The organism is Streptomyces sp. NPDC014991 (assembly GCF_043080665.1).
In the GTDB taxonomy this organism is placed as follows: Bacteria; Actinomycetota; Actinomycetes; order Streptomycetales; family Streptomycetaceae; genus Streptomyces.
In genome coordinates this window covers 1-95,140 of the sequence record NZ_JBIBVY010000025.1, presented here as the reverse complement: position 1 = coordinate 95,140, position 95,140 = coordinate 1, and the positions used below count along the sequence as shown (strand labels likewise).

72 protein-coding genes and 2 pseudogenes are annotated in these 95,140 nt (G+C 72.0%); 33 read left to right on the top strand and 41 right to left on the bottom strand.

Going from position 1 to position 95,140, the window contains the following annotated elements:
* Window positions 1-282: 282 nt before the first annotated feature.
* Window positions 283-975 carry a TetR/AcrR family transcriptional regulator gene (locus ACF1BE_RS30190; RefSeq protein ID WP_392202174.1) on the top strand — a complete coding sequence of 231 codons (693 nt, stop codon included), beginning with the start codon at window positions 283-285 and terminating at the stop codon, window positions 973-975.
* Window positions 976-1,299: 324 nt separating this feature from the next.
* Here the strand turns inward: ACF1BE_RS30190 and ACF1BE_RS30185 are convergent, their stop codons facing one another.
* Together ACF1BE_RS30185 and ACF1BE_RS30180 are read right to left on the bottom strand one after the other, a co-directional pair.
* Window positions 1,300-1,965 (bottom strand): TetR/AcrR family transcriptional regulator, encoded by a 666-nt coding sequence (locus tag ACF1BE_RS30185; protein ID WP_392202173.1) that lies wholly within the window; start codon window positions 1,963-1,965, stop codon window positions 1,300-1,302.
* Window positions 1,962-3,257, bottom strand: a complete 1,296-nt coding sequence (locus ACF1BE_RS30180; RefSeq protein WP_392202172.1) for a PucR family transcriptional regulator — start codon at window positions 3,255-3,257, stop codon at window positions 1,962-1,964. Before ACF1BE_RS30180 ends, ACF1BE_RS30185 begins: the two co-directional genes overlap by 4 nt.
* A gap of 189 nt (window positions 3,258-3,446) precedes the next feature.
* On the opposite strand from ACF1BE_RS30180, the gene ACF1BE_RS30175 reads away from it, so the two are divergent.
* The 5 genes from ACF1BE_RS30175 to ACF1BE_RS30155 are packed head-to-tail and all read left to right on the top strand — an operon-like array spanning window position 3,447 to window position 8,326.
* Complete coding sequence (locus ACF1BE_RS30175) at window positions 3,447-4,205, top strand: ABC transporter ATP-binding protein (protein ID WP_392202171.1); 759 nt, start codon at window positions 3,447-3,449, stop codon at window positions 4,203-4,205.
* Entirely contained in the window at window positions 4,202-5,014 is an 813-nt protein-coding gene (locus ACF1BE_RS30170; protein ID WP_392202170.1) for an ABC transporter ATP-binding protein, read from the top strand. The genes ACF1BE_RS30175 and ACF1BE_RS30170 overlap by 4 nt, the downstream gene beginning before the upstream one ends.
* 5 nt (window positions 5,015-5,019) lie before the next feature.
* Complete coding sequence (locus tag ACF1BE_RS30165) at window positions 5,020-5,901, top strand: branched-chain amino acid ABC transporter permease (RefSeq protein ID WP_392202169.1); 882 nt, start codon at window positions 5,020-5,022, stop codon at window positions 5,899-5,901.
* Window positions 5,898-7,043: a branched-chain amino acid ABC transporter permease gene (locus ACF1BE_RS30160; protein ID WP_392202168.1), complete on the top strand. Its 1,146-nt coding sequence runs from the start codon at window positions 5,898-5,900 to the stop codon at window positions 7,041-7,043. The genes ACF1BE_RS30165 and ACF1BE_RS30160 overlap by 4 nt, the downstream gene beginning before the upstream one ends.
* A 5-nt stretch (window positions 7,044-7,048) precedes the next feature.
* On the top strand, window positions 7,049-8,326 hold the full coding sequence (locus ACF1BE_RS30155) for an ABC transporter substrate-binding protein (protein ID WP_392202167.1): 1,278 nt from the start codon (window positions 7,049-7,051) through the stop codon (window positions 8,324-8,326).
* 79 nt (window positions 8,327-8,405) lie between these two features.
* Here the strand turns inward: ACF1BE_RS30155 and ACF1BE_RS30150 are convergent, their stop codons facing one another.
* Together ACF1BE_RS30150 and ACF1BE_RS30145 are read right to left on the bottom strand one after the other, a co-directional pair.
* Window positions 8,406-9,215, bottom strand: a complete 810-nt coding sequence (locus ACF1BE_RS30150) for an SDR family NAD(P)-dependent oxidoreductase (RefSeq protein WP_392202166.1) — start codon at window positions 9,213-9,215, stop codon at window positions 8,406-8,408.
* The gene (locus ACF1BE_RS30145) at window positions 9,208-9,858 is read right to left on the bottom strand and encodes a carboxymuconolactone decarboxylase family protein (RefSeq protein ID WP_392202165.1); all 651 of its coding nucleotides are present in this window, start codon (window positions 9,856-9,858) and stop codon (window positions 9,208-9,210) included. Before ACF1BE_RS30145 ends, ACF1BE_RS30150 begins: the two co-directional genes overlap by 8 nt.
* 224 nt (window positions 9,859-10,082) lie before the next feature.
* On the opposite strand from ACF1BE_RS30145, the gene ACF1BE_RS30140 reads away from it, so the two are divergent.
* Together ACF1BE_RS30140 and ACF1BE_RS30135 are read left to right on the top strand one after the other, a co-directional pair.
* Window positions 10,083-11,255, top strand: a complete 1,173-nt coding sequence (locus ACF1BE_RS30140) for a PucR family transcriptional regulator (protein ID WP_392202164.1) — start codon at window positions 10,083-10,085, stop codon at window positions 11,253-11,255.
* 222 nt (window positions 11,256-11,477) lie between these two features.
* On the top strand, window positions 11,478-13,910 hold the full coding sequence (locus tag ACF1BE_RS30135) for a SpoIIE family protein phosphatase (protein WP_392202163.1): 2,433 nt from the start codon (window positions 11,478-11,480) through the stop codon (window positions 13,908-13,910).
* Between the two features lie 175 nt (window positions 13,911-14,085).
* Here the strand turns inward: ACF1BE_RS30135 and ACF1BE_RS30130 are convergent, their stop codons facing one another.
* Window positions 14,086-15,699, bottom strand: coding sequence for a cation acetate symporter (locus ACF1BE_RS30130; protein WP_392202162.1), 1,614 nt, complete (start codon window positions 15,697-15,699; stop codon window positions 14,086-14,088).
* Window positions 15,696-16,241, bottom strand: a complete 546-nt coding sequence (locus tag ACF1BE_RS30125) for a DUF485 domain-containing protein (protein WP_392202161.1) — start codon at window positions 16,239-16,241, stop codon at window positions 15,696-15,698. Before ACF1BE_RS30125 ends, ACF1BE_RS30130 begins: the two co-directional genes overlap by 4 nt.
* 376 nt (window positions 16,242-16,617) lie before the next feature.
* Between ACF1BE_RS30125 and ACF1BE_RS30120 the strand changes: the two genes are divergently transcribed.
* Complete coding sequence (locus ACF1BE_RS30120) at window positions 16,618-17,718, top strand: PP2C family protein-serine/threonine phosphatase (RefSeq protein ID WP_392202160.1); 1,101 nt, start codon at window positions 16,618-16,620, stop codon at window positions 17,716-17,718.
* A gap of 37 nt (window positions 17,719-17,755) precedes the next feature.
* Here the strand turns inward: ACF1BE_RS30120 and ACF1BE_RS30115 are convergent, their stop codons facing one another.
* Entirely contained in the window at window positions 17,756-18,646 is an 891-nt protein-coding gene (locus tag ACF1BE_RS30115; protein WP_392202159.1) for a helix-turn-helix transcriptional regulator, read from the bottom strand.
* Between the two features lie 138 nt (window positions 18,647-18,784).
* On the opposite strand from ACF1BE_RS30115, the gene ACF1BE_RS30110 reads away from it, so the two are divergent.
* Window positions 18,785-19,564, top strand: coding sequence for an NAD(P)H-dependent oxidoreductase (locus ACF1BE_RS30110; protein ID WP_392202158.1), 780 nt, complete (start codon window positions 18,785-18,787; stop codon window positions 19,562-19,564).
* A 103-nt stretch (window positions 19,565-19,667) separates the two neighbouring features.
* On the opposite strand, the gene kynU is transcribed toward ACF1BE_RS30110, so the two are convergent.
* From kynU to paaA, 9 genes are all read right to left on the bottom strand, one after another.
* The gene (gene kynU, locus ACF1BE_RS30105; RefSeq protein ID WP_392202157.1) at window positions 19,668-20,945 is read right to left on the bottom strand and encodes a kynureninase; all 1,278 of its coding nucleotides are present in this window, start codon (window positions 20,943-20,945) and stop codon (window positions 19,668-19,670) included.
* Window positions 20,942-21,802 carry an alpha/beta hydrolase family protein gene (locus ACF1BE_RS30100; RefSeq protein WP_392202156.1) on the bottom strand — a complete coding sequence of 287 codons (861 nt, stop codon included), beginning with the start codon at window positions 21,800-21,802 and terminating at the stop codon, window positions 20,942-20,944. The genes kynU and ACF1BE_RS30100 overlap by 4 nt, the downstream gene beginning before the upstream one ends.
* 34 nt (window positions 21,803-21,836) lie before the next feature.
* On the bottom strand, window positions 21,837-22,685 hold the full coding sequence (locus ACF1BE_RS30095; RefSeq protein WP_392202155.1) for a tryptophan 2,3-dioxygenase: 849 nt from the start codon (window positions 22,683-22,685) through the stop codon (window positions 21,837-21,839).
* 105 nt (window positions 22,686-22,790) lie between these two features.
* Window positions 22,791-23,567: an SDR family oxidoreductase gene (locus tag ACF1BE_RS30090; RefSeq protein WP_392202154.1), complete on the bottom strand. Its 777-nt coding sequence runs from the start codon at window positions 23,565-23,567 to the stop codon at window positions 22,791-22,793.
* Between the two features lie 52 nt (window positions 23,568-23,619).
* Window positions 23,620-24,801 carry a 2Fe-2S iron-sulfur cluster-binding protein gene (locus tag ACF1BE_RS30085; RefSeq protein ID WP_392202153.1) on the bottom strand — a complete coding sequence of 394 codons (1,182 nt, stop codon included), beginning with the start codon at window positions 24,799-24,801 and terminating at the stop codon, window positions 23,620-23,622.
* Between the two features lie 8 nt (window positions 24,802-24,809).
* Window positions 24,810-25,313 carry a 1,2-phenylacetyl-CoA epoxidase subunit PaaD gene (gene paaD, locus ACF1BE_RS30080; protein ID WP_392202152.1) on the bottom strand — a complete coding sequence of 168 codons (504 nt, stop codon included), beginning with the start codon at window positions 25,311-25,313 and terminating at the stop codon, window positions 24,810-24,812.
* A 5-nt stretch (window positions 25,314-25,318) separates the two neighbouring features.
* Complete coding sequence (gene paaC, locus ACF1BE_RS30075; protein WP_392202179.1) at window positions 25,319-26,110, bottom strand: 1,2-phenylacetyl-CoA epoxidase subunit PaaC; 792 nt, start codon at window positions 26,108-26,110, stop codon at window positions 25,319-25,321.
* 67 nt (window positions 26,111-26,177) lie between these two features.
* Entirely contained in the window at window positions 26,178-26,489 is a 312-nt protein-coding gene (locus tag ACF1BE_RS30070; RefSeq protein ID WP_392202151.1) for a 1,2-phenylacetyl-CoA epoxidase subunit B, read from the bottom strand.
* The gene (gene paaA, locus ACF1BE_RS30065; protein ID WP_392202150.1) at window positions 26,486-27,565 is read right to left on the bottom strand and encodes a 1,2-phenylacetyl-CoA epoxidase subunit PaaA; all 1,080 of its coding nucleotides are present in this window, start codon (window positions 27,563-27,565) and stop codon (window positions 26,486-26,488) included. The genes ACF1BE_RS30070 and paaA overlap by 4 nt, the downstream gene beginning before the upstream one ends.
* A 343-nt stretch (window positions 27,566-27,908) precedes the next feature.
* Between paaA and ACF1BE_RS30060 the strand changes: the two genes are divergently transcribed.
* The 3 genes from ACF1BE_RS30060 (at window position 27,909) to ACF1BE_RS30050 (ending at window position 30,575) form a co-directional block, all read left to right on the top strand.
* Window positions 27,909-28,157 (top strand): acyl carrier protein, encoded by a 249-nt coding sequence (locus tag ACF1BE_RS30060; RefSeq protein ID WP_392202149.1) that lies wholly within the window; start codon window positions 27,909-27,911, stop codon window positions 28,155-28,157.
* On the top strand, window positions 28,157-29,641 hold the full coding sequence (locus ACF1BE_RS30055) for a class I adenylate-forming enzyme family protein (RefSeq protein ID WP_392202148.1): 1,485 nt from the start codon (window positions 28,157-28,159) through the stop codon (window positions 29,639-29,641). The genes ACF1BE_RS30060 and ACF1BE_RS30055 overlap by 1 nt, the downstream gene beginning before the upstream one ends.
* A 187-nt stretch (window positions 29,642-29,828) precedes the next feature.
* Window positions 29,829-30,575: a 4'-phosphopantetheinyl transferase superfamily protein gene (locus ACF1BE_RS30050; protein ID WP_392202147.1), complete on the top strand. Its 747-nt coding sequence runs from the start codon at window positions 29,829-29,831 to the stop codon at window positions 30,573-30,575.
* A 1,192-nt stretch (window positions 30,576-31,767) separates the two neighbouring features.
* Here ACF1BE_RS30050 and ACF1BE_RS30045 read toward each other — a convergent pair.
* On the bottom strand, window positions 31,768-35,577 hold the full coding sequence (locus ACF1BE_RS30045; RefSeq protein WP_392202146.1) for a type I polyketide synthase: 3,810 nt from the start codon (window positions 35,575-35,577) through the stop codon (window positions 31,768-31,770).
* Window positions 35,570-44,296, bottom strand: a complete 8,727-nt coding sequence (locus ACF1BE_RS30040; protein ID WP_392202145.1) for an amino acid adenylation domain-containing protein — start codon at window positions 44,294-44,296, stop codon at window positions 35,570-35,572. The genes ACF1BE_RS30045 and ACF1BE_RS30040 overlap by 8 nt, the downstream gene beginning before the upstream one ends.
* A gap of 465 nt (window positions 44,297-44,761) precedes the next feature.
* On the opposite strand from ACF1BE_RS30040, the gene ACF1BE_RS30035 reads away from it, so the two are divergent.
* Together ACF1BE_RS30035 and ACF1BE_RS30030 are read left to right on the top strand one after the other, a co-directional pair.
* A complete protein-coding gene (locus ACF1BE_RS30035) occupies window positions 44,762-46,090 on the top strand; it encodes a protein kinase (protein WP_392202144.1) in 1,329 nt (442 codons plus the stop codon).
* A gap of 53 nt (window positions 46,091-46,143) precedes the next feature.
* Window positions 46,144-46,662 carry an RNA polymerase sigma factor gene (locus tag ACF1BE_RS30030; RefSeq protein WP_392202143.1) on the top strand — a complete coding sequence of 173 codons (519 nt, stop codon included), beginning with the start codon at window positions 46,144-46,146 and terminating at the stop codon, window positions 46,660-46,662.
* A gap of 294 nt (window positions 46,663-46,956) precedes the next feature.
* Here the strand turns inward: ACF1BE_RS30030 and ACF1BE_RS30025 are convergent, their stop codons facing one another.
* A complete protein-coding gene (locus ACF1BE_RS30025) occupies window positions 46,957-47,688 on the bottom strand; it encodes a helix-turn-helix transcriptional regulator (protein WP_392202142.1) in 732 nt (243 codons plus the stop codon).
* A gap of 757 nt (window positions 47,689-48,445) precedes the next feature.
* On the opposite strand from ACF1BE_RS30025, the gene ACF1BE_RS30020 reads away from it, so the two are divergent.
* The 4 genes from ACF1BE_RS30020 (at window position 48,446) to ACF1BE_RS30005 (ending at window position 55,528) form a co-directional block, all read left to right on the top strand.
* Window positions 48,446-49,735, top strand: coding sequence for a helix-turn-helix domain-containing protein (locus ACF1BE_RS30020; RefSeq protein ID WP_392202141.1), 1,290 nt, complete (start codon window positions 48,446-48,448; stop codon window positions 49,733-49,735).
* Between the two features lie 605 nt (window positions 49,736-50,340).
* On the top strand, window positions 50,341-50,652 hold the full coding sequence (locus tag ACF1BE_RS30015; RefSeq protein WP_392202140.1) for a CU044_2847 family protein: 312 nt from the start codon (window positions 50,341-50,343) through the stop codon (window positions 50,650-50,652).
* On the top strand, window positions 50,649-51,509 hold the full coding sequence (locus ACF1BE_RS30010) for a trypsin-like peptidase domain-containing protein (protein WP_392202139.1): 861 nt from the start codon (window positions 50,649-50,651) through the stop codon (window positions 51,507-51,509). The genes ACF1BE_RS30015 and ACF1BE_RS30010 overlap by 4 nt, the downstream gene beginning before the upstream one ends.
* A gap of 1,049 nt (window positions 51,510-52,558) precedes the next feature.
* Complete coding sequence (locus ACF1BE_RS30005) at window positions 52,559-55,528, top strand: BTAD domain-containing putative transcriptional regulator (protein WP_392202178.1); 2,970 nt, start codon at window positions 52,559-52,561, stop codon at window positions 55,526-55,528.
* 175 nt (window positions 55,529-55,703) lie between these two features.
* On the opposite strand, the gene ACF1BE_RS30000 is transcribed toward ACF1BE_RS30005, so the two are convergent.
* Window positions 55,704-56,255, bottom strand: a complete 552-nt coding sequence (locus ACF1BE_RS30000; protein WP_392202138.1) for a recombinase family protein — start codon at window positions 56,253-56,255, stop codon at window positions 55,704-55,706.
* Between the two features lie 28 nt (window positions 56,256-56,283).
* Between ACF1BE_RS30000 and ACF1BE_RS29995 the strand changes: the two genes are divergently transcribed.
* The 4 genes and pseudogenes from ACF1BE_RS29995 to ACF1BE_RS29980 form a co-directional block, all read left to right on the top strand.
* The gene (locus ACF1BE_RS29995; protein ID WP_392202137.1) at window positions 56,284-56,823 is read left to right on the top strand and encodes an ArsR/SmtB family transcription factor; all 540 of its coding nucleotides are present in this window, start codon (window positions 56,284-56,286) and stop codon (window positions 56,821-56,823) included.
* 17 nt (window positions 56,824-56,840) lie between these two features.
* Window positions 56,841-58,115 (top strand): MFS transporter, encoded by a 1,275-nt coding sequence (locus tag ACF1BE_RS29990; RefSeq protein ID WP_392202177.1) that lies wholly within the window; start codon window positions 56,841-56,843, stop codon window positions 58,113-58,115.
* A gap of 132 nt (window positions 58,116-58,247) precedes the next feature.
* Window positions 58,248-58,722 (top strand): annotated as a pseudogene (locus ACF1BE_RS29985) (LLM class flavin-dependent oxidoreductase); the annotation flags it as partial.
* Between the two features lie 25 nt (window positions 58,723-58,747).
* Window positions 58,748-58,873: pseudogene (locus ACF1BE_RS29980) on the top strand (dimethyl sulfone monooxygenase SfnG); the annotation flags it as partial.
* 156 nt (window positions 58,874-59,029) lie between these two features.
* Here ACF1BE_RS29980 and ACF1BE_RS29975 read toward each other — a convergent pair.
* The 3 genes from ACF1BE_RS29975 to ACF1BE_RS29965 form a co-directional block, all read right to left on the bottom strand.
* Window positions 59,030-59,344 carry a hypothetical protein gene (locus ACF1BE_RS29975; RefSeq protein WP_392202136.1) on the bottom strand — a complete coding sequence of 105 codons (315 nt, stop codon included), beginning with the start codon at window positions 59,342-59,344 and terminating at the stop codon, window positions 59,030-59,032.
* Between the two features lie 22 nt (window positions 59,345-59,366).
* A complete protein-coding gene (locus ACF1BE_RS29970; protein ID WP_392202135.1) occupies window positions 59,367-59,978 on the bottom strand; it encodes a hypothetical protein in 612 nt (203 codons plus the stop codon).
* A gap of 776 nt (window positions 59,979-60,754) precedes the next feature.
* A complete protein-coding gene (locus ACF1BE_RS29965; protein ID WP_392202134.1) occupies window positions 60,755-62,224 on the bottom strand; it encodes a non-reducing end alpha-L-arabinofuranosidase family hydrolase in 1,470 nt (489 codons plus the stop codon).
* Window positions 62,225-63,045: 821 nt separating this feature from the next.
* Here ACF1BE_RS29965 and ACF1BE_RS29960 point away from each other — a divergent pair.
* Together ACF1BE_RS29960 and ACF1BE_RS29955 are read left to right on the top strand one after the other, a co-directional pair.
* Window positions 63,046-64,476, top strand: a complete 1,431-nt coding sequence (locus ACF1BE_RS29960) for an endo-1,4-beta-xylanase (RefSeq protein ID WP_392202133.1) — start codon at window positions 63,046-63,048, stop codon at window positions 64,474-64,476.
* 100 nt (window positions 64,477-64,576) lie between these two features.
* Window positions 64,577-65,881: an RICIN domain-containing protein gene (locus tag ACF1BE_RS29955; RefSeq protein WP_392202176.1), complete on the top strand. Its 1,305-nt coding sequence runs from the start codon at window positions 64,577-64,579 to the stop codon at window positions 65,879-65,881.
* Window positions 65,882-66,223: 342 nt separating this feature from the next.
* Here ACF1BE_RS29955 and ACF1BE_RS29950 read toward each other — a convergent pair whose 3' ends face one another.
* The 7 genes from ACF1BE_RS29950 to xylB all read right to left on the bottom strand — a co-directional run bounded on the left by ACF1BE_RS29950 (window position 66,224) and on the right by xylB (window position 75,823).
* Window positions 66,224-67,747, bottom strand: a complete 1,524-nt coding sequence (locus tag ACF1BE_RS29950; RefSeq protein WP_392202132.1) for an aldehyde dehydrogenase family protein — start codon at window positions 67,745-67,747, stop codon at window positions 66,224-66,226.
* 56 nt (window positions 67,748-67,803) lie between these two features.
* Window positions 67,804-69,108 (bottom strand): GAF domain-containing protein, encoded by a 1,305-nt coding sequence (locus ACF1BE_RS29945; RefSeq protein WP_392202131.1) that lies wholly within the window; start codon window positions 69,106-69,108, stop codon window positions 67,804-67,806.
* 74 nt (window positions 69,109-69,182) lie between these two features.
* Window positions 69,183-69,782 carry an N-acetylmuramoyl-L-alanine amidase gene (locus tag ACF1BE_RS29940; RefSeq protein WP_392202130.1) on the bottom strand — a complete coding sequence of 200 codons (600 nt, stop codon included), beginning with the start codon at window positions 69,780-69,782 and terminating at the stop codon, window positions 69,183-69,185.
* 48 nt (window positions 69,783-69,830) lie between these two features.
* Window positions 69,831-70,844, bottom strand: coding sequence for an acetamidase/formamidase family protein (locus ACF1BE_RS29935; protein WP_392202129.1), 1,014 nt, complete (start codon window positions 70,842-70,844; stop codon window positions 69,831-69,833).
* Between the two features lie 129 nt (window positions 70,845-70,973).
* A complete protein-coding gene (locus tag ACF1BE_RS29930) occupies window positions 70,974-72,380 on the bottom strand; it encodes an APC family permease (protein ID WP_392202128.1) in 1,407 nt (468 codons plus the stop codon).
* A gap of 737 nt (window positions 72,381-73,117) precedes the next feature.
* Window positions 73,118-74,326, bottom strand: a complete 1,209-nt coding sequence (locus tag ACF1BE_RS29925; protein ID WP_392202127.1) for an ROK family protein — start codon at window positions 74,324-74,326, stop codon at window positions 73,118-73,120.
* Window positions 74,327-74,377: 51 nt separating this feature from the next.
* Window positions 74,378-75,823 carry a xylulokinase gene (gene xylB, locus ACF1BE_RS29920; RefSeq protein ID WP_392202126.1) on the bottom strand — a complete coding sequence of 482 codons (1,446 nt, stop codon included), beginning with the start codon at window positions 75,821-75,823 and terminating at the stop codon, window positions 74,378-74,380.
* 154 nt (window positions 75,824-75,977) lie between these two features.
* Here xylB and xylA point away from each other — a divergent pair, with 154 nt between their 5' ends.
* Entirely contained in the window at window positions 75,978-77,144 is a 1,167-nt protein-coding gene (gene xylA / locus ACF1BE_RS29915) for a xylose isomerase (RefSeq protein WP_392202125.1), read from the top strand.
* A gap of 605 nt (window positions 77,145-77,749) precedes the next feature.
* Entirely contained in the window at window positions 77,750-77,932 is a 183-nt protein-coding gene (locus ACF1BE_RS29910) for a hypothetical protein (protein ID WP_392202124.1), read from the top strand.
* Between the two features lie 128 nt (window positions 77,933-78,060).
* Here ACF1BE_RS29910 and ACF1BE_RS29905 read toward each other — a convergent pair whose 3' ends face one another.
* Complete coding sequence (locus ACF1BE_RS29905) at window positions 78,061-78,939, bottom strand: hypothetical protein (RefSeq protein WP_392202123.1); 879 nt, start codon at window positions 78,937-78,939, stop codon at window positions 78,061-78,063.
* Between the two features lie 143 nt (window positions 78,940-79,082).
* On the bottom strand, window positions 79,083-79,379 hold the full coding sequence (locus tag ACF1BE_RS29900; RefSeq protein ID WP_392202122.1) for a hypothetical protein: 297 nt from the start codon (window positions 79,377-79,379) through the stop codon (window positions 79,083-79,085).
* Window positions 79,380-79,476: 97 nt separating this feature from the next.
* Between ACF1BE_RS29900 and ACF1BE_RS29895 the strand changes: the two genes are divergently transcribed.
* Window positions 79,477-80,382: an oxygenase MpaB family protein gene (locus tag ACF1BE_RS29895; RefSeq protein ID WP_392202121.1), complete on the top strand. Its 906-nt coding sequence runs from the start codon at window positions 79,477-79,479 to the stop codon at window positions 80,380-80,382.
* Here the strand turns inward: ACF1BE_RS29895 and ACF1BE_RS29890 are convergent.
* Entirely contained in the window at window positions 80,359-80,892 is a 534-nt protein-coding gene (locus ACF1BE_RS29890) for a PadR family transcriptional regulator (RefSeq protein ID WP_392202120.1), read from the bottom strand. The genes ACF1BE_RS29895 and ACF1BE_RS29890 overlap by 24 nt on opposite strands.
* Window positions 80,893-80,998: 106 nt before the next feature.
* Between ACF1BE_RS29890 and ACF1BE_RS29885 the strand changes: the two genes are divergently transcribed.
* The gene (locus ACF1BE_RS29885; RefSeq protein WP_392202119.1) at window positions 80,999-81,754 is read left to right on the top strand and encodes an alpha/beta fold hydrolase; all 756 of its coding nucleotides are present in this window, start codon (window positions 80,999-81,001) and stop codon (window positions 81,752-81,754) included.
* Between the two features lie 15 nt (window positions 81,755-81,769).
* On the opposite strand, the gene ACF1BE_RS29880 is transcribed toward ACF1BE_RS29885, so the two are convergent.
* Complete coding sequence (locus tag ACF1BE_RS29880; protein WP_392202118.1) at window positions 81,770-82,369, bottom strand: class I SAM-dependent methyltransferase; 600 nt, start codon at window positions 82,367-82,369, stop codon at window positions 81,770-81,772.
* A gap of 167 nt (window positions 82,370-82,536) precedes the next feature.
* Window positions 82,537-82,965: a PPOX class F420-dependent oxidoreductase gene (locus ACF1BE_RS29875; protein WP_392202117.1), complete on the bottom strand. Its 429-nt coding sequence runs from the start codon at window positions 82,963-82,965 to the stop codon at window positions 82,537-82,539.
* A 92-nt stretch (window positions 82,966-83,057) separates the two neighbouring features.
* Here ACF1BE_RS29875 and ACF1BE_RS29870 point away from each other — a divergent pair, with 92 nt between their 5' ends.
* Entirely contained in the window at window positions 83,058-83,471 is a 414-nt protein-coding gene (locus ACF1BE_RS29870) for a roadblock/LC7 domain-containing protein (protein WP_392202116.1), read from the top strand.
* 126 nt (window positions 83,472-83,597) lie between these two features.
* Complete coding sequence (locus tag ACF1BE_RS29865; RefSeq protein ID WP_392202115.1) at window positions 83,598-84,833, top strand: DUF6397 family protein; 1,236 nt, start codon at window positions 83,598-83,600, stop codon at window positions 84,831-84,833.
* Between the two features lie 31 nt (window positions 84,834-84,864).
* Here ACF1BE_RS29865 and ACF1BE_RS29860 read toward each other — a convergent pair whose 3' ends face one another.
* Together ACF1BE_RS29860 and ACF1BE_RS29855 are read right to left on the bottom strand one after the other, a co-directional pair.
* On the bottom strand, window positions 84,865-85,731 hold the full coding sequence (locus ACF1BE_RS29860; RefSeq protein ID WP_392202114.1) for an acyl-CoA thioesterase: 867 nt from the start codon (window positions 85,729-85,731) through the stop codon (window positions 84,865-84,867).
* A gap of 19 nt (window positions 85,732-85,750) precedes the next feature.
* Window positions 85,751-88,264 (bottom strand): DUF3516 domain-containing protein, encoded by a 2,514-nt coding sequence (locus tag ACF1BE_RS29855; RefSeq protein WP_392202113.1) that lies wholly within the window; start codon window positions 88,262-88,264, stop codon window positions 85,751-85,753.
* Between the two features lie 144 nt (window positions 88,265-88,408).
* Here ACF1BE_RS29855 and ACF1BE_RS29850 point away from each other — a divergent pair, with 144 nt between their 5' ends.
* Entirely contained in the window at window positions 88,409-89,203 is a 795-nt protein-coding gene (locus ACF1BE_RS29850) for a metal-dependent hydrolase (RefSeq protein ID WP_392202112.1), read from the top strand.
* 14 nt (window positions 89,204-89,217) lie between these two features.
* Here ACF1BE_RS29850 and ACF1BE_RS29845 read toward each other — a convergent pair whose 3' ends face one another.
* From ACF1BE_RS29845 to ACF1BE_RS29830, 4 genes are all read right to left on the bottom strand, one after another.
* Window positions 89,218-89,481 carry a type B 50S ribosomal protein L31 gene (locus ACF1BE_RS29845; RefSeq protein WP_392202111.1) on the bottom strand — a complete coding sequence of 88 codons (264 nt, stop codon included), beginning with the start codon at window positions 89,479-89,481 and terminating at the stop codon, window positions 89,218-89,220.
* Between the two features lie 42 nt (window positions 89,482-89,523).
* Complete coding sequence (locus ACF1BE_RS29840; RefSeq protein ID WP_392202110.1) at window positions 89,524-89,994, bottom strand: DUF5709 domain-containing protein; 471 nt, start codon at window positions 89,992-89,994, stop codon at window positions 89,524-89,526.
* Window positions 89,995-90,415: 421 nt separating this feature from the next.
* Window positions 90,416-92,197, bottom strand: coding sequence for an ABC transporter ATP-binding protein (locus ACF1BE_RS29835; protein ID WP_392202109.1), 1,782 nt, complete (start codon window positions 92,195-92,197; stop codon window positions 90,416-90,418).
* Window positions 92,194-94,050 carry an ABC transporter transmembrane domain-containing protein gene (locus ACF1BE_RS29830; RefSeq protein WP_392202108.1) on the bottom strand — a complete coding sequence of 619 codons (1,857 nt, stop codon included), beginning with the start codon at window positions 94,048-94,050 and terminating at the stop codon, window positions 92,194-92,196. The genes ACF1BE_RS29835 and ACF1BE_RS29830 overlap by 4 nt, the downstream gene beginning before the upstream one ends.
* A 264-nt stretch (window positions 94,051-94,314) precedes the next feature.
* Between ACF1BE_RS29830 and ACF1BE_RS29825 the strand changes: the two genes are divergently transcribed.
* On the top strand, window positions 94,315-95,052 hold the full coding sequence (locus tag ACF1BE_RS29825) for a L,D-transpeptidase family protein (RefSeq protein WP_392202175.1): 738 nt from the start codon (window positions 94,315-94,317) through the stop codon (window positions 95,050-95,052).
* Window positions 95,053-95,140: the final 88 nt, after the last annotated feature.

Below are 95,140 nucleotides of genomic sequence, written 5' to 3'. Positions count from 1 at the left end.
CATGGCTCCGCCATGGCGCCCTCCTCCGCCTTGCGATGCACGGCACCAGGACCCGCTCCCTGATCCGGCCTGATCCGAACGAAAGACCCTAGCCGCCTCCCGCTGAAGATCCGTTCTCGGGCGAGCGGGATGCGGTGGCCGAGTGCGTTGTCCGGCCGCCGCCAAGAGTCGATCCGTCCGTCACGGCCTCGCGGACCAGGGCGTCGATCGGCACACCGCCCGCGCGCCCGAGGGCCTGGCGAGTTCATGACTATGGCGTCGGATTCAAGTACAGTTTCCGGGATGGACACCACTGCGCCGGAGGAACTCGACGGCGAGAAGGCACCGCCCATGGCGCCCCTGTCGCACCTTCGAGAGCCGCCTACGACGAAGCGCGGAGCACGGACACGGGCCGCTCTGGTGAAGGCCGCGCGAAAGGTGTTCGAACGGGACGGCTACCTCGACACCCGCCTGACCGACATCACCAAAGAGGCTCAATGCGCGGCGGGGTCCTTCTACACCTACTTCGCCAACAAGGAAGAGGTGCTCGCCGCCGTCCTCCTGGAGGCGCAGGAGGACATGATGCACCCCGGCATGGGCCGGGTGCAGGACACCGACGATCCCCACGCGGTACTCGAAGCGAGCAATCGCGCGTATCTCGAGGCTTACAAACGGAATGCGAAGCTGATGGCCCTGCTCGAGCAGGTCGCACAAGTGGAGCCGGAGTTCCGTGAGTTCCGGGGCCGGCGCGCTGACGCGTTCATCCGCCGCAACGCCCGCGGCATCGCCGACCTGCAGGCGCGAGGTGTCGCGGACCGTGAGGTCGATCCGATGACGGCTTCCCGTGCGCTGTCGGGCATGGTCAGTGTCATGGCCTACCACGCCTTCGTGCTGGGCGAACGGCAACAGGAAGGTACGCCGGTGGACTTCGAGCAGCTCGTGTCCACGGTCACCCGGCTCTGGGCGAACGCCCTGCGCTTCCCCGGCCACCGCTGATTCGGCAGTCGCACACGGGCGAAGCCTGTCGCTCACGGCCGTTCGACGACCTTGTGCCGTCGCCGACCGTTCGGACAGGGAGCCGTCATCGGGACAGCCCTCAGCGCGGACGTGTCTGGATCGGCCCCGAAACGGTGAGCCGCCGGTTCGGGGCCCTCGCCGTCGACTTCGCCGGGACGCCGGCCCTCGACCGGGTCGGACCCGGCGGATCCGACCCACTCGGTACGGGACCAGGAGGGCCGCAGGCGGGTCCGGCACCCAGCGCTGGGGCGCCGGCCGGCCAGGAGTGAGGTGCCGTGTCGTCCCAGCCGCACACCGGGCGGGTCAGCCGGGCGGTGCCGACAGATGGACCAGGATGCCGCACACCTCGTCCACGATCTCCCGGGCCTCCGACTCGTCCCCGCAGTCGCCCAGCTCGCGCGCCGCCCCTCCGATGACAGTGGTCAGCACGCTCACCCGGACCCGGCCGGCGCGCTGCCCCTCGTCCACCTCCAGCAGCCGGGCATTGCGCCGTACCCATGCGCGGTCCCACTGACGCCGCAGCGCGTCGAAGCCCGCGGGGCCATCGTCCCCCACGAGGAGTCTGCCGAGCCTCCGGTTGTCCCAGGTGCCCTCCAGGTACGCCCTGGCTCCCGCCACGAACAGGACAAGGGGGTCGTCCACACCTCGGCTGCGTTCGGCGGCCAGGGTAGCCGCGGTGCAGCGCTCCTGCTCTTCCCGGAACTCCTCCCACAGAGCGAGATAAAGCCCTCGCTTTCCGCCGTAGTGCTGGAAGAGGCTGCCCACCGGGATACCGGAGCGCGCCGCGATCTCGGTGAGACCGGCGTCGGTGTAACCGCGCTCGGTGAACACCTCCAGCGCGGCGTTCAGCAGTGCACGCCGGACCGTCCGGTTCTGCCCGACGTGCCCCTGCGGCAGGCCCACGTCCTCCTGCCCGTCCGGCAGCTGATGCGCCGTCCCGGTCCCGGCGGACTCCATGATGCCGCTCACTGGCAATCCCCACCTTCCCCGGCCCCGTCGCGTATGGCGAGGGCGACCAGCAGTTCCAGGAGGTCGGCGATCCGGCGCGGATTGCGGCCGGTGCGTTCCTGGATCCGGCGCAACCGGTAGTGCGCCGTGTTGTGATGAACCCGCAGCCGGTCGGCGGCCAGCCGCAGATTGAGGTCCGCCTCCACGAAGGCCCGTATCGTGGCGGCCAGTGTGTCGCCGCGTCTGCGGTCCTCCTCCAGCAGCACACGTACGCGGGGATCGACCAGCTGGCGGGCGAGGTCGTCGGCGCGCAGCGCCAGGTAGTCGAACGGGGACAGTCGCGGCAGCGCCGCCACTCCGCCCCCGCTCGGCACCAGGTCGAGGGCGGCCCGCGCCTCCTGGTGTGCGCGCGGCAGTTCGGCCGCGCCCCGGGCGACCGTGCTGATGCCCATGGACAGCATGGTCCCCTCCCGCGCGAGCCGTCGTTGCACGGCCTCGAAATGGGCGCATATGTCCTCTGCGTTCATGCCGGCCCGCACCACGGGCACGGCCACCACCTCACCATGGCGCACGACGACCAGGGTCCGGCCGGCCCAGGGTCCGGCGACGCCGATCGACGCACTGGTGGCATAACCGTTCTCGGCCGTGGTGAGGTCCCCGGTGCGCGTGTCGCCGACACACACCGCCACCACCGCCATCATCGGCGAGCGCGGTCCGATGCCGTACGCCTGCGCCGCGGCGAACAGCGGACCGCGCGTCGGTGCCACGCCGGCCAGGAGCTGGTCCAGGAGATCCCGGCGCTCCCGATCCGCGTCCGCCACCACGTGCTGCTGGTACTCGACGTATGCCTGCGCGGCATGGGTGCTGGCGTAGTCGACGTACCGCATCAGTGGGGTGACCAGGGACAGCGCGGCCTGCTGGGCCTCGGCGGACGTGCCCGCGCAGTCCAGCAGCGCGTCCCACAGCACCTGCCTGCCGACCCGGAAGGCACTGATCCAGTCCTCCAGGGCGAAACCCGCACGTGCTCGGCGCATCGCTGCCGCACGGCTGAAAACCAGGTCCTCGGGAGCCATGTCGCGGTCGCCCGCCAACGCCCCCAACTGCATCCGGTAGTGCTCGAGCACCTGCTCCCGTACGTCGTCGAAGAATCGTTCGTCCTGCAGTGCGTACGACGGGATCTCCGCGCGCATCACATCGACGGCGGTGTCCGCCACCTCCTCGACCCGGTCGTGGACGGTGTGCAGGATCCGCCGCCGCTCCCGGCGGAGCGGTTCGGAGAGCTGGGGAGCGCCCGGAGCAGGGCAGCGAGGCATGGTGCCGATCGTCGCCGTCCGGCTGGTGCTCCGTCAACAGGCCCGGCGTGAGACATCTCCCGGCGCCTGTGCGCGGCGCACAGTCCGGAGACCGGGAAGTTGGGTGCTCACACCCAATGTGCGCGTGGAACGCAGCCACCTACTGTGACGCTCTCCCACCCCCCCAGCACGTCGGAAAGGGCGTAACCAATGCTCGCGGTCGACGGTATCACCGTGCGCTTCGGCGGGATCACGGCACTGGACGGTGTCGCGTTCACCGTCGAGCCGGGCACCGCCGTGGGGCTCATCGGGCCGAACGGAGCCGGCAAGACCACCTTGTTCAACTGCCTCACCAGGCGCTGCACTCCCGACGAGGGAGACGTGCGGTTCGAGGAAGAGGATCTGCTGGCCCTCCCTCCGCACGCCGTCGCAGGGCGCGGCATCGCCCGCACCTTCCAGAACCTGGGCCTGTTCCCCCGGCTCACGGTCCGGGAGAACGTCATGGTCGGCGCCCACAGCCGGGGGCGCACCGGACATCTCGCCGCGGCGCTCCGGCTGCCCCGCGTCCGGCGGGAGGAGAGGGAGCTACGTGACCAGGCGGACGACTTGCTACGGCGGCTCGGTCTGGCGGACATCGCCGACCATCTCGCGTGCGGGCTGCCGTTCGGCACGCTCAAACGCGTCGAACTCGCCCGGGCCCTCGCCGTACGGCCCCGGCTGCTGTTGCTCGACGAACCCGTCAACGGGCTCAGCCACGGCGAGGTCGGCCAATTCGCGGATCTGGTCCGGTCGGTGCGCGAGGAGTTCGACCTCACGCTCGTGGTGGTCGAACACCACATGGGGTTCGTGATGGGCCTGTGCGACAAGGTGGTCTGCCTCGACTTCGGCCGCAAGATCGCCGAGGGCTCACCGGAGGAGATCCAGCGCGACCCCGCGGTCGTCGAGGCGTACCTGGGGGTGGCCGCATGAGCGAGCCCACCACCGACCGTACCGAGGCCGAGGCCGAGGCGGGTGCGGAGCCGGACCACCTCAAGGTCGCCGGCCTGCACGCCGGATACGGCCAGGCCCGCGTGCTGCAGGGCCTCGACTTCCGCGTCGCCCGCGGTGAGGTGTGCGCGATCCTCGGACCCAACGGCGCGGGCAAGACGACGACGCTGCGGGCGCTGAGCGGCATGGTCCGCGGCCGCGGCTCGGTCACCTTGAACGGCACGGAACTGCTGGGCCGCTCGCCCGAGCAGGCGGCCCGGCTCGGCGTGGCGCATGTGCCCGAGGGCCGGGGTACCTTCAACGACCTGACCGTCGAGGAGAACCTGCGCATCGGCGCCCATCTGCGCACCGGCCCCCGGCGGCGGGGCCGCGCCGAGCGTGCGGCCGTCGCGGCCGACCTGGAACGGATCTACGGCTACTTCCCCGGACTGCGCCGGCGGTCGCGTCAGGCCGCCGGCAGCCTCAGCGGCGGGGAACAGCAGATGCTCGCCATCGGCAGGGCACTGATGCTGCGGCCCTCGCTGCTGCTCCTCGACGAGCCGTCCCTCGGGCTCGCGCCGCTGGTCACCCGTGAGCTGTTCGGCATCGTCCGTGCCGTCAACGAGGAGGAACGCACCACCGTGGTCGTCGTCGAACAGAACGCCCAGCTGGCGCTGGACATCGCGCACCGGGCCCACGTACTGGAGGCCGGCCGTCTGGTGCTGTCCGGACCGGCTCGACAGATGCGCGAGGACGGCCAGGTCGCCGAGGTGTACCTCGGTGTCTCCGTCCTCTCCCGGAAGGCCGGGTGAGCGCCGTGACCGATCTTCTCCAGCAAGTGGTGGAAGGACTGGGCTCCGGGGCGGTGTACGCCAGCCTGGCGCTGGCCCTGGTGCTGATATACCGGTTCACGGGGATCGTCAACTTCGCGCAGGGCGAGCTGGCCATGCTCTCGACGTACGTCGCCTGGCAGCTGGTGGCGTCCGGGATGCCGTTCTGGCTGGCGCTGCCGGTCACTCTCGCGGTGTCCTTCGCCGGCGGCATGCTCGTCGAGCGGATCGTCATCCGGCCCGTGCAGGGGGCACCCGAGCTGACGGTGGTCATCGTCACGGTCGGCCTGTTCATCTTCGTCAACGCGCTGGCCGGCCTGATCTGGTCGTTCACCGTACGGGACTTCCCGCAGCCCTTCCCGGACGGCGGGCTCGACCTGGCCGGGGTGAGCGTGGACTGGTCGACGCTCGGGATCATCGGTGTGGTGGCCGTCGTGATGGGGCTGCTGTACCTGCTGTTCCAGCGCACCTCCGTCGGCCTGGTGATGCGGGCGGTCGCCTGCAACCCGGCCTCCGCCCGGCTGTCGGGCATCCGGGTGGGCCGGGTGCTGATGTTCGGCTGGGGGCTGGCCGCGACGGTCGGCGCGGTGTCGGGCGTGCTCGTCGCCCCGGTGTTGTTCCTGGAGCCCAACATGATGGGCGGGGTACTGATCTACGCCTTCGCCGCGGCCACCCTCGGGGGCTTCGACAGCCCGGTCGGTGCGGTCGTCGGCGGCCTGTTCGTGGGCGTCACCGAGACCCTGACCGGGGCGTACGTGGACGTGATCGGTGCCGATCTGAAGGTGGGTGTTCCCCTGGTGATCATTCTGGCGGTGCTCCTGGTGCGGCCCCAGGGCCTGTTCGGACGAGCGGCGGTGGAACGCGCATGAGCACGATCACCACAGCACTCGGCACGGACCGCGCACGGCGGCTGCGGGCCGCGCTCACCCTGCTGCTCGCGACGGCAGTGGCCGTCGGCGCCCCGTTCTACTTCGCCCCCTTCCAGGTCTTCCAGCTGACCATGGTGCTCCTGTACGCCGTGGCGCTGGCCGGCCTGAACCTGCTGGTCGGCTTCGGCGGGCAGATCTCGCTCGGGCACGGCGCGTTCTTCGCGGCGGGGGCCTACGCGACGGCGGTCATGCTCGACCGGTACGACACCGGTCACCTGGCCACGCTGCCGGTCGCGGCCGCCGGATGCTTCCTGCTCGGCCTCGGGTTCGGAGTGCCGGCCCTGCGGCTGCGCGGACTGTACCTGGCGCTGGTGACCCTCTCGTTCGCGGTGTTCCTGCCGCCCCTGCTCAAGCGGCTCGAACCGGTGACGGGTGGCTCCATGGGACTGACCGTGGACAAGCTGCGGCCGCCCGCGTGGAGCGGGATGGCGGAGGACCAGTGGATGTACTTCGTCGTCCTCGCCGTCACCGCGGTGGCTCTGCTGCTCGCCCGCAACCTGCTGCGGTCCCGGGTGGGCCGGGCCCTGCTCGCCGTGCGGGACAACGAGAGCGCCGCCGAGGTCATGGGCGTGCGGTTGTCGCTGCACAAGACCCTCGCCTTCGCGTGGAGCGCCCTGTTCGCGGGTGTCGCCGGGTGTCTGTACACCTGGGTGATCGGCTTCGTCTCGCCCGACTCCTTCAGCTTCGTGCTGTCCATCACCCTGCTGGCCGGCCTGGTGGTAGGGGGGCTCGCCTCGCTGTACGGCCCCCTGCTGGGCGGGGCGTTCGTGATGTACGTGCCGAGCGTCTCCCAGGACGTCAGCGAGGCGGCACCGGGAGTCGTGTTCGGCCTGCTGATCATCACGGTGATGCTCGTGGCCCCGACGGGCCTGGCGGGGCTGCCGGGCCGTGCCCTGGGCGCGATCGCCCGTCGCCCGCCCGGCACCGCCGCCCTCGGCCGGACGCCGGAGGCCGGATCCCCGCCCGACGCGCGACCGGAGTCCCGGCCCGCATCCGAACGCTCGGCGACCCTCCCCCCTGCGGACCTCTCAGTCGTCGAGGCCGAACCCGTGGGCGCACCGCCCCGCACGGAAAAGGAATGAGTCACATGCGCAAGACGACCGCTCTGCGGGCGGCCGCGGCCGCGACCGCCGCCCTGCTCACCGCGACCGCCTGCAGCAGCCGGCGAGGACAGGACCACCAGGACACCGCCGCCGCCGGCGCCTGCAAGGGCCAGCAGACCACCGGCATCACCGACAGGAGCATCAAGCTGGGTGGGATCTACCCGCTGTCGGGACCTGCCTCCGCGTACGGCACGATCAGCAAGGGCGTGGCCGCCTACTTCGAGTACGTCAACGGCAAGGGCGGCATAGACGGCCGCAAGGTGCGGTTCATCGTCCGTGACGACGGATACCAGCCGCCGAAGGCGGTCGAGGAGGCACGCAGACTCGTAGAGCAGGACAAGGTCTTCGCCGTGTTCCAGACCTTGGGCACCCCGTCCACGGCAGCCGTGTGGGACTACCTCGACAAGCAGAAGGTGCCGCAGCCCTTCGTCGCCACCGGTGCCTCCGTCTGGGGCACGGACGACAAGCATCCCTGGACCATCGGGTGGCAGCCCAACTACGTGGCCGAGGCCCGGGTGTACGCCAAGTACCTCAAGGACGAGCGGCACAAGGCCAGGGTCGCGGTCCTCTACCAGAACGACGACTTCGGCAAGGACCTGCTCGGCGGGTTCAAGAAGGCGGTTGCCGGCAGCGGCATCAAGGTGGTCGCCGAGGAGAGCTACGAGGTCACCGACCCGTCCGTGTCGGCACAGATGGCGAGCCTCGCCCGCTCCCGGGCGGACGTGCTGCTGGACGCCACCACCCCCAAGTTCGGCAGCCAGGCCCTGGCCGCCGATGCCAGGAACACCAAGTGGAACCCGCTGCACATCGTGAACAACGTGGCCTCGTCCGCCGCCGTGCTCCGGCCCGTCGGTTTCAAGAACGTGCAGGGCGTGGTCTCGGCGACCTACTTCAAGGACCCCGCCGACCCACAGTGGGCGAACGACCCCGAGATCAGGATCTACAAGAACGCCATGCACAGGTACGCGCCCGACGCCGACCCGGCCGACCAGTTCAACGCCTACGGCTGGGCCGTCGCCTCCAGCCTGCACAAGGCCCTGGACGCGATGAAGTGCCCGACCAGGGAAGGGCTGCGGGACGCGGTGCGCAGCCTGAAGGACGTGAAGGTGGGACTGCTGCTGCCCGGTGTCACCATGTCCACGGGCCACGGTGACGCCTTCCCGCTCGAGACGATGCAGCTGATGCGGTTCAAGGGCGAGCGGTGGCAGCTCTTCGGCAAGCCGGTGGACACCCGCAAGGAGTTCGGCCCGCTGGCCAAGTGAGCCGGCGGGGGCGGTCCCGGTCGATGCCCTGACCCCTGGGGACCGCCCCCGCTCCGCGGAGCGGACAGCCGCCACCGGCTCAGACGGCGTTCAGCCCTCCGTCCACCACCAGGCTCTGCCCGGTGATGTAGGAGGCGCGGTCGGAGAGCAGGAAGGCGACGGCTTCGGCCACTTCCCAGGCGGTGCCCTGGCGTCCGAGCGGTATGCGGGTGAACGAGGCGGAACGCGACGCGCGCCGGGTCGAGGCCTCCCGGCCCATCGGGGTGTCGATCAGGCCCGGGACGACCGTGTTGGCGCGGATCCCGCGCGGCGCGCCCTCCTTGGCCACGTGCCGGGTGAGACCGAACAGGCCCGCCTTGGAGCTGTCGTAGGCGGGTGAGTCGGTGGCGGCACGCAGCCCGGCCACGGAACCGACGAAGACGATCGATCCCCCGTCGGCGATCGCCGGCAACCCGTACTTGGCGGCGAGGAAGGGGGCGGTCAGGTTGAGCGAGAGCACGCGTTCCCACTGCTGCGGTGAGGTGTCCGCCAGTCCCGCGCCGAGGCCGATGCCGACGTTGACCACTATCGCGTCGAGGGCGCCGAGCTCGCGGAGGGACTCGGCGACCATGGCCGAGGACTGGCCGGGATCGGTGGCATCACCGACCACGGGCAGACCACGGGCCCCCTCCTCACCGACCAGGGCGGCGGTGGCCGCCGCGGCGGAGCGGGAGACATCGGCGCAGGCCACGGAGGCTCCTTCGCGGGCGGCGAGCACGGCCACCGCCCGCCCGTTGCCCACCGGGGCCTTCGGATCGTCGCTGGGACGGGTGCCCGCGCCGATGACCAGTACGTTCCGGCCGGTCAGGAGGCCGACCGCCCGGGTCGCGGGGTGCCGGGGCTCAGGCATCGCCGTGTGCCCCTTCCGCCGCGTCCGCGCCGGTCCCGGGGGGCGGGGGCAGGGTTTCCGTTTCGAAGCCGGGCTCGAGCCGGGTGCCGGCGGAGTTCAGGAAGAAGGCGACCATGTGGTACTGACCGACAAGCATGGTGATCTCGATCAGTTGTGCCTCGTCGTGGTCAGCGGCGAGCGCGGACCAGGTGGCGGCGGACAGGCGTGCGTCCCGGTGCAGTTCGTCGGCGGCACGGAGCAGACGGGCGTCGGCCGACGTCCACCCCTGGGCGTCGGGATCCGCGCCCATCCGCCGGATCTCCTCGTCGGTGACTCCGGCTGCCCTGGCCAGCGGTACGTGCCGCCCCCATTCGTAGCCGGCCCGGGTGTTGCACGCGGTGCGCAGGATCAGCAGTTCCCGGGTCCGGTCCGGCAGACGGCCGTCGCGCAGCAGGTGGCTGCCGAACGGCAGGAAGTGCCGGAAGAGGCCGGGGTGCCGCACCAAGGTGGTGAAGATGTCGGCGAGGCGGCCGTCGGCGTCCCGGGGAACCGGGGCGAGCAACTCCCGGGTGGACGGGTCCCAGCCGTCCTCGGGCAGTGGCGCGAGGCGCGGGCCGGCGTCGGCGGTGACGCGGTCGGGTCGGTGATGGTGTTCGTCGGTCATGGCGGTCTCCGCACTGCTCGTCAGGCTGGATCGGTGGCACGTCGGCGGGTCTGGGGCGGTGCCGGTCGGCGCCTCGTCAGGTGCGTCGATGCGGGCGCCTTCCGCCGCCGTGCCACTGTGCTTCCGGCGGCGGCGGGTTGTCGACGGCTCCTCGGCCAAGGCCGCAGGTCGGCATATTGTTCAAGTGCACAACGGCTGGTGCCACAGGGGCGGAGGTGAGGTTCATGCCCGGGCAGTCGGACGCGACGGCGTCCCTCGAACGGGTCATCGCCGCGATGGCCGCGAAGCAGCGGCAGGTGGGCGGGCGGTTGCACGCGGATCTGACGGACCACGTCCCGTCCTACCGCGCGGTCCCGCGGGAACTCCTCGTCCAGATCTGGCACCGGCACCTCCAGCGGGCCCTCGCGGTGGTGCGCGAGGGGACGGTGCCCGCGCCGGAGGACTTCGACGAAGCCGCGGTGGCCCGCGACCGGGCCGCCCGGGGGGTGCCGCTCGGCGACGGGCTCCGCGCCTACCGCCGGGCGTCGAGCGCGATACGGGATCTGTTCATCACCGAGGCGACCGAGCGCAGGCTGGACCCCGGCCTCGTCGTCGACCGCACCAAGTGCCTGTGGGAGCTCGCGGACGTCGCGAGCCTGCAGTTCGCTGCCGTCCACCGGCAGGCGGAGGTCGACTCCGCCCTGTTCGACGCACGCCGCCGCGCCGACTTCCTGCGTGGACTGCTCCACGGGACGCTGAGCACGGTGGAGATCCACAGCGGTGCGGCGATCTACGGACTGGACCCGTCACGGCCGTACCGAGCCATCAGAGCTGTTGCGGACGGCGACGTCGGCCCTGACGCGCTGGAACGCCGTCTGGGGTCCCGCGGTCGCAGCAACGGCCGAGGCCCGTTGCTGACCGTGCTGGACGAGGCTGTCGCCGGAGTCGTCGAGGCCAAGCCGGAGACCGGTGGCCTGGAGGTGACGGCGGGGCTCGGCCCGCCGACGGACCTGGCCGCGGCGCACCGCTCCTTCCGCGCCGCCGGCAGGCTGCTGGAAGCGGCCCGTGCGTACGGTCTGCGCGGCGTGTACGACCTGAGCGACCTGTCCTGGCGGGTGGCGGTCGTCACCGAACCGGAACTCGCCGAGTTGCTGCTCGACCGCTATCTGCGCCCACTGGAGGCGGAGGGGGAGTTCGGTGCGCTCATCGAGCAGTCGGTGCGGGAATACCTGGCGGGGGGACGGCACGTCCGCGAAGTCGCCCGCAGCGCGCACGTCCATGTCAACACCGTCCGCTATCGGCTGCGCCGTTTCGAGGAGCTGACCGGCACCAGCCTGGACGCTCCGGACACCGCGGTGGAGCTCAGCTGGGCCCTGGCGGCACGCGAACTCGGGACACATCCACGAGGTCCGGCATGAGCGGGCCGCCGCGCCTGCCGTCATCCCCCATGTCCGCCACGCCGTGTCACGCGGCGGGCGGGACGGCGGGCCTCCACCGGGTTCAAATGACTCACATGGCATCAGCGGTCGGCCCGCACGGGGAACATCCAGCCACCGCCCGGACGCCGCCCTGCCGGTCACCGGCCGCGGCCGGGACGGACGGCAGAACATCGGTGACCGAGTGCAAGGTGGTGTCCGGCGGTGGAGGAGCGGGTGAAGGAGTCCAGCGGAAGCGACGGTGATCCGTTCGCCCTGCACGTCGCCGCCCTGGCGGTGCTCGACGACCACGGAGTCGTGGCCGGATGGAACCGGCGGGCCGAGGAACTGCTCGGCTATCCGGACACTGCTGTGATCGGTCGTCCGGCGTATGAGGTCCTTGTCGATCCTCGCGACCTGCCGGCTGTCACGGAGGCCGCGGCGAGCTGCAGGCGAGTCGGCGGCTGGTTCGGCGTGCTCACCTTGCGGCACCGTGACGGGCGGCTCGTGGAGACGGGGCTGAGGGCCCATGCCATCTCACGGGACGACGGGGTCCGCGAGTGGATCCTCGCCGGGGCACTCGCGGTGGACGTCCTGGAATGGCAGCAGGACCGGGCGGTTCTCGACGGGTTGTACCGCCGGTGCCCGATCGGCCTGGTCGTCCACGGCCCCGACCTGACCCTGCTCCGGGTCAACCGGGCCATCGAACGCTTCACCGGCGTCCCCGCAGCAGTCTTCCAGGGGCTGCCCACCGGCTGCTTCCTGGTCCCCGACGACGCACGCAAGGCCGTGGACCGGGTGCGCCGGGCGATGGAGACCGGAAGACCGTTGGTCTACTCCGAGCAGTTCGTCCGTCTGGAGCGGGATCCGGCTCAAGAGCGGGTGGCGATGGTCTCGTCCTTCCGGATGGAGGACCCCTCCGGCCGCATCCTGGGGGTGGCCGAGATGATCGAGGACATCACCGAACGCCACCGGGCCCAGCGTCGGCTCGCGCTCCTCGACCAGGCCGGCAGCCGTATCGGAACCACCCTCGACGTGGCGGAGACCGCCCGGGAGCTAGCCGAGGTGATGGTGCCTCACCTCGCCGACCATGCGTCAGTCGACCTGCTTCAGCCGGTGACGCGGGGTGAGGAACCGCTGCGGGACCTGGCAGGGCCCGTGGTCCGGGTGGGGGCCTGCAACGTCGGTGCCCAGCAACCCGGCCCGCCCCATCCCCAGGGCGAACCGGTGGAGTTCGGGTCCGACACACCCCAGGCCAGATGCCTGGCCGAAGGGCGGCCCGTCCTGGAAGCGGTTCTCGCGCCCGACTGGTTCTCGACGGAAGGCCGCCAGGGGTCCCACGCTCCGGACCTGGGCGTCCACTCGCTGATCGCGGTGCCCCTTGCCGCGCGTGGCCTGGTGCTGGGCGTGATGACCTTGTGGCGTTCGCGCCGCCCCGATCCCTTCGAGGCGGACGATCTCACCCTCGCCCAGGAACTCGCCTCGCGGGCCGCCGTCGCCATCGACAACGCCCGGCGCTTCTCCCAGCAGCAGCAGACCGCGTTCACCTTGCAGAGCAGCCTGCTGCCCCGGGCGGTTCCGGACCAGTCGGCCGTCGAGGTGGCCCTGCGGTACCTGCCGGCCAGTGCGTCCCCCGGCGTGGGCGGTGACTGGTTCGATGTCATTCCGCTGTCCGGGTGCCGGGTCGCCCTCGTCGTCGGCGACGTGGTGGGACGCGGCATCCATGCCGCCGCCACCATGGGCCGGCTGCGCACCGCCGTACATACGCTCGCCAGCCTCGACCTGGAACCGGACGAGGTCCTCTCCCGCCTGGACGACCTGGTCGATCTGCTGGCGGTCGAACAGGAGGCGGTGGGCGGACGCCCCGTGGGGGAACAGGTCGTCGGTGCCACCTGCCTGTACGCCGTGTACGACCCGGTCTCCCGGCGCTGCTCCGTGGCCCGCGCAGGTCACCCGCCGCCGGTGGTGACCGCTCCGGACGGACGGGCGGCTCCGCTCGACCTGCCCGCCGGCCCACCGCTCGGCCTGGGCGGACTGCCGTTCGAGGCCCGGGAGATCGAACTGCCCGAGGGAAGCCTGCTGTGCCTCTACACCAACGGAGTCATCGGCGAACGCCACATCGATGCCGACGTCGGCCTGACCAGGCTGTGCGCAGCGCTCTCCCGCCCCGCGGACGCCCTGGAACGAACATGCCAAGCGGTGGTCGACTCGCTCGTGCCCTCGCGCCCCAGTGACGACGTCGCTCTGCTGATCGCCCGTACCCGGATGCTGTCACCGGACGACGTCGCCTCCTGGCACCTGCCGCCGGAGCCCGCCAGCGCCGCCCGGGCCCGGGCATTGACCTCGGCCAAGCTGACCGAATGGGGTCTGGAGCACCTGGCCTTCACCACCGAGTTGATCGTCAGCGAACTGATCACCAATGTCTACCGGTACGCCGGCGGCCCTGCGACCCTGCGGCTGATCCGTGACCGGTCCCTGGTGTGCGAGGTCAGCGACACCAGCCACACCTCGCCACACCTGCGCCGCGCCCGCACCACCGACGAGGGCGGGCGCGGCCTGTTCCTGGTGGCCCAGATGGCCGAACGCTGGGGTACCCGTTACCACCGTGAGGGCAAGACCGTGTGGACCGAACAATCACTGGCCGGCACACGCATCTGACCGCCCGGGTCGCCTCCGGGGAAACATCCGAAGAGTCGTGATGCAGCCCGGGTCGATGTCATGAGGGCGTGTGACGTCGGCGCATGACTGCCATGGAGCGGCCGTGCGGCGGGACCATCCCTGGCGGACCGCAGCGGTGGCACAGCGGCCGCTGCAGTCCGCCCCGTCGCCGTCCTCACTCGGCCGCGGCGAGCAGCCGTGCCTCGCTCTCCTCGTACAGCCGCCGGTTCTCGCGGCTCTCGGCGGCGCGGCGCCGGTGGTCGAGACGGCTGCCCAGCCAGCCCGCCAGATAGCCGAACGGGATGGAGACCAGGCCGGTGGACTGCATGGGGAACCAGTCGAAGTCCGCGTCCGGGAAGACGGCGGACGGCGTGCCCGAGACGGCCCTGGAGAAGATCATCAGCACCAGCGCGCAGGCCGCGCCCCCGTAGAGGCTGGCGAGCAGTCCGGTGCGCGTGAATCCTCGCCAGAACAGGGAGTAGGTCAACGCGGGGGCAACGGCCGATGCCCCGATGCAGATGGCCAGCGTGGTCAGTACGGCGACGTCCCAGTTCTGGACCAGGGCGGAGAGCAGGATGGCAACGGTCCCCACCGCCACGCACGCCCACCCGGCCACTGTCATCTCCGTGCGCGGCGCCGCCCGTTCCCGCCGCAGGCAATGGGCGAACAGGTCGTGGGCGAGCGACGAGGCCGCCGCCAGAGTCATCCCCGCGACCGAGGACAGCAGGGTGATGAACACCGTGCCCGCCATGGCCGCGTAGAGAACCGTCGTGCCCGCGGAGCCGGCGGCGCCGAGCACCCGGGACAGCATGAGCACCGACGTCCTTCCGTGGGGGTCGGTCGCGGTGATGTACTGGGATCCCACCAGAGCCGCCGCGCCCGTACCCATGATGATCACCGTGAGGCAGAACGTGGTGACCGTGCCGACCGCCCATGACATGGAGCGGCGCACGGCGGGCGCGTCCCGCGCGGAGTACAGCCGCATCGTGATGTGCGGCAGGCAGGCCGCGCCGAGGACAACGGTGATCTGAAGGCCGGCGAAGTCCAGCTGTTGAGCTGCCGAGGTGCCCAGTTGGAGGCCCTGCTGGAGGAAGGCCGGGCCCGTTCCGCTGCCGCGCTCGGCGGCCCGGAGCACCTCTCCCAGGCTCCAGTCGAAGCGGTTGAGGACCAGGGCGGCGACGGTGACGCTGGTGCCGAGCAGGAGCACGATCTTGATCATCTGGATGAGCGCGGTGCCCCGCATCCCGCCGATCGCGGCGTAGATGATCATCAGGCTGCCGATGAGGACGATGCATGTCGTCCTGGCGCCGGTCTCGTGCGGCATGCCCAGGATGAAGGTGAGCAGCGACCCGGCCCCGGAGAGCTGGACGACCAGGAAGGGCAGGGTCGCCGAGAGCGTGACCACGCACGAGGCGATGCGGACGGCCCGCCCGGGCATGTTGCGGGCCAGGACGTCGCCCATGGTGAAGCTGCCGGCGTTGCGCAGCGGCTCGGCCAGCAGGAACATCAGCAGCACGAGTGACAGGGCGGTGCTGACCGCCAGGACGTAACCGTCGTATCCGGCGAGCGCGATGATGCCGGTGGTGCTCAGCACCGTGGCCGCGGAGATGTAGTCGCCCGCGATCGCCAGGCCGTTCTTCAGGGGCGTGAGCGAGAGGTAGCCGGTGTAGAAGTTCGTCAGGTCGTCGCGGTCCGGTCCGGCCATCACACACAGCAGCAGCGTGAGCGTCACCAGGGTGCTGAACAGGACCAGGACGATCGCCTGCGTCCCTGAGCCGAAGTCGTTCATCTCGCCACCCCGGCGTCCCGGCTCGGACGGACCGTTCGCTCCCTGACGGCCTGCGCCAGAAAGTCCACGGAGTGCTGTGCGCTGCGGCCGTACCAGAGCACGGCCGCGAAGGTGACGACGAGCTGGAGGATCCCCAGGCCCATTCCCAGACTCAGCTCCCCGGCGATCCTGGAAGCCATCAGGTCCCGCGCACAGCAGGACAGCACCACGTACACCACGAAGGAGCCGAGCGCGGTGAGCGTGGAGACCCGGCGGAGCACTCGGTAGGCCGAGCGGAGGGCGGCGAGGTCGGCACCGTGCGGATGGGGATCGTGCGCGTGCGGTGGGCGCCAGGGCGTCTGCCCGTACGGGTCGTACGAAGGGGGGTCGTATCCGTACGAGTTGTCCTGCGGGACGTCGTGTCCGTACGGCTCCTGCGGGGGCGCCCATGGGTCCCGCCCGTACGACGCGCGCCGCGGGGTGTGGCCACGGGGCCGGGACGGCGGCTGCGGCCATTCCGGCGATGCGGGCGGTGGGTACCGGTTGTCGTCGGGGAGCGTCATCGCTTGGCCTTCCGGTGCGGCTCGGATCCGTGGGAGGTGGCGGTGGAGCATCGGTGTGGCGGCGCACGATACCGACTGGTTGGAATGCCTGATAAGCCTGCCGAGAGTCACGTTTTCAGCTCGATGCGGCATCCGGCCGACGGCGGCCCGTGACCCCCGACTGCCGGACTGCAGGAGGTTCCGTACTCGCGCCGGGCGTGCGGCGACCGGCTGACCGGCAACGACGGTGGCAGGGGCGGCGCGCCGGGCCCCGCAGGGACCGGATCCTCGGCGTGCTCGGCGACGGGGGGCACTGCCCGCCGACCGGAATCAAATAGGTGTCCGATTCTCAGCCCTCGGTGCGCTATGCCCTTATTGCGTGGATATTCTATGAGGTGTGATCCAGTCCGGATGGCCACGTCTCCTCGGCAGCTACGGCCGGGGAAGCTTTGTGCGGCTCTCGCCGGTCATCCTGACCGTCGTCATCGCCAGCCTGGCGTACGCCACACCCCCGCAAATGGCCTTCAGTCGCCTCCTGCCCGCGGCGCCGGCCCTCGCCGCCGCGATGTGGCCGGTGCTCCCCACCGTCCTGCTGGGAACGGTCTGTCTTCTCCTGATGATCGGCCTCAGCCTCGTCTTCCCCGGCCTGGGGACGTGGTGGACCGCTGGGGGGATCATCGCGGTCACCGTGGCGGCCGCGTACGGGAGTCACATCCGGCTCCAGCGGGAGCGGACCCTCTTCCAGGTACGGCTCGTCGCCGACGCGGCGCAGCAGGTGGTGCTCAGCCCCCTGCCGCGCCGCTTCGGGAGCGTCGAGATCGAGTCGCTGTATCTCGCGGCCGCGGCGGAGGCCCGTATCGGCGGGGACTTCTACGAGGTGGTCGACACGCGATGGGGGGTCAGACTGCTCATCGGTGATGTACGGGGCAAGGGCCTGCCGGCTGTGGGAGCGGCCGCGGCGATCGTCAACGCCTTCCGGGAGGCGGCCCACGGCGAGGCTGACATGGTCAGCGTCGCGCGCCGGATGGACGCCGGCAGCACCCGGTACAACGCCTCGTTCCCCCCCGAGGGGCCGATGGAGCGCTTCGCCACCGCCCTTCTCGTCGAGATCCCGCACGAAGGCAGGCATATCGAGATCCTCAACTGCGGACACCCCCCGCCGCTGTTTTTGAACCACGGGGAAGTCCGTGCCCTCGAGCCCACCACCCCCTCGCCGCTGCTCAACCTCGCGGAGCTGATCGGCGACCACTACACCGTCGACACCTTCGACTTCGCCCCCGGCGACCTGCTGCTTCTCTATACCGACGGGGTCGCCGAGGCCCGCGCCCACGACGGTGAGTTCTTCCCGCTCACGGCCTGGCTGCGCGGACAGCCCCCGGCGGCGCCCCACGAGCTGCTCACGGCTCTCCATCGCGACCTCCTCCACTACAGCAGGGGACGCCTCGACGACGACATCGCCGCCCTCGCCGTGCGCCTGTGCGAAACGCCGCAGCAGTGAACCGCCGCCACGCTCGGGGTCCGGGGGCCGGACGCCGTCAGTGCTGAGGCGTTCCCGGCGCCGGGCGGGCGTCGTCGCGCCGTTCGCCGACCGGAGCGGTCACCGTGGGACGGGCGTCACCGCCGCTCGCGCCCAGACCCGCGAGCAGGCGCAGTCCGTCCTCGGCGGGGCTGCCGGGGGCCGCGGACAGGACCAGCAGCTCCATGCCCGAGCCGTCCGGTAGCGCGAAGTTCTCCTGGTGCAGTTCCAGCAGTCCGATCAGCGGGTGCGCGTAGGCCTTGCGTCCATGTGTGCGGGCGCGCACGTCCGCGCGGGCCCAGAGGCGGCGGAAGCGCTCGCTGCCCATCGCCAGCTCGCCGATGAGCGAGGCCAGGCCGGGGTCCTCGGGATATTTGCCGGCGGCCAGGCGCAGGTGCCCGACCACGTCGAGAGTGCAGCTGTCCCAGTCCGCGTAGAGGCCGCGCTCGGCCTCCTCGAGAAAGATGTGGCGGGCGGTGTTCAGGCCCGGCATCGGCCGGCCGTAGAGGAGTCCGGCGAGGCGGTTCCCGGCGAGCACGTCCAGGCGGTGGTTCATGATCAGCGCGGGTGCGTCGGCCACCAGACCGAGGACGCGCTGCAGTTCCGGCCGGACCCGCCCGCCCGGCGCCTTCACGCTGCGACGGCGCTGCCGGGCGAGCCGGTGGAGATGCCCGCGTCCGGTCTCGTCGAGTGCGAGGACGCGGGCGAGCGCGTCGAGCACCTGCTCGGAGGGCTGGGTCGCGCGGCCCTGCTCCAGGCGTACGTAGTAGTCGACGCTGACTCCGGACAGGTGCGCGACCTCTTCGCGGCGCAGCCCTTCGACCCGGCGGCGGCTGTCGACGGGAATGCCGACGGCCACCGGGTCGACCCGGGAACGCCGGGTCCGCAGAAAGCACGCAAGATCGTCCATGCCCTCAGTATGGCCTCGGTGACGCCCGTGAAGGTGGTCCTGCCATTACCAGGAAGTCCCGTCCGACGGAAGAGGAGCCCCTGAACGCCGGGCGCCGCGGCGCCCAGGATCGAGGGCAGCCGATCCGAAGGAGTTCCCATGAAGACGCTGATCGTCCACGCCCACCCGGAGCCGAAGTCGCTCAACAGCTCGCTGAAGGACCTCGCGGTGTCCACATTGGAGAGCGCCGGGCACGAGGTACGGGTCAGTGATCTGTACGCGATGCGCTGGAAGGCGGTCGTGGACGCCGCGGACTACGGCCCCGAGGCCTCGAGTCCGCTGAAGGTGGCCCTGGACTCGGGCCGGGCCTTCGACGCCGGAACGCTTGCCCCGGACGTCCTCGCCGAGCAGGAGAAGCTGCTGTGGGCCGACACGATCGTCTTCCAGTTCCCGCTGTGGTGGTACACGATGCCCGCGATCCTCAAAGGCTGGGTGGACCGGGTGTTCACCTACCACTTCGCGTACGGCGTCGGCGAGCACAGCGACACCAGGTACGGCGAGCGCTTCGGCGAAGGCACCCTCGCGGGCAGGAAGGCCCTGCTGTCGGTGACCGCGGGCGGTCCGGAGTCGCACTACGCCGCTCGCGGGATCAACGGCCCCATCGACGACCTGCTGTTCCCGATCCACCACGGCATCCTCTACTACCCGGGCATCGAGGTCCTGCCGCCGTTCGTGCTGTACGGCGCCGACCGGATGACCGGCGAGGACTTCCAGGACGCCGCCAAGGCTTGGGAGCAGCGCCTGCTCACCCTGGAGTCGACCGAGCCGATCGCGTTCCGGCGGCAGAACTTCGGCGACTACGAGATTCCCTCGCTGCACCTGAAGGAGGGACTGGAGCCCGCGGGACGTACGGGTTTCGGGCTGCACGTACGCGGCTGACCGCGGCGAGAGCCGACCCGCTGCCACACCACTGACTCCGCGCCCTGTCCGGCTTCGCCGGCGCCGACATGATCAGAACCGCGCCGATGCGGCGGAAGTGGTGTCACGTCACCGGCCCCGACCTCCGCGGCGTCGGGTCGTAGGCGGCGTCGGCGGCGATGTCCCGAAGGCGCCGCGCCGCGGTGAGCAGTTCCCGGTGGGTGGTGTAGAGCGCGTTGAAGCCGAAGCGCAGCAGGTCGGGGGCGCGCATGTCAGCGATCACGCCGTGGTCGGCGAGCGCGCGCGTCAGGGCGTGGGCGTGGGGGTGGCGCAGGGAGACCTGGCTGCCGCGGCGGTCGGGGTCGGACGGGGTGACGGAGGTGAAGCCGAAGGGGGTGAGGAGTTCTTCGGCGCAGCACAGGAAGAATCCGCTCAGGGACAGGCTCTTGGCGCGGACCTCGGCGAGGTCCACGCCGTCGAAGGCGGTCAGGGCCGCCTCGAGGGCGAGCAGGGACAGGATCGGGGGAGTGCCGATACGGGCCCGGGCGATGCCGGAGGCGGGTACGTAGTCCCGGCTCAGGCCGAAGGGGTCGGCGTGTCCGTTCCAGCCCGGCAGCGGGGTGCGCAGCTCCCGGTGGTGGCGGCGCGCCACGTACAGGTAGGCCGGGGCTCCGGGGCCTCCGGAGAGGAACTTGTAGCCGCAGCCGACGGCGAGATCCACACCGAGGGCGTCGAGTTCGACCGGCAGGGCCCCGGCCGCGTGGCACAGGTCCCAGAGGACCAGCGCGCCGGCGTGGTGGGCGGCCCGCGTCAAGGCCCGCATGTCGTACAGCTCGCCGGTGCGGAAGTCGACGGGCGAGTAACTGACGACGGCCACCCGGTCTCCCTCGGCCCGCAGGAAGCGGGGCAGGTCGGCCGGTGACACCCACCGTACGTCCAGGCCGCGGCGTGCGGCGGCGGCGTCGGCCACGTAGCGGTCGGTGGGGAAGTGGCCGGGGTCGGTGACCAGCAGGGCACGGCCCGGCCGGAGCGAGGCGGCCGCGTCGAGGGCGGTGTAGAGCTGCACGCTGGTGGAGTCACCCGCCACGGTCTGGCCCGGCGCGGCCCCGATGAGCGCGCCGATGGCGTCGCCCACCCGCAGGGGCGCCTCCCACCAGCCGTTGTCGTTCCAGGAGCCGATCAGGTCGGTACCCCACTGCCGGGTCACGACGTCGGTGAGGACCGGTGGGACGGCGGCGGGCAGCGGGCCGAGGGAGTTGCCGTCGAGGTAGACGACGTCCGGGGGGAGCAGGAAGCGGTCACGCAGGTGAGCCAGGGCGTCGTCGGCGTCGAGGCGTGCGGCGCGCTCGGCGAGCCCGGGGAGGGGAGTCGGCGCCGTGGGTGCCGTCGGGGTGATGGTCATCGGTGCGCGGACTCCTCGGGTGTCGGCTCGGAGCGCTGGGCCGGGAAGGAGGCGGACATCTCCCGAAGGGTGTCGGCGACGGCGCGGGCGCCGGGGGCACCCGGTTCGATGAGGGTGTAGTGGCCGGTGCCGGGCAGGACGACCGTGGTGAGGTCGCGGTGCACGGCCGCGTAGTCGGTGAACTGGGTGAGGGGGACCTCCTCGTCGGCGGCGCCGTGCAGCAGCACGGTGGGCACCCCGGTCGTGCCGGCGCCGCGCAGCAGGGCCAGGGGGTCGACCTCGGGCAGGCGCTCCTCGAAGTGATCGGCTCCGCCGAGGAGTTGCAGCGCGGCGCCGTTGCTGAGGTCGTCGCGGCGGGTGGCGGCGAGGTCGGTGAGGGGGGCCAGGGCGAGCACGCTGGTCGGCAGGGTGCGGGTGTGCCAGCGCGAGCCGGCCGGCAGCAGGCCGCGTGCGGCGCACCACAGTGCCAGGTGGCCGCCCGAGCAGTGGCCCGCCAGGACGTACGGCCGCCCCTGCGGGAGGGTGTCGACGATCCGGGCGACGTCGTCGAAAGTCTCCGGATAGCCGCCCGCGCCTCCGGAACGGCGGAAGCCGGGCAGCAGGACGTCGAAGCCCTGCCGGTTGAGGTAGGCGGCGAAGGGGGTCAGGTGCATGCGGTCGTAGCGCCAGTAGCCGCCGTGCAGCAGGATCACCAGCGGGGCGCCGGGGTCGTCCGAGGGCCAGGCGTCGTAGACCTGGTGGGGGTGGTCGCCGTACCGGCCGTGCACCGGTGCCAGGACCGGCCTCAGGCTCAGTACCCGCTTCTCCTCTTCGGCCGCGAAGGCGGAGATGACCCTGGGTTCTCTCGTCCGGGTCACGCCGGGCTCGCGGGTCTGGTCCGAACGAGAGACCCTAGATGTCACCGCGCACCTCCCACAGTTCGGGGAAGACCGGGCGGGCGGCGCGCTTCTCCAGCCAGGCCAGGCCCGCGGAGCCGGCGCTGCCGGATTTCGCGCCCATGGCGCGGCGCACGACCAGGACGTGTTCGAACCGCCAGCGGGTGATGAGCTCGGCGATGTCGGTGAGCAGTTCGCCCAGGGCCAGGTGCGGGTGGTGCTGCGGGCCGGCGTAGATCTCCCGCCATACCGCCACCACCGCGGGGTCGCAGGTGTAGGGAGCGGTCATGTCCCGCTCGCGGATGCGCAGCGGGACGTGCAGGCCCTGGCGGTGCAGGAAGGCCAGCACCTCGTCGTACAGGGAGGGTTCGCGGTAGGTCTCGCCGAGTGCCTCGTGGACGGCCCTGTCGCCCCGGTGCGCGCGCAGCAGCCCGGCGGACTTGTCACCGAGGAGGAACTCCATGTGCCGGTACATCGCCGACTGGAATCCCGACGCCTTGCCGAACGCGGCCCTGAAGCCGTTGAACTGCGCGGGTGTCAGCGCGGCGATGGGCGCCCAGGCGCCGTTGAGCGCCGTCAGGGCCCGGCGGCTGCGGGTGAGGGCGTCCATGGCCGCGCGCAGGTCGTCCTTGGCGAAGGCCACCCGTGCGATGCGCCACTCGTGCACGATCAGGGTGAACCACAGCTCCATCACCTGGGTGGTGACGAGGAAGCCCATCTCGTCCGGCGCGTCGGTGAGCGGGTGCTGCATGGAGTTGAGGACGGAGGCGTGCACGTAGTTGTCGTAGGGGCTCGCGCCGGTGAACGGCTGGGTCAGGGCGTCTTCCGTGATCGGCTCGGCGAGAGCGGTCGTGCGGTCGTTCATCGCATCTCCTGTGCTGCGGCCGTGAGTCGGGACGGCCACGTGAGGGTGCCGAAGGATGGTGGGGGAGGGGTGGAAGCACCGGCCGGCCGGGGCCGGGGGCGGGGGTCACACGCCGAGGTGGGCTCCGCCGGAGGCGTCGATCCACTGGCCGGTCACCCAGCGGGCGTCGTCGCTCGCGACGAAGGAGACCACGTCGGCGATGTCCACCGGCCGGCCGAGCCGGCTGAGGACGGAGGCCTCGGAGTACCTGCGGCGGATCTCCGGGACGGCGAGCGTGGGGTTGATCTCCGTCTCGGTGTAGCCGGGGGCGACGGCGTTGACGGTGATGCCCCGGGGGCCCAGCTCCTGGGCGAGGGCGAGGGTGAGGTAGTCGAGGGCGGCCTTGGTCATGGTGTACGAGACGATCGCGGGGAACGCGACCCGGGTGGCCATGGAGGAGATGTTCACGATCCGGCCACCGTCCCGCAGCCGGTCGAGTCCGCGCTGGACGATGAAGAACGGCGCCTTGGTGTTGATCGCGAACACCCGGTCGTAGTCGGCCTCGGTCACGTCGGCGATGCGGCGCGGGACGGTGATGCCCGCGTTGTTGACGAGGATGTCCAGGCCGCCGTCCGCGCCCCGGCCGGCCAGGGCCCGGTCGAAGGCCGACCACAGGGTGTCGGCGTCGCCGGGCACTCCGAGCTCGGCGTGCACGGCGACGGCGCGGCCCCCGTCGGCCTCGATCTCCTTGACGGTCCGCTCGGCCGCGGTCACGTCGTGACCGTAGTGCACGGCCACCAACGCGCCGTCGCGGGCGAGGCGACGACTGATGGCCCGGCCGATTCCCCGGCTGCCCCCGGTGACCAGAGCGGTCTTTCCCGCAAGGCGGGCGGTGGTGCTCAACGTGCGTCTCCTTCGCTGCGTGCTGGGGGGGTGTGGTGGTCGTGGGCGGGTGTCAGGCGTCGAAGTCGAGGACGACATCGGGGGAGTCCGGTCGTGCCCGGCACACGAGCGTGTAGCCCTCGGCGCGGTCGCGGTCGTCCAGGGCGTGCTGGTGGTCGGCTCGCACCCGTCCGGACAGGACCTTGGCGCGGCAACTGCCGCACACGCCCTCACGGCACGCGTACGGCACGTCCGGGTGCGCGCGCAGCAGGGCGTCGAGGATCACCGTCTCCCGGGACCCGACCGTGGTCTGCCGGCGGTGCCCGTCGAACAGGGCGGTGACCCGGCTCGTCCCGGCAGCCGGGGACAGCCCCGCGGCGGCGGCGGGGTGCGCCGGCTGCTCGGCCGGTGCGGGGGCGGCGGAGGGGGGAGTGGGGCCGGAGGTGAACGATTCCCAGCGCACGAGCGCCGGCTCGGCGCCCCAGTCGCCCAGGAACCGCCGTACGGTGGCGATCATCCCCGGTGGTCCGCACAGGGCGAACGAGGTGGTCTCGGCCGGCCGGGCACCGATGACGGTGAGCAGGTGGGACAGCTTGCCGGCGTCGATCCGTCCGCGGAACGGGCCGCCACCGGTTGCCCGCCCGTCGCGGGTGAGGACGTACAGGACGGTGAAGCGGTCGAGGAACATGTCCTTGAGGGCGGCCAGTTCGTCGGCGAGCAGGGCCTGCGCGGCGGTCGGGACGGAGTGGATCAGGGACACCCGGCAGGTGGCGTCCCGGCGCAGGACGTCGGCGGCCATCGCGGCCAGCGGGGTGATGCCGGAGCCGCCCGCGATCAGGACGTGGTGGGCGCCGGGCAGGCCCGGCAGGACGAAGTGGCCCGCGGGGGCGGACAGATCGAGTCGGTCGCCGGTCGCGAGACGGTGGACGGCGTGGGCCCCGAAGCCGTCGGGGGTACCGCGCTTGATCACCAGGCGGAGCGCCGTGCGGTCGTGCGGGGGCGGGCACAGCGAGTAGGCGCGACGCACTTCGCCGTCGGCGCTGTGGTGGCGGACGACGACGTGCTGGCCGGGCCGGTGGGCGAACACCTCGCGCAGACCGGCGGGCACCTCCAGGGTGACCGCCACGGCGTCCGCGGTCAGGTGGCACACCTCGCTGACCGTGACGGAGTGCCAGCGGGTGCGCCTGCCCCTGCCTACGGGCCGCTCGACGGCCGTGTCCTGCCGGGTGGTCGAAGGGATGGCGGCGGTGTTCACGGGGTGCCTCACAGCGCGGTCAGGTGGGGGAAGGGTTCGCGGCACGCCGTGCACCACAGCACCGACTGGCAGCGGGACGGGCCGAAGGGGCTGTGCGGGCGGGTGGCGCGGGAGCCGCAGTGCGGGCAGGGCACCGTGCCCAGCTCCACGAGGGCCGGGCCGCCGGTCGCCGGGGACACCGGCGGGGCGATGCCGTGGGCGGCGAGGGTGCGCAGTCCGCGTGCGGTGATGCGGTCGGTCGTCCAGAGCGGCGACAGCACCTGCCGTACCCGGCCGTCGGGGTGGCCGCAGGCGACCAGGACCTCGCGGACGGCGGCGGTGATCGCGGGCAGCGCGGGGCAGCCCAGGTAGGTGGGGGTGATCTCGACCTCCAGGGTCCCGTCGGGCCCTGGGCCGACGGAGCCCACCACCCCCAGGTCGCCGAGGCCGATCACGGGCAGCTCGGGGTCGGGTACGGCCTCCACCCGCCTGCGCACCTCTTCCGCGGCGAGGGGCGCACCGGTCTGTCCCATGTCGTTCACCAGGTCCCCCCGGGAAACTGCCGGTGCACCGACTGCAGTTCGCCGATCAGGCCGGCGAACTCCTCGGTGTGCAGGCCGGAACGGCCACCGCGGGCCTCCCAGGACGGGGTGGGCACCCTCAGTCCCGCGCCGGTGACGACCTCGGTGACCCGCTGCTCCCACACCGGGCGCAGAGGCGCCGGGGAGGGCACCGTGCCGGCGGCGGCAAGGCGCCGTACGAGGTCGTCCTCGTCGAAGAGTTCACCGGTGTAGGGCCACACGCGCTCCAGCCCCTGCTGCATCCGGTGTGCGCTCCTCGCCGTGCCGCGGCCCAGTTGGCGTATCCAGCGGTCGGCGTGCAGCCGGTGGAAGGCGACCTCCTTGGCCGCCCGCGCGCCGAAGGCGGCGAGCTCGGCGTCCGGGCAGCCGGCGAGGGCCTCGTAGTGGAGGGACGCGTAGTGGGTGTAGGCGAGTTGGCGGGCCATGGTCACCGCGAAGTCGCCGTTGGGCAGTTCCGTCAGCAGGGTGTTGGTGAACTCGCGTTCGCGGCGGGTGAAGGCGAGGTCGTCCTCGGTGCGGCCGGTGCCGTCGAGGCGTCCGGCGAGGGTGAGCAGGGTGCGGGCGTGGCCGACGAGGTCCAGAGCGATGTTGGACAGGGCCAGGTCTTCCTCGATCATGGGAGCACGCGTGATCCACTGGCACAGCCGCTGTCCCAGCACGAGGGCGTCGTCGCCCAGGCGCAGCAGATACGGGGCGAGGCCGGTGTCGACGGGGGCGTGCGCAGCGAGGGTCGGACGACCGGGTGCCATCACCCCGGGGGTGTCGCCGGGCGAGGCCGGTGCCGGACGGCCACCCGCCGCGGTGACCGCCCGCTCGTCACTGGTCGTGGTCACCTTGCGACCCCTCCTCGGTCAGCGGCGCGAAGTGCTCGGGATATCGGTACGGCTTGTGGTGGGCCCCCGCGAAGTACGGCTCCCGTTCGTCCGGGGAGGCCGCGTGCACAGCGTCCGAACGCACCACCCACAGCGACAGCGGGTCGCCGCGGCGCGTGTACAGATCGCGGGCGACCGCCAGCGCCGCGTCCGGGCCGACGGCGCGCACCGAGCCCACGTGCTGATGGGCCAGGCCGCGCCGGGCCCGCAGGAAGACCTCCCAGGACGCGGGCGCGCCCTCGTCGTTGCCGTTCATGCGCGCTCCTCCCGCGGGGTGACAGCCGCGTCGCGGCCGTCCGGTGCCTGTGTCGTGTCCACTCGGCCTTCCGGTGCCTGCGGCGCGTCCTCGCGGGCGGCGTACACGGCGGCCGCCTCCCGCACCCAGGCGCCGTCCTCGTGCGCGGCCCTGCGGTGGTCGATGCGCCGGCGCGCCCAGTGGGTGTCCTCGCCCAGGGCCGTGCGGTAGGTGTCCCAGTCGATCGGGGTGAAGTCGTAGTGGCCGCGTTCCTCGTTCCAGCGGATGGCCGGGTCGGGCAGCGTCAGTCCCAGGCGCTCCGCCTGCGGGACGCATTGGTCGACGAAACGCTGGCGCAGTTCGTCGTTGGTGTGGCGCTTGATGCCCCAGGCCATCGCGCGGCGCGAGACGGAGGCCCCGAGCGCGGCCGTCCGTGCGTCGGTCCCGCCCGCCTCGGTGTCGGGCGGGCCGAACATCAGCGCCACGGCCGGCAGCCACCAGCGGTCCACCGCGTCCTGCGCCATCGCCTTCTGGTCGGGCGTGCCCTCGCACAGCGCGCGCATCAGGTCGTACCCCTGGCGCACGTGGAAGGCCTCCTCCTGGCAGACGCGGCGCATCGCCCGCGCGTACGGCCCGTAGGAGGTGCGGCACAGGGGGGCTTGGTTGATGACGGCGGCACCGTCGGTCAGCCAGGCGATGGCGCCGGTGTCGGCCCAGGTCAGCGCCGGGTGGTTGAACGTGGCCGAGGCGCGCTGGAGGCCCCGGTGCAGGGCGTCGAGCAGGTCGGCGCGGTCCACGCCCAGGGTCTCGGCGGCGGAGTACAGGTACAGGCCGTGGCCGGCCTCGTCCTGGACCTTGGCGATGAGCACCGACTTGCGGTGCAGGGACGGGGCCCGGGTCAGCCAGGCGCCCTCGGGCTGCATGCCGATGATCTCGGAGTGGGCGTGCTGGGCGATCTGGCGGATCAGCATGCGGCGGTAGCCGTCGGGCATCCAGTCGCGCGGTTCGATCGTCTCGCCCCCGGCGATCAACGCGTCGAAGTGCGCGAGCAGCTCCTCCTGCCCGACGTCCTCGGTGACGGCCGTCCGCGCGCTCACCCGGCACCGCCCGTGTCAGCGAGGTTCGCCACGACGGCGGGGCGCACGGGGCGTCCTGCCGTGGACCGGACCCGTACCGGCTGCCTGGGCACGCGCATCACTCCCTGGTTCGTGGCCCGCCCGTGTCCCGCTGCGGCAGCAGCGGACGGACCGGGCGGAGCGGGTGTCTTCGTTCCGGTAAGGAGGCCGGGCGGGCGGCCCGGCTATCCCTGCCGCCCGCGGCTCGGGCGCGTGACAAAGCTCACGGGCCTGCCCGGGGAGTGCGAGCGACCACGGCCACCTCTTGAGGGGGTGACAGTCCAGGCCGCACGGCGGCCGGCATGCCGCGGCGAAAGGGGAAACCATGAGCACCATCAGGGAGTTGCTCGTCGAACTCACCGGCACCGTCGAGTACGCGGACGCGGTCGGCGACGACGTCGATCTCGCTGCCAGCGGCATCGACTCCGGGGACCTGGTGCGTCTGGTGCTGCTCGTCGAGCAGCGCCTGGGCGTGGAGATCACGGCCGAGGACATGGAGAAGCTGCACACGATCGCCGACTACGAGCGGTTCGTGGCCGAGCGTTCCGTCGCCGGCGCCGCCGGCGGTGCGTGATGTGGCTGACGCAGCTGCTGGAGCGCAACCGGCAGTGCTTCCCCCACCGGACCGCGCTCGTGGACGAGCGACGCAGCCTCACCTGGGCGGAGTTCCACGATCGCACGGTCGAACTCGCGCGAGGTCTCGCGGAGCTGGGCATCGAGCACGGTGACCGGGTCGCCGTCCTGTCCAAGGACCGCGTCGAGGTCCTGGAGAGCTACTTCGCGCTCGCCCGCCTGGGTGCGCTGTTCGTGCCGCTGAACCACAGCCTGGCCGAGCCCGAAGTCGTCGGCATCATCGAGCGCGTCGGCGCGGTGGCGGTGCTCGGCGAGTCGGAGCTGCTGGACCGCCATCCCCGGCTGCCGGAGTCGGTGCGCGTCCGGATGGCGCTGGACAAGCCCGCCTTCGCGGCGCTGGGCACCCTGGCGGGCGAGCGGGAGCTGCCCCGGGTGGCCGACACCGACCCGATCGCCGTGCTGCACACCTCGGCGACCACCGGACAGGCCAAGGGCGTCACCGTGGACAGCGGCTCGTTCCGGGCGATCGCCCTGGGCTGGCTGGTCATGGCCCGGCCCGACGACGACATCGTCATGGTCAACTGCTGCCCGCTGTACCACGGCAGCATGGTCGTCTCACTCACATACATGGCGGCCGGCGCCACCGTCGTGCTGATGCCCGGCTTCACCCCGCAGCGGGCACTGACCGCGGTGGAACGCCACCGTGCCACGCACATGTGGATGGTTCCGCAGATGCTGCGGTTCATGCTGCAGGCCAAGGCCTCGCGGCGCACCGACTTCTCCTCGCTGCGGGAGATCCTCTACGGCGCCGCGCCGATGCCGCTGGACGTGTACGCCGAAGCGGTGGAGCGGCTGGGCTGCGGCTTCCGGCAGGTCTACGGCATGACCGAGGTCGGCGGCCCCTTCGTCACCCTCGGTCCCGACGAGCACCCCGACCCGGGGGACGTCACCGCCCGCATTCCGTGCGGGCGGGTCGTGCCGGGCATGTCGGCCCGCGCCGTCGACCAGGACGGACGGGAGGTGCCGAGCGGCCAGATCGGCGAGATCGTGGTGCGCGGGCCCGGCGTCATGCAGGGCTACTGGAACGACCCACAGGCCACCCGCGAGATCACCCTCGACGGCTGGACGAAGACGGGTGACCTGGGGTTCGTCGACGGCGAGGGCCGCATCAGCCTGGTGGACCGGACCAAGGACCTCATCATCCGCGCGGGCCAGAACGTCTATCCGTCGGAGGTCGAACGCGCCCTGATGACCCACCCGGCGGTCCGTGACGCGGCGGTCGTCGGCATGCCCGACGAGGACTACGGCGAGGTGCCGCTGGCCTACGTCGCCCCGGAGCCGGGCACGGACGTGAGCGCGGCGGAGTTGCTGGGCCACCTCGCGCGGCTGCTCGCACCCTACAAGCGCCCGCGGCGCGTGGAGTTCATCGAGCAGGTGCCGCGCAACCCCGCCGGAAAGATCGTCAAGAAGCTGCTGCGGACGTGACGGCGGGCCGCGGGGCGTGGAGCGCAGCCTCATGACCGCGCCGGGCGGGTCCGCCCGCCGCTGCGGCGCGGACCTGGGCGGGCAGCGGGCGTGCGGCCGCGCCGCTCCCGGTGCCACCGCCGTGGAGCCGAACTCGCCTCACCGTGTTCGGGGCGCGCCTTCCGCCGCTGACGCGGGGGTCGTACCCGTGGAGGTGCCGGGAGCGGTCGCGTGCGTCGGCGCGCTGGCCCGGCTGCGTCCCCTGCTGGCCGCCGACGGGCTGGGCCTGGGGATCGCCCGTGTCGGGGAGCCGCGGTCGGGGCCGGCCGGCCCGGCGGAGGCGTCCGCGGCCGCGTCCATGGCGGCGAACCGACGCCGTGAGTTCCTGGCAGGGCGGCATGCCGCCCGCCGGGCCCTGCGCGCGGTGGGCGCGGACTGCGGCGAGATCCCCCGCGCAGGTCGGTTGCCGGTGTTCGCGCCCGGACGGACGGCGTCGATCTCGCACAGCGCCGGGATCGCCGTCGCCGTGGCCCGTGGCCCGGGGGAGGACGCCCCGGTCGGCTGCGATCTGGAGCTACGGCCGCTGCCGTACGGCGCGGCCCGGTTGGTGCTGCGCGCGGACGAGGAACGGCTGCTGGACACCGCTGCGGGACCGGAGGGCGCACCCTGGCCGCTGACGAACCTGTTCTCGGCCAAGGAGGCGGGGTGGAAGGCCCTGTACCTCGCGGTGGGCCAGGACACGGCCGCGTCGATGAGGACGCTGCGGGACTTGTGGGCCGCGCCGTGCGGCGACGGGTTCCGCATCGGTCTGCGCGCGGATCCGGCGTACGCCGTGCGGGTGCGCGCACTGACCCTCGACGCGGGCGTGTTCAGTTACGTCACGGGCTGGGCCGGCCCCGTGCCCCCGCCGGCCGACCGCATGCGCGGCGCCCACTCGGCCGACACGGCTGGTTGAGGCCTGCCACGTCCGGTGCGCGACATTGCTCGGCCCGCTCCCGTCGAAGCGGGCGGCGGGCAGCGCGATGTCCTCGCCCCGGTCGCCCGGGCCGAGCATGGTCGAGGTGTCGCCCCCGGTCGGGACGAGCGGGTCCGACGGCGACGGCACCGGGGCCGAGACGACGGGTGAGGGGGCTCAAGGCTGCGGGACATGGTCGCCATCGTGGGAACGGCGGGTCGCCCGCGCAGTGTCTGCACGGCAGGCCGACTGCGGACTCCGGGCGGGCGTCGACCAGAGCCGCCACGTTGCCCGCGGGGTGGCGGTCGTCACCGAGGAGCTGGTGGGCCGGCCGGTCTCGCCGGAGAGGGAGGTCCGTGACAGGCCCGGGTCGACGACCCCCTGTGTGATCACCCGGGTCACCTCGCACGCCTCACGGACGCCGGTGACGCGCGAGCTCCGCGGCCGCTTGTGCCGCACCCCGGGAAGCGCAGGTCCAGGTCGCCGTCGTAGCCGGTGGTGCCGCCGCGGACGACGACCATGCCGCTGTTGTCGCAGAGCCGGAGGGGCACGGGGATGGTCGCCGGTGCCCGAGTGCTCCAGCACGATGCGTGCCGCGGCGCTCGCCGAGCACACCCCGCAACCGCCGGCCGAAGGCTAGGGCGCCGCTCAGCCACTGGCTCATGGCCGCCTCGTCGGAGCTACCCGGCAGCCGGCCCCGGTGGTAGGGCTCACGCCGTTCGTCGAAACTCTCCGCGCCGAGCTCGGGACAGGGCTCACCGTGCTCCTGGCGCCCAGGACAGCTCGGCCGGCTGGGGGTGCGCATGCGGTCGTCGACGACCGCGAACTGCGCGAAGAGGCCGTGGTTCTCGGCGTGTCCCCACACCTGCCGGCAGGAGGAGAGGGCCGGGTCGGTGCCGAGGCGGATGTCCTCGGTGCCACCGGTCGGCCAGGACGAGAACCTCCTCGCCGGGGCCGATCCCGTGCACGTCCTGACCAACCCCCCGCACGATCCCGGACAGGTCCGAGCCGCCGATGTGCGCCCCGCCCGCGGTCGAGGGGCGGGGCGTCCACCACCTCGGTGCTCACGGCGGATGAGCGGGGCGTCTGTCCTGCGGTCGGGGGCGCTCGGGTGCCCGGGAACGACGCGCGGGCGCTGTGCGCGCGGGCGCTCGTGGCCGGGATCCGGCCACGAGCGCGGGCGGCCGCGGGCTCAGTCGCACAGGGCGCGCAGGGCCTTGGCGACCGTCTCGCCGATGCGGGCGATCGGCTCGGGTTCGGTCATCTCGTAGTGACCGCAGGGCACTTGGTGGTCGTGGAGGGTGCCGTCGACGTACGGGCGCCAGCTGTCGGCCTTGCCCGGCTGCACGGCGAGGTCACCGGAGAACTCCGTGACCGGCTCTCGGGCCGCGCTGAAGAACAGCACGTCGCCGCGGAAGCGGCCGGGGGCGAACTGCGGGGCGATGCGCAGGTTGTTGCGCATGACGGTGGCGATGGCGGCGGCCTCCGCGCGGGTGACGGGTGAACTGGCCGGATCGGCGGCCACGCGGGCGTCGATGCGGTCCAGGACCCCCTCCACCTCCGGCGCGGCCCCGGGTGCCTGGGGCAGGCCGGCGACCCGCGACAGAAGGGCGGCGACCTGCCGTTCGGCCGTCTCGGGGTCGTGGACGGTGCCGTGGGGCTGGGGGGCGTCGAGCATGGCGAGGAGTTCGACCCGTTCACCGGCCTCCTGCAGGGCACAGGCCATGGCGTGCGCCACGAACCCTCCGTAGGACCAGCCCAGCAGCCGGTAGGGGCCCTGCGGCTGCACCTCGCGCACCAGGCTGAGGTAGGCGCCGACCATGGAGGCGGCGTCGGGCGCGGGCGGCCGGGTGCCGTCCAGGCCGAGGGCCTGGATGCCGTGGACGGGCTGGTCGCCGCCCAGGTGGGGCAGCAGGCCCGTGTAGCGCCAGGACACCCCCGCCCCGGGGTGGAGGCAGAACAGCGGGGTGGCGGTGCCCTCCGCGCGCAACGGCAGCAGCGGGCCCAGCGCGGTGACGGGTGCGGCGTCCGGCCCGCTGCCGGCCGCTTCCCCGGCGAGGAGGCCGGCGACCGTGGGAGCGGCCAGCAGCTTCGCCGCGGGAACGTCGAGGACACCCGCCTGGCGCAGCCGGCCCGCCAGCAGCACGGCACGCATCGAGTCGCCGCCCAGGTCGAAGAAGTTGTCGTGCACGCCGATGCCGCCGATGCCGAGTGTCTCCTCCCACAGCCGGGTGACCGCCTCTTCGCGTGTGGTGCGCGGCGGCACGTGCCGCGTGGTCACCCGGGGGCGCGGGGCGAGGGCGCTGTCGGCCGGCGCCGCGGCCGGGGCGCCAGCCGGGGCGCCGGCCGTGCGGGCGCCGGGGGCGTCGATCCAGTGGCGGTGGCGTTCGAAGGCGTACGGAGGCAGCGGCACCCGGTGGGGGGTGCCCGGCACCGGCGGGAGGGCGGTGTCCACGCCCGCGCTCCACAGCCGGCCCAGGGCCTCGGCCAGGACGAAGCCGTCGGCCGCCTGCGCCTTGGCGTGCCGCATGGTGGTCACCGTCACCGGTGCCTCGTCGGCGAGGCGGTTGACGGCCAGCCTGGTCAGCGTGTCCCCGGGGCCGATCTCCACGAGGACCGGGTGCAGGCGCTCCCACAGGGCGGCGATGCCGTCGGCGAAGCGCACGGTGTGCCGGGTGTGGTCGAGCCAGTGCTGTACGGAGGTGGCCTGGGCGTCGGTCGCCCAGGTGCCGGTGACGTTGGTGACGTAGGGGATGCGCGGCGGGCGCAGTGTGACCTGTCGCAGATGGCTCTCGAAGGCAGAAAGGACGGAATCCAGGACGTGAGAGTGGGCCGCGACGGGAATGCGCAGGCGGCGGAAGGGGATCTCCCGGCGGGTGAGGTCGGCCTCGAAGCGTGCGACGGCGTCGAGGTGTCCCGCGACGGTGCACGCGGTGGGGCCGTTGACAGCGGTCAGGGACAACTGCTCGCCGAGCAGCGGCAGGATCTCCTCCACCGGTGCGGCGACGCCGGTGGTGGCCCCGCCCGCAGAGCTGATCAGCCGGACCCGCTCGGTGACCAGCGGCAGCATCTCCTCCAGGTCGATCACCCCGGCCAGGCAGGCCGCCGTGTACTCGCCCAGCGAGTGGCCGATGAGGGCGTCCGGGCGCACGCCCGCCTCCATCAGTGTGCGGGCCAGCGCGTACTCGGTCACCACCAGGCCGAGGAGGGCGTCGGTGTCGTCGGCCGTCCGGCGCCCGACCAGCGTGCTGCGCAGGTCTCCGCCGAGGGCGGGCCGCAGGATGCGCGCGCACTCGTCGACGGTGTCGCGGTAGACGGCGTGCTCCTGGTACAGCTCCGCCCCCATGCCGGGGTACTGGGTGCCGCCGCCCGGCAGCAGGAACGCCACCCGGGCCGGGTCGTCACCCACCGGCGGGGTGTCGGGTGCGGCGGCGCGCAGGGCGTCCACGGCTTCCTCGCGGGAGGACGCCGTGACGGTGAGGCGGTGGCGCGACGCGGGCCGGTCGGCGCGCAGGGAGTGCGCGATGTCGTCCAGGCGCAGGTCGGGACGGCGCTCGAGGTGCCGGGCGAGGGCGTCGGCCTGGCCGCGCAGCGCGCCGGCGGTGCGTGCCGAGACCGGCAGCACCAGACGGCGGCCGTCCTCGGGCGGGCGGGGCGCGGCGGGGGGGACGGGCGGGGCCTCCTCCAGGATGACGTGGGCGTTGGTGCCGCCGATGCCGAAGGCGGAGACGGCGGCCCGGCGCGGGTGGTCATGCTCGGGCCAGTCCTCCAGGGTGGTGGGCACCCGGAAGGGACCGGCGGCGAAGTCGATGTGCGGGTTGGGCCGGTCGAAGTGCAGGCTCGGGGGGATCTGCCGGTGCTCCAGGGCCAGTACGGCCTTGATGAGCCCGGCGATGCCGGCGGCCGCGCCCAGGTGGCCGATGTTGGTCTTGACCGAACCCAGGGCGCAGAAGCCCCGCCGGCCGGTGCTGTGCCGGAAGGCCTCGGTGAGCGCTGCGACCTCGATCGGATCGCCGAGCTTGGTGGCGGTGCCGTGCGCCTCGACCAGGCCGATGGTGTGCGCGTCGACCATGGCCTGGGCCTGGGCGGCGAGGATGACCTCGGTCTGTCCGGCGGCGCTGGGCGCGCTGAAGCCGACTTTCCGGTGCCCGTCGTTGTTGACGGCGCTGCCGCGGATGACGGCGCGGATGCGGTCGCCGTCGGCGAGGGCGTCCTCCAGACGCTTGAGGACGACGGCGCCCACGCCGTCGCCGGAGGAGGTGCCGGCGGCGTCGGCGGCGAAGGCACGGCAGTGGCCGTCGGGGGAGAAGGGCCCGTCGGGCACGTGCCGGTAGCCCAGGACGGCGGAGGGGTTGAGGGACACCGCGGCCGCCAGGGCGGTGTCGCAGCGGTGGTCCAGCAGGTCCTGGCAGGCCGTGTGCACGGCGACCAGTGCGGTGGAACAGGCCGTCTGCAGCGACATGCTGGGGCCGGTCAGGCCCAGTTCGTAGGAGACGCGCGTGGCGAGCGTGCCCAGGGAGTTGGCGGTGGCCGCGTGCATGAGGGCGACCGAGCCGGGCTGCCCGGCGAAGCGCGGGTGGACGTGGGCGGGGTAGTAGCGGCTGTCGCCGCTGCCCGCGTACACGCCGAACGTCCCGGTCGTACGGCCTTCCCCCAGGCAGCCGGCGTCCTCCAGGGCGTGGTAGGCCGTCTCCAGCAGCAACCGCTGCTGCGGGTCGACGACCGCCGCCTCGGCGGGGCTGTAGCCGAAGAAGCCGGAGTCGAAGCGGTCCATGCCCTCCACGACGGACGCCATGCGCACCAGCGAGGGGTCGCCGAGGTCGCGCGGGTCGCCGCCCGCGGCGAGGAACTCCTCGTCGCTGACGGGGCGTACGGACTCCCGGCCGGCCGCCAGGTTGTCCCAGAAGGCGTCCAGGTCGTCGGCGCCGGGGAAGCGGCCCGCCATACCGATCACGGCGACGGCGGGGGCGTCTTCGTCGTGCGCTGCGGGGAGATCATGCATGGCCGCGGTCCTTTCCGTGCCGTGCGGTGCGGCGGGCACGGGCCGCACGCTGCCGTTGTGCTTGTTCCTTCGCGCGCTCCAGGCCGCCGGGCGCCGGCTCGGCGGGCCGTCGTCCGGCGGCGCCGGCTGCCTGACCGGCGCCGGCTGCCGGAGCCGGTGACGACTTCGCGGCGGCCGGGCCGGTGCGGGCCGCCAGGTGGCGGGCCAGGTCACGCACGGTCGGGTGGGCGAACAGTTCCACGACCGACAGGTCCGCGTCGAAGGCCCTGTTGACGGCGCTCTGGGCGGTGACGAGCAGCAGCGAGTTGCCGCCCAGGTCGAAGAAGTTCTCCTCCCGTCCCACCCGGTCGCGGCCCAGCACACCGCACCACACCTCGGCGAGCCTGCTCTCCAACCGCCGCATGTCCTCGTCCGGGCCGCTCGCGTCCCGGCGCTCGGTGGCGCCGGCCGAACGCAGCACCCAGTCGTCGCCCAGGCCCGCCGCGTGGGCGGCGTCGGTGGCCTCGCGGTACAGGGCGCCGAGGTCGGTGCCGTCCGCCAGGCCGACGCGCGCTGCCGGGCGGCGTACCTGGCGGACGGGGGCCACCACGTGACTGCGCACCCAGGGGGCGGTGCGGTCGGCACCGATGAGCAGGTGCGGTTCGTCCAGCGTGCGGGCGAGGTCGAGGGAGCGCAGCGCGGCGGGGGCGTCCAGCAGCCGGTAGCCGCGGGCCTCGGTGAGCGCGGTGAGCCGGTAGCCGCGGCTCACGCCCTGCTCACGCCACATGCTCCAGGCCAGGGACTGCGCGGGCAGACCGAGGTGGCGGCGGTGCAGGGCGAGGGCGTCGAGGTAGGCGTTGGCGGCCGCGTAGGCGGCGTTCATGGCACCGCCGAAGTAGCCGTTCACCGAGGAGAAGGTGACGAAGGAGGCGACCGGGTGGTCGGCGGTCAGCCGGTGCAGCGTCCACGCGCCGTGCACCTTCGCCGCCACCGCCTGCTGCCAGGTGTCGGTGTCCAGCTCGCCCACCGGGCGTTCGACGAGCGCCCCGGCCAGGTGGAGTACCGAGGTCAGGGGTGCCTCCCACGCCTGGGCGGCCGCGTCCACCGCGGCGCGCACCTGACGTTCGTCGGTGACGTCGGCGCACGCGTAGCGGACTTCGCCCAGCTCGCTCAGCCGTCGCAGCACCTCCCCGCGGGACGGCCCGGTCGCCCGGGTGCCCAGCGCGGTGTGCGGGGTGCGGCCCAGGATCAGCAGACGGGTGCCGGGCGTGCGCAGCAGATGGGCCGCGACCTCGCTGCCGACGCCGCCCAGCCCACCGGTGAGCAGCGTGAAGCCGTCGTCGGGGTGCTGCCGGGTGCGCGCGGGGGTGTCGGGCAGCGGGGTGAGGCGGCGTACGTAGCGGTGCCCGCCGCGGTAGGCGACCTCGGCGCCGTCGGTGGCGGCCCCCGCCTCGGCCAGCAGCAGCGGCAGCCGGTCCTCGCGGTCGTCCGGCGGGAGGTCGAGGTGTGTGCCGCGCAGCCGGCCGAGCTCCTCGCCGAGCGACTTGAGCAGGGCGCCCGCCATGGCGTGCCCCGGGCGGGGCCGGTCCTCGGCGCGCACGCCCTGGGCGCCCGCCGTCACGTACACCAGGTCCACGGTGTGCTGCCGGCCGGGCCGGGCGGCGAGGGCACGGGCGAGGGCCAGCAGGGACAGTACGCCCGTCTCCCCGTGCACTGTCGTGCGCGTGTCGTCCTCCGGAGCCAGGCCGCCGAGGTGCAGGACAGCGTCGACCGGTCGCTGGTCGCTCTCCAACTGCTCCAGCAGGGCGACCAGTTCCCTCTCCTCGGCGGTCCGCAGCCGGTACCGGGCGGCGTCGAGCCGGGCGTACGAGGCCGCGTCGGTGGCCACGGTGCACCGCTCGCCGGCGGAGCGCAGCGCGTCGGCGACCCGCCCGGCGAGCCGCTGGGTGTCCGGGTCGCCGCCCGTGACCACGAGGGTGTGCCGGCCGGGTGCCGTCTCGCGGGGCGCCGCGGAGTGCTGCGCGCGCTGCCACACCGGGCGCAGGAACCAGTCGGGCACGGTGGCGGCGGTGCCCAGCAGCAACTGGGCGGCCCGCACCTCCTCGTCGAAGGCTCCTGCCTCGAAGCTCTTGCGCAGCCTGGTGCGCTGGATCTTGCCGATCTCCGTCTTGGGGATCGCGTCCTGGGGGACGGGAATGAGAAAGGCGGGGCTGACGCCCGTCTCCCGCGTCACCTTGCCGGCGATCTCCCGCAGGGCGGCGGCCGTGTCCCCCGCGGCGGCGGGGGAGAGGTGGAAGAACAGGGCCAGTTCGTCGGTGGACGCCGAGGGGTCGGAGCGCACCGCGACCGCGGCGGTGAAACTGCGCTCCACGTGCGGCAGTTCCTCGACGCAGGCCTCGATCTCGTGGCTGTAGTGGTTGACGCCGTTGACGATGATCACGTCCTTGGCGCGGCCGGTGATGTACAGCTCGCCCTCGCGCAGGAACGCCAGGTCGCCGGTGTCGAACCAGCCGTCCTCGGTGAACGCCTCGGCGTTGGCACCCGGGTTGTCGTGGTAACCGCCGGTCACGGAGGTGCCGCGGACCTGCAGGCGGCCGGCGTCGCCCTCGGCGAGCACTGTGCCGGCGTCGTCGACGACGCGCATGGCGAAGCCGGGGTAGGGGCGGCCGCAGCTGACGAAGGTCCCCTCGCTGCCGTCGGGTTCCCCGGGCAGCACGGCGTCGGTGACCACCGAACAGGTCTCGGACATGCCCCAGCCGGGGTGCATCACGTCCTGCGGCAGGCCGAAGGGCTCGAGCGTGTGCAGGAAGCGGCGGGCCGCGGCGGCCACGACGACCTCGCCGGCGTTCATCACCAGCCGCATCGGCGACAGGTCCCAGGTGCGGCCGGCGAAGCGGTCGGACTGTTCGGCGAGCAGCCCGAAGGCGAAGTTGGGCGCCCAGGTGACGGTGACCCGGTGGCGGTCGGCGAGGTCCATCCAGCGCAGCGGATCCTGCAGGATCCAGGAGGTGGGCGCGTGGATCTGGCGGCAGCCCAGGTAGACGTCCCGCAGATGGAACATCACCACGCCGGTGACGTGGTCGAGCGGGATCCAGTTCAAGGAGACGTCCGCGGCGCCGAGCGTGTTCAGCTGCTCGGTGGCGGCCGAGCGGGTCAGCACGTTGCGGTGGGTGAGCCGCACCGCCTTGGGCAGGCCGGTGCTGCCGGACGTCATCAGCATCAGGACGAGGTCGTCGGGCCGGGCCTCGTGCCAGTCGCGGTCCTCGGGGGCCTCACGCAGCTCATCGGCCGTGGCCAGCCGCAGCGCGGGCCAGTTCTGGCGGGCGGCCAGCTCACGCAGGCCGGCCTCACGGTCGGCGGAGCACACGATCCAGGGCCGGCCGAGCATGCGCCAGATGCCCTCCAGCTTGGTCTGCGCCGCCGAGGGCGTGCCGTAGGAGGCGGGGACGGTCAGCGGGACGGCGACGAAGCCGCCCAGGATGCAGCCCCACAGCACGGCCAGGAAGTCCTCGGTGGCGTCGCACTGGAGGATGACCTGGTCACCGGGGCGCAGTCCGGCCCTGCGCAGCCCGGCCAGGACCCGGGAGGCCTCGGGAACGAGGGAGGCGTAGCTGCGCCGGTGCTCGCTGCCGTCGGCGTGGACGTGGACGATGTCGCCCTGCGCCCGCTCGGCGGCGCGTCGCAGGGCCTGCGCCCAGCTGGGGACGGACGGCTCCGTGAGCGCGGGACCTTCGCTGAGCGCCGGGACGCAGGACGACGCTCGGGCCCCGTCGGCGCTGGTCGCTGGCGCGGGAGTCGCGGTGCGGCCGGGCAGGCCGGCGTGGCGTCGGCCCAGTTCCTCGGGGGCGTCCTCCACCGTCACCTCGGCGGTGGTCACCCCGGGCAGGCGGGCCAGACGGTCGCCCCAGGCGACTGCCGCGGCGCGGTCGACGGCGGGCAGGGCCCCGAGGGCACCGGTGTCGAGCGTGCCGTCCGCACCGAACGGCAGGGCGTTGACGGCCGTGACACGGATGCCGTCGTGGCCCGCGCGTCGCAGTACCTCCTCGACGCGTTCCGCCGCGTCCGCGCGCCCCGGTACCACGTACAGCCGCGGCGCTCGGCCGTCGGGGCCGGGCAGGGCGCGGGCGTCGCGGATGCCGGGCACGGACAGCGCCGCCGCCTCCACCTCCGTGACCGCGGGCGTGGACGGGGCGGAGGCGCGCTCGGGGATCGCGGGCAGCTGCCCGACGCGGAGAGCGGGATCGGCGCTCACCGCCCGCAGGACGTCGTGCAGGGCACGGGCGAACGCCTCGGCGGTGGACGCGTCGTACAGGTCGCCGGCGTACTCGACGTGCAGGGCGAGGCCGTCGGGGGCGCCCTCGCGGGAGTACCGCTCCAGGACGTCCACGAAGAGGTCGAACTTGGCGGTGCCGTTGGCGGTCGGCCGCAACGGCGCCCGCCACCCGTCGAGTTCGAGGACGGCCGGTTCGTTGTTCTGCAGGGCCAGCATCACCTGGAACAGCGGGTGCCGGCCGACGCGCCGGGGCGGGTTGAGCTCGTCAACCAGCCGGTCGAAGGGCAGGTCCTGGTGGTCCAGGGCGGCCAGGTCGGCGGTGCGCAACCGGGCGAGCAGCTCGCGGAAGGCAGGGTCGCCGGAGGTGTCGGCGCGCAGCACCAGAGTATTGGTGAGCAGCCCGATCAGGTGGTCGAGGGCGGGCTCCGTGCGGCCCGCGACCGGGGTGCCGAGGACGATGTCCTCGCCCGCGCCGCAGCGGGTGAGCAGGGCGCTGACGGCGGCGTGCAGCACCATGAACAGGCTCGCGCCCTCACGGTCGGCCAGGGAGAGCAGGTCGCGGTGGAGGGCGGCGTCCACGACCGTCTCGACGTGTGCGCCGGTGCCGCGCGGCGCGTCGGGACGCGGCCGGTCGCCGGGCAGGGTGCACTCCTCGGGCAGACCTGCCAGCGCCGTGCGCCAGTGGGCGGTCAGCCGCTCCGAGCGGCCCGTGCCGTCCGGAGCGGGCGCGAGCAGAGCGCGCTGCCACAGGGCGTAGTCGGCGTACTGCACCGGCAGCGGCGTCCAGTCGGGTGCACGGCCGGCACGGCGGGCCGCGTAGGCGGCGCTCAGGTCCTCGGCGAAGGGCCGCAGGGACCAGCCGTCGGCCGCGCTGTGGTGCAGCAGGAGCACCAGCGTGCGGTCGGCGGCCGGGCCCAACAGCCAGGCGGCCAGAGGCCCTTCCTCGCTCAGGTCGAAGTGGTGGCGCACGGCCGCGCGGGCGTGGGCGGCGCTCTCCGCGGCGGGGCAGTCGATGCGGCGCAGAGGCGGGCGCAGCGCGCCGGGCGGCAGGATGCGCTGGTGGGGTGCGCCGTCGTGCGCGGCGAACACCGTCCGCAGGCTCTCGTGGCGGTCGGCCAGGTCGCCGAGGGCGGCTTCCAGGGCGTCGACGTCGAGGTCGGCGGGCGGCCTCACCACGAGCGGGATGTTGTACGTGGCGGCCCGGTCGTCGAGGCGATCGAGGAACCACATGCGCTCCTGCGCGAAGGACAGCGGCACGCGGTCGGGGCGGACGGCGGCGCCCAGGACGGGCCGCGGCAGGGCGTCGACGCAGTGGTCGGTCAGCCGGGCGGCGACGGCGGCGGGAGTCGGTGCCTCGAACAGGGCGGTGATGGGGATCTCCGCGCCGATGTCGTGCCGCAGCCGGGCCAGCAGGCGGGTGGCGAGCAGGGAGTCGCCGCCGAGGTCGAAGAAGTTCACGTCGATGCCCACGGTGCCGCGGGGCAGCTTCAGCACGTCCTCGAACAGCGTGCACACCAGGGCCTGGTGCGGGGTCTCGGGACGCGTGCCCGACGCCGCGGCGGTGAAGTCCGGTGCGGGCAGGGCCCGTACGTCGAGCTTGCCGTTGGCGGTCAGCGGCAGGGCGTCGACGGCGACGCAGGCGGCCGGGACCATGTGCTCGGGCAGGTGGGCGGCGGCGTGGGTGCGCAGCTCGGCGGGGTCGGCGGGCGCCTCGCCGGCGGTGAGGACGTAGGCGACGAGCTGCCGGGCGCCGTTGTCGGCCCGGCGGGCGACGACGGCGGCCCGGGCCACGCGGGGGTGGGCGGCGAGGACGGCCTCGATCTCGCCCGGCTCGACACGGAAGCCGCGGATCTGCACCTGGGCGTCGGCGCGGCCGAGGTAGTCGAGGGTTCCGTCCGGGCGGAGCCGTGCCAGGTCGCCGGAGCGGTACATGCGGGTGCCGGGCGGGCCGAAGGGGTCGTCGAGGAAACGCCGGGCGGTCAGTTCGGGCCGGTCCAGGTAGCCGGCGGCCACGCCGGCTCCGGAGACGTACATCTCGCCGCTCGCTCCGGGCGGCACCGGGCGCCCCTCGGCGTCGAGGAGGTGGACGCGCAGGTCGGACAGGGGCCGGCCGATGACACTGCCGCGGCGCGGGTCGTCCAGGTCGGCCCGGGTGAGGCGGTGGTGGGTGACGTGCACGGTGGTCTCGGTGATGCCGTACATGTTCACCAGCGCCGGGCGGTCGAGGCCGTGGCGGTCGGCCCAGGGGCGCAGTCGGGCCGGGCGGAGGGCCTCCCCGCCGAAGACGACGTAGCGCAGTGCCCCGCTGCCACCGTCGCGTTCGAGGTCGGCGTCCATCAGCTGCTCGAACGCGGACGGCGTCTGGTTCAGGACGGTCACGCTCTCACGGTGCAGCAGTTCCAGGAGGTCCCGGGGCGAGCGGCTGACGGCGTGGGGAACGACGACGACCCGGCCGCCGTGCAGCAGGGCACCCCACATCTCCCAGACGGAGAAGTCGAAGGCGTAGGAGTGGAACAGCGTCCACACGTCGTCCGGGCCGAAGTCGAAGTGCTGCGCGGCTGCGGCGAACAGGCGCACGACGTTGGCGTGCGGCACCGGCACACCCTTGGGGCGGCCGGTGGAGCCGGAGGTGTGGATGATGTACGCGGTGTCGGCGGGGCTCGTCGGCGCGTGCCGGTCGGCGTCGGTCAGATCCTCGGCGGGGCGGCGGGCGAGGTCCGCCGTGATCCGCGGGTCGTCCAGGAGGACGGCCGGGAGCGACTCGCCGGCGAGGTGGGCGTGGGCACGCTCGGTGACCAGGGCGACCGGGGCCGCGTCCTCGACGACCAGCCGCAGCCGCTCGGCAGGGTGGCCGGGGTCCAGGGGAAGGTAGGCCGCACCGGTCTTGAGGACGGCGAGCAGGGCAGGCAGCAGCCGCACTCCGCGTTCCAGGGCCAGGGCCACCACCTTGCCCGGGCCCGCGCCGCGCTCGGTCAGCAGCCGGGCCAGACGGTTGGCCTCGGCGTTGAGCCCGGCGTAGGTGAGGTGGACCTCGCCGCAGGTCACGGCGGTCCGGTCGGGGACGGTGGCTGCCTGCCCTTCGAACAGCTCCGTGAGGGTGTGCTCCACCGGATACGTGTGGGCCGGTGTGTCGCGGGGGTGCTCACCCGGCAGCAGGACGTCCAGCTCCACCAGCGCGGTCGTCGGCGCGGCCTCGGTCAGCCGGCGCAGGACGGTGACGAACCGTTCGCGGTGCAGGGCGAGTTCGTCCTCCTCGTACAGTGCGGGGTTGGCGTCGAAGGCCAGCCACAGTCCGCCGGCGTCGGCGCCGGGCCGCACCGATATCTGCAGGTCCTCCACGGCTCCGCCGGAGAGGTGGTGCCAGGTGGTGGGGTGGCCGCCGAAGACGGGTGACTCGTCGAAGGGGACGATGTTCAGCACGGGTCCGTACAGCCGGCGGCCGGTGCCCAGCAGTCCCAGGTCGCGGCGCAGGTACTCACCCCGGTAGGCCTGGTGGCGGCGCAGGGCGCGCAGTTCCCCGGCGACGTCCTGGGCGAGCCGGGCGAGCGGTGTCCGGGGCGCGGTGGCCACCCGCAGGGGCAGGATGTCGGAGGCGGTGCCCGGGGTGCGCAGCGCGGCACTGCCCAGACGGCTCATCGTGGCCAGGCCCAGCACCAGGTCCTGGCTGCCGGTCATGCGGTGCAGGTACACGGCGGTGGCCGTGGCCAGCAGGTCGGTGCGGGTGACGCCCAGGCGGGAGGCCGCCTGGTCGAGGGCTTCCACCTCGGACGGCGTCAGCTCGGCGGTGCTGCGCAGGAACGGAGTGGTGGGGCCGGCCGTGCGGGAGGTGAGCCGCGCGGGTTCGGGCAGTGCGGCCAGCCGGTCGGCCCAGTGGGCGCGGTCACGGCTGTGGCGTTCGCCGGCGAGGTACGCGGCCTCCTCCTCCTGCAGCCGGCTCACCGGTGCGAAGCCGGCGGGGTCCGGCTCGCGCCCCGCGGCGAGCGCGTTGTAGGTCTCGGCCAGGCGTCGTCCCAGGAGCTTGTAGCTGTAGCCGTCGAGCAGGATGTGATGCGCTCTCAGCAGCCAGATGAACCGGTCGGGCGCCAGCGTCAGCAGGGCGTGGGAGAACAGCGGGCCCTTCTCCAGGTCGACCGGGGCCGCGAGGTCCGCGCGGATCCAGTTCCAGGCGGCCGTGTGGGGGGCGTCGGCGTCGCTGACGTCGACGTGGTGCAGGGGCCAGTCGTCCGGGTCCGTCGCGCGATGGCAGCGGGGGCCGTCCTCGGTGTCGGAGAAACGCAGGGCGAAGGTGTCCGCCTCGGCGACCGTGCGGCGCAGCGCGGTCTCGAACAATGCGGTGTCGAGCGGCCCGTGGATCTCCACCGCTTCACCGGTGTTGTACGCGGCGCTGTCCGACGCGAGCCGTCCGGCGTACCAGAGACCCTCCTGGGCCCCGGACAGCGGACGCCGCTCGTCCTGCTGGAGTGACATAGCACAACCCTCACGTGGCAAGCCGTAATGTCCCGGCCGGCGATGGCACGACCGGATCGGACGGGTGCGGCCACCGCTCCGTGCCGTCCGCGCGTGTGTCTACGCGCCGGGCCGGCCGGCGGAGCGGAAAAAAATGGGGGAGGTCGCACGTCGGGAGCGGGGTGCATGTGTCACCCCGGCCCCCGTTCTACGGAAGATCACGGTGCGCCACCGCGGTCGGCGCGGTCAAGGCGGCTTCGACCCATGAGCGGCAATCCAGGGAATTCCCCAGAGAACTCGGAGCGAGGGAGTGCGCGGGCCCGGGCAATCTCTAGGGAAATCACGCGACTTCCCTTTCCGAGGGCCTCTCGGGTGGATTCGGCCACGGCGCGCGGTGCACTCTCGCAGCGAATCCCCGAAGCCCGCGGCCACAGGCCGGTGCCGCCGCCGGGCCCCCGTTCGACGATCGAGAAGAGGGTTGCCGTCATGCACCGTGCGCTGTGTCCGGTCGAGACGCTCTACGTGGGCCAGCGAAGCAGGGCCGTGCTGTCCTGCACCCTGCGCGGACGTGTCGACGTCGAGGCGCTGACCGCCGCGTTCCATGCCGTGACGCAGGCCAGCCCGACCCTGCGCTCCCGCATCGTGGCGGACGGCGCCGGCCACGCGCTGGGCCTGCTCGACGAGGCCGAGCGGCCTCGGCTGGAGACACGCGCCGGAGAGTTGGCCGAGGCCTACGCGACGGAACTGAACAGGCCCCTCCCGGTGGGCGGCCCGCTGTCGCGCGCGGTCCTCGTCAGCGCACCGGGCGGCGAGGACCACCTGTTCGTCCTGGTGGTGGACCACACGGTGACCGACGGCCACAGCAGCATCACGCTGCACAACACACTGTGGGACCACTACCGGTCGCTCGTCATCGGCGAGCAGCCGCAGGCCGTTCGATCCGACGTCCCGGACGCCCCGGACTGGCCCGAGCCCGTCAGTGCGCTGCTGCCGCCGGCCGACGAGGCGGACACCGCCGCTCATCTCGACGCCCGCATCGAGCAGACGAAGCGGCACCCGGTCGAGCTGGTGCCCTACGACGCGGCAACCACCCCGGACCCGGCGCCGGCCGCCGGGGCGGGGGAGGGGCGCATCGAGGTGTGCCGGCTGACCCTGGACACCGAACACACCACACGCCTGCGCGAGAGGGCACGACAGGCCGACGTGTCCGTCCACGCGCTCATCGCCGCGGCCCTGCTGACCACGGCCCGACGGCGTCTCGCGGGTGAGGGTCCCCGCACCCTCGGCTGCCTGTCCCCTGTCGACCTGCGCTCCCGGCTGACGCCGGCGTTGCCGGCGTCCGTCATGGTGCCGGCGGTCACCACGCATCTGCAGACCCTGGAGGTGGCTGCGGCCTCCGACCCGCTGGGGCTGGCGCGTACCGTCCACGCCCGGGTGAACGACTTCATCTCCAGTGGCGGCCACTTCCACGAGATGCGCATCACCCCGGAGATCGCCCGCAACCCCGCGCTCCAGCTGGCCACTGTGATCGTCACCAACATGGGCGTCGTCCCGGGACCCCGCCTGCCCGGCGACCTGCGCGTGGTCGACGTCCGCCTGGTGCCCGGCCGCGAGCACTACTTCCCGCAGGCCGGCCGCAGCCCCGTCATGGCGTGCGTGGTCTCCTTCGAAGGCCGCTTGTCCATCGAGTTCCCGCACTACACCGCCTGCTTCAGCCCGTCCTTCATGCGGGCCTTCCGCGACGAGGTGCTCGACGGCCTCCTCGCCTTCGCGTCCGCGGCTCAGCGCGAGCCCGTCACCGCCGACGCGGGCTGAACGCCGCCCACACTCCCGCATCAGGCCCGGTTGCCGTAAGGAGTCGTCCTGCGATGTCCACCGTCAGCGAACTCGCCTCCCCCCTGACGCTGTTGCCGCGCGCCCAGTCGGGCGACGAGCACGCCATGAACCACCTGCTGAACCACATCACGCCCTATGTCACCCGGATCTGCCGATCGATCACCCGCGACGACGCGGCCGACGCCACCCAGGAGGCGCTGCTGGCCATCTACCGCGGGCTGAGCCAGCTGCGCGAACCGGAAGCCCTCTACGGGTGGGTGCGCGCGGTGACGGTCCGCGAGGCCGTGCGCACCGCCAAACGCTTCGGCGAGGAACAGACCTGCGGGCAGGTCGAGTCGCGGCAGCAGACGAACCCGCTGGACGCGGTGCACATCAGCGATGTGCTCGAGCGTCTGTCACGGGCGCACCGGCAGGTCCTGACGCTGCGCGCCTACGGTCTGAGCGAGGAGGAGATGGCGGAGGTGCTCGAGCTGCCCCTGGGCACAGTGCGTTCCCGCCTCTTCCGCGCCCGCCGCCGCTTCCAGGAGGCGTGGCAGCCCTCGGCGGCGTGAGCCGAGGGGCGGGACGACTTCCGGGAGCCGGGGGAGGGCCGTGACGCCTGCCCCCGGAGGCGGCCGGGCCGCGCCCCCCGGCCGCCCCCAGATCGTCGTATGCCGTCGTGGCGCCGCCTCGAAGTGCGTCAGGCCGAGGGTCGGGGCGCAGCCCTGAGGCGACGGAGGACGAGGGCTGGGGCGCCGCACTGAGGTGGCGCAGGACGAGGGCTGGGGCGCCGCCTTGAGGTGGCCGTGCCACGAGGGCCGTGGCGTTCCCGACACCACGGCCCTCGTCCCGGGCTGCTTCTGCGCCTACGGCTTGACGCGGTCCGGCCGTACGCGTGGCGGCCACTGGCCGGTGACGAACATACCCAGCGCATGCATACGGGAGACCAGCGCGGGCCGGTTGGGGGTGTCGAACCTCCGCAGCATCTGACCGATGCGGTATTCGATGCCCTGGCGGCTCAAGTACAGCCGGGAGGCCAGTTGCACCGTTGACTCGCCACGTGCCACGCCCTCCAGCACCTGCGCGTCGAGCGCGCTGAGTACAGGTCTGTCACCGGCCGCCGGTGGGGTGTCCTGCTGGGGTCTGTGTACGGGGGCGAGGCTGCGGAGAAGGACGACGATCCCGGACGTCTCACCGGACAGGCCGTGCACGGCGACGCCGGTGATGTCCGCGTGGAAGAGTCCGCCGGCACCGTCCCTGCCCATGACTCTCTCGGTGAATCGGGGCCGGTGGCCGGAGGAAAGGGCGAGGAACTGTTTTCGCAGGTCATCGGATGCGGCGGGCGCGGGCGGTTGCAGGAGGTCGAGGAGGCGGCACCCGCGTATCTCCTCCGCGCTGAGGCCGAATTGCCGGGCGAACTCCGGCTCTGCGGCCGTGATGACGAGGTCGTCCGTGAAGGTGCGGGCCGTGCAGACGGCCCGCGACGCCGGAGTGGGGCGTGCGCTGTTCGTGAGGGGGTCGCTGCGAGTGGGAGGAGCCGGGTGTGCGGCGGGGTGGTGCTTGCGGGGCGAAGCGTCGGGGAAACTCGTGGTCGCCACGGACGTACCGTCCTTTTGCTGCGCAGGGGGAGAGGAGGGTAGGGGTGCGGGACGGACCGGCGCGTCGGTACCAGGGGTGTCGGCGAGCGTCCGGCGCACAGGCGTGCCACCTCGTCGGCGGCTGCGGCCCGTTGTTCCGCGTGATGGTGGGCGGATGGGTGTGTGCGGGGCTTCCGGAACGGCTCGTCAAGGGGAGCGCATGCACTCGACAGGGGTCGGGCGACAGCCGGATAACGTTGTCACGGCCACTCGATCTCGCCGCTCGGTGCAGAGAGCGGACTGAAAGGGAAAGGGCCCGCGGTGCCCGTACGGCTCCAGCTCGGAGCGCTCTCAGGGCGACCCGCCGTCATCTCCGCACAGGGCGCGCAGGGACCGAGGGTGGCGAGCCACGGGATGAACCTTCGCGTTGAGCCCGGCCGGGCGTGGCGCGGCACGGAAACCTCCATGAAACAAGTTGGGGGAATCGCGTCGGGACGGCACCTTCGAGGCTAAGGGGCGGCAACCCCCTTGGCAAGGGTTTGCCAGACGGCCTGCGGGTTGTGCCAACTTCCCTGCCTCTACACGGCGTTGCCGCCCGCCCGAGCCCATGCCTGCCCGGTCGTCGAACAGCAACTGGGCCTTCGGCCAGCCCAATTGGCGTCCGATTAACGCCTTGCCGCACTTGCGTGGGCTTCGTAAAGTGTTGACAACCCCAGATCTCCGATCGAACGGGCCGAGGACGGAGGTCTGACGCGCGTCACGTGAGCAGAGGTGGGAGATGCCCGAGCAGCCGCACTTCGGCCGTCGGCTCAAGCGGCTCCGGCTCCAGCGAGGTCTGAGCCAGGCAGAACTCGTCGGCGACGGCATGTCGACGGGGTACCTGTCGCGCCTCGAGTCGGGCGAACGCCGGCCCACCGAACGCGCCACGGCGTATCTCGCCGAGCGGCTGGGCGTCGATGCGTCCACCCTGACCGCCCCTTCACATCAGCGGTCCCTGACCTGCGAACTGGCGGCAGCGTTGTCGGCGCCGCCCGGCACATACGACACAGCCGCCCTCAGCCGGGCGGTCGACGAGGACGCCGGTGAAGATCCCGCCGCCCGCTGGCAGGCTCTGTGGTTGCTGAGCCGCGCCGCCGACCGCGCCGGCGACTACGCGCGGGAGCGCGCATGCCTGCTGCGGCTCATCGAGCTGAGCGATTTGTTGGAGGTGCCTGAACTGCGCGTGCGGTCGCACGTCCAGTACGCCCGCTGCACGCGTGCCCTGGGTGACTTGCGCACAGCGGAACCAGCGGCCGCCCAGGCGTTCTCCCTCGCACGTTCCGAGGATCTGTCCGTGTCGGACACCATGGCCGCCCTCGTGGTGCTGATCAGCATCGAGGCCGAGCTCGGCAGACTGGACGCGGCCGCGCGGCACGTCGACGAACTCGAGCGGGACCTGCTGCCGGCGGCCGCACCGGCACAGGCGGCCGAGGGATGGTGGACCGCCGCCATGGTCTGCAACCGTCAAGGCGACCACGCTTCCGCCCGGACCAAACTGGAGACGGCACTGCAACTCCTGAAGGCCAAGGACGACCTGACCCTGTGGACCCGGCTCCGGGCCGCGGCCACCGCTGCGGCGCTGCAGATGTCACCGCCGCAACTGGGCGCGGCTCAGCGCTGGTTGACTGAGGCCGCGTCCGTCGTGGACCTGATCGGCACCCCGCGCGAAGTCCAGGAACTGCGTGCTCTGCAAGCCCATCTGGCTTTCCACCGTGGCCGGCTGGACGACGCCCGCGCGATCAGCGGCTCATTGCTGGCCGAGGAGGACCTGTGTCTCTCCTACCGGGACCGGGTGCGGTTGTCCGTCCTCGACGGCCGCCTGAAGATCCTCTCGGGGCGCGTCGAGGAGGGCATCGGCGTCCTGCAGCGGCTGGGCCGTCAGACGACGGAGACCCAGAACCTGGATCTGGCCGCGCATGTCTGGCAGTCCTTGGCCCAGACCCTGGCGGAACTGAGCCTTCCGCACACGGCGGGCGGCGCCGGCACCGCGCCGCAGTCGTCCGGTCGAGGCGGCCTCGCAAGCCTGTGACGCCCTCCATCGCCGCCCCCCGCGCATTTCCTCACCGTGACCGTCCCCGACGCCGCCGAGACGCGATGCCACCGGTGTGTTGCCGGCCCGGGCCTGCCGGCCGCTCAGGGAGGCGGACAGCCCATGCCGAACTCGTTCCTCGGCCGTCGTGCCACCACCCGTCGGGATACCTCGTCCTCCCGGCACACCGCAGCCCGCAGAGCTCCGACCCACAAGCGGGATGGCGGACAGGGACGAGGCCGAGGATTGCGATGACCAGGCCGACCGCCTCCCACGGCCTGTCCAGGCCACGTCGCGCAACGATCCGCGCTGGACGACCGGCAGACCCCACGGCAAGCCGGGGAGCGACTGGTCGCGCCGGTCCAGGACGGTTCGCGACAACATCAGGGGTGTACGAAGGTGTGGGGGCGAATCAGGGGCGAAGTGGCCGGGCAGTGAACGACAATTGCCGGCAGGGCCGTCTGAACAGGGCCGCCCAGCGCGCAAATCGGCCTGCCGGCCCGGTACGTCCGAGAAGCGGTCGCACCGCCCGGGCCGCGCGGCTAGGCTCTCGTCGGGATCACCTACCACCGACGAAGGTGCCGGGACACGGGGGAAGTACGGTCATGGCCGATGTCAGGGTCGAGACGGTCGCGCTCGACGCAGCCGGCAACAGGCAGATCGCCAGCAGAACACGGACGACGTCGTCCCTCGGCGAGCGCGCCTCCGAGATCGAGGAGGCGATCGTCCAGGCGTCCTCCATCGCCCAGCAGTCCCTGGCGCAGGTCTCCCAGCGCGACGGCTGGCGGATCACCAGCCTGGACGTCACCTTCGGTCTGACCCTCGCGGCCGAAGCCGGGGTCATCCTGTCCAAGGCGTCGGCGGAGGCCTCGTTCGAGGTCACCCTCACCGTGGAGCGCACCCCGGGGAACCCGTGACGGAAACGGGCTACTGGGTCGACCTCTACCAGGCTCAGCAGCGGCTGGGCGGTGGCTTCCTGCTCACCCGCCGGTTCGTGCTCACCGCACTGCACTGCCTGCGCGGCCTGGCCATCGACGAAAGCGTCGGCATCGAACTGGCCAACGGAGAGCGAGTAGAGGGCCGTGTCTGCCGCCAGGACAAAGAAGCCGACCTGGCCCTGGTCGAGGTCGGCGCCGGGCACCAGGTCGTCCTGCCGATCCCTACGGCCGACGTCGCCCGCGACGGAGACCGCTGGCGAGGCCCTTACCGGCCCGCCGCGCACGAAGCGCACCTCAGCGGGCGGGTCAGCGCCGGGGCCGCCCCGCACCTTTGCGTCGGCGGCGCGACCATCGAAGCGCTGCAGCTCACGGCGGACCAGCATCTTGGCGACTACTCCGGCTACTCGGGAGGACCGGTCGAGGGTGTGGGGGACAACGGCACTCAGCCGCCCGCGGTCGTCGGCATCCTCATCGAGCAGGCCCCCGAGCGGGCTGCCGAGGCCCGCGCCGCCAATGTGCTCTTCGCAGCCACCATCAGGGAAGCGATCCGCCGCTTCGACCACCTCGACGTCGTCCACCTCATCGACGTGCTCAGGCCACCGCCCCCCGACCGCGACCACCCGGGCCCGGACCGCGACCGCCCATCTGTCCTGGACCGCGACCAGCCTGCCCGGGACGGTGCGACGCCCGCCCGATTCGTCGGTACCGAGGCGCTGTTGCTCCAGCTTGATGCCTGGGCACAGCGCAGCCTCATCGATCCGTCCCAGATCGCCGAGCTCAAGTTCATGGCCGTGAAGGCGCTCATCAACGGCGAGGGGAACGGGGGCGGGGCATGAACGAGGCCTGGCAGGAAGCCCTCTACTACGCCACGCTCGCGCTGAAGGGCGACAGCACAGCTACCGCGCAGGCCATGCATGCCGTCGAACGCCTGCGCACGGACGAGTGTGTGCTGCACCATCCAGCCCTCAGCCACGATCTGTCCCTCCTTACGGCACTGCTGGACAGCCTCGGCCAGCAGGCCTCGTCGCAGGCCCTCCTCCAGCACGTGGTGTCCCGTTTGGCGTGGGACACCGACGGGCTGAACCTCGACACCGCCTCGCGCAACCAGCTGGCCGTGACGCTGGCCGACCGCGGGTATCTGGCCGCCGCCGCGACCGTGCTGTCCTCTGCCTTACAGTTCGACCCGGACCGCGGTGCGACGGCCGCGCGCACGCTCGCCAACCTCGCGGCGCTCAAGATGCGGCTGAGAGACGTAGAAGGGGCCGACCAGACGGCCACACAGGCTCTGGAGCGGCTGGCTACGGCCGAGGCCTCCGAGGAAGAGCAGGATGTACGTTTGCTGGTGATCTCCGTTCTGACGGAGACGGCGCGTCGACAGGGCCGCCACGAAGACGCGGACCGGTTGCTGGACGACCTCGAACGCGCCGTGCGCCGTCTGGTGGCTCTGCTGGGCGGGGAGCATCCGCAGTCCCTGTCGGCGCTGGTCACGCTGGCCACCGCCGAGTTCGGGTCCGCGCGGGCCGCCGAAGACCGTGACCGAATGCAGCGCGCCGCGCATGTTCTGGCCGTGGCGTCCCAGAAGGCCGCGGCGACGATGGGAGCCGACCATCCGCAGTCGGTCGCCGCACTGCTCAGTCTCGCCGCAGCAGAAGGCGAAATGGCCCAAGACGCGCGGGACGACCGTGGGATCGACGAGGTCAGGGCCCTGCTCACGGAGGCCGTGCGGCGATGGGGCGTCCTGCGGAGGGGCGCGGACCATGCTCCCCCAGCAGCCATTCCGACGTCCGAGCCCCAAGGGTTCCGGGGGACCGGATCCCGGCGACCGGCGGCCGAGGGGCAAAGGCCTCGGGTGCCCGAGGTCCGGCGACCGGCGCCGCAGCCCTTCATCGACAGGTTCGTCGTCAGGGACAACGCACTGAGCCAGGGCGACGAGGGCTCGTCGGCGCTGCGTTTCAGCGTGCTCGGTCCGGTTCGGGCGTGGCGCGGTGCGGAGCCCCTGCCCACCGGTTCGCCGCAACAACGGGCACTTCTCGCCGCTTTGTTGCTGCGCGGGGGCCGCACTGCCACGGCAGCCGAGTTGATCGACGCGCTATGGGGCGAGGAGCCTCCGTCGCAGGCACTCGCCGCCCTTCGTACGTATGCGGCCCGGCTCCGCAAGGTGCTCGACCCGGGAGTGCTGGCCAGCGAGTCCGGAGGGTACGCGCTGCGCATCCAGGCTGGATCCGTCGATCTGGCGGATGCGCAGCGCCTTGTGGCAGATGCGGAGAAGCTCCGTGCGGCCGGCGAACGGGCGCAGGCGCGTGACCTGTTGAACAGGACCCTCGCGCTCTGGGACGGGGAACCCCTGGCAGGAGTGCCGGGCCCTTATGCCGAAGCGCAACGCGTCAGGTTGGAGGAGTGGCGGCTTCATCTCTGCGAGACACGGCTGGGCTTGGACCTGGAACTCGGCGACCATGCGGAGGCGGTATCGGAGCTCACCGCACTCACCGCCGCCCATCCCTTGCGCGAGCGCCTGCGCGAGTTGCTCATGCTCGCTCTGTACCGAAGCGGGCGCCAAGCCGAGGCGTTGGCCGTGTACGCGGACACCCGGCGCCTGCTCGCCGACGAACTCGGAGTGGACCCGCGCCCCAGCCTGCGCGACCTGCAGCAGCGCATCGTCGCCACCGACCGGAGCCTCGAGGACGTGGCCCCGCCGCGCCGCGAAGCGAGATCGAGCGCTGTGCGGCCTTCACAACTGCCGGCGACCGTGCCCGACTTCACCGGACGCGCCGCCTTCGTGCGTGAACTCGGCGGACTTCTCGCCGCCTTCCCTGGTGCCGTCCTGGCCATCTCCGCTTTGGCGGGCATCGGAGGCGTCGGCAAGACCACCCTCGCGGTGCACGTTGCCCACCAGGCGCGCCGGGGCTTTCCCGACGGGCAGTTGTACGTGGATCTGCAAGGAACCGGATCCCGGCCGACGGAGCCCGAGACGGTCCTCGGATCTTTCCTGCGCGCTTTGGGCACGGAGGACGCGGCGATCCCCGATTCGCTGGAGGAACGCTCGGCGCTGTACCGCTCGGTCCTGAACGGCCGCCGGGTGCTGGTGCTGCTGGACAACGCCCGCGACGCCGCACAGGTACGGCCGCTGATCCCCAGCGCCGAGGGGTGCGCCACGCTCGTCACCAGCCGCGTCCGCATGGTGGATCTGGCCGGGGCACATCTCGTGGACCTCGATGTGATGAGTCCGGACGAGGCGCTGGAACTGTTCACCAGGATTGTGGGTGGCGAACGCGTCCGAACGGAACACAGTGCTGCTCTCGACGTGGTCGCCGCTTGCGGGTTCCTTCCGCTGGCGATCCGGATCGCGGCCTCACGCCTCGCGGCCCGCCGTACCTGGACCGTGTCCGTGCTCGCCGCCAAACTCTCCGACGAACGACGCCGCCTCGACGAACTGCAGGCCGGGGATCTCGCGGTCAAGGCGACCTTCGAGATGGGGTACGGGCAGCTGGATCCCGCGCAGGCGCGCGCCTTCCGTCTCGTCGGCCTCGCCGACGGACCGGACATCTCCCTCACCGCGGCAGCCGCCATGCTCGACCGGCCGCCCGAGGACACGGAGGACATCTTCGAAGCGCTCGTCGACACCGGCTTCCTGGAGGCGGCGGCACCGGGTCGCTATCGCTACCACGACCTCACCAGGCTGTACGCCCGCGCCTGTGCGGAACGGGACGAGCACCCCCCGAGTGAGCGGTGGGCGGCACTGACCCGCCTCCTCGACTTCTATCTGGCCACTGCGACCGGGGTGTACGCGGTCGAGCATCCCGGTGACCGAAGCGTGGAGCATCTGGAACCTGCTCGGTATCCCGGCGTCGAGTTCTCGTACCTGGACGACGCTCGGCGCTGGCTGGCGTCCGAGGCGCAGTGCATCCTGTCCTGCGCCCGCCAGCTCGCTCACGGCTCCGAACTGCGCAGGTCGATCGACCTGCTGTGGAGCGTGAAGGACATCGTGGGATCCGGGAACTTCCGCCAGTACCAGGACACGGCGACCGCGGCGCAGCGTGCCGCACGCGAGGCGCGCGACGCCCAGGCGGAGGGGCGTGCCTGTGCCGCGCTCACCGCGGTCCATCTGACGGCGGGGAACCTGCGGGAGGCCGATGCGGAGGCGCAGCGGGCGTTGGCGCTGGCCGTGGCGATCGACGACCCGGTCACCAGCGCCTGGGTGCAGTACGACCGCGGTGTCATCGCGCTCCAGGAGCGCCGCTACACGGAGGCGGACCGCTGTCTGCGGGAGGCCCTGACACGATTCCGCGAGGACGAGAATCCGTTCGGCGTGGCCAGCGCTCTGTGCCAGCTCTCCCATGTCGAGGCGAGTCTGGGCAACGTCCGTAGCGCGGTCGCGCTCGCCGAGGAGGCCATCGAGCGGCTCGGCTCCGAAGCCGCCACCCTCGCCCTTGCCGAATCGCGGTACGCGCTGGGGCTCGCCCTGTCCGCCGCGGGGCAGATCCCCGAAGCCCTGGAGCACCTGGACCAGGCGCTCGGGATCTACCAGGAGTGCGCGCAGGCGCTGGGGGAAGGCATGGCGCACTACCGGCGCGCCGAGATATACCTCGGTGCGGGCCGGCCCGCCCAGGCGGCCGCGGAGGCCGAACAGGCGCTTGCGGTGCTGGGACGGGTAGGGGGTGCTCGGCGCAGAGCCGATGTCCTGGTCGTGCTGGGCGACGCCATGGAGGAACGGGGGGAGTCCGCGCGGGCCCGGACCTGTTGGGCCGAGGCCCTCGCGGAGTACGAGCAGGTGTCCGGGACGGAGGGGTTCGAACTGCGGGACCGCCTGAACGCACGGCTGGGCGGCCGGGACAGGGAAGCAGGTCGGCTCACGTAGACGTGATCCGCCCCGCCCGCGGTGCACGTCCGCACGCCAGTGGTCACCCTCAGCGTCGGCATCAATGTCTTCAGGGGGTTTCCGGGCCTCGGATGTGGTTGCAGAGCGTGCCCGGCGAAACGTCGAGTAACTTCGGCGATCGAGGCGATCGAGCGGCCCCGGGTCGGGCAGCAGGTCACGGGCGGCCCGGATGATCTCCTCGGTGGCGACGCAGGGGCGTCCGCCGACCCGGCCACGGGCGCGGGCGGCGCGAGGCCCTCCTTGGTGCCGATGACGATGAGTTCGCGAACGGATCCCGCGAGCGCGGCCAAGACGTGGAGGACGAGTCGGCCGCCGGGGTGGTGGTGTCCGGGTTCTCGTGCAGCGAGGTGAAGTCGATGCCGCGCTCGCGCAGCTCGGCGACCATGTTGATGAGGTCTTGAGGGCTGGCGCCGTAGCGGTCGAGCGAGGGGACGACAAGCGTGTCGCCCGCCTCGAGGGACGCGTGGCATGCCTTCAGCTCGGGACGGAGCGCGTCCTTCCCGGATTTCTCGTCCGTGAAGATCCTCCGGCACCCGGCGGGGTGAGCGCGTCGAGCTGCCGCTCCAGTTTCTGCCCGCCGGTCGACACCCGGGCGTACCCGATCTCGATACCTACCAGCCCCGGATCGGCAGCGTGGGGGCTTTGACGGAAGGTCTCGCGCGCTGGACAGCCGATTTTGAGGACCGCGCGAAATCCCCTTGCTCAACGGTCAAGAAGCGTTGACCATTGCTCGCATGCCTACCGATGATCTACCCGAGACGTTTCACGTCACCACGGACGAGCAGCTGCGCGCCGTCTCCAACCTCACGCGCCACCGGATCATGGCCGTACTCCGCTTCGAGCCGGCGACGATTACGCAGATCGCCGAGCGGGTGGGCGTTGCGAAGGGAAGTTCCAGCTATCACGTGCGGCTGCTGGAGCGGGCCGGCTTGGTGAAGGTGGTACGGACGCGGAAGGTGCGGGGTGTCACCGAGCGGTACTACGCGATGGCCGCGCGGGCGATCGTGCTGCCGGATCCGGGCGAGGGGGAGCCGGACGTGCTGATGCGGCATGCGGTGGCGGATCTGGAGGCGTCGCCGGGGGATGGCGATCGGTACGTACAGATGGCGCATCTGCGCCTCACCGAGGAGCAGTTCACGCAGCTGGGGGCGCGGCTGGAGGCACTGGCGGACGAGTACCGGAAGCTGTCCGATCCGTCGCTGCCGGACACGTCACTCGTCTTCGCACTGTTCCACCCGGCACCACGCGAGCAGGCCGAGGGAGGCGCCAAGTGACAACAGGTGTCCAAGAGCTGCCGACCGGGTTCGGACGGCTGTGGACCGCGCAGACGGTGTCCTCGCTCGGTGACGGGGTGTCGCATGCAGCGCTGCCGCTTCTCGCGTTGACGTTGACGCGGGACCCGATGGCGCTCGCCGTCGTCACGGCCGCCGGGACGCTGCCGTGGCTGCTCTTCGGGGTGCTCGGCGGTGCGCTGGTGGACCGCTGGGACCGCCGGCGCACGATGTGGGTCATGGACGCGGCCCGTGCGGTGCTGCTCACAATACCGGCGGCAGCGGCCGCGCTCGACGTGCTGAGCATTCCGCTGCTCGCGGCCGTCGCCTTCCTGCTCGGCCTCGGCGGACTCTTCTTCGACACGGCCGCCACGGCCTATCTGCCGGATCTGCTCGGTCGTGACCCCGCACTCTTGGAGCGCGCCAACTCTCGCTTGCGTGGGACCCAGACCGCCATGTCCGGCTTCGCGGGGCCGCCTGCGGGCAGTGCGCTGCTCGCGCTCGGGCGGGCGGTTCCACTGCTCGCCGACGCGGTGTCGTTCATGCTCTCCGCACTGCTCGTACGGTCGCTTCCCGCCATACCCCGGCCCGTGCCGGAGACCCGCGAGTCGCTGCTTCGGCAGGCGCGGGCCGGGGCCTCGTACGTCTTCCGCGACCGGTTGCTGCTCGGGCTCGCGCTCCGCCCGGCGGTCGGGAACATCGCCTTCCTGGCTGTGGAGACCGTACTCGCCCTCTTCGCGCACGACCGCCTCGGCATCAACACCTACGGCTTCGGCCTGCTCCTCACGGCTGAGGCCACCGGCGGTCTGCTCGGTGCAGGCATCGCCTCCTACCTTGGCCGACGACTCGGCACCGGCACCGCACTGACCTGCACGGCCGCAGTCGAAGGGCTCGCCATCCTGGGCCTTGCCGCTGCCCCGAACCCGTACGTGGCCGGGCTGGCGCTCGCCGTCTGCGGGGCCGGCATGGGCGCCACGATGGTGCTCGGGCCCTCCCTCCGGCAGGCGATCGTCCCGGCCCACCTCATGGGCCGGGTCGCCTCCACCTCCCGCATGCTGGCCATGTGCGCCGCCCCCGTCGGGGCCTTCCTCGGCGGCCTGCTGGCCACCACCTACGACATCCGCACCCCGCTCTACGCCGCCGCCGTCCTCCTCCTGGCGATGACGGCCGTCACGGCATCCATGACCAACAACCGCCGGGTCGAAGCGGCGCTGCGTGCCGCCGCCCCGGCCGGCGGCCCAGATCACCCGGCTTCGAAGGAACCCGCCCAGGAGAGTGCACCCGACTTGTTGTGACGCCTGCAGCGAAGGCGTCACAACAAGTGGGGTACCAGGCCCCCGCGGGGCGCAACGAGCGGCCGGGTCGGTCGGGTGTGCCGGCCGTCGATCCTCTTCGTCCTCGGCGTCGTCCGGGTCCCGGAAGGGGTGGCCGGCGCCGCTGGCTTTGACGTGAACCTGCCAATACGGTTCGCGGCGAACTACCACGTCAGCCCGGCCACGGTCCTGGAGGCGGTGGCTCTCGACAAGCCGTACGTCAGCGTCTCGGCGGACGTCGTCGTCGCCGAGAACGACGCCACCGCCCGTGCCCTCGCCACCGGCTACGGCCCCGTGGACCCGCAGCATCCGCACCGCCGAGGGTGCCATCGAGTACCCAACGTCCCAGGAAGCGCGCACCCACCCATGGACCGACAAGGACCGGGCCCTCGTCCAGGACCGCCTCGACACCCAGTTCGTCGGTTCACCCGGCCGGGTGGCCGACCGGCTGGAACAACTCCAGGAGGCCACGGGCGCGGACGAGCTGCTCATCACGACGATCACCCACGACCACACGGACCGGGTCCGTTCGTACGGACTGCTCGCCGAGGAATGGCGCCGACGGGGTCACTCCTTCCGATCCAGCTGACGTTCCACAGTCCCCCACCGGATGCGGCTTCCGTACGGGTCTGATCGGCATGCCTGAGCAGGTCGCCGTGGGGGTCCCCCGGCCGATCGGCGCCCACAAGAAGCTCTGCGTCGACCTCTTCCTCCTCGGCTTCCTGCACTACCTGGAGGAGGGGTGTCGATGCTGGTCACGGCGGGTCCGACACGCCGGCAGCCACCACGATGCGGTCCTGCCGCTCGACCCCCGGGGCCATGTGCCCCGGGATCCGCTCGGGATCGTAGGGCACCGCACACACCGTCACCGGAACTTCCCGGCTGCCCGGGGTGCGTCACCGGTGCAGGGACTCGGCGACGGCCGGGTCCTCGAGCACGGTGACGCACCAGGCGAAGTGCTCGTCACCGCCGCCCGGCGCGAAGGCGTCGCTCGTGGCCATCGCATAGGCGGCCCGGTACAGCAGGAGGTCGTCGACCGCGTAGCCGAACTCGTCGGCGAAGCGCGTGGTGAGCTGCCGGGTGATCTCCAGGGCGTGCTCGGCGCCCGCCGGGAAGATGGCCGCGGTCACGGCGGCGTCGAACCGGGGGTCCCCGCCCGTGGACAGGAAGCCGTAGTCCACGAGGGCGAGCGGCCGCAGGTCGTCGTCCACCAGCACGGTCTCCGGGAAGACGTCACCGTGGACGACCGCCTCGTCGGTAGGGGGCAGCGAGCGCAGCTTTCCGAAGCAGCCGGGCGCGTGTGTCGTCGAAGTCGCGGACATGCGTGGAGAGCCGGTCCGCGCACCGGCTGACCCGCCGGTCCACCAGGTACGCCAGGGCGGATCCGAAAGTGGTGTGGCCTTCCCACAGCGGGCGTTCCTCGTCCAGCACAGGAAGGTGCTTGACCTCGTCGACGTCATGGGCGTCCGCGAGGGCGCGCAACACGCCGACCAGGCAGTCGACCGCTTCGGGCAGCACCTCGTCCGGGTCGTCGGTGCGGATCCTGCCCGCCAAGGGCTCGCCGGTCAGCTCCCGCTCCAAGGTCATCGGGACACCGTCGATGTCCCCGACGGCGAGGATCTCCGGGGCGCCGAACGGCAGGTGCGCCGCGGCATCGGCGTAGAAACGCTGCATCCGCCGCAGTTCGGATCCCCGTCGGCGCTCCCACACCCTGGCCACCGTTCCGTCCCCGAGTCGGTAGACGGCTCCCTCCACCGCCGCCTCGACGGGCCCGGCGTCGGGATATCCGGCGTCGACGAAATGTCGTACACGCCGGGCCGTGGTGTCCCGTGTCGCATCGGACATCTCGTGCCTCCTTCTGCCCCTGGCATGAACGACCGGCCGGTCGGCGGGGCCGACGCCGGGACCATCTCCCACGGTAGGCCCCTCGCCCGCGCGGCACCCGGTGACGGAGCGCTGCCGAGCGCCGTGCGGTCCGCCACGCGCATACGGGGGAACAGTGCCGGCGGATCCTGAGTCTCCGGAGCCGACAGTGGCTGTTCCTTCGTACACGGGCGGCCGTCGCCCGCCGACGGGCACCACGCACTGCGGCGGCCGTCGACCGCAGCCCCCTACCGCTAACCCGGCCGTGCCCCGCCCGGGAGGCAGGCCGAACTCGACCTTGCAGGATCGTGGGCGGAGCGGGAGGCGGCCCTTGAGCAGGGCACACGGCGAAGGGCCGTCCGGGGCCCGCAGTCCTGTCGTAGCAGGGCGTTCCCACCTCAGAGCCGAAGCTGCGATTGAGCGCCACCGACCAGCACGACAACCGCCGATGGGCCCGCACCGCGGAGCCCTCCTGCTCCGAGCCGGCTCCTCGATTCTGGTCGCTGTTACGCAGAGCTATGGCCGGCACTGCCTTCGGCACACCCGATGAATCCACCCACCCCACCGTGAAGACCTCGGCAGCAAGCGCCGCCGGCGGGGCACCGCGTCACAGGATGGCCCTCGGGCTGGCGAGCGTTGCCCGCCCCTGCGTTCCGTCGCCGTATGAGCGCTGACGTGTCGCGTGACCCGGGCGGGCTCGGCCTTCCGCCGAGTCCGCCACGCCGGCTCCATACCGGAGCCGGACCCGTGTCACGCCGTCAGTGCTGCAATGTCAGCAGACCCGGCCGGTAGGGCAGGAGGCCGTAGTCGACGCCGTCGGAGTTGGGGCTGCGTCCCTGGTAGAGGAACTGCAGGTTGCAGGGATCGACGGTCATGGTCTGATCGGGGCTGGTGCGGATCAGTTCGCCATGGCTGATGTCGTTGGTCCAGGTGGCGCCACTGTTGGCCTTGCCGGCGAAGGGATTGCTCTCGGTCGCGGCCTGGGGTGTCCATGAGCCGTCCAGACTGGTCGCCGTGAACGAGCGGAAGTAGCGGCCCTGCGAGCCGATTGCCTCGACGATCATGAGGTAGCGGTTCTGGCCCTGCAGCTTGTAGACCTGCGGGGCTTCGAACAGGTTGTTCCGCGTATCGCTCACGATCACTGCCGAGGTCGTGCCGAAGCTGCCCGGGAAGTTCCCGATCGGCATATTGGCCCGGTAGATCTTGCCGTTGTCACCGGCGAAGAACAGGTACATGTTGGTCCCGTCACCGATGAGTGTCTGGTCGATGGGTCCTGTTCCGGAGTCGGAGATGCTTCCGGAGAAGAGCACCTGCTCCGATGACCAGCCGTTCGGGTTGGTGGGGTCGCTCGATGTCCGGTAGGAGAAGGCGGTCCTACCCCACTGGTAGGCGAGCACCCAGATGTTCTTCGGCGCGAAGTAGAAGAGCGTGGGCGCGACGGTGGAGGCTGACATCGTGTTCTGGCCGGCCGATGCCATCTCGGACCAGTTGGTGAACAGGCCGAAGTTCATCGACCCCCACTTCGTCCCCGTGTCGTGTGTTGTCGCATAGACGAGTTGCCTGCCGTTGTACGGGACGACGGTGAAGTCCTTGAGCGAGACCCACCCCGGCTTTGGCTGTGCCAGGGCGCCCGTCGATGTCCAGCGGTACGTCGACGGAAGAGCGCACGGGCCGGGGTTGTCGCCGCCGACCTTGACGAGCTGCCACTGCTGGTTGGTGCCGCCCCAGTCGTCGTACTGGACGATGTTCGCGTTGTCGGCGGTGGAGGCGCCTTGCACCTCGAGGGCCTTGTTGCTGTGGCGCGAGATGAGCCTCACGTAGCCGTCGGAGCTGTCGGCCAGCTGCCACTGCTGGTTGGTGGCGTTCTGGTCGGCCCATTGGACGATCGAGCCGCCGTTCGCGGTGGACCAGTTGTGGACGTCCAGCACCTTGCCGGAGTGGCGGGACTTGATGCGGTAGTAGCCGCCTCCGGAGTCGACGAACTGCCACTGCTGTTGGTTCTGATCGTTCCTGGTCCACTGGGTGATGCGGGCGCCATCGTTGGTCGCCAGGTTGTAGACGTCCAGGGCCTTGCCGCTGTTGCGGTTGACCAGCACGTACGAGGCGTTGGGGTCTACGGTCGCCGCTCCGGCCGGCTGGGCGCCGAGGAAGGTGGCCACGAGCAGCAAGGGCGCGAGGACGGCGAGCAAGCTTCTTGGACGGACCGGGGACGGGCGGCGAAACCACATCACAGGGCCTCCTTTGGGGGCGGGGGTGAGGTGACCCGATGGACCGCGGAGCGGACGTGCCGGGGACAGGGGCATTCTCGAATGTTTCGAAGGATTCTCCGGATGCTTCGACGCCACAAGCTAGGAACGCGGGGCTCTCTGGTCAAGGCATGTCGCCGATCTGGCCACAAAACAGCGCAATCCCTCTGGGCTTGACGAGCTGTCGCGCCAGCCGGAACTGCTCTGGGAACTGCGGATACGGTCGTCGGTCCACGGTGGCAGCCGCCGAAAACGACGCCGAGGATTCGCCTTCCGGCTCGGCGGGGGTCCGAAATAATTCGGTCGAGGAGCCGAAACATTTTTCTGCGGAGAGTATTGACGATCCACCGTCAATACCTCAATCATCCCTGTCTGAGAAACGGACCATAGTTCGAGTTTTCGAACCACGTCAGCCCTGAGCAATCTGCGCTGCACGGCAGATCCACGCACAGCTGCACGGCAGATCCGCGCACCAAAGCACCTGCGCCACCCCCTTTCGTTCCGGTGAGGTTCGCACCAGCGCATCCTGGATCTTCGCGCAGCTGAGAGGTACGCGACGCCGCGTGGCGGTCCCCCGGCTGAGCCGCGATGGAGTACCCGCATGCCTGTGAAACACCGCCGCCGCCCGCCGTACGTCACCCGACGGCCGACCGGGTGCCGTCCGTGCCGGTTGAGATCGTCCCGGTCACATGACCGCGGTGCCCGGCGATTCCGTGCCGCCCGGGTTCCGGCCCGCCCTGTCCGTCTGCCGAGTGGGAGCGGACAACGCAGTCCCCTTTGATTTCTACCTTGGAGGCACAGTCATGGGCACGTATGCCCTTCCCGGATCCGTTGTCCGCCGGAAGATCCGAGGCCTGTTGTGGGCGCTGGTCGTCGGCGTCCTCGGTGCGGCCGCCGTACTGGTCGCGCCGCCGACCGCACAAGCCGCCGAGAGCACGCTCGGCGCCGCGGCGGCGCAGAGCGGCCGCTACTTCGGCACCGCCATCGCCTCGGGTCGGCTGGGCGACTCGGCGTACACGACGATCGCGGGCCGTGAGTTCAACTCGGTGACGGCCGAGAACGAAATGAAGATCGACGCCACCGAACCGCAGCGGGGCCAGTTCAACTTCGCCGCCGGTGACCGCGTCTACAACTGGGCGGTGCAGAACGGCAAGCAGGTGCGCGGCCATACTCTGGCCTGGCACTCCCAGCAGCCCGGCTGGATGCAGAGCCTCAGCGGCAGCACGCTGCGCCAGGCGATGATCGACCACATCAACGGCGTGATGGCCCACTACAAGGGCAAGATCGCCCAGTGGGACGTCGTGAACGAGGCCTTCGCCGACGGCAGTTCGGGAGGCCGGCGCGACTCCAACCTGCAACGCACCGGCAACGACTGGATCGAGGTCGCCTTCCGCACCGCGCGCGCCGCCGACCCGGCCGCCAAGCTCTGCTACAACGACTACAACATCGAGAACTGGACCTGGGCCAAAACCCAGGGCGTGTACGCCATGGTCCGTGACTTCAAGCAGCGCGGCGTGCCGATCGACTGCGTCGGTTTCCAGTCGCACTTCAACAACGACAGCCCGTACAACGGCAACTTCCGCACCACCCTGCAGAGCTTCGCCGCCCTCGGTGTCGACGTGGCCATCACCGAACTCGACATCCAGGGCGCCCCAGCCGCGACGTACGCCAACGTGACCAACGACTGCCTGGCCGTCCCGCGCTGCCTCGGCATCACCGTCTGGGGTGTGCGCGACACCGACTCCTGGCGAGCGGAGCAGACGCCGCTGTTGTTCAACGGCAACGGCAGCAAGAAGCCCGCCTACACTGCCGTCCTCAACGCGCTCAACGGCGGCACCTCCACACCTCCTTCGGATTCCGGACAGATCAAGGGCGTCGGTTCGGGCCGCTGCCTGGACGTACCCGGCGCCAGCACCACCGACGGCACCCAGCTCAACCTGTGGGACTGCCGCAGCGGCACCAACCAGCAGTGGACGTACACCACCGCCGGTGAGCTCAGGGTCTACGGCAACAAGTGCCTGGACGCCGCCGGCACCGGCAACGCCACCAAGGTCCAGATCTACAGCTGCTGGGGCGGCGACAACCAGAAGTGGCGCCTCAACTCCGACGGATCCATCGTCGGCGTCCAGTCCGGTCTCTGCCTCGACGCCGTCGCAGGCGGCACCGCCAACGGCACCCTGATCCAGCTCTACTCCTGCTCGAACGGCAGCAACCAACGCTGGACCCGCACCTGAGCGGACCTGCCACCAACGAAAGGGTGAATCGATGAAGACCTACGGTGAGGTTTCTCCCGCCCCTCCACGATTACATCGCTGGTGGTCCCGGGTCGCCGCCCTGGTGGCGCTGACCCTCGCGATCGGCATGCTCGCCGCAGTGCATCCGGCGCCTGCCGAGGCGGCGACGGTGGACACCAACGCTTGGTACGTCCTGGTCAATCGCAACAGTGGCAAGGCGCTGGACGTCTCTGGCTCCTCGACCGCCGACGGCGGGCGGGTCAGCCAGTGGACACGCAACGATGGAGTCAACCAGCAGTGGCAGTTCGTGGACTCCGGCGACGGCTTCTACCGCCTCAAGGCCCGGCATTCGGGCAAGGTCCTCGACGTGGCCGGCTCCTCGACCGCAGACGGTGCCGCGATCCAGCAGTGGGCCGACCACAGCGGGGCCAACCAGCAGTTCCGCCTGGCCGACTCCGACGCGGGCCACGTCCGGCTGATCAACCGCACCAGCAGTAAGGCGGTGGAGGTGCAGGGCGCCTCCACCGCCGACGGCGGCGTCGTCGTCCAGTACACCGACTGGGGCGGCGCCAACCAGCAATGGCAGATGATCAAGCTGTCGTCCGGTGGAGGCGACGGCGGATGCGGCAGCGCCCCGACCCTGGCGAGCGGGACGCACACGATCCAGAGCGGCGGCAAGAGCCGCAGCTTCATCCTCAGGGTTCCCGCCAACTACGACAACAGCCACCGCTACCGGCTGATCTTCGCGTTCCACTGGCGGGGCGGAACAGCGGGCGACGTCGCCTCGGGCGGCACGAGCGGGACCGCCTGGTCCTACTACGGCCAACAGGAACAGTCGAACAACAGCGCGATCCTCGTCGCCCCCCAGGGCCTCGGCAACGGCTGGGCCAATTCGGGCGGTGAGGACGTCACCTTTGTCGACGACATGATCCGGCGCATCGAGGGCGGCCTCTGTGTCAACCCAGCACAGCGTTTCGCCACGGGATTCAGCTGGGGCGGCGGTATGAGCTACGCACTCGCATGCAGCCGGGCGAACGTCTTCAGGGCTGTCGCGGCCATGTCCGGTGCTGAGATCAGCGGGTGCAGTGGCGGCACCCAGCCCATCGCCTACTTCGGAATCCACGGCGTCAGCGACTCCGTCCTCGACATCGCGCAAGGACGGTCCCTGCGCGACAGATTCGTCCGCAACAACGGCTGCGCCTCCCAGAGCCCGCGTGAGCCCGCGCCGGGCAGCCGAACGCACATCACCACCACCTACTCGGGCTGCCGTGCCGGATACCCGGTCCAATGGGCCGCGTTCGACGGAGGCCACATACCCGGTCCGGTCGACGGTTCCACCGGCGAAAGCGGCGTCACCACCTGGACCAAAGCAGAGATCTGGAGGTTTTTCGCACAGTTCCAGTGACACGCCCGCACCACGGAGTGGAGCCCGGGATCGATCCCTGGCTCCACTCCGTCGACGTCTATCCAGGATTGAATGCGAAAAAATGATGGGTTGGTCGCGTGCCAGTTCGGTACGCCGCTCGCCAGGCAGTGGGCGTGGCAGGGCTGAGCTGACGGGACTCGACCGCCTGCAACAGGGGCGATCAGGACCTGGCGGCCACCGGCCCGGCGCCACCCCGCGGGCCCCGGTCACCACTGGATCGTCCCTGGGACCGACGACGGCGCCTCCCGTGCCGTGACCGTCTCGCGTGCCGACGCGCGGACGTCGGGGTGTGCGTGCCGGCGCAGGGTGCGGAGCCGCTGTTTAGAAGAAGCCCAGCTTCTTCGGCGAGTACGACACCAGAAGATTCTTCGTCTGCTGGTAGTGCTCCAGCATCATCTTGTGTGTCTCGCGGCCGATCCCGGACTGTTTGTAGCCGCCGAAGGCCGCGTGCGCGGGGTACGCGTGGTAGCAGTTGGTCCACACCCGGCCCGCCTGGATCGCGCGGCCCGCACGGTAGGCGGTGTTGAGGTCCCGGGTCCACACGCCCGCCCCCAGTCCGTACGACGTGTCGTTGGCGAGTTTGATCGCATCGTCGAAGCCGTCGAACGAGGTCACCGACACGACCGGGCCGAAGATCTCCTCCTGGAAGATCCGCATCCGGTTGTCGCCCTCGAAAATGGTCGGCTGGACGTAGTAACCGCCCTCCAACTCGCCGTCGTAGTGCACCCGCTCGCCGCCCGTCAGGACTCTCGCCCCCTCCTGCCGGCCGATGTCCAGATAGGAGAGGATCTTCTCCAGCTGGTCGTTGGACGCCTGTGCGCCGATCATCGTCTCGGTGTCGAGCGGGTGCCCGGGTGTGATCCGCCGGGTGCGCTCGACCGCCGCCTCCAGGAACTCCGCGTAGTGGCCGTGCTGGATCAGGGCCCTGGACGGGCAGGTGCAGACCTCGCCCTGGTTCAGCGCGAACATGGTGAAGCCCTCGAGCGCCTTGTCCCGGAAGTCGTCGTCATGCGCCCACACGTCGTCGAAGAAGATGTTCGGCGACTTCCCGCCGAGTTCGAGAGTGACCGGCTTGATGTTCTCGGAGGCGTACTGCATGATCAGCCGCCCGGTCGTGGTCTCCCCGGTGAACGCGACCTTCGCCACCCGCGGGCTCGAGGCCAGCGGCTTGCCCGCCTCCACACCGAAGCCGTTGACGATGTTCAGTACGCCCGGCGGCAACAGGTCCGCGACCAGGCTCAACCAGTAGTGGACGGAGGCCGGAGTCTGCTCGGCCGGTTTGAGGACGACCGTGTTCCCCGCGGCCAGCGCCGGCGCGAGCTTCCACGTCGCCATCAGGATGGGGAAGTTCCACGGGATGATCTGCGCGACGACCCCGAGCGGCTCGTGGAAGTGGTAGGCGACCGTGTCGTCGTCGATCTCGCCAAGCGAGCCCTCCTGCGCCCGGATCGCCCCGGCGAAGTATCGGAAGTGGTCGATCGCGAGCGGCACGTCCGCGGCCAGTGTCTCCCGCACCGGCTTGCCGTTCTCCCAGCTCTCGGCGACCGCCAGTGGCTCCAGGTACGCCTCCATCCGGTCGGCGATCTTCAGCAGGATGCCGGAACGCTCCGCGACCGGCGTACGGCCCCATCCGGGTGCCGCCGCGTGCGCCGCGTCCAGCGCCCGTTCGACGTCCTCCGCGGTACCACGCGCGATCTCGGTGAACGGCTGCCCGTTGACCGGTGACGGATTCTCGAAGTACCGCCCTCGCGAGGGCGGTACGTAGTCGCCGCCGATGAAGTGGTCGTACCGTGCCTGGTACGAGACGATCGCGCCCTCGGTGCCCGGCGCCGCGTAACGAGTCATCTGGTCCCTGCCTCCCGCTACCGCACTGCCCGCCGTCGGGCAGCCGTGGCGCGAGGCTAGGCAGGGGGACGTTGCACGTACGTTGCGCCGCGGGTCCGCCCCGCTGCCCGGACAAGCGGCGCCGTCAGCTCGGCCTCCAGCGCCGCGAGCCGGACACGCACCGGGGCCGTGGGACGCACCGTGGCGAGGGCCCGCCACACCTCGACGTCGTCCTCGCCCCACGGTGCGTTCGCCCACTGCGCCAGCAGGTCCGGGTCGCGGTGCGCGATCAGCGCCGCACGCAGTGCGCCGGCGAGCCGCTCCCGCAGCCGGACGATCGCCGGGGACTGCGAGCCGGGCAGCAAGGGGCCGGTGTACGCCTCCGCCGCCGCGGTGAGCGCACCCGTCTCCAGCCGCCGCTCGACCACGGTGGCGTCCGACTCGACCGCGGTCGTCAACCGGTACGGCCGCGAGGCGAGCACCTCCGGGCCCAACAGGCGGCGCAGCCGGACCAGTTCGGCGCGCAACGTCACAGGGGTCACCGACTCGTCCGCGTACAGCGCGCACAGCAGCTCGTCACCGCTGAACCCCGCCGGGTGCCGGGAGAGCAGCACGAGTATCTCGCTGTGCCGACGGCCGAGCCTGATCCGCCGGCCGTCCAGGACAAGTTCGGCCTCGTCCCGTCCCAGGGCCGTCAGTGACGCTGCCTCCTCGGGACGTGCCGGGGTGAGCAGTGCGAGCTGTGCCTCGGCGGCCCGTGCCACCGCCTGCACGAAGCCGAGGCTGTGCGGATGGGCGAGCCCGTCCCCGCCGGTGATGTCCACGGCGCCCAGAACCCGTCCGGTGCGCGGATCGTGCACCGGGGCGGCCGCGCACGTCCACGGCTGTACCCGCCGGATGAAGTGCTCCGCCGCGAACACCTGCACCGGCCGGTCGACGGCCACCGCGGTGCCCGGCGCGTTGGTGCCGACCGCGCTCTCCGACCACCGCGCCCCCGGCACGAAGTTCATCCCGTCCGCCCGGCGCCGGGTCGCCGGATGCCCCTCGACCCACAGCAGCCTGCCGTGCGCGTCACACACTGCCAGCAGATGCTCTCCGTCGGCCGCGAACGTGCCCATCAGCTCCCGGAACAGGGGCATCACCCGGGCCAGTGGATGCTCCGCGCGGTAGGCGCCGAGGTCGCTGCCGGTCAGCTCCAGGCCGGCGGCGCCGTCCGGCCCGACACCGGCCCGTGCGCTGCGCCGCCACGACTCCGCCACCACCGGCCGCACCGGGCGCGGCACCGTGCCCACCGAGGTGAACGTCTCGTGCGCCCGGCGCAGCACCCGGACGCGCTCGGCCGGATCGGCCCCCGGCTCCAGGGCCACCCACGGATCGGTCACTGGGCCTCCCTGGTCGGTGGAACGGCGATGGCGTGGCGTGCGCAGACCACTGTGCGACGACCGCGCGGTGTCGGCTAGGCGAAATTGACCATTCTGATGTAGCGCACCCAGTCCCAGTTCGGCCCGGGGTCGGTGTGGTCGGAGCCGGGCACCTGGTAGTGGCCGATGATGTGTTGTCTGTCCCGGGGGATGCCGTACTTCGCGCAGATCGTCGCCGTGAGTTTCGCCGACTCCGCGTAGAGGGCGTTGGTGAAGTCGCCGGGCTGGTCCACCCAGCCCTCGTGCTCGATGCCGACGCTGCGTGTGTTGTAGGTCCAGTTGCCCGCGTGCCAGGCGACGTCGGCCTCGCGCACACACTGGGCGACGTGCCCGTCCGCCGAGCGCACCAGATAGTGCGCGGAGACCTGCTTCTGCGGATCGCTGAAGATCGCCAGCGTGTCGTTGTACGTCTCCTGGGTGACGTGGATGATCACACGGTCGATGGCGTAACTGGCGGGGCGGCCGGACAGCGTGTAGTTCGAGGTGCTGGCCGGCCGCCATTCGGCGGGTGGATAGTCGACGGCCGCGGTCTGCGCACCCGCGAGCGAGTCGGGAAGCAGCGCATAGGGGACGGCGGCGAGTGCCGCGCCCTTCAGCAACCGGCGCCGGCTCAGCCGGGGTCTGACTCGGTCCATGTCCATCGCGCAATGCCTTTCGGAGGTCGGGGGGGTACGACGGAGACGTCAGAGGCGCAGGGCCCGTGCGGTGTCCCGCAGCCGTGCGTGCACGCCGCGGTACGTCTCACGCGAGGGCAGCCACTTCTTGCGGAGCTTGGCCACACACGTGTAGTTCGTGTCGCACACGTTGGCCAACGGTGACTCGACCGCCTGCGTGGCGAACTGGTACGCGTCCAGCTCACTGAACCCGTAGTCGCGCACGAGCCACTGCACGAGGTCGAGCTGTGATATCCGGAACGCGTCCTCCAGCGGGCGGGCGGACCCGGTCGAGATGATGTGCGTGTCGGACTCCAGCCGGGGCCATGGTGTGGCGACGTCCTCGAGGAGGTCCACGACCACCATCGTGTTCATCGCGCACTCCACGGCGACGCCGCAGGTCTCGCCCTCGCCCTGCCGGGCGTGTCCGTCACCCAGACTGAGCAGGGCCCCTTCGACGTTGACCCCCAGATAGCAGGTGACGCCGGCCCGCATCTCGGGCGTGTCCATGTTTCCGCCGTGGGCGTCCGGGACCAGGGCCGAGCGCACCTCCAGGTTGGCGGGGGCCACACCCACCGTGCCGTGCATGGGGTCCAGGGGCAGTTCCAGCCGGATGTCGCTGTCCTGGGCCTGGAACAGGGCGGTGCGTCCGTCCCGGTCCAGCTGCCAGATCCAGACCCGCTCGGGCAGCGCAGGCTGGAGTGTGGCCGTGGCGTGCGTGGAGGTGAGCGCGCCGAAGAGGGGGACGGTCGTCGACGCCGCCCAGTCGCGGGCCGGTTCGATCGACACGAAGTGCACTGCCACGGTGTCACCGGGCTCGGCGCCCTCGATGTGGAAGGGGCCCGTCTGCGGATTGAGATAAGGGAACTCGCACACCCTTGACACGAGGTCCTTCTCGGAGCGCACTCGGCCGGCGAAGCAGTCCTCCGTGTACAGGTCGAGAACCGTACCGGGGGCGATCCGCGCCACGGGCGCCGCTCCACCGAAGGTCCAGGCGTACTGGTCCGGTTCCGGGCGTACGGTGAGGATCCGGGGGTCGGTCATTGTGGCATGAGTCCCTTCTGGAGGGTGGTCGTCAGGCTCGGGGCCGGGTGGCCGGAGCCGTAGAACCTTGTCCGGTGGAGGCGCGCCATCGCCTCGGCCGGATGCCGCTCCCCATGGCCCGAGGGGACGTCAGCGGGGCACAATGCCGTCCCGCCGCTGGGCGGCCAGGTCGTACTCGTCGAGATGCACCCGCGCGGTCTCGGCTATCCGCTCGGGGTGTCGCCGTATGAGGACGAGCAGTACCACCACGCCCACTGCCATCCACACGCCCACGACCGGACCGGCGTAGGACACCGGAGCCGTCAGCTCCGTCACGAAGTCGAACACCGGGAGGCCGGCGGCCGTCAGCAGCGCGGGGACGAACGCGGCGATGCCGAGCGCCGGGAACAGCAGGTGCCGCACCGGCTTGAGAGCGGCCCGGCGGGACCGCAGGAAGTGACCGGCGCAGGAGAGGTTCACCACGATGTAGACGCCGACGACGACTGTGACGACCACGGTGGCGAGGAGCAGGAACGCGGTCACGGGGTCGTAGCCGAAACCGAGCCCCAGTACCGCTGCGACGGCCACGGCGGCCTGCACCGCGATGCCGGCCACGGGGGATCGGTGCCGGGGGTGGAGTGTGGCGAGGAGGCGGGGAAGGACGCGGATGCGGGCCAGGGCGAAGGCCGTGCGGGTCGAGACGTTCGCACACGCGTTGGCGTTGGCGATCGTGGAGTTGACCACGGCGAGGAACACCAGCACCCAGAAGAGGCCGTACGAGGCCCGGGCGACTCCCTCCCAGGACGCCCCGCCCGAGACGCCGAACGTCGCGAAGCGGTCGGGGCCGAAGTAGACGGTCATCGCGTACGTCGTGAGTACGTAGAACGCCCCGATGCCGAGCGCCGCTCCGAGGACCGCGCGGTGCATCGTGCGCCGGGGGTCGCGGGTCTCCTCGGCGAGCGGCGCCGCCGCCTCGAACCCGGAGAACGCCAGCACCGTGTACACGGACCCGGCCAACACGCCGGCGGCCCCCGGGTACCCGTCGGCGGTGTGGGACGTACCGAACACCGACAGGGTGTTGGCGCTGCCCGCCCTGACGATCAGCAGGACCGCGAACACCAGGAAGACCAGGATCTCGAAGACGCCGAGGACAGTGCCGAAGCGGGCCGAGGCACGAACGCCGAGATAGCCGGCGGCGGCGATCACCACCGTTCCCACCAGAGACCACGGCCACCACAGGTCCGCCGGACCGGAGGCCCATTCCGCGTGCAGCGTGCCCGCTGCCGTGAAGCCCAGCTGCAGGAGCAGCAGCGGCGGGACCAGCATCTCGACGAAGACGTAGGCCCAGCCGACGAGGAAGCCGACGGTCGGGTGCAGACCGCGCGCCGCATACGTCGCCACCGAGCCCGCCGCGGGCAGCTCCCGCGCCAGCTCCGCCACGCACGACGCGGTGAACAGACAGGCCACCAGGGCGACCAGCACCGCCAGCGGCAGACTTCCGCCCGCGAAGGCGGCGCCGGACGGGATCGACGCGGCCACCGCGGCGGCCGGCGCCATCGCCGTCACGCTGGAACAGGACCTCGCGCAGGCCGATGGCGTCGCGCCGCAGCGTCCCGGTCGTCTCCCTGCGCATGTGTCCCCCGATACGTGTCGGTCCGCTGCCACCTGCTGCCTGCGTCTTCCTCTCATTGCACGGGCGCCCGGCCGGACGTGACGGTCCGTCCGCTGCGCCTCACGTGAATCACGGTACGGCGCGGGTCGGTTGCGCAGAAGGGTCCGCCACGGTTCCGTGGACAACCCGTGGCATGCGGAAAACTCGACCACTCGAACGGGTGATGACAGGGGCGGTCCGGGAAGCCGGCACCGCTTGTCACAGCGGTACACCCCTCCTGCGGACACACCCCGCTCCGGACTCGCACCGTGGCAGAAGCCGCGGGACCCGGTGCGGTGCCGAGCACGGCCATCCGTCATTCACACCGGCCGGCACGGGCTCGGTGCCGATGCGGGTGCCGGTCTCCTCGCGTGTCCCCCGGCACGCCGCCGGCCAGGGTCCTCACCGGGAACCAGCATCCCGCCGGACAGCCACACCACCCGGCGTCGAGGCGGCCAGGGCCGTAACGCGGCAGCGGAACGTGCTCCCGCTCGCCCAGCACCAGGACACATGAGGCGAGCGGCGTTCGCGGCTGCGCCCCTCATCCACCCTCGCCCGTCCGTCATCGGTCGTCATCCGGCCTCCGCGGAGCTCGGTCCGTCATCCGATCTCTTGGAGTCGCCGCCCGCCGCCCGCCGGCAGCTCAGCATCGCCGCGCCGCCACCGCCGGATCGTCCAGTACCGCCCGCACGACCGAGTGTGCGGCGCCCAGCAGCGGGCCCTGCGGACCGAGCCGGGACACCGTGACCGGGCAGGCGGGGCCCGCCGTCCGGCCCGCCAGCTCCGTCTCCAGTGACGGCAGCAGCCAGGGCGAGAGCCCGGCCAGAGCGCCGCCCATGACCACGGTCTCCGGGTCGAGCAGGTTGACCGCTCCGGTCAGGGCGATCCCGAGGGCCGTGCCCGCCTCCCGCAGAGCGGCCCGCACCCCTTCGTCACCCTCCTCGGCGCGTTCCGCGAGCAGACCCACCAGATCCTCGCGGGGCTCCAGCCCGGCCGCGCGCCGCACCGCCTCCTCGCCCGCGTACTGTTCCAGGCAGCCCCGGCCGCCGCACGGACAGGCGGGACCGTCCGGCCGGACGGGCACGTGGCCCAGCTCCCCCGCGAATCCACGGGTTCCGCGCAGCAGCCGGCCGTCCACGACGACCGCGGCACCGATGCCGATCTCCGCCGACACGTGGAGGAAGTCGCGGGGCGTGCCGGGACCGAGCCACAGTTCTGCCAGGGCGCCGAAGTTGGCCTCGTTGTCGACGGTCAGCGGCCATCCGCCGGGGAGCAGGGGGGCGAGGTCGGTGTCGTGCCAGTCGAGGTTGGGGGCTCGTACGACCGTGTGTCCGTCCCTCGCCACCAGTCCGGGCACGGCGACCGCGAGCCCGGCGGGCCAGAGTCCCGCCCGTTCGGCCTCCGCGACGACCTGGCGGATCAGTGCCGTCAACTCCTCGGCGACCGGCTCGGGCGCCCGGCCCCGGTTGGTCCCGCGCCGGACCGTCCGCGCACGGACCTCGCCGCGCAGGTCGACCGCGCACACCGCGAGATGGTCGACGCCGATCTCGGCCCCGATGCCGGCGGGGCCCCGGGCGCTCACCGCGAGCGCCGAGCCGGGCCGGCCGACCCGGCCCGGCCGTTCCGGGCCCAGTTCGTCCAGCAGCCCCCAGCGGATCAGATCATCCACCAGGGTCGACACGGCCGCCCGCGTCAGGCCGATCCGCGAGGCGACCGCCGCCCGGGACAGCGAACCCTCCGCGCTGACGGCGTGGATGACCCGGGCGAGATTGCGCCGGCGCATGCCCTGCTGGGTGTCCGGCAGGGCGCGACCGGTGCCCGGTGGGCGCGACTCGCGCAGCGGTTCGGTCATGCCTCCGTCAATCCTCGGCGTCCGTGGCCCGGCTCCGCGCAGGCGGCCGGGTCACTGGTTCTGAGTCCCCCGCTCCAGCAGCGGGGACGCGTCGGAGAGTACCCCGGTGATCCGTTCCAGCGTCGTCCGGTCCCGTTCCACGGCCTCCAGAACCGGTCCGGCCGCCGTGTTCCAGCGGCGGGCCACCGCCGCGGGATCCTCGCCGGTCAGCAGCCCCGCCGCCTGCGCCGCAGCACCCAGGGCGACCAGTTCCCTGGCCTCCGGCACCTGCACGGGCCGCCCGGACAACCGGCGCACGGTCTGCTGCCAGGCCGTTCCACGGGCCCCGCCGCCGATCAGCAGCAACGGAACGCTGCGGTCCGCGTCCGCGTCGAGGACCAGCTCGAGAGCCCCCAGCAGCGCGTGCACCGCGCCGTCGTAGGCGGCCTGGAGCAGTTGTCCGGCCGTCGTGTCGTGCCGCAACCCGTGCAGCAGACCGGACGCGTGCGGCAGGTCCGGGGTGCGCTCGCCGTCCAGGTACGGCAGCAGCGTCACCGAGCCGCCGGGCTCCACGGCCTCCCGGTCGAGGCCCAGCAGGGCCGCGACGCGGTCCACGGCGAGCGTGCAGTTCAAGGTGCACGCCAGGGGCAGCCAGTCCCCGCGCGCGTCGGCGAAACCCGCCACCGTGCCGGTCGGATCGGCCGGGCGGTGCCTGGATACGGCGTACACCGTGCCGGACGTGCCGAGGCTCAGCACAGGGGTGCCGGGCCGCAGACCGAGGCCCAGCGCAGCCGCCGCGTTGTCACCGGTGCCCGCGGCCACCAGCGTGCCCTTGGAGAACGGCAGGTCGTGGCCGTCGCGTACGGTGCCGGCGACCTCGCCGGGCCGCACCACCCGGGGCAGCAGCGCCGGGTCGAGGCCGACGTACGCGAGGGTCTCCTCGTCGTACGCCTCCGTCCCGGACGCCCACCAGCCGGTGCCGGAGACGTCGCCCCGGTCGGTCGTGCCCTGCCCGGTCAGGCGTTCGGTGAGGTAGTCGTGGGGGAGCCGTACCGCTTCGGTCGCGCGGACCGCCTCCGGCTCGTGCTCGGCGAGCCACGCCCACTTGGTGACCGTGAAGGATGCCCCGGGCACGCTGCCGGTGCGCTCCGCCCACGCCTTCGGCCCGCCCAGCTCCGCCACCAGACGGCGGGCCTGCGGTGCCGATCGGACGTCGTTCCACAGCAGCGCCGGCCGCACCGGCTCCCCGTGCCCGTCCAACGTGACCAGGCCGTGCTGCTGGCCGCCGATCGACACCGCCGCCGCCTCGTGCGCCGCGTCGCCGCACTGGCGCAACGCCGCGCACAACGCGTCCCACCACTGGCGCGGATCGCTCTCCCGGCCCGCCCCGGCAGTCACGGTGTGCGGTGCCTGGCCGCTCGCCACGACCTGGCCGGTGGCCGCGTCGACGACCAGCGCTTTCGTGGACTGGGTGGATGTGTCCACGCCGACGACGAGCGGACCCTCGGCTGCTGACATCGGGCTCTCCCTCTTCCGCGGCTGCGCGGGGTGTGCGGTGGGCTGACGAAGACACCTCGTGGTCGAAGACATCTTGTCTCTTCCCACCGGTGCGTGCGCATACTAATTTGTAAACCGCCATGACGAATAGTCGTACGCACCAAGGAGCCGCCGCATGAACTACCAGCCCACCCCCGAGGACAGGTTCACCTTCGGCCTGTGGACCGTCGGCTGGCAGGGAAGGGACCCGTTCGGTGACGCCACCCGCCGTGCTCTCGACCCGGCCGAGACGGTGCGGCGCCTGGCCGAGCTGGGCGCCCACGGAGTGACCTTCCACGACGACGACCTGATCCCCTTCGGCTCCTCGGACACCGAGCGCGAGTCGCACATCAAGCGGTTCCGCCAGGCCCTGGACGCCACCGGAATGACCGTGCCCATGGCCACCACGAACCTCTTCACACACCCCGTCTTCAAGGACGGCGCGTTCACCGCCAACGACCGCGACGTGCGCCGCTACGCGCTGCGCAAGACGATCCGCAACATCGATCTGGCGGCCGAGCTGGGCGCGAGGACGTACGTCGCCTGGGGCGGGCGCGAGGGCGCCGAGTCCGGGGCCGCCAAGGACGTACGCGCCGCCCTGGACCGCATGAAGGAGGCCTTCGACCTCCTCGGCGAGTACGTCGTCTCCCAGGGCTACGACCTGCGCTTCGCCATCGAACCCAAGCCGAACGAGCCCCGCGGCGACATCCTGCTGCCCACCGTCGGGCACGCGCTGGCCTTCATCGAGCGCCTGGAGCGGCCGGAGCTGTACGGGGTCAACCCGGAGGTCGGCCACGAGCAGATGGCCGGCCTGAACTTCCCGCACGGCATCGCGCAGGCCCTGTGGGCGGGCAAGCTCTTCCACATCGACCTCAACGGCCAGTCCGGCATCAAGTACGACCAGGACCTGCGGTTCGGCGCCGGTGACCTGCGCTCCGCGTTCTGGCTCGTCGATCTGCTGGAGAGCGCCGGTTACGACGGGCCCCGCCACTTCGACTTCAAGCCGCCGCGGACCGAGGACCTCGACGGCGTGTGGGAGTCGGCGGTGGGCTGCATGCGCAACTACCTCATCCTCAAGGAGCGTGCGGCCGCCTTCCGTGCCGACCCCGAGGTGCAGGAGGCGCTGCGCGCGTCGCGGCTGGACCAGCTCGCTCAGCCGACCGCGGCCGACGGTCTGGAGGCGCTGCTCGCCGACCGCGCGTCCTTCGAGGACTTCGACGTGGAAGCCGCCGCCGCACGCGGCATGGCCTTCGAACGACTCGACCAGCTGGCCATGGACCACCTGCTGGGAGCCCGGAGCTGAAACGGGGGCCGGGGTGAGCGGCAGCAGCTCACCCCGGCCACGCCCGGCCCCGAGGCGGGTGTCAGTGCCCTATAGGCGGCCGGAGGTACGGCACGTTCGTACGGATTCCGCTGTCGGCCGGGCGGCCCTCGGACTGAAAGGGGCCCGGTCCGTCGGGCATCCCGAAGCCGTTGTCGTCGACGAGCGCGAGCAGGTGAGCAGCGCAGCAGGCGGGTGGTGCGCGAGTCGGTCCCCAAGGCGTGCGTGTCCGGGAGCGAGAGCGGGCCCTGTAGCGCCGGCACCAGGTCTCGTGCGGGCCGGGAACGGGACGTTCTGGCTCGCCGACGAGTACGCCCCCCCCGCGTGCCGAAAAGACCGGCAGCGCAACGCCTCGAATGACCTCGACCCCGCCCCCCGGAGAACCGCATCGTCACGATCGCGGGAACATCCCCGTCCTCCCCGTGTCACGACCTGAGGACTTCACGGTCTCTTCGACCCGGGCACTCGTTCCCGGCCCGGCAGGGGCGGGTCTCAGGGATGTCTCAGGGTCCGCAGCCGGAACCGCGGGGAGCGGGCGGCCGTTTCCAGTTCAGAGAGCGGCAGTGGCCGCGAAGGAGGCGACGTACATGTCCAAGAACGCGAAGATCGCCGCAGGGGGCGTGGCAGTCGGGCTGATCCTGCTGATATGGCTGCCCTGGTGGGTGGCGTTCCTGATCGTGGTGGGCGTTCCGGTCGCCGCGTACCTGACGCTGGACCCGTCCCAGCGGCGCAGACTGCGCCGGGTCACCCGTAAGGAGATCGGCCGCTGACACATTTGGCCCACCGCCGGGACGCTCGCGCGGGTGCCTGCCCGGGCGGGCCCGGCCGCCGGGGATCGCGTCGCTTCGCGGGGCGCGGCTCCCGGTGGCTACGGCGGCTGCCGTCCGGGCGGCCCGGTTCACAGAGGTCGTACGGCCATTTTGTCCAGTGCCTCCAGCAGGCCCGGCAGCTCGGGACCCCGGCCCACCGGCAGTACCTCGCCGGGTTTCTCGTCCAGCAGGACGAACGCGATGTCGTCGGTACGGGCCACGATCGACCAGCCGGGACCGTCGGCGCGCAGCGTGCGGGCCTCACCCGGAGCGAACGACGAGCGCACCCGGCCGAGGGGTGGCGGCGAGTCGACGTACGCACGCGCCTGGGCGAGTACCCGGCGGACTCCCGAGGGACCGCCGGTCGAAGCGTCTGCGCCTCCCTTGGTGCTTGGCGTGCCCTTCGGGTCCGCCGCGCCCTCCGGTGAGGACCCGGTGGCCTCCGCGCGCCCAGCAGGAGGGATGAAGTCTGCGTCGTCGATTCGCTCCCGCCAGGCCGCCCACTGGAGCGCGATCTCGTCGGCACCGAGACGGCGCTGTGCCGACCCCCAGACACGGGTGTCCGGTGGGCGCAGCGCCGGCCCGCCCGCCGTCTCGGGAGGCGGGTCGTGCGGGGCGGGCACGCCGGGTGCCGCGACGGCCACGGCCAGCGGCCACCCCGGCAGGGCGGTCACGACCGCGCGCTCGTCCGGTGACAGCTCGTACTCCATGCCGCAGTCCCAGGACGCGATCGCCACGGCGACCAGCGAGACGTCGTCGATGACGACCGTCCAGCGGGCGCCGTCCCCGTCCTGGCCCAGCACCAGGCCGTACCCGTCGGCGCGAGGCGCGAGACCCAGGGCCGCGCAGGCCTCCGGGTAGTCGTCGCCCAGCACGCTCGGGAACTGCGCCGGCGTCAGCAGTACCGCAGTCAGCACAAACAGCGCGTCGTCCGCGGCGGCGACGGCCGCATCGTCCGTCCCGGCCATCCCAGCCTCCCCAGTGGTTCTTCCATCGGCGCGCACCCTAGTGCGAGTGCAAGCCGCTTGTCACGGGTCCGCACACCACGCGGAGCAGCAGGTTTCCACCTGGACAGGGGCGAAACGGCTGCCTTCGCGAAGTGGTGTTCCCCTCAGACCGCGGGCAGCCCGAGCAGGTCGCGGGCCACCGCACCGAGCGGCTGGTCGCGCTCCCGGGCCAGCGCGACGACCGCCCGGCAGGCCAGCTCGCTCACGCCGAACGACAGCGCCTCCGGCGACACCCAGGCCGCCGCCTCCTCGACCCCGTCCTGGTCGTCCCGCGCACGGGCCACCACATAGACGGCGGCCGCTTCGAACAAGTTGTGCGCGCGCCGCTCCCGGGCATCTGTCGGCTGTGCGTGCGTGGAGGTGCGGAGCCTGGCGGCGTACCTGCGGACCATGTCGAACACGTGGACCACCCTCTCCCCGTACGGGATCAGTTCGATCGTTCGTCTGCTCTTCTCCAACGTAGAGTTGGGGTTTCGACGGCATAAGGGGGACGGCTCGGTGAAGCGGTTCGAGCGGCTCGGTCGGATCCGCCGGTTGGACCCGGTGAAGGACGCGCCGGAGATCTACCGGATCAGTGTGACCCTCGAGTTCCCCTGGGACTACACGCGTGCCCTCGAGCTGGCCCTGTACCGCACCTACGCGGTGCCGAGCATCGGGCGGCTGCTCGCGCGGACGGCGGAGCTGACCGAGCGCACGCAGAAGCGGTACGACGACACCTCACTGCTCCTCGACACCATCGTGGAACACGGCTTCACCGCGGAGCGGGGGCGTACCGCCGTCCGCCGCATCAACCAGATGCACCGCAGCTACGACATCAGCGACGACGACATGCGGTACGTGCTGAGCACCTTCGTCGTGGTGCCCCGGCGCTGGATCGACGCCTATGGCTGGCGGCGGCTGTCCCGGCACGAGGTCGTCGCCACCACGGAGTACTACCGCGCCCTCGGCCGGCACATGGGCATCCCCGGCATTCCGGCAACCTACGAGGAGTTCGAAGCCCTTCTCGACGACTACGAGGAGACCCACTTTGGCTGGGACGAGGGGGCCAGACGTGTCTCCGACGCCACCCTCGCCCTGATGGCGTCCTGGTACCCGCGGCCGATGGCACCGCTGCTGCGCACGGCGACGCTCGCCCTGCTGGACGAACCGCTGTTGCGCGCCTTCCGCTACCAGCGACCCGGCGCGACCACCTCCGCGCTGGTGCGCCGCGCCGTACGTACGCGCGGCCGGCTGGTCCGGCTGCTGCCGCCGCGCCGCACCCCGCACTTCGCACGCCAGAACCGGGAGATCAGGGGATACCCGAACGGCTACCATGTGGCGGACCTCGGCACCCGCCCGGTCCCCGGGCTGCGCGGCTGCCCGGTGCGGCACCTGGACAGCTCAGCGACCGACCCGGTCGAGTGACCTCAGCGTGTCGCGCAGCCAGGCCAGCTCGGCCCGGCTCGTGGCCCGGGCGATGGTGAGCACACCCCGCCGGAAAGGGTCGTCCAGCTCCTCGGCGCGCAGCGGCCGGTCGCCCTCGTAGAAGAAGCTGGCCGGCTCCTCCAGGAAGGCCAGCCGGCGCCGCAGTACAGCCGCCTGCGCGGCGGGATCCGCCAGGTGCCGGAGGAACGCCAGCAGCGTGAACCAGTGGTTCTCGTCGGTGATCTCGCGCTGTGCGGGCTCGGCGAGCCGGCGCTTCAGCTCGCGCCCGCCCTCCTCCGTCAGCCTCAGCACATGACGGGGGGCGGCCGCGGCGCCGGGCTCGGTGGCCCGCACCAGCAGGCCGGCCTTCTCCAGTCGCTTGATCGCCGGGTACAGCGTGCTCTCGGCGACGGGGCGCACATGGCCGGTGAGCGCGGCGATGTGACGACGCAGGACGTACCCGTGCAGCGGGGCGTCGTAGAGGAATCCCAGGATGGCGAGTTCGAGCATGACCGCATTCTTCCTCAGACGTACATCGCCTCAGCACTAAAACGCTGACGACATACATCGGTGTCGATGTATGGTGGGCTTCTGGACGACCTCAGGGAGGGGCGCGGTGCGGCAGGCCACGTTCGACGGCAGGGGAAGCAACATCCGGTGGACCGAGACGCCGGGAGCGGAGCCCGCCCGGGTGTATCTGCACGGGCTCGGGTCGATGTCCACCGCGTACCACGCACACATCGCGGCCAGACCCGGCCTCGCGGGCCGGCGCACTCTCTTCGTGGACCTTCCCGGACACGGCACGAGCGACCGCCCCCATGACTTCGGCTACACGCTGGAGGAACACGCCGACGCGGTCGCGACCGCCCTGGACGCGGCGGGGGCCGCCGGTGCCGAACTGATCGGGCACAGCATGGGCGGCGCCGTAGCTGTCGTGCTCGCCCATCGGCGGCCCGACCTCGTCTCCCGGCTGGTCCTCACGGAGGCCAACCTGGACGCCTTCCCGCCGGTGACCGCGGCCAGCAGCGCGATCGCCTCCTATGCAGAGGACGAGTTCGTCGCCAGCGGGTACGCGCGCATGCTGGACGCCGTCGGCCCGCTGTGGTCGGCCACCATGCGGCTCGCCGACCCCCGCGCCCTGCACCGCAGCGCCGTCGGTCTGTGCCGGGGTTCGGATCCGGTGATGCGCACACTCCTGGAGGAGTCACCCGTCGACCGTGTCTTCCTCCAGGGCGCACACAGCGGCGAACTCGCGGGCCGGGACAGTCTGGAATCGGCCGGGGTACGGGTGGTGACGGTGCCCGAAGCCGGGCACAACGTCATGTTCGACAATCCCGATGCCTTCGCGGCGGCAGTGGCCGGAACCGGCTGACCCCCCTCCGGGTCGTCAGTCCTCGCGGACCGCGAGCGCGAGGAACCGTGCGTCCTCGTCGGCGTACGACCTCATACGCCATCCCGAACGGCTCAGAAGCGGAGCGAGGTTGCCCTCGGCGCGCAGGTCGTCGGGGGTGATCCGGCGGCCCTGACGTGCCGCCAGGGCCGCGCGGCCGATGGGATGGAAGAGCGCGAGCGTGCCGCCCGACTTCACCACGCGGGCCAGTTCGCGCAGGTTGTCCGCCGGATGCGGCAGGTGGGCGATCAGACCGGCGGCGAACACGGCGTCCAGGCAACCCGGGCGCAACGGCAGCGCGGCGACGTCCGCGAGCAGCAGCCGGCCGTCGCGGTCCCGGCCCGCCCGTACGGCGGCCTGGAGCATCGCCGGAGTCAGATCGGCGCCCAGCACCACCCCGGAACGGCCCACGGCGGCCCGCAGGTGCGGCAGAGCGCGCCCCGTGCCGCAGCCGGCGTCCAGCACGCGGGCACCCTCCCGCAGCCCGAGACCGGCGACAGCGGCGGCGTAGGCGGGCCCGTCGTCCGGGAACCGGCTGTCCCAGCCGGCCGCCCGCGCGGTGAAGAACTCCTGGACGTGTGTGTGGTCGTCGCTCATGTTCCGCATGATCTCTCACCGCCACGGGGGACACCCCGGTGCGCATGCTCGAGCGGACGCGTTCGTGGCGGCACGCCTCTGTGTCGTGTTCCACCAGCTCGCGGAATGCGCCCCCTCGTGCGCCGCGGCCACACCGCCCGCTACTGGACACGGCCCGAACCCGCGGCTCAGGCCGCCAGGTCCCGCACCGCCACCACGTTGTCGATGGAGACGCGGACGAGCAGTTCACCCGGCACGCCGTTGCGGGCGCCGTACTCCTCGGCGCGCTCCTGGCCCACGTACCTGGCAGCGATCCGGGTGGCCCAGAGACGCACCTCGGCCAGGTCCTCCGACAACCGGGCCCGACCGCTCACCACCACGAAGTGGAAAGGCGGACGGTCGTCGTCCACGCAGAGGGCGACTCGGCCGTCACGGGCCAGATTGCGTCCCTTCACCGTGTCCTTGCCGGTGTTGAACACCAGTTCACCCCCGTCCAGCACGAACCAGATCGGAGCCACATGCGGGCTCCCGTCTGCGCGAACGGTGGACAGCTTGCCGGTGCGGGTGCCGTCCGAGACGAACGCCCGCCACTCCTCATCGGTCATCTTCTCTGCCATGCGCCCATCCTGCTTGCCCGCGCGCCGGTCGTGGGGAAGGCTGGCGGAGAGGTTCCTCCAGCCAGGGGGAGACATCACACGGGGAGAAGGACATGCCGCAGAACCAGGGACTCGGCTGGCTCCTGGACGATCTGACCGAGCGGGTGGATCACGTGCGCCACGCGCTGGTCCTGTCGAACGACGGACTGGTCACGGGAGCGAGTACGGGGCTACGCCGCGAGGACGCCGAGCATCTGGCCGCTGTCGCGTCCGGACTGCACAGCCTCGCCAAGGGCTCGGGACGCCACTTCGGTGCGGGCAGGGTGCGCCAGACGATGATCGAGTACGACGACGCCGTACTGTTCGTGACCGCGGCCGGCGCCGGTAGCTGTCTGTGCGTGCTCAGCGGGGCGGAGGCCGACATCGGTCAGATCGCCTATGAGATGACCCTGCTGGTCAACCGGGTCGGCGAACACCTCGGCGTCGGCGCCAGGCAACCCGAGAAGACCCGTATCACGGACGCCTGACCACGGGTTTCTTCCATCCGCGTCGAGTTGTCCACAGGCCTGACACGGGTGGCGACGAAACGGCTACGGTGTGTGCACGGCGAACGCGCAGGGCGTGAGCCACTCACTCCACGGGGGAGTACGACCATGTCGGCAAACACCGTCGGCCCGGCCCGTCCCAGTCACTGCACACCGAGTCGTGCCGCTCGAGAACTGAAACTCGAGCGAGGCGAGTTCGACCTCGCCGTGCACCTCGGCCGCATCCGGTCCGTGCCCGACGAGGGCGGGGGCGGAGCCCGCCGGGTGCAGTGGGCGGAGATCGACCGCCTCCGCGCGCAGGACGGCTTCCCCGATGCCCTGCGCGAGCGAGTGCGGCTCATGGGGACCGCCGAGGGTGCCGCCCTCATGAACATCTCGGCCGGCCGCTTCACCCGGCTCGCCCGGCTGGGCCTGCTCGTGCCCACGCACTTCCTCCTCAACCGCTACCGGGCCGTGGTCTGGCTCTATCTCGCCGAAGACCTGCGGGAGTTCGCCGCGGACGCGAAGAACAGGAACCTGCTCAAGGGTCGTACGCCCGAGAGCCTTCGCGGCCAGCTGGCCGCCGGAGTGGATCTACGGGCCCGCAACTGGCGCGGACGCCGCCTGGGAATCCTGCTGCGGCAGGCGGAGCATCCCTGGGCCCGCGCCGCGGCCGTGGCCGCGTTCCTCACCGCCCTCGATGTCGCCGACATCGTCAGGGACCCGTACGAGCGTGCGTACCTGAACCGGTTCCGCCCCGCCCCACCTGGTCAGGGCGCTCCCGGAACGCCCTCCGCGGAGCTTGCCGAGCGGATCACGACAGCCCAGGACACGGACGAACTCGGCTGGCTGCGCAACGACCTGGCGCGCGCGATGGAGGAGGCCCGCAGTCTCTCGCCCGCACCGCGCCCCGCTGCCCGCCGCGTTCCGCCGGTGATCCGAGCGGCGGCGCGGCCCATCTCGCCGATGGCGCGCACGGTCACGCGGCCCAGGGAGGACACGACGAGGTTCCCGGGACCGGCGACGTGGCCCGAGCACCCTGCGCCGCGGCCGCCGGATCCGACGGCGCACCGATGCGGGTCGGCGGCGCGAGCGCCCGAACCGGCGGGCCGGCGGCCCGGGCGGGCGACCCGACTGCCGCAACCGGCGACCCGGCCGTCGTCACAGCCGGCGGTACGGCCCCGGCTGCGGGCCGTGCTACCGGCAGCCGCACCCCTCCCCCAGGGGCACGAGACCGGAGGGGCGGGCCAGGCGGCGACCCACGGCGCACGGCGAACGCCGCGGTCGCTGCCGGAAGCCGCGTGGCCGTGCCGTGGTCCGCGAGCCTGGCTGCGGTGGAGAGGTCCACGAGCCGCACGGCCCTGACGACCCCGCCGCCGGCATCCGGCGCCGGACGTCACAGGGACCGGAACAGGCCTTCCTGGACGACCGAGACGAGCAGCCGTCCCCGGACGTCGTAGATGCGACCGCGCGCCAGGCCCCGCCCGCCGGTGGCGATCGGCGACTCCTGGTCGTACAGGAACCACTCGTCCGCCCGGAACGGCCGGTGGAACCACATGGCGTGGTCCAGCGACGCCATGTCGAAGTTCCGCGGTCCCCACAGCGGCTCGACCGGGATGCGGACCGCGTCCAGGAGGGTCATGTCACTGGCGTAGGTCAGCGCGCACGTGTGCACCAGGGGATCGTCGCCGAGCGGACCGACCGCGCGCATCCACACGGCGCTGCGCGGCTCGGCACCCTGGATCTCGTCGTCGTTCCAGCGCAAGCGGTCCACGTACCGGATGTCGAAGGGCTGGCGGCGTGCCATCCGTTCCAACTGCTCGGGCAGCGCGCCGAGATGCTTGCGTATCTCCTCGGTGACCGTCGGCAGCGACTCCGGGTCCGGCACTTCACGGGCCGGCGGGAGCTGGTGCTCGAACGGTCCTTCCTCGGGCTTGTGAAAGGAGGCGGTCAGATTGAAGATCGTGCGGCCCTGCTGCACGGCCGTGACCCGGCGCGTGGTGAACGAGCGACCGTCGCGGACCCGCTCCACCTGGTACACGATCGGCACTCCGGGCCGCCCCGGGCGCAGGAAGTACGCGTGCAGGGAGTGCACCGGGCGCTCGCCGTCCGTGGTGCGGCCGGCGGCGACCAGTGCCTGTCCCGCCACCTGGCCGCCGAAAACCCGCTGGAGGGACTCCTGCGGGCTGCGGCCACGGAAGATATCGACCTCGATCTGCTCCAGGTCGAGCAGGTCTACCAGTTTCTCGGCCGGATTCGTCATCGGTGGGTTTCTCCTGTGCTCACAGCTGGCCGACATCGGTGACACGGACGACCGCACGGCCCTCGGCGTCCGAGGCCGTGAGGTCGATCTCGGCGCTGATGCCCCAGTCGTGGTCGTCGTTCGGGTCGTCGAAGATCTGGCGGACGCGCCACAGGGCGTTCTCCGGCTCCTCGTTGATGACGAGCAGCTTGGGGCCACGGGCGTCCGGACCGGTGCCGAGGTCGTCGTACTCGTCCCAGTACTTGTCCATCGCCTCGCCCCACGCGTCGGCGTCCCAGCCGGACTCGGCGTCCATCTCGCCCAGTTCCTCGACGTGGTCGAGGGCGGCCAGCTCCACGCGGCGGAACATGGCGTTGCGGACGAGGACACGGAAGGCGCGGGCGTTGGCGGTGACCGGCTTGACCTCGTCGGCCTTCTCCTGGGCCTCCTCGGCGGTCATCTCCTCCGGGTTGGCGAGCTGTTCCCACTCGTCCAGCAGGCTGGAGTCCACCTGGCGCACCATCTCGCCCAGCCACTCGATCAGGTCCTGCAGATCCTCGGACTTCAGGTCGTCCGGGATGGTGTGGTCGAGGGTCTTGTAGGCACTGGCGAGGTAGCGCAGCACGATGCCCTCGGTGCGGGCAAGCTCGTAGTGGGACACCAGCTCGGTGAAGGACTGCGCCCGCTCGTACATGTCCCGGACGACCGACTTCGGGGACAGCGGATGGTCACCCACCCACGGGTGGCTCTTGCGGTAGGTGTCGTACGCGTGGAAGAGCAGCTCCTCCAGCGGCTTCGGGTACGTGATGTCCTGGAGGCGTTCCATGCGCTCCTCGTACTCGACGCCGTCCGCCTTCATCGCGGCGACGGCCTCACCGCGCGCCTTGTTCTGCTGGGCGGCCAGGATCTGCCGTGGGTCGTCCAGGGTGGATTCGACGACGGAGACCATGTCGAGGGCGTAGGAGGGGGACTCGGGATCGAGGAGTTCGAACGCGGCGAGGGCGAACGTGGACAGCGGCTGGCTCAGCGCGAAGTCCTGCTGGAGGTCGACCGTGAGCCGGACGATGCGGCCCTCGGCGTCCGGCTTGTCGAGTTTCTCCACGATGCCGCCGTCGAGCAGCGAGCGGTAGATCGCGATCGCCCGGCGGATGTGCCGGAGCTGCTGCCTGCGCGGCTCGTGGTTGTCCTCCAGCAGGTGGCGCATCGCCTCGAACGCGTTGCCCGGGCGGGCGATCACCGACAGCAGCATCGTGTGGGTCACCCGGAACCGCGAGGTCAGCGGCTCAGGATCCGACTCGATCAGCTTCTGGAAGGTGTTCTCCGTCCAGCCGACAAAACCCTCCGGCGCCTTCTTGCGCACCACCTTGCGCCGTTTCTTCGGGTCGTCGCCCGCCTTCGCCAGCGCCTTCTCGTTCTCGACGACGTGTTCCGGTGCCTGCGCGACGACGAGCCCGGCCGTGTCGAAGCCGGCCCGGCCGGCCCGGCCCGCGATCTGGTGGAACTCCCGGGCCCGCAGAGTCCGCACGCGGTTGCCGTCGTACTTGGTCAGCGCCGTGAACAGCACCGTGCGGATGGGCACGTTGACGCCCACGCCGAGCGTGTCCGTGCCGCAGATGACCTTCAGCAGCCCGGCCTGGGCGAGCTTCTCCACCAGGCGCCGGTACTTGGGCAGCATGCCGGCGTGGTGCACGCCGATGCCGTGCCGGACGTAACGGGAGAGGTTGCGGCCGAACTTGGTGGTGAAGCGGAAGTTGCCGATCAGTTCGGCGATCTGGTCCTTCTCCTCACGCGAACACATGTTGATGCTCATCAGCGCCTGCGCCCTCTCCACGGCCTGCGCCTGTGTGAAGTGCACGATGTAGACCGGCGCCTGCCTGGTCTCCAGCAGCTCGGTGAGTGTCTCGGTGAGCGGGGTGAGCTGGTACTCGTAGGAGAGGGGCACCGGGCGTGTGGCCGAGCGGACCACCGTCGTGGGGCGGCCGGTCCGGCGGGCGAGGTCCTTCTCGAAGAAGGACATGTCGCCCAGGGTTGCCGACATCAGGATGAACTGTGCTTGCGGGAGCTCCAGCAGTGGAATCTGCCAGGCCCAGCCGCGATCACCCTCGGTGTAGAAGTGGAACTCGTCCATGACGACCTGGCCGACGTCGGCGCCCTTGCCGTCGCGCAGCGCGATCGACGCCAGCACCTCGGCGGTGCAGCAGATCACGGGTGCGTCGGCGTTCACGGACGCGTCACCGGTGAGCATGCCGACGTTCTCGGTGCCGAAGATCTTGCACAGCTCGAAGAACTTCTCCGACACCAGAGCCTTGATGGGGGCCGTGTAGAAGGTGACCTCGTCGCGGGCCAGCGCCGCGAAGTGCGCGCCCGCGGCGATCATGCTCTTGCCGGAACCGGTGGGCGTCGACACGATGACGTTCGCCCCGGAGACCACCTCGATCAGCGCCTCCTCCTGGTGCGGATAGAGGGTGAGACCGCGTTCCCGCGCCCACGACTCGAAGGCTTCGTACAGGGCGTCGGGGTCGGCGGTCGGCGGCAGCTGATCGATGAGGGTCACGCCCCCATCTTGCCTGGCCTCCCGCCTGACCGGGGAATCGGCTGCGGGTACGAAGATCACGGCCGCTACGCTGTGTCGCCGGCACAGCGTCGGCGGACCAGGCCAACTGGCAGCGGTACACGAGGAACGGGGCGGGAAGCGGCCATGATGGGACCAGCACACTCACTGTCGGGGGCCGCGGCCTGGCTCGGCGTCGGTGCGGCCGCCGCCGCGGCCGGTCATGCGATGCCCTGGCCGGTCCTCCTCACCGGCGCGCTGATCTGTGCCGGCGCCGCGCTCGCCCCGGACCTCGACCACAAGGCGGCCACCATTTCCCGCGCCTTCGGGCCGGTCTCCCGCTGGATCTGCGAGATCGTGGACAAGCTGTCGTACGCCGTCTACAAGGCGACCAGGAAGCAGGGCGACCCACGCCGCTCCGGTGGTCACCGCACGCTGACCCACACCTGGCTCTGGGCGGTGCTCATAGGCGCGGGCTGCTCAGCGGCGGCGATCACGGGGGGCCGCTGGGCGGTGCTGGCGATCCTGTTCGCGCACCTGGTGCTGGCGATCGAGGGTCTGCTGTGGCGGGCCGCGCGCGGTTCCAGCAGCGACGTCCTGGTCTGGCTGCTGGCGGCCACCAGCGCGTGGATCATCGCGGGGGTGCTGGACAGGCCGGGCAACGGCTCCGGCTGGCTCTTCACCGCGCCCGGGCAGGAGTACATGTGGCTGGGGCTGCCGGTCGTGCTGGGGGCGCTGGTGCACGACATCGGGGACGCGCTGACCGTGTCCGGCTGCCCGATCCTGTGGCCGATCCCGGTGGGCCGCAAGCGCTGGTACCCGATCGGTCCGCCGAAGCCGATGCGGTTCCGGGCCGGCAGCTGGGTCGAGCTGAGAGTACTGATGCCGGTGTTCATGCTGCTCGGGGGAGTGGGCTGTGCCGCGGCCCTCAACGTGATCTGAGGAACCCTGCCCGATCAGCTCGCCTCGCCCGCGTCCGCTCCTCCGTACCGCCGTTCGAACCGGGCGATGCGGCCCTCGGTGTCCACCGTGCGGGCCTTGCCTGTGTAGAAGGGGTGGCTCTCCGAGGAGATCTCCACGTCGATCACCGGGTAGGTCCGGCCGTCGTCCCACTCGATGGTCTGCTCGCTCCGCGCGGTGGACCGGGTCAGGAACGCGTATCCGGCGGCCCGGTCGCGGAAGACGACGGGCTGGTAGTCGGGGTGCTTGTCCTGCTGCATGGCGGCTCCTCGTGCGGGGCGGTCGGGCCGGTGGCGTATGGGTCAGCCGGGGAGGGAGTCCTCGTCGACGATGTGGATCGCGGCCTCCTCGGCGGAGGCGGCGGCACCGTCGATGCCGACGTCGGTGGCGACGAGAGCGGGCTCCTCGTCCTCGTGCGCACCCTCGTCGGGGGCCACCAGCCGGCCGGAGCGGAGATTGCCGACCTCGTTGTCGAGGAGTTCGCCGTCCGTGCCGTCACAGTCACCGATGCCGTCGCCGCCGGGGGTGGCCAGGTCGGGAAGCTCCTCGGCGAGCCGCTGGTCGAGGCTCTCGCCCGCCTTGCGTTCGGCAGCGGTCACACCGATGTGTTCCACCGCCCACGGTCGCTCGGGAGGGGACCAGCCGCGGTCGAGCGGTTCGGCGATGCCGTCGAAGTCCAGTGTGTCCTCGACGTCGAGCACCCCCGAATCCTCCGCTATTTCGGATGGATCGGGTTGGTAGACGTCGTCCCCCCAGCCGTCGGCGCTGTCCACGAGTACCTCCAGGTGGTGAGGACGGCCGGGTGCCGCCCCAGCGGACGGTGGGCCGTCTGCACGCCCGGCACGGGGGTTACGCGCCGTGAATCGAGTGGTTCCCGCGCGTTCCTCCAGCCGGTGCCGCTTTCCAGCCTTCCACCCCTGCTCGGCACCGCGCAACGGCACGGCTCCCGGCGAGGAGGCGGGCCTCCGCACCCATGCCGGGTTGCGGCCTGCGGGGCGCCGGTACGGGGGCTGCACCGGCACGGCCGACCCGTCCCGCCTCGACCGTGCCGGCACCGGTCCCACGGGCCGGCGTACCGCTGTCGGGGCGGACACCCCCGTGCCGTGGACCGGCCTGCCGCCGTCGGTGCGGAACCAGGGCCGTGGAGCGGCCTACCGCCGTCGCGGCCCAGGCAGCGGCAAGCCGGCCCCGTCGTCACCCGTGCCAGGACCGCCACAGGGCCGCGTACGCCCCGTCCGCGGCGACCAGCTCGTCATGGCTGCCCAGCTCGCTGATACGGCCGTTCTCCACGACGGCGATCACGTCGGCGTCGTGAGCGGTGTGCAGACGGTGGGCGATGGCGACGACGGTGCGGCCGTCGAGGACCCGCGCCAGCGAGCGTTCCAGGTGGCGGGCCGCGCGGGGGTCGAGCAGCGACGTCGCCTCGTCCAGGACGAGCGTGTGCGGATCGGCCAGCACCAGCCGGGCCAGCGCGATCTGCTGGGCCTGCGCCGGGGTCAGGCCCAGCCCGCCGGAGCCGACCTCGGTGTCCAGGCCGTCGTCGAGCGCCCGCGCCCAGCCGTCCGCGTCGACCGCGCCCAGCGCGTCCCACAGCTCGACGTCCGTGGCACCGGTACGGGCCAGCAGGAGGTTGTCGCGCAGGGAGCCCACGAAGACATGGTGTTCCTGGTTGACCAGGGCGACCTGCGAGCGCACGCGCTCCGCGGGCATCCGGGACAGCTCCGCTCCGCCCAGGGTGACCCGGCCGTCCCGTGGCGCGTAGATTCCGGCGAGGAGCCGGCCCAGGGTCGACTTGCCCGCGCCGGACGGGCCGACCAGGGCCAGCCGGGTGCCCGGCGCGACCTCCAGGGAGACCGTGCGGAGCACGTCGACGCCCTCGCGGTAACCGAAGCGCACCCGGTCGGCGCGCACCTCCCGCCCGTCGGGTGCCGCCGCGCCGTCCCCCGCGTCGGGCTCGACCTCCCGCACCCCGACGAGGCGGGCCAGCGAGACCTGGGCGACCTGCACCTCGTCGTACCAGCGCAGGATCAGGTTCACCGGGTCGACGAGCATCTGTGCGATGAGCGCTCCCGTGGTCAGCCGGCCCACGTCCAGCCAGCCGTGCAGGACGAGCACCCCGCCGACCATCAGGACCGAGCCGAGCACGATGACGTGCACGGCGTTGATGACCGGGAAGAGTACCGAGCGGAGCCAGAGGGTGTAGCGCTCCCAGGCGGTCCATTCCTTGATCCGCCGCTCGGAGAGGGCGATGCGGCGAGCACCGAGGCGGTGCGCCTCGATGGTGTGGCCCGCGTCCACGGTCTCGGCGAGCGCGGCGGCGACGGCTGCGTATCCGGCGGCCTCGGAGCGGTATCCGGAGGGTGCCCGTCTGAAGTACCAGCGACAGCCGGCCACCAGCACCGGTGCGGCGAGCAGTACGGCGGCGGCCAGTGGCGGGGCCGTCACCACGAGCCCGCCGAGAAGCAGCAGGGCCCATACGAAACCGATGGCCAGCTGCGGCACGGCCTCGCGCATCGCGTTGGCCAGACGGTCGATGTCGGTGGTGATCCGGGAGAGCAGGTCACCGGTGCCGGCCCGCTCCAGCACACCCGGCGGCAGCCCTACGGACCGGACGAGGAAGTCCTCGCGCAGGTCGGCCAGCATCCGCTCGCCGAGCATCGCGCCCCGCAGCCGTACCTGCCGGACGAAGGTGGCCTGCACGGCCAGTGCCAGCACGAACAGCGTGGTGGTCAGGCCCAGGTGCAGCTCCCGGGAGTCGTCCGTCACCCGCTGGACCAGGTCACCGAGCAGGTAGGGACCCACCATGGAGGCGAGCACGGCCACCGTGTTGACGGTGACGAGCAGCAGGAAGGCCCGGCGGTGCCGGCGGAACAGCTCGGTGACGTACGCGCGCACGGTGGCGGCGGCGCCGACGGGCAGGGTGGAGGCGGTCGTCGGGGCCGCCGGGTCGTAGGCCGGTGGCGCAACGCCGATCATGCGCTTTCCTCCATCTCGTCCAGTTCCATCAGCACGCCGTCGTCGGAGCCGGCCGGCCCCTCACGGGTTCCGGCCAGATCCTCGTCGGTCTCCCGGGTCACCACGGCGCGGTACCGCGGCTCGCTGTCGACCAGCTCGCGGTGCGTACCGACCGCGACGACCTCTCCCTCGTGGACCAGGGCGACCCGCTCCGCGCGGTCGAGCAGCAGCGGGCTGGAGGTGAACGCGACCGTCGTCCGCCCCGACCGCAGCCGGCGCAGACCGTCCGCGATACGTGCCTCGGTGTGCGAGTCGACCGCGGAGGTCGGCTCGTCCAGCACCAGCACCTCGGGATCGGTGATCAGCGACCTGGCCAGCGCGAGGCGCTGGCGCTGGCCGCCGGACAGGGAGCGTCCGCGCTCGGTGATGCGGGCGTCCATGGGGTCGGCGGCGTCCAGCGAACCCTGCACCAGCGCGTCCAGCACGTCCCCGCACTGGGCCGCGGCCAGCGCGTCCGCGGCGCGTACCGCTCCGGAAGAGGGGACGTCGAGCAGCTCGCGCAACGTGCCGGACAGCAGCACCGGGTCCTTGTCCTGGACGAGGACGGCGGTCCGGGCGGTGCTCAGGGGCAGCTCGTCCAGGGGCACCCCACCGAGCAGCACCGACCGGTCCGGTTCCGCCGGATGGCCGCCCAGCCGCTCGGCGAGCGTGCCCGCCGCGTCCGGGTCGCCGCACACCACCGCCGTGAACCGGCCGGCAGGCGCGAGCAGACCGGTCGCCGGGTCGTACAGGTCACCGACCGGCACCTCGGCCTCAGCTTCGGCCTCGGCCCGGTCCCGGCTCCCGTCCTTGTCCTTGTCCGTGCGGAGGGGAACCGAGGACCGCTCCAGCGACAGCACCCGGGCGGCCCGGGTGGCCGAGGGGCGGGAGAAGGAGTACGCCATGGCGATCTCCTCGAAGTGCCGCAGCGGGTAGTTGAGGACCATGACGGCGCTGTAGACGGTGACGAGTTCACCGACCGTGATGCGGCCCTGGCGGGCCAGATGGATACCGTGCCAGACGACGGCGATGAGCAGCAGTCCGGGCAGCAGTACCTGGACGGCGGAGATCAGCGACCACATACGGGCGCTGCGCACGGCGGCGTGCCGTACCTCCTGCGAGGCGCGGCGGTAGCGGTCGAGGAACAGCTCCTCACCGCCGATGCCGCGCAGCACCCGGAGCCCGGCGACGGTGTCCGAGGCCAGCTCGGTGGCCCGGCCCGCCTTCGCCCGCTGCTCGTCGGCGCGGCGCGTCGCCCGGGGCAGCAGCGGCAGCACCGCGAGCGCCACGACAGGGAGCCCGACGGCGACGACCACGCCGAGCGCCGGCTGGTAGACGAGCAGGCCGACACAGACGATCGCCACGGTCAACGCGGCGGCGGTGAAACGGGAGACGGCCTCGACGAACCAGCCGATCTTCTCCACGTCACCGGTGGAGACGGCCACGACCTCGCCGGCCGCGACCCGCCGGGTCAGGGCGGAGCCCAGTAGGGCGGCCCTGCGGGCCAGCAGTTGCTGGACCCGGGCGGCGGCGGTGATCCAGTTGGTGACCGCTGACCGGTGCAGGAAGGTGTCGCCGACCGCGATGGCCGTGCCGCAGACCAGCATCAGACCACCTGTCAGGGCCAGCCGGGGGCCGGAGTGGTCGATGACCGCCTGCACGGCCAGACCGACACAGAAGGGCAGCGCGGACACCCCGACGAAGTGCAGCAGGCCCCAGGCGAGCGCCTTCAGCTGTCCGCCCAGCTGGTTGCGCCAGAGCCACCACAGGAATCGGGGACCCGAGCGTGCGTCGGGAACGCCCGGGTCGGGATACGGAAGGTCTTGGATCTGCATGACGTCCCAGTGGCTCGTGTCAGGGAGGAGAAGAGGGCGATGAGCGGCAGCAAGCCGTGAAAGGTTCGCGTCGCACCGAGGTGAATTTCAAACGGTTTTCCTGACGGGCCTGCGGAGTCCGCGGGTTCCGGCCAGGCACGGGGAGCACGGGGCGGCGCATTGTTCGAACGACCGTCACCCGACACGGTGAATGCCCGAAAGATCGCACAATGGACCGGAGCGCGATGCCACCATGAGCGGGTGCAGATCGACAGTGCGCGGCGCATGACGCTCGCGGCGGCGGCTTTCGGGTTCCTTCTCGCCACGCTCTCCGCCTGCGGCACGGCCACCCCCGGACCCGCCTCCGCCCGCAGCGCGCACGGTGCTCATGGCCCGCTCGGGCGGACCCCCACCGTGTCGTCCGCCCCCACGACAGACCCGACCCGCATCCCGGGCGTCGGGGACCGCCTGTACCGACGGATTCCCGCCGACTCCCGCCAGGTCGTGGCCGTGTACGGCGAGGACGACGACTCGGCCGAGTCCAGACTGGTGCTGTATACGCGGCGGGGCTCCAAGTGGCGTCCCGTGGGCAGTTGGCCCGCGCACAACGGGCGCGGCGGCTGGACCACCGACCACCACGAGGGCGACCAGCGCAGCCCGACCGGCGTGTTCACCCTCACCGACGCGGGCGGTGCCCTCCCCGACCCGGGCACCCGGCTGCCCTACGACCAGGACGAGGATGCCTACGCGCCCCCGGAGGAGTGGGACGAGGCACACCAGCACGACTTCGACTACGTCATCGCCATCGACTACAACCGTCTCAGGGGCACGCCGCCGCGCGACGCCACCCGCCCCCGCGGCCAGGGCAAGGGCGGCGGTATCTGGCTGCACATGGACCACGGCAGCGGCACCTCGGCCTGCGTCAGCGTCTCCAGGGATGCCATGGAGCACCTGCTGCGCACGCTCGACCCCGCGCGGGATCCTGTCGTGGTGATGGGGGACAGGGCGACCCTGCTGGCCTAGGTCGTGTCCGCAAAGTGTCGGCGTCGTTGGTCTGTGCGTGGTGCGTCGTCATGAGCTGACCGATGAGTCGTGGGCGTTGATCGAGCCG

Coding starts and splice junctions, on each gene's coding strand:
- ACF1BE_RS30190 (WP_392202174.1), top strand. CDS start 283: ATGGACACCACTGCGCCGGAGGAACTCGACGGCGAGAAGGCACCGCCC.
- ACF1BE_RS30180 (WP_392202172.1), bottom strand. CDS start 3,257: ATGCCTCGCTGCCCTGCTCCGGGCGCTCCCCAGCTCTCCGAACCGCTC.
- ACF1BE_RS30175 (WP_392202171.1), top strand. CDS start 3,447: ATGCTCGCGGTCGACGGTATCACCGTGCGCTTCGGCGGGATCACGGCA.
- ACF1BE_RS30170 (WP_392202170.1), top strand. CDS start 4,202: ATGAGCGAGCCCACCACCGACCGTACCGAGGCCGAGGCCGAGGCGGGT.
- ACF1BE_RS30160 (WP_392202168.1), top strand. CDS start 5,898: ATGAGCACGATCACCACAGCACTCGGCACGGACCGCGCACGGCGGCTG.
- ACF1BE_RS30155 (WP_392202167.1), top strand. CDS start 7,049: ATGCGCAAGACGACCGCTCTGCGGGCGGCCGCGGCCGCGACCGCCGCC.
- ACF1BE_RS30150 (WP_392202166.1), bottom strand. CDS start 9,215: ATGCCTGAGCCCCGGCACCCCGCGACCCGGGCGGTCGGCCTCCTGACC.
- ACF1BE_RS30145 (WP_392202165.1), bottom strand. CDS start 9,858: ATGACCGACGAACACCATCACCGACCCGACCGCGTCACCGCCGACGCC.
- ACF1BE_RS30140 (WP_392202164.1), top strand. CDS start 10,083: ATGCCCGGGCAGTCGGACGCGACGGCGTCCCTCGAACGGGTCATCGCC.
- ACF1BE_RS30130 (WP_392202162.1), bottom strand. CDS start 15,699: ATGAACGACTTCGGCTCAGGGACGCAGGCGATCGTCCTGGTCCTGTTC.
- ACF1BE_RS30125 (WP_392202161.1), bottom strand. CDS start 16,241: ATGACGCTCCCCGACGACAACCGGTACCCACCGCCCGCATCGCCGGAA.
- ACF1BE_RS30115 (WP_392202159.1), bottom strand. CDS start 18,646: ATGGACGATCTTGCGTGCTTTCTGCGGACCCGGCGTTCCCGGGTCGAC.
- ACF1BE_RS30110 (WP_392202158.1), top strand. CDS start 18,785: ATGAAGACGCTGATCGTCCACGCCCACCCGGAGCCGAAGTCGCTCAAC.
- kynU (WP_392202157.1), bottom strand. CDS start 20,945: ATGACCATCACCCCGACGGCACCCACGGCGCCGACTCCCCTCCCCGGG.
- ACF1BE_RS30095 (WP_392202155.1), bottom strand. CDS start 22,685: ATGAACGACCGCACGACCGCTCTCGCCGAGCCGATCACGGAAGACGCC.
- paaD (WP_392202152.1), bottom strand. CDS start 25,313: ATGGGACAGACCGGTGCGCCCCTCGCCGCGGAAGAGGTGCGCAGGCGG.
- paaC (WP_392202179.1), bottom strand. CDS start 26,110: ATGGCACCCGGTCGTCCGACCCTCGCTGCGCACGCCCCCGTCGACACC.
- ACF1BE_RS30070 (WP_392202151.1), bottom strand. CDS start 26,489: ATGAACGGCAACGACGAGGGCGCGCCCGCGTCCTGGGAGGTCTTCCTG.
- ACF1BE_RS30060 (WP_392202149.1), top strand. CDS start 27,909: ATGAGCACCATCAGGGAGTTGCTCGTCGAACTCACCGGCACCGTCGAG.
- ACF1BE_RS30055 (WP_392202148.1), top strand. CDS start 28,157: ATGTGGCTGACGCAGCTGCTGGAGCGCAACCGGCAGTGCTTCCCCCAC.
- ACF1BE_RS30045 (WP_392202146.1), bottom strand. CDS start 35,577: ATGCATGATCTCCCCGCAGCGCACGACGAAGACGCCCCCGCCGTCGCC.
- ACF1BE_RS30040 (WP_392202145.1), bottom strand. CDS start 44,296: ATGTCACTCCAGCAGGACGAGCGGCGTCCGCTGTCCGGGGCCCAGGAG.
- ACF1BE_RS30035 (WP_392202144.1), top strand. CDS start 44,762: ATGCACCGTGCGCTGTGTCCGGTCGAGACGCTCTACGTGGGCCAGCGA.
- ACF1BE_RS30030 (WP_392202143.1), top strand. CDS start 46,144: ATGTCCACCGTCAGCGAACTCGCCTCCCCCCTGACGCTGTTGCCGCGC.
- ACF1BE_RS30020 (WP_392202141.1), top strand. CDS start 48,446: ATGCCCGAGCAGCCGCACTTCGGCCGTCGGCTCAAGCGGCTCCGGCTC.
- ACF1BE_RS30015 (WP_392202140.1), top strand. CDS start 50,341: ATGGCCGATGTCAGGGTCGAGACGGTCGCGCTCGACGCAGCCGGCAAC.
- ACF1BE_RS29995 (WP_392202137.1), top strand. CDS start 56,284: ATGCCTACCGATGATCTACCCGAGACGTTTCACGTCACCACGGACGAG.
- ACF1BE_RS29970 (WP_392202135.1), bottom strand. CDS start 59,978: ATGTCCGATGCGACACGGGACACCACGGCCCGGCGTGTACGACATTTC.
- ACF1BE_RS29965 (WP_392202134.1), bottom strand. CDS start 62,224: ATGTGGTTTCGCCGCCCGTCCCCGGTCCGTCCAAGAAGCTTGCTCGCC.
- ACF1BE_RS29960 (WP_392202133.1), top strand. CDS start 63,046: ATGGGCACGTATGCCCTTCCCGGATCCGTTGTCCGCCGGAAGATCCGA.
- ACF1BE_RS29950 (WP_392202132.1), bottom strand. CDS start 67,747: ATGACTCGTTACGCGGCGCCGGGCACCGAGGGCGCGATCGTCTCGTAC.
- ACF1BE_RS29940 (WP_392202130.1), bottom strand. CDS start 69,782: ATGGACCGAGTCAGACCCCGGCTGAGCCGGCGCCGGTTGCTGAAGGGC.
- ACF1BE_RS29935 (WP_392202129.1), bottom strand. CDS start 70,844: ATGACCGACCCCCGGATCCTCACCGTACGCCCGGAACCGGACCAGTAC.
- ACF1BE_RS29930 (WP_392202128.1), bottom strand. CDS start 72,380: ATGGCGCCGGCCGCCGCGGTGGCCGCGTCGATCCCGTCCGGCGCCGCC.
- ACF1BE_RS29925 (WP_392202127.1), bottom strand. CDS start 74,326: ATGACCGAACCGCTGCGCGAGTCGCGCCCACCGGGCACCGGTCGCGCC.
- xylB (WP_392202126.1), bottom strand. CDS start 75,823: ATGTCAGCAGCCGAGGGTCCGCTCGTCGTCGGCGTGGACACATCCACC.
- xylA (WP_392202125.1), top strand. CDS start 75,978: ATGAACTACCAGCCCACCCCCGAGGACAGGTTCACCTTCGGCCTGTGG.
- ACF1BE_RS29910 (WP_392202124.1), top strand. CDS start 77,750: ATGTCCAAGAACGCGAAGATCGCCGCAGGGGGCGTGGCAGTCGGGCTG.
- ACF1BE_RS29905 (WP_392202123.1), bottom strand. CDS start 78,939: ATGGCCGGGACGGACGATGCGGCCGTCGCCGCCGCGGACGACGCGCTG.
- ACF1BE_RS29890 (WP_392202120.1), bottom strand. CDS start 80,892: ATGCTCGAACTCGCCATCCTGGGATTCCTCTACGACGCCCCGCTGCAC.
- ACF1BE_RS29880 (WP_392202118.1), bottom strand. CDS start 82,369: ATGAGCGACGACCACACACACGTCCAGGAGTTCTTCACCGCGCGGGCG.
- ACF1BE_RS29875 (WP_392202117.1), bottom strand. CDS start 82,965: ATGGCAGAGAAGATGACCGATGAGGAGTGGCGGGCGTTCGTCTCGGAC.
- ACF1BE_RS29870 (WP_392202116.1), top strand. CDS start 83,058: ATGCCGCAGAACCAGGGACTCGGCTGGCTCCTGGACGATCTGACCGAG.
- ACF1BE_RS29865 (WP_392202115.1), top strand. CDS start 83,598: ATGTCGGCAAACACCGTCGGCCCGGCCCGTCCCAGTCACTGCACACCG.
- ACF1BE_RS29860 (WP_392202114.1), bottom strand. CDS start 85,731: ATGACGAATCCGGCCGAGAAACTGGTAGACCTGCTCGACCTGGAGCAG.
- ACF1BE_RS29850 (WP_392202112.1), top strand. CDS start 88,409: ATGATGGGACCAGCACACTCACTGTCGGGGGCCGCGGCCTGGCTCGGC.
- ACF1BE_RS29845 (WP_392202111.1), bottom strand. CDS start 89,481: ATGCAGCAGGACAAGCACCCCGACTACCAGCCCGTCGTCTTCCGCGAC.
- ACF1BE_RS29835 (WP_392202109.1), bottom strand. CDS start 92,197: ATGATCGGCGTTGCGCCACCGGCCTACGACCCGGCGGCCCCGACGACC.
- ACF1BE_RS29830 (WP_392202108.1), bottom strand. CDS start 94,050: ATGCAGATCCAAGACCTTCCGTATCCCGACCCGGGCGTTCCCGACGCA.
- ACF1BE_RS29825 (WP_392202175.1), top strand. CDS start 94,315: ATGACGCTCGCGGCGGCGGCTTTCGGGTTCCTTCTCGCCACGCTCTCC.